Below are 115,343 nucleotides of genomic sequence, written 5' to 3' on the forward strand. Positions count from 1 at the left end.
GAACTGATGGCCCTTGACCCAAGAGGCGTCGTCGGTGTTCAGGACGCTCGGAATGAGGAATCCGTCAAAGCCCGGAGTGATCGCCTCTGCGTCTGATACCTCGAGGACGACCGGCACCGAATACCTGCGGATCCGCATGAGGAGCGCGAGCACATTATCAAGTGTCACATTGTCGGTTCCGCCGACGATCAGGCCGTCCGTGCCCGACTCGCACACCCGCTCAAGTGCTTCGTCACTGATCTCCTTGGCCGGGTCCAGTTTAAAAACATGCCGCCATTCTAGAAACTCCATGATGCAGTACCACCTGTCTATAGTTTGCGTCCCCCCATTATAACAAAAAAGACTCCATCCGGCGGCTGTTTTGGGGTCGCCCGGAAAGGAGTGTTTCAGGAGAGGTATTCTTGTGGAGTGAGACGGGAGAAAAGCCCGTTGCAGACAGCGGGTGACCGCGCATAGGTTTCTATGCGCGGTTTGCGACGTCCTATGCGCGCTCAACCCGTTTCTATGCGCGCTTGCGGGCTTTCTATGCGCGCTTTCCCCTAGACGAACGTAAAAAACGCCGGCACTCGGCCGGCGTTACATCCATTGTCTTCCCTTATTAATATACGACTCCATCACATCTTCAGGCACCATTCCACCGCCGGTCGCCCAGGCGATATGGACGGCCCGGTCCATCCGGTCCTTCATCCCCGGATGAACCAGAGCATCGAACCCGGACTTGGCGACATGCACCGCACCCGGCACACCCGCCAAAGCGGACGGCTCAAGCCGGATGTCTTCCAGTTCGCTCATCTTCGCCAGCAGCCGATACATCTTGCCGTCATCCACGGTAAACGAACCGGCAAGCAGCCGTTCCATCACTTTACCGACGAAACCTGACGGGCGGCCGACCGCAAGACCGTCCGCATCCGTCTTGTTGTCCAGGCCGAATTCCTGGACCGATACTTCGTCATGCTTTCCGGTGACGAGACCGAGCAGCATGCAAGGCGCATGGGTCGGCTCCGCGAAAAAGCAGTGGACATGGTCTCCGAACACCTGCTTGAGGCCGAACGCAATGCCCCCGGGCCCCCCGCCGACGCCGCACGGCAGATAAACGAATAGCGGCCGCTCCTCGCCGATTTCGATCTCCTGCTCCTCCAGTTGCTTTTTCAGGCGCAACGCGGCGACTGAATAGCCGAAGAACAGGGTCTTCGAGTTCTCATCATCGACAAAGTGGTCATTCGGATCCGCCTCCGACTGGCGGCGTCCTTCTTCGACTGCCTTGCTGTAGTCGTCCGGATGCTCGATGACATTCACGCCCTTTTCGCGGAGCATGTTCTTTTTCCACTCTTTCGCATCACTCGACATATGGACCGTCACCCGGAAGCCCATCTTGGCGCTCATGATGCCGATGCTGAGCCCCAGGTTCCCGGTTGATCCGACCGTGATCGAATACTTGGAGAAGAACTCACGGAAGCGGGGTTCGGCGAGCACCGAGTAATCATCCGACTCCTTGAGAAGTCCATGCTCCAGAGCCAGATCCTCCGCATGCTTTAGTACTTCATAGATGCCGCCGCGCGCCTTCACGGAACCGGAAATCGGCAGATGGCTATCGCACTTGAGCATCAGCTGTCCCGGAATTTCTACTCTGGCCTCCCCTTCCAGCCATTTCTTCATTTCAGGGATTTCTTTCAACAGCGATTCAATGATGCCGCCAGCAGCTTCTGTCTCCGGAAACACCTTCGCGATGTACGGTGCAAACCGTTTGAGGCGTGCCTCTGCGTCCTTTACATCACTGATCGATAGGCCGGTCTCTGTCTCATGAACAGACCCGTATATCGGGTTTTCCCAGAACACTTCCTCCGCCTTCATGATCTCACCGATGACCGGATGTTCGCCCGTCCACTCTTCAACTGTCTTCCCTGCAATCTTCATCCTGAATGTCCCCCTTCACAATCTGCTCTCTCTATTAAAGCAGGAATCCTGTAAACTTTCCCGAATTAATTAATAAAATGAATGACTATTCATCACAAAGGGAGACGTGACTGCCTTGCTCCGTACATACGACCACAATAACGTAACCTGCCTTGAACTGACTCACCCGGTCATGGGAAAAGTCTTTTCCTTTCTCACCGACGGCATGCTGGTCGATACCGGCCCGCAATCCCTCGAAGCTGACATCATGCCCCATCTTGAACAGGCATCTTTCGATCAGATCGTCCTGACACATAGCCACGAAGATCATTCAGGGAATGTCCCGGCCATCCTGAAGCACCGTGACGTGCCCGTCTTCATTCACGAAAAGGGTATCGGCATCTGTGCCAAGGACACCCCTTACCCTGCCTACCGCCAAGCGGTATGGGGAAAGCGCAGGCCTTTCATTGCCCAGCCGCTTTCCGAAACAATCCAGTCCCGCACTCGCCAGTTGGCAGTGATTCATACACCCGGACATGCGGAGGACCACATCAGCCTGTTTGACCCACAGTCCGGCGCTCTCTTCTCCGGTGACCTGTACGTGTCTCCAAAAACGAAGGTGATCATGGCGGATGAATCCATTCCGGATCGGATGAATTCAATCCGCAGTCTGCTTGAGCTCGACTTCGGACCGCTTTTTTGCTGCCACGCCGGCTATGTCCCCGACGGTAAGAAAATGCTGCAGCAAAAGCTGGACCATCTCGAGTACATCTATGGTGAAGTGGAAGCACTGCATAAAAAGGGCCTCCCGGCCGAAGACATCCGAAAGGCGCTGTATCCAAAAGATTATCCGATTATCAGCGTTTCTGGCGGTGAATGGGACTCGTTGCATATCGTGAACTCGGTTATTGCAGACATCAAAAAAACAACACCCTGATTAATCGGGTGAATGCGTCGAATTGCAACAGCATGGACAGTTAGGAAGCTAAAACCATGAATAACCGTTGGAACAGAATCGTCTACAGGGTCTGGTCGCCAATCTATGACCGCTTCTTTTATTCGGGCGGCTTTCTGAAAGCCAGACAACAGGTATTTTCGGATATTGTCTTTTCCGAAGGACAGAAAATTCTTTTCGTCGGAATCAGACCCCTAATTAGCATGTGTTTTGACGGACGCAAAAGAATTTGTACATCCAAAAATCGTGCTTAAATGACTGCTAAAACGTATTAATAATTCTTTTCTAATTGGAGATAGTAATTAGAAAAGAGGTGAATTTATCTTGAAAAAAATATATGTATCGATTGTAACGATTTTAATCATATCTTTATTTTCTTTGGTATCATTTGAAGCTTATGCACAGCCTAAACATTGTCCTGTATTAAGTGAATTAGAGAGAACATCGCTTAAGGATAAAAAAGAGGTAATAGAAGCGTTAAATACTTTAATACCAAAAACTTATGGAACTGGATTAGAGGAATTACCTGATCTATATGCTAAGTGGAATGTAGTAACTGCCAAACCTTTCCCTAATACAGTTGGTAATAAAATAGAAGAAGACTATTTTGGAATGGCTAAAACCTTTTGTGGCAAAGAAATTGCTGAAAAGTCATGGCTTGTACGCTTAGATTTCCCCAAAGCACCTGGAGCTGACTTAGCCCAAGGTCAAATATTTTTAGCTAAAAGTAAGGAAAAAGGATGGTTTGTTTGGTTTCGATACCATTAAACCCGCTATTCCTACTTAAACTAACGGATGCTTCAGTAAAAATGACGTCAAATTATAATGAGCTTGGAGATACATTTCCCAGCTCATTTTTATGTGCATTTCTCTAACATAGCCAAAAAAAGCACCCATCTGGGTGCTAATTTAATGTCTTGATAAAACCTCTGCTATTTGCGGTGCTAATTCGCTTGTTTGCACCACTCAACTGAACGGCTGCATCTGCGCCTTCTCTTTCTTTAGTTCAATGCAATACAAATATTCTTCGCTTCCGTGAAGAAGGCCATGCTGTGCTCTCCGCCTTCACGGCCGATGCCGCTTTTCTTGAAGCCGCCGAACGGAGCACGGAGGTCGCGGACGAACCAGCAGTTGACCCAGATCGTTCCTGCACGCACGCCGTGCGAGATACGGTGTGCCCGCTTCAGGTTTTCTGTCCAGACGACGCCGTTCAGGCCGTACTGAGTGTCGTTGGCAATCTCAAGCGCCTCTTCCTCCGTATCGAACGGAATGATCGTGACTACCGGTCCGAAAATCTCTTCTTGGCAGATCCGTGCTTTCGGATCTTCGTGAACATAAATGGTCGGCTCCAGGTAGAAGCCTTCGCTAAGCTTCTCAGGAAGCTCCGGACGCTTGCCTCCGCTGATCAGCTGGGCACCTTCCTGTTTTGCAACTTCAAAGTAGCTGGTTACTTTCTTATAGTGATCTTCACTGACCAGCGGCCCCATATCCGTGCCCTTTTCCTGCGGGTCGCCCACTTTCATCGCTTGTGCGGCTTGCTTAAACTTCTCGAGGAATTCATCCAGAATGGAGCGCTGGACGAGAATCCGGGATCCTGCAAGGCACACCTGGCCCGAGTTGAAGAAAGCGGCACGGATCGATCCCGGAATCGCTTTTTCAAGGTCGGCATCTTCGAAGATGATGTTCGCCGCTTTACCGCCCAGTTCAAAGGAGACTTTTTTCAGCGTGCTTGCGCCGCTCTCCATGATGTGCTTGGCAGTGGCCGTCGAGCCGGTGAAGGAAACCAGATCGACTTCCGGGTGGGTCGTCAGTGCATTACCGACGACGCTGCCTTTGCCCTGGACCACGTTGACCACACCGTCCGGAATCCCCGCCTCTTTGGCAATTTCACCAAGGAGGGACACAGACAGCGGGGTGTTTTCGGCCGGTTTGATCACGGCCGTGTTTCCGGCGGCCAGGCACGGGCCGAGCTTCCATGTCGTCAGCATGAACGGAACATTCCATGGCGTGATCAGAGCCGCCACGCCGACCGGCTCGTATCTCGTATAATTGATGTATTCTTCGCCCATCGGGTAGGCTTCCGCACCCTGCTTTTCCGCAAAGTCCGCGAAGAAACGGATGTTGTGGGCGGCACGCGCAACCTCGCCGTTTAGCGTTGCTTCATACGGCTTCCCGACATCCATTGCATCGTTGCGTGCGATTTCTTCTTTCCGTTCCAGAATGATATCGGCCATTTTCCGGAGCTTGGCGGCCCGCTCCTCGATCGGCATCTTTCTCCACGGGCCGTTCTCGAATGCGTCTCTGGCTGCGCGGCAGGCCCGGTCCACGTCTTCTTCAGTGGCTTCGCTAACCCTCGCAATCAGTTCCTGATTGGCCGGGTTGGTCACTTCAAAGGTTTCGCCGTCGCTTGAAGGCACGTATTCCCCGTTGATGTACAGCCCGACTTCTTTGACTTCGGTTTTCACGGTTGTCATTTTGCTTTCTCCCTCCGCTTCTTCACAGATTCACCGGCAATGCCCCAATGCTCGGGTTTCATTTCGTTGATCATGACCCGGACTGTCTCTTCCGGTGCATCGAGAATATCCGAAGCCAGATGGGTCACTTCTCGAATGAATTGCTCTTTTTTCTCCGGGGATCTTCCTTCTAAAATATTGACTTGTATGAATGGCATGTCTCTCTTCCCACCCGACCTGAATTATTCCGTGAATACGGCCTGTACCGAACCGATTCCGTCAAAGCTTGCGGTGAACTGGTCTCCAGGCTTGACCTCCACAGCAGCGGATAGAGAACCGCTGAGGACGACTTCCCCCGGCTTCAAGGTTTTGCCGACTTCATTCAGCTTGTTGGCCAGCCAGGCAACCGCCCTTGCCGGGTGCCCCATCACGGCCGCTCCGGCACCGGTCGCCTTGACTTCTCCGTTTTTCCTGTAGACAAAGCCCATCAGTTTCAGGTCCAGGTCATCCGGCTTGTAGAAGCGTTCCCCGATGATGAATTTGGCAGAGGAAGAATTGTCGCTGACCGCGTCTGCCAGTGTAAACTTGTAGCCAAAGAATCGGCTGTCGATGATTTCGATGGCAGGCGCCACATATTCCGTCGCATCCAATACGTCGGCCACCGTAATATGCGGGCCTTTAAGCTCTTTGTTCAGTACAAAGGCGATCTCGGGTTCAGCCTTGGCGTGAATGAATGGGGCAATCGAAACCGGCTCGCCCTCATTCACCTGCATGCTCCCCAGCAGTGCGCCGTAAGACGGCTCGTGGACGCCCATCATCTCCTGCTTCGCCTTGCTCGTGAGGCCCAGCTTCCAGCCGACCTGCTTCGTGTTTTCCGCTTCCACTTTCTTGGAAACCAGCCGGTCCTGGACCTGATAGGCCATCGCCTCGTCGAGTTCCGGATAGCGGTCCACGAATTGATCCACTGCCGTTTTATTTTTTTCGGCGGCAAACAATTCTTGTGCAATGACATCCACTACATCTGTTTTAATCAACGGTTTTTCACCCTTTTCATTAGCGCTTGAATGTGACGCTGACCGAACCGATCCGGTCAAATTCAGCCGTGAACGTATCCTGATCCTCTGCCTCGACTGCGCTCGTCAGTGCACCGGATAGGATGATTTCCCCTGCTTTGAGGGAAACATCATACTTACCCAATGAATTGGCCAGCCATGCGACAGAACGCAATGGGCTTCCCAGCACCGCAGCCCCGGCTCCGGAATCGATCATTTCACCGTTTTTATAGGCGACCATGCCGATATGGGCGAGGTCGATCCCGTCCAGCTTGGCCGGTTTTCCGCCGATCACCGCAGCTGCCGATGACCCGTTGTCAGCCACGGTATCTTCAAACGCGATTTTCCAGTCGCCGATCCTGCTGTCGATGATTTCAATCGCCGGAGCAATATAATCGGTGGCCTCGATGACATCCATGACCGTGACGTTCGGGCCTTTCAGATCCTTTTTCAGTTTGAAGGCAATCTCAAACTCCACTTTCGGCTGGATGAAATTCTCCAGGGAAATGACTTCTCCTTCTGTATGCATCATGTCATTCAGCAGATGTCCATAGTCAGGCTGATGGACACCGAACATGTTCTGAATGGCCTTGCTGGTCGCACCGATTTTCTTTCCGACGACAATGGCCCCGTCCTCCACCCTGCGGCGGATGATTTCCAGTTGGGTGTGGTAGGCTTCATCCACCGTGATGCCCGGATAGGTTTCCGTCAAAGGCGGGATGGCCTGTTTGGACCTTTCCGCTTCCAGCAATCTTGCAGCTGCTTCATGTACGGCCAAGCCAATTCCTCCTTTATACGGTCACTTTTTTCTTTTTCGCAAGTTCAAGGGCGACATCGAGGATCCAGTCCTCCTGGCCTGCTATGGCCTGACGCTTCCCGAGTTCTTCCATGATTTCAGTCGGATTCAGATCAAACTTTTCTGCCGCATGTCTGACATGCAGGAGGAAGCTGTTGTAGACACCGGCATAGCCGCTGGACAGATTATCACGGTCAATGACAATCGGTCCCGGCATGATCGGCGCCACGACCTCTTCGGACAGATCCATCAGTTGGGACAAATCGATGCCCGTGTTCAGGTCCATCTTGTTCAAGGCTGCCACGAGCACTTCTGTCGGAGCATTGCCGGCACCCGCACCGAGTGCCCGGACGGTTCCGTCGATCTGGTCCGCACCCGCTTCCAGCGCAGCGATTGAATTGCCGATGGCCAGCCCCAGATTATTGTGCGCATGGAAACCGACGTCGATCGAGAGGGCTTCTTTCAGGGCGGAAACCCGCTCCCTGACTCCCTGCGGAACGAGCGCCCCCGCGGAGTCAACCACATAGACACAGTCCGCGCCGTAGGACTCCATCAGTTTCGCCTGTTCTGCAAGCACTTCGGCCGGCTGGGTATGCGACATCATCAGGAATCCGACCGCTTCGATGCCCAGCTCTTTGGCCAGACGGATATACTGTTCCGTCACATCTGCTTCCGTGCAGTGCACTGCCACCCGGATCGCCCCGATGCCGATCTCGGCTGCTTTTCTCAATTCTTCACTGGTCCCGATGCCCGGCACGAACAGGGAAGCGATTTTCGCCTTTTCGGCGGTCTCGACCGCTGCCCTGATCAGATCGAATTCGGGTGTTTTCGAAAAGCCTTGCTGAATGGTGGAGGCGTTCAGTCCTGCGCCATGGCTGACTTCGATCACCGGGACACCTGCCCGGTCGAGTCCACCCACGATTTCCCTGACCTGTTCTTCGGTGAAGCTATAGCTGATGGCATGCGCTCCGTCTCTCAAAGTGGTATCCGTAATTCTTGGCGCTTTCATTGCCCGACCTCCTCTTTCTGAAGGAAATGGCTGGCATACAGTTCTCCGACCTTTCTGGCCGAAGCGGTCATGATATCCAGGTTCCCGGCGTATTTCGGGAAGAAGTCACCGGCACCTTCCACTTCATTCATGATGACGATGACAGGCAGCCGTCCCCACGGGGTTTCCCGCTCGTCGAGGAGCGGTTCCCCTTTCAGGCGATAGCCCGGTACATATTCAGAAACGTCCTTGACCATTTCATGGACCGACTTACGGATTTCATCGAAATCAAAGTCTTTCTCCTGAATGACGGCATAGACCGTATTGGTCATGGTGATCGGAGGCTCGGCAGGGTTGAAAACAGGAATTGCCCTGGCCGTTTTGGCCCCTCCCACTTCCATGAGGGCATTTGCTGTCGTCCGTGTGAATTCGTCGACATTCTGACGGGTTCCCGGTCCGATCGCACGGCTGGCCACTGTTGCAATCATTTCGGCATAGTGGACGGGAACCACTCTGGAAACCGCATAAACAAGCGGTGCTGTCGCCTGCCCCGCGCAGGATACCATGTTCACATTCTTCGCTCCGATATGATCGTCGAGATTGACGGGCGGCACCAGGTAAGGACCCACAGCTGCCGGGGTCAGGTCAATGGCCATTTTCCCTGCGGCTTCGAGCTTCTCTGCATTCTGGATATGTGCTTTGGCGCTGGTCGCATCAAACACAATCCGGATGTCCGGATCTGCCAATATGGCGTCAATTCCATCATGGCTCGCTTCAATCCCGGCTTCCCGCGCCCTGGCAAGCCCCTCCGATTCAGGATCAATGCCGGCTACAAGAGCCAGCTCCATGGCACCGTCATTCTTCAAAATCTTATACATCAGATCTGTCCCGATGTTACCGGATCCCAGAATCGCTGCTTTAATTTTCGCCATCTGTTCGTCCACCTTCCTTCCATTATGTAAATGGAAGATTCCTTAAAAAAGTTCACACTCTTTTAAAGGGATCTTTCCATTCATTATTTGGCTATTATGACTTCCGGGAGTGTCACCGGAGTGCCCTGGGTCCACCACGATTCAGGGAACGCCGTTCCGATCCACGTATCTCCGTAACCAGGTGTGTCTTTCATTTCCCAGATGACCGGCTCAAACGTCGGGTCCGTAATCAGGTATCCGGCATCACCGAACAGTTCAATCCGGTTGCCGCCGGGCTCGTGCACATACATGCAGAACGCCTGGCTGATCCCGTGTTTGTTTGGAGGCACTTCGATATGGTAATCGTTGTCTTTCAGCAGGTCGCTGATGTCGAACAGATTTTGAGGAATACCGTACCAGTAGCACAGGTGATGAAGTTTTCCCGGAACCTGGTTCGGCTCCTGCATAAAGGCGATTTCATGGACCAGGTTGGAGACGCTCATCCAGCTGCCGAGGGGCGTTCCCTGATCCTGGATCTGCTCTCTCAGCCTGAAGCCGAGGGCATCGAGCATAAAGTCCGTGTTTTTCGCCGTATCGGACGTCATCAGGTTGATATGGTCCAGGCGGCGCACGGGAACACCGCGATCCGGGCGTTTGACGTTACGGTTCAGGAGGCGGCTCTTTTCTCCGTCCTGCTGCTTGTAGTAGTCGACCTCGAACATCAACTCCATGTTGTGTCCATCAGGCGTGGTGAACTGATACGCCGGGCCATGCCCGACATCCCCGTCGATCCAGCCCTTGCCCAGGCCCGTTGCCTCGACCGCTTGGACACGGCGTTCGAGTGCTTTTGGCGTGTGCGTGCGCCATCCGACATGCCCCAGGCCGGCATCCTTGGATTCGGTGATCTTCAGTGTGTTTTGGTACGAATCCTCATAAGCTTTGAGGTAGACCGATTGCCCCTCACGGGCGGTAACGCTCATCCCCAAAAATCGAGTGAAAAATTCGACGGTCTCCTGCGGCTTCGGTGACAGCAGTTCCACATGCGCCAGTTGTGCGACATCGAAAACCGGTTCTTTGAATTGAGTCATTACTAATCCCCCTAAGGATTTTTATTTGATGGACAGCTCGAGTCCCGTCAGATCACAGCACCCGTTTTTTCCAGAGATTGATATTGGCCTTTGTAGAAGAGCAGCGGATCCGAGCAGTCTTCGAGCTTCAGGTCGACCACTTTGCCGATAAACAGCGTATGGTCTCCCTCAACATGCTCATTGACGACGTCACAGACGATTTGAACCGAGCAGTCCTTGATGACCGGCAGATCGGACAGCCATTCAAATTCGACGTGGTGCTTTTCCTTGATCTGTCCGGCAAAGATCATCGAGAGATCCTTCTGGTCATTGGATAGGATGTTCACCGCGTACTTCCGGCTCTTCCGGATTTTATCCAGCATGCTGGCATTTTCACCGATTGAAATCACGATCAGCTTCGGATCCAGTGAGACGGACATAAAGGCATTTGCTGTCATCCCGTGTACGTCTCCGTCCACTTCTGTAGTAATGACATTGACACCCGTGGCAAAATTCCCCATGGCATTTCTGAACTGACGATCATCCATTGGAAACCCTCCTTTTGAGATTCCTGACCTTACGATCAGTCCGACTTATTGTTTAACCAGTGCTTCCACTTCGGACGGGTTGACCCATGTTTCATTCGTCCAGCCATGCAGGTCATAGTCGCCCATCGCTGTTTCGGCAAAGGACTTGAACGAGTCTGCAGCCCCTACAGCTTCCGCATGCTTCAGCGCTTCGAGGCGGATATTCTCGGTGTTGCCCGCATAGTTGATTTCATAGAGTTCATGTCGTCCGCCAAATTCGGAACCGATGGAATCCCAGACCATCTTCAGCAGCTTGATCTTGTCTTCCGCTTCGATCCCGGTGCCGCGATAGTACTTGTCGATATACGGCCGGAGCTCAGGATTCAGAAGATCGCTTGCGCTGGACGGGAGTTGGATCAGGCCGCCTGCGACCACTTGCTCGAAGATGTTCTTCACTCGTACCCATGTGTTTGGTGCGAGGACGCGATAGGCATTTGCGTAGAATCCGTTCGGAACTTTTAGGCCGTTCATGCCCTGGTCCGGCTCGCTTGCCATGGCGGTCGTCAGTCCCCAGATCATGTTTCTGAGGGCGATGACTTCCCCGACATTCACCTGAACGCCCCTGAATTGGTGGGTCCCCGCTGCCTCTGTCGCCTTCAGAAGCAGTCCGGCCATGAAGTCCAGCTTGACAGCCAGGCGGGTCGCGCCATGGAACGAGAATCGGTTCACAAACTTGGTTCCCGCGACAAAATTGTTTGATACTTCCACGTTTTGATAGGCCAGAACATCTTCCCACGGGATGAAGACATTATCCAAAACGATCACGGCATCATTTTCATCAAACCGGCTGGAAAGCGGATAATCGAACGGCTTTCCGTTGGTTGTTGCATTCAGCTCAAACGATTGGCGGCTGATCATCTTTACGCCTGGCGCGTTCATCGCTACAAAGAAGATGAGAGCGTGGCTCTGGTCACCGCCTCCGAGGTCTTTCGGACCGTAATTGGCGACGAAGTTATAATTCGTAAGAGGAGCAGCCGTCCCGACCATCTTGGCACCGCTTACAATGATTCCGTCATCTTTTTCTTTCACCACACGGACAAAGACGTCTTTGTTTTCATGCAGTGGTTTTGAGCGGTCGACTTGCGGGTTAATGACGGTATGGTTGACGAATGAGACATCTTTCGAGACTTTTTGGTACCAGGCACGGGCGTTGTCTTCGAATCCTTTGTAGAATTCGGCGTATCCGTTCAGGTGGCCGATGAATGAAGCTTTATAATCAGGTGTTCGTCCCATGAATCCGTAGTTCAGCTTTGACCATTCTGCAATGGCATCCCGCTGCTCGATGAGATCCTGAGAGCTGGTCGGTGTCACAAAGAATTTATGTGTTTTGTCTCCAAATTCGTTGGTTGTGACGAGTTTCTTGCTTAGTTCCTTGTCGTGGAGGGCGTCATACATTCTGGCATAGGAGCGGGCTGCGTTACGGAAGGCCGGATGGGTGGTCACATCGTCAACTTTTTCACCGTTCAAGTAGACTGCTCTTCCATCTCTGAGGCTTTCTAAGTATTCGTTGCCTGTTAACATTTCTTCATCCTCCAATGCTATTATTCTCTGACTATTCCTTCATCTTTCAACATCAGTCTATTTGAAAACGCTTTCCCCAACAATGACCGCAACTGCTCAAACATCATGAGTTTTTAGACATCAGCTGTCAGTCTTGATGGACCCATCAAAAAAACTTCCGTTCCCCTGCATAGGTGAACGGAAGTTTTTCAATAGCTCTCCAATTTAATCTTGCCGATAGATACCAGCACCTGTATGGATAACAAAAGTTTGTATGCTGTTTCAGGATTCCGCAACTCCCGATCGAGAAGCTTCTCTATTTTCCCGATCCTGTACCTGAGTCCGCTTAAAGATAAGGCAAGGTCTGAAGATGTCTGTTCCAGATTCCCGCCATTTTGCAAATACACATACAACGTTTTGATCAGATCCAATTTCTTGTCATCATTCAGATCTTCGCTGAGGGGGAGCAGTGTGTGAACGGCTATTTTTTCAATATCCTTCTGGTTATTCGGATTGATCAGTGGACCGATGATCCCTAACGATTCAAACTCCTGTATAGAATGATATCCCGTTGTCATTCTCAGCGCTGTAAGTGCTTCTTCATAGCTGGCCTTTACTTTTTCAATTTCATCAGAACACATGCTGATTCCCGCCCTGACGGATGAGGAAGGATAATGTTTTCTCAGATAACTCAAGTAGCTTTCACATGTGCCCCTGATCCCATGCTTCTCAATTTCTTCTTTCAGGAACAGCAATACGAGATGGCCTGCCTGTTGCCCGATCAAACTATGAATACCGCAATTCTTAAAGAAGACTGATGTGCTGTTCATTACTTCCTCCAGGACAGCCAGTTCCTTTTTGTAATCCGGTTCATCATGTTCAAATTGAATAGCCACAATATAGTAGGGCTGAAATAAATCGACCCCGACAAAGTGACTTCTCCTTACAATCTCTTCCTTTGTAAATTCATTGTTTAAAACACGCTCCAAAAACCTTCCCTTTAACCTTTCCTGAGCTGCAGTCTCCGTTTGCCTGTTCAGGATATACAATGCACAAACCGAAGATATCCGTTCAATGACCATCTGTAATGACGCTGAATCGTCGTTTTCACATTCCCGGCAAACAAAAGAACAATATCCGATGGTTTGCCCCTGTAAGACGACCGGGGTGGTAATCCTGATATGATCGTGCATTTCAATAATCTTCGTCCGCCGGAACGTCTTCTTCATTGTTGCTTTGCATTTCACAAACGATTTGAATGACTGGTTCAGCCTGTCCGATTGTCCGTCCGGTATCCCGCCGGATGCAATCGGCTGCAAATCCGCATCTTCAATCAAGATCGCCGTCTTGGTCAAGCGATAAACGAAATCCATGATGGATTCCAGATCCTTTCCGTCCAGAATCTCCTCTGTCAATTTATTATAAATATCGGATACGCTTTTTAGGCGATTTCGTTCCTCGAGCAGTTTTTCATAGGTTAACTCCAACTCCTTGACGATGGGTTCTTCATTGTAAAACTTCAGTTCATCATTCATATCTTCCGTCCAATAATCACTTGTCCTTCCGACAAATCTGCAGACACTGTCGCCTTTCCCTCTGCAGGCTACTTCTTTGATCAATACGGTCTGATTGCTGATTTCGCTCAGAAAACCGCTGACATAACCGACCAATGAATGGCAGACCGGCGCATCGGCAGTCCCGAAATGACTGACGTGCTCCTCCGCTTCATAAGAAAACTCCCAAGTCCCTTCCAGATACACGGAGTACTTATCGTTGCGCTTTTTTACCGCCAAATGGGTGATCATCGGAATGACATGCCCCTGCAGTCGATGAAAAACAGTTCCTTTCTGGATGATTTCCTCGATTGGAGCACCTTTGTATTTGGCTAATATGGCCTTGGCATCCTTTCGGCCCAGATCAGAACCGTATCGGATCAAAAAACCTTTCACTCTGTCCTTTCCGATGTTTGAATACAGGTCCTTTCTCAAAATCCCGAAAGAAGAGGTCGGAACCAAAACGGCTCTGCTGCCCTCTGAATAGATCAGTCCATTATGTCCAATGCTGATATCCCGCTCTAACTCTGGATTTGTAATTTCCAAGTAGCTATCACTCCTATGACCACTGGTGATTAGGACGGTGTTCACTGTAAACGCTTGCAATTATACTGATTCAATATTTACATATTAGTGAATTATCAAATATCAGTCAATCGAACTAAAGGACCCTTGCCAAAAACAGGCGAAACGATCTCATCCAGACGCTTCGATCAGGGTTCGCTTTCACCATCCCCTCTTCCATAAAAATGAAAAAGAGAAGGCGGTTATTGCGCCTTCTCCATTTCCCTCTCACCCATCCACAGAGATCTTTATCATAATAAGACGCCCCGACTGAGTTTAGTCGGGACGTCCCTTAGTTGTTGATAGGTCATAATCGTGAAACTTTACCTGCAAAAACTCTGAGTACTAAACACCATTCGGGTTTAAGGACAGAGCATTTTCCAATGTTGAATAGGTTGGGATATTCTCAAACGAAAGCCCCAGATGAATGGCTGTTTGAGCAATCTCAGGTCTGATTCCGCATAGGATTGTTTTAACGCCCAATAGCGTTAATGCCTCGGACATTTGGAAGATTTGCTGGGCCACCATTGTATCGATCGTTACGACTCCGGATAAGTCGATATAAAGGCTTTCAAGCCGTTTTTCATTACTTTGCCTTAACGCATTTTCGAGTATGAAATTGGCACGTTCACTATCAATATCGCCAATAAGCGGCAGCAATCCGATATTTTTTGTAATCGTGATGACAGGTGAACTCAACTTCTTTATAAGCTCCCGGTGAGCGTTTAACTTCTTCATTGCGTGTCGGTCATACTCATCGAAAAACCATACAGTAACCTGATCCATCGTGTCTATAATCAGCTTTTCCCACGCCTCTTTATCCTCTGGCGAATACTGATTTTCGTGCGAAGCCCCAAATTCTTCGATTAACTTTAGATATTGATTTCGTGTTCTATAAAATTCACCCAGTATCAGAGTCGAGGAAGTCTCCAGATGTTTTTGATCAGAAGCGACCATAACGATCCAGTCTTCCAACTCTTTTAAAAACTTTTCTTCTGCGATAAAAACGCTAAAGAAAATATGATGGAACTTATTGTTTTGATTTTTAAGGAATGTAAGTTCTTTAGGGTCATTCGTAGTATAGACGCCTCCTGATGAGGCTTTATCCAATCCCTCGTACCATTCCTCTGTTAATTCCGTGGCTTTACAAATGAGAAAATCATAAAGCTGCTGATACTTCGTCAATTTCCCCCGTCCTCCATCCAAGTATTTAGTTTGATCATATTTTGGAAATTCAATTTTTCGTACTGTCAGCATCGGCATTCCAAAAAATCATATCACAAAAAGGCACATATGCCTTCTCCTCTATCCGTCAGAATTATCACGAGTTTTGTGCAACATAAAAAAGCTCGGAGCCTCTCTCCAAGCTTTAATTCCATTCTCTTTTTAAAAGTGATAAAGAATAGTGGTCATAGTATTTTCCTCTATAGAGGTGCTTGTCTCTATAAATGCCTTCATTTTTAAAATTTAGGCCCAATAACAATTTCCATGATCGTTGGTTTTCTACTGCAACATATGCATTAATACGGTTTAGCTTCATGTTGTCAAAACCGCTCCCGATAGCAGCGGTCAATGCCTCTTTCATATATCCCCGGCCCCAAAATTCAGGAGATAAGTCATAACCGATCTCAGCTATATGATTGGTCCGGTCCCATAAATGAAAGCCGCATGTCCCGATCCGTTCGCCGGTTTCCTTCTTAACCAAGACCCATCTGTTGTACCCGGCATTTTCCGGGTCGGAGTAGAAATCCACCAGCTCGGCTGCTTCTTCTCTGCTTGTGAAATTCTCTTCATCGTAAAGATACTCACAAACTTTGTCATCACTGAAATGTTCATAAAGAAATTCTGTATCTTCTTCGCTTACATTTCTCAAGAACAGCCGTTCCGACCCCAAATCGGGAAAGAGTAATGGCTTACTCATGGTTCATCTCCTAAAGGACTACTTGTGCGTGAGATCGGATCCTCACGCCTTTTCTTCTTCCTTATCCTTTTCATCCATGCGCTCCAGAATCTCTCCGTAGCCGCCGGAGCCGTAGTCGAAGCAGCGCCGGACGCGGGAGATGGTGGCGGTGGAGGCGCCGGTTTCGTTTTTGATGTTTTCGTATGTGTAGCCCATTTTCAGCATCCGCGCCACGTTCAGCCGCTGTGAGAGCGACTGGACCTCACTGATCGTCGCGAGGTCATCGAAGAAGCGGTAGCATTCGTCCAGGTCACGCAGTTCGAGGATCGCTTCGAACAGCGCGTCGGTCTGCGGGCCGCGCAGTTTTTCGAGTGCCATGTCGGCACCTCCTTTATCTGTTCAATCAGTTCATACGGATTTAAGGGTGTTGGGTCAACGTATCGGAAATGTCCGGTACAAGATGTATCCACGTCTTTCCCGGTGCGAGGGCAAACGGTTGGTCGCCAGCCATCACTGTCGGAATTCCGTCCCGGAGTTCCCAGGATGCCTGATAGACAAGTCCGCTCCTGAGAACAGCGGCCTTTCCGCCTGCCGCAAGATCAAGGGAACGGCGTCCCTTGTCGTCGATGACCCTGTGAGGGACTTCAAGAATCAGGACATTTGCCAGATGCACCGGCTGATTTTCCGCGGCATCCACGGTCTCTTCCCCTCCGGAAAATCTTGTATACGAGGCAGTAAGAGGATCATAGACATATCGGCTGTTGAAATTCGGGAAGCGGCCGTATGTGATGTCAGCCTCAAGAGACTCTTCGCCTCCGGCCGGTGGTTCCGGATCAAATCGCCAGCCAGGATCTTTCGGGTTGTCCATCCGGATGCCGCTGTCCATGGCTCCCTCAAATACCGCATCACCCGTAATATACGAATTATGAGGGGCTTTCCGGTCTTTGGAACGCAGGAATAAAGTTCCCTCGTACCGGATGCCGTTCAGATGATCCACGGCTCCGGAATCCAGAAGCTCTTTCGCCTCCGGGCTATGGCCGTGGGCGATGAATAATGCGCCGTGCCCGGCGGCCAGATCTATGAAATAGTCGCGGGCACTTCTGATCGGCCCCATTTTCTCGGGAATCTCCGACTGGTAGAGAGCGAGCAGCCTCGTGACCTCGTATTCCGCAAGCATTTCATAGATGACATCGGCCTCCGCCAATCCGGACTGTGGCCGTGCGTCCGGATGATTGTTCAGCGTTGCGAGGACAGGCCGCATGTCCGGCTCTGCCTCCAGTTCAAGACCTGTATATGGTGCGGTGTAAGTGACTTCCGCAATCGCTTCTTCCGGCTTCTCTTCATTGTCGGATTCCGGCTTACCAACTTCGCCTTCCGAACATCCTGCAAGCAGGACCGCGGCGGCAGCCGCCGCGATCCAATTTCTTTTTTTCAAAGTCTGTTCCCCCTATGCTTGAACTCGGTCATCTATGTATATGCGGACCTTGTCCTATCGCATGAGTGCGGGGAACATGACTTTGCCGTTCATGACATCGTAAATGCCTTTTTGCGTGATACGCACATACGGAAGATGGGTAGCCTGGAGGAACAGGAGCGTGTAAACCGCATCACCGTGTTTGTAGCCGCGCGCCTTCAGTTCCTCTTTGAGTTTCTTTTCCTGGGCGATCAGCTGTTCCATCGGGGCTTCCGACAGCACGCCACCGAGCGTAAGCGGCAATTCAGCGATGACTTTGCCGTTTTCCGTCAGCGCCATCCCTCCGCCGATTTCCTTCAGGCGGTCAAATGCGAGTTTCATGTCGGCCATGTTCTTGCCGATCATGATGATGTCGCCCGTGTTGGAGTAGGAAGAGGCAAAGCCGAGAACATCGTCCGCGAAGCCTTTGATGAGCGTGTTCACCCGCCAATTTCCTTCACGGTCGATCAGGATGAGGAAACTCTGATTCTGCCCGGAAGGCAGTTTCTGATCGGACGGGTCGACATCGACGCTGTACGGCTTCGTGATGACGTCGTTCACCATCTGAACCCCGAACGGGAACGAGAATTGGAAGTCGTTTTCATCCAGCTCATACGGCGGGTTGTATGGTTCAAGCCACGACCAGTCGATTTCCGGGAATTCATAAGCGTCTTCCCCGTCCCGCTTCATCCAGACACCTTTTGACAGGACATCCGTCGGCACGGGATTTTCCGGGCTTTCCAGGAAGTTAAGGTTCGCATATCTCCCGGTTGCGATCAGGCCGTGCAGGTTCTCCATATCGTAATAGCGCGCAATATTGTATGTCGCCATCGCATAAGCATCTTCCGGTCTGACCCCGGCATCGAGTGCGGCACGGATGCACTTGTCCATGACACCGTCTTCGTGGAACGACGGCGTCGAGCCGTCGGTCGTCATCATGAGATGATCGAAGATGTCGAGGTTCTTCTCGAGGATTCCCTTCAGCATGTCCGGAAGGTCCGGCCGGATCGATGAATAGCGGAGCGTCACGGCGTAGCCCTGCAGGATGCGCCTTTCCACTTCTTCCGCCGTCATCGCCTCATGGTCGCCGTCCGCACCGAGCAGGCGAAGCCGAGCGAGCGTCCGCTCGGAAGCACCGGGAAGATGCGCTTCGATTTTCATGCCGGCCTGCTTGGCGTTCTGGATCCAATAAAGCATCTGGTCATCGCCCGCAAGAAGCCGCGGCCAGGCGGTGAGCTCGCCGCCCATCAGTACGTCGGGGCGCGCCATCCATTCACCGACCGCCTGTGTCGTGTACAGTTCCTCTTCGCGGTCCATCTGTGTCTGCGAATCAAACCGTGACCACCAGTAAAACGAAAACGGCAAGGCCTTGAGCTGGTCAAGGATTGCAAACGCTTTCCAATTCTCCATCGTCAAAAACAGCACGCTGTTGTCCGAGATGAAGGTCGTCGTCCCCCGCCGGGATGCATAATCCGCGAAAGAGAGGGGATTATATAGCTGATATGGATGCACATGCGGCTCGATATAGCCCGGCACGATTACTTTGCCGGAGGCATCGACCACTTCTGTGCCTTCCATGTTTTTCGGCATGTCCGAACCCGCATAGACGATGCGGTCACCGGAGATCCAGATGTTGCCCGAGATCCATTTTTTCATGATCCCGTGCAGGTATGTAGCATTCGTGATCAGGAGATCCGGTGCACGCCTGCCGTCGATGACCGCGGTGTGGTTTCGGAGTTCCCTGATTTTCCATGGTGCTTGAGCCATCGTCGCTGCCCCCTGACTGTCTATCTGTTACTTTATCTTATCACAGTGTGAAAGTGAAAAAAAGACACACGGCCGAAACCGGGTGTTCGGAAGGAGAAATTAATATGAATCCAAATGATCAAACGATTAACATCGGTACGAAAAGTGCCTATCTGCGAATCAGCTCGGGCCTTGCGATGCTTGCCTGGGGCACCTCGCGCATGGTCCGGGATCCGCGCAGCATGGCCGGCCCGATCCTTGTCCTGTCCGGCGCCTGCAAGACGGCGGAAGGCATCGTCCGCTACTGCCCGTTGAAGGAAATGATGAACGGCGGCATGGACGCCATGATGAAGCCCGAAGTCAGCGGCGGCACGCTGCCATCCGTATCCTCTTCCGGAAACGCAAACGGTTCCGGTGGATCCGGCGGTGCCGATGAGCAGATTCAGGCGTTCATGTACGGAGGCTTTGACGGGGCCGGGTCGGAACAAAATGTTCCATCCGGACAGAATGAATCCGCTTACAAAAACAACGGCGGTTCCAGCCAGTCGGGATCTGGACAAGGCCAGAAAAAAGACCCGATGCAGTCCATCTGACACTCCGCGGACGGGTAGCCGTCCGTTTTTTCTATTTTCTCCCGTCAGCTCCATTCTATCGTATTTTTCTGAATGTTGTAAGTGGAGAAATGAATTCAAGCAGGGTTTTATCCACTTAACGGCATAGGATATCTCACTGCGGAGGGCGACTGCCGCCCCTGGTTTCGTCATTCACCGCTTCGGTTTCGTCATTCCTAGCTTCAGTTTCGTCATTCGGCAGCTTAATTTCGTCATTCGCCCGATTCCAGGGCACGAATGACGAAATTCCCCGCTTCAATGACGAGATTGGACTCGCGAATGACGAAATCAGGTGCCAACCGGCCAGGATTATCAAAAGGAACCGTCACGACGTCCAGAAACTGGATCATCGCGGCGGTTCCTTTTATGCTTCCCGAATGCAATAGGCTTTTGGGTGGCCTCTTCACGGGACGGCTTCTTTCTTATTTTATCGCGCGCTTCCCGATGTCGGATCGGTAGAAGAATCCGTTCCATTCCATCGAGTCAAGCGCGGCGTATGCTTTTTTGCTTGCTTCTTTGAGGCTCTCGCCTTCCGCGGAGACGAGGATGACTCGGCCGCCGTTTCCGGCAAAGCGATCGCCTTCCGCTTTGGTGCCTGCATGGAAGACATCGAGCCCCGCTTCTTCAAGTGATTCGAGCCTTGGCAGAAGCGTCCCTTTCTGTACATCCCCGGGGTAGCCGTCCGCGGCGATGACGACGCCGAGGCGGGCACCTTGTTCCCAAACGGGTTCAATTGGATTGCCGTCCAGCAGGCCGACCAGGAATTCCGCAAGATCGGATTTCAGCTGCGGCAGGACGACCTGGGTTTCGGGGTCGCCAAAGCGGGCATTGAATTCGATCGTTTTCGGGCCATCTCCGGTCAGGATCAGGCCGGCGTAGAGGATGCCGGTGAACGGCGTGCCTTCCGCGTCCATCGCGCGGACGGTCGCTTCGACGATCTGCTCGTGGGCAGCTCGGACCACTTCTTCCGGAAGATGGGGAACCGGAGAATAAGCGCCCATGCCGCCGGTGTTCGGACCCTCATCATTGTCGAACGCGCGCTTATGGTCCTGGGACATCGGCATGGGGAAGATCTTGCCACCATGGACGAACGACATGTAGCTAAACTCTTCCCCGTCGAGGAATTCCTCGATGACGACACGAGCGGACGAGTCGCCGAACTTCCGGCCGCCGATCATGTCGTCTACCGCTCCGAGCGCTTCATCCAGAGTCATCGCGACGACGACACCCTTCCCTGCCGCAAGGCCGTCCGCCTTGATGACGATCGGCGTGCCTTGCTCACGGATATATGCCTTGGCCTGTTCCGCGTCGGTGAACGTCTCATACTTGGCGGTGGGGATGCTGTACTTCTTCATGAGTTCTTTAGCAAATGCCTTCGAGCCTTCCAGTTGGGCCGCTGCTTTGTCCGGTCCGAAGACGCGGAGGCCTTCCGCCTGGAAATGGTCGACGATACCGCCGGCAAGCGGCTGCTCGGGACCGACGAATGTCAGGCCGATGTTGTTTGCTTTCGCGAAGTCGGCGAGCTTGCCGAATTCCATAACGCCTAGCGGGACGACTTCGGCGTCATCCCGCATGCCGTCATTGCCCGGGGCGACGTAGACTTTACTGACGGATGGGGACTTGGCGAACTGGCGGACGAGCGCGTGCTCGCGGCCGCCGCTACCGATGACGAGTACATCCATTTGGGTTCACTCCTTATGAAAACAACCTGCACATCCGGCAGGTTGTTTTCTTTGTTGGTGGTGTTTGCTTCACATTCAGCAACAATCAATCAGTGCTTGAAGTGGCGGATGCCGGTGAATACCATTGCGATGCCGTATTCGTCGGCTTTCTTGATGGAATCCTCGTCCTTCTTCGAACCACCCGGCTGGATGATCGCCGTGATGCCGGCTTTGGCCGCCGCTTCGACGGTGTCGTCCATCGGGAAGAAGGCGTCGGATGCGAGGCCTGCGCCTTTCGCGCGGTCGCCTGCCTGCTCGAGCGCGATCTTCGCCGCACCCACACGGTTCATCTGGCCTGCTCCAACGCCGAGCGTACGGTTGGCGTCCGAGACGACAATGGCATTCGACTTCACGTGCTTGACGACTTTCCAGCCAAGCTTCAGCGCTTCCCATTCTTCTTCAGTCGGCTCACGCTTGGTTGCGACTTTGATGTCTGCATCCTCAAGCGACGCGGTGTCAGGATTCTGCCTGAGGAGGCCGCCCTCGACTGAGACGGTCGCCCACTCGTCGCGCTTGCCTTCTGCTCCGTCCAATTTCAGGAGGCGGATATTCTTCTTCATGGTGAGGATCTCAAATGCTTCGTCTGTGTAGCCCGGCGCGATGATGATCTCAAGGAAGATGCCGCCCAGTTGTTCGGCTGTCGCCGCATCGACTTCACGGTTCAGCGCAATGATGCCGCCGAAGATCGAGACGGGGTCTGCATCGTATGCTGCCTTGAACGCATCGGAGAGCGTTTCCGCTGTGCCGACGCCGCAAGGGTTCATGTGCTTGACCGCGACCGCTGCCGGGTCGCTGAATTCTCGGACAATGCCGATTGCGGCATCGGCGTCCTGGATGTTGTTGTAGGAGAGTTCCTTCCCGTGAAGCTGTTCCGCGCGGGCGATCGAGAACTCCCCGCCTAGCGGACGGCTGTAGAAGGCCGCCTTCTGATGCGGGTTCTCGCCGTAGCGGAGCGGCTGCTTAAGCTCGTACGTCATCGTGACACTTTCCGGGAATTCCTCGCCTGCCAGATCAGTCAGGTAGCCGGAAATGAGCGCGTCATAAGCTGCTGTATGACGGAACACTTTCGCAGCCAGGCGTCGGCGGGTTTCAAGTGTGGTCGCTCCGTCATTCTTGAGCTCTTCGAGAACCGCCGGGTAATCCGCAGAGTCGACGAGCACCGTGAGATACGCATGGTTTTTCGCGGATGCTCGCAGCATCGTCGGGCCGCCGATGTCGATGTTTTCGATCGCGTCTTCGACTGTCACGTCCGGTTTTGAAATCGTCGACTTGAACGGATACAGGTTCACGCAGACGATGTCGATCGGAAGGATGCCGTGTTCCTCCAGTTCGGCCTGGTGGGCCGGGTCATCATGCTTGGCGAGCAGGCCGCCATGGATATACGGATGGAGCGTCTTGACGCGTCCCCCGAGGATTTCCGGGAATCCGGTCACGTCACCGACTGCGGTGACGGCGACGCCATTTTCCTTCAGATGATTCATCGTCCCGCCGGTCGACAGGATTTCATAGCCGAGTTCTTCAAGTTCCTTCGCGAACTCGAGAACACCGGATTTGTCCGATACGCTGAGCAGTGCTCGTTTTTTCACGGTTGGAGCCTCCTTATGTAAATCAGAACGCCGGCTTATTGGGTGCCGGCGGCTGTTGTAAGATCTTTTGATTCAGAAACGAGAGCGGTTCGTCACTTTCGGATGGTGATTCGTCACTTTCAGGCGGGCATTCGTCACTTTCACAGGCCCATTCGTCACTTTCGGGCGCTGATTCGTCACTTTCGCCAAGAACACGCTGAAATTATTCCGTGACCGCGCTCTCCGCCAACACTTTCCGCAGGGCTTCCTTATACAAATCGTGTTCCACCGCGTGGATCGCAGCCTCTGTTTTCTCGCGGTCCCCCGCCACAACGGGGACTTCCCGCTGGAGAATCGCCGGGCCGGTGTCCATGCCCTCGTCGACATAGTGGACGGTGACGCCGGTCACTTCCACGCCGGCGTCCATCGCCTGGCCGATCGCGTCCTTGCCCGGAAATGCCGGGAGGAGCGACGGGTGGATGTTCACGATGCGGTTTGGATAGGCATCAAGCAGCGTCGGGCCGATCAGCCGCATGTACCCCGCAAGGGCGATCCAGTCGACGCCCTCTTCTTGAAGCCTTCCGAGGACGGTGTGCTCGTAGGCGGCTTTGTCCGGGTAGGCTTTCGGATTAAAGGCGACGGACGGGATTCGGAAACGCTCCGCCCGCTCCATCACTTTCGCAAGCGGCTTGTCGGTGACGAGAAGCACGATTTCCGCTTCCAGTTCGCCGTCTGCCGCCGCCTGGGCGATCGCTTCGAAGTTCGAACCGCTTCCGGATGCGAAAACGGCAATGCGAGGTTTCCGGCTCATGCTTCCGGACCTCCCGCAAGCGTGCCGTCATGCTCGCCGTTAAAGCGGACACCAACGCCTGCCACGACACGGCCGATGACCGATGCCTTTTCGCCGTGGGCTTCCGCGATGCGGATTGCTTCTGCCGCTTCGGATTCAGGAAGGGCGACGATAAATCCGATGCCCATATTGAAGACAGAGTACAGGTCGCGGTCGGCAAGCTCGCCTTTTTCCTTCACCATGCGGAATACAGGGAGCACTTCCCACGAGCCGAGGTCGATTTCCGCGGCAAGGCCTTCCGGCAGCATGCGCGGGACGTTTTCGTAGAAGCCGCCGCCCGTCACATGCGCCATTCCGTGGACGTCCAGGCTGCGTGCCATCTCCAGCACCGGCTTGGCGTAGATTTTTGTAGGCGTGAGCAGTGCTTCCGCCGATTTCCCCAGCTCCTCATAGCCCGGAACCGGTTCATCCGCCTTGACTCCAACTTGTTCAAAGACAATCTTCCGGACAAGTGAGTAACCGTTCGAATGGATGCCGCTGGACGCGATGCCGACGAGGACATCACCTTCAGCGACCTTCTCGCCGGTCACAATGTCCTTCTTCTCGGCAGCGCCGACCGCGAATCCTGCGAGGTCGTATTCATCTTCCTCATAGAGTCCGGGCATCTCCGCCGTCTCGCCGCCGATCAGTGCCGCACCGGCCTGGACGCAGCCGTCGGCGACGCCTTTGACGATGGCTTCGACACGTGCCGGCACGGCCTTGCCGAGCGCGACATAGTCGAGGAAATAAAGCGGCTCCGCGCCATGTGCGACGATGTCGTTCACGCACATGGCGACGCAGTCGACACCGATCGTGTCATGCTTGTCCGCCATGAAGGCGACTTTCAGCTTCGTGCCGACGCCGTCCGTCCCCGAGACGAGGACCGGCTGGCTGTAGCCGAGCTCGGACAGGTCGAACATCCCGCCGAATCCGCCGAACGCACCCATAACACCCTTCCGCTCCGTGCGGGCGACATGGGATTTCATCCGTTCGACCGATTCATATCCGGCTTCGATGTTTACGCCGGCCTGTTCATATGCTTTTGACATGCCAGTGGCCTCCTCTTAAACGAGTTCCTTTTCATGCGGCAGTTTCGTGTCCGCGAAAATGTTCGTCGGGTAATTTCCGGTAAAGCATCCGAGGCAGTGGCCCCGGTTCGGGTCTTCATCGTTCCGGCCGACCGCCTCGACCAGTCCTTTCGCCGACAGGAACTGGAGCGAGTCCGCTCCAATCAGTTCACAGATCTCCTCCGTCGTGCGCCCTGTGGCGATCAGTTCGGAGTCGGTGCTGATGTCGACGCCGTAGAAGCACGGGGCGATCAGCGGCGGAGCGCTGATGACGACGTGGATTTCCTTCGCGCCTGCATCACGCAACATTTTGACGATTTTCTTGGAGGTGGTGCCGCGGACAATCGAGTCGTCGACCATGACGACCCGCTTGCCTTCGACCACCTGGCGGACCGGGGACAGCTTCATCTTGACGCCGCGCTCCCGCAGTTCCTGGGACGGCTGGATGAATGTCCGGCCGACATACCGGTTCTTGATCAGCCCCATCTCGTACGGGATGCCGCTTTCCTCTGCAAATCCGATTGCGGCGGAAATGCTGGAGTCCGGCACGCCTGTGACGACGTCCGCATCGATCTTGACTTCCTGGGCCAGCCGCTTGCCGAGGCGCTTCCTGGCCATGTGGATGTTGATGCCGTCGATGTCGGAATCAGGACGGGAGAAATAGATGTATTCCATCGAGCAGATGGCACGGTTTGCCTTTGGCGCGAACCGGTCGCTCCGAATACCCTTGTCATCGATGATGACCAGTTCACCCGGTTCGACTGAACGCACGGTCTCCGCACCGATCAGGTCGAACGCCGATGTCTCGGAGGCGACCACCCACGTCTCCCCGCCGATGCAGCCGAGTGACAGCGGACGCATGCCGTTCGGGTCCTGTGCCACGTAGAGCGCATCTTCGGTCAGGAGGACGAAGGCGAAAGCGCCCTGCAGCTGGGCAAGTGCTTTCTTGAGCCGTTCGTTCTGCGGATAGCTGATGTTCTTTTTGATGAGGTGTGCAAGCACTTCCGTGTCGGATGTCGACTGGAAGATGCTGCCCTGACGCTCAAGATGGCGCTTCAGCTCGGAGGCATTCGTGACGTTGCCGTTGTGGGCAATGGCAAGACTGCCTGTTGTCGAGCGGAAAACGAGGGGCTGGACATTCTCGATGCCTCGCCCGCCATCCGTCGTGTAGCGGACATGCCCGATCGCCGCATGGCCCGGCAACTTATTCAGCCGGTCACCATGGAACACGTCGTTGACGAGCCCCTCCCCTTTTTCAATGAGCAGATGATCGTCATGCACCGTGCAGATTCCGGCCGCTTCCTGCCCCCTGTGCTGGAGGGCATGAAGGCCGTAGTACGCCATCTGGGCCGCATTTTCGTGGCCCCAGATGCCGAACACGCCACATTCTTCATTTAGCCCTCTGAGTTCACTAAGCACGGGATCGCCCCTTTCCAGGCGGATTCAAGCATGGAAACATCCTGACTGATCAGCGGATTGCCGTCAGCGTCACGGATGACCAGGCGGTCCGTTTGAGTAATTTCACCGATCTTCCGGGCATCGGAAGCCAGCTCTTCAAAGCGGGCCGCGTGCTCCGGGCTGACCGTCACGATAAAGCGGGACTGTGTTTCACTGAAGAGCGCGGTGACCGCAGAACCTTCAAGCTTCACATCAGCGCCAAGCCCGGTGCCGAACACCTTCTCGGCAAGCGCCACTGCAACGCCGCCTTCCGCAACGTCATGCGCGGAGCGGACGACGCCTTCACGGATGGCCGCAAGGAGCGCTTCCTGGCGGGAGGCTTCCACATCAAGGTCAATTGCCGGAGCCTTGCCGGAGATCTTGCCGCCGTTCAGCATTTTCTGCAGCTCGGATCCGCCGAATTCGGTCTTGGTCTCGCCAATCAGGTAAACGAAGTCCCCTTCGGCTTTCGCTTCCTGGGTCGTCGTATGTGCAAGGTTCTCCACAAGGCCGACCATGCCGATCGTCGGTGTCGGGTAGACCGGCTTTCCGCCGCGCTCGTTATAGAGCGAGACGTTACCGCTGATGACCGGGGCGTCAAGTGCGAGGCAGGCCGCGCTGATGCCGTCCGCTGACTTTTCAAGCTGCCAGAAGATCTCCGGATTATCCGGGCTGCCGAAGTTCAGGCAGTCCGTGATGGCAAGCGGCTTGCCGCCCGAGCAGACGATGTTCCGCGCCGCTTCCGCGACCGCGATCTTTCCGCCTGTTTCAGGGTCGAGATAAATGTAGCGGGAGTTGCAGTCGGCAGTGATCGCCAAGCCCTTCTCGGTACCGCGTACACGCACGACGGCTGCGTCAGATCCCGGGGCAACTACCGTGTTGGTGCGGGCCTGATGGTCGAACTGGCTGTACACCCATTCCTTCGAAGCGATCGTCGGCTGCTTCAGCAGGGACACGAGTGTATCCGAGAAATCTTCCACTTCCGGCTCCTGCTGCTCCATCTCCTGGAACTCACGGAAGTATTCCGGCTCACGGGACGGCTTGTTGTAGACAGGCGCGTCCTCGGCAAGCGCATCTGCAGAGACTTCAGCGACAACTTCGCCCTTGTGGAGCAGGCGGAGCATTTTGTCATCCGTGACGTGGCCGATCGAGACCGCTTCAAGATCGTATTTGGCGAAGAGGTCGATGACTTCCTGCTCACGGCCTTTCTGCACGACGATCAGCATCCGCTCCTGGGATTCGGAAAGCATCATTTCGTATGCGGTCATGTCCTCATCACGCTGAGGGACAAGGTCCAGGTTCATCTCGATGCCGAAACCTGCCTTCGAAGCCATTTCTGCGGAAGAAGAGGTCAGGCCCGCTGCACCCATGTCCTGGATGCCGATCAGGGCGTCAGACTTCACGAGTTCAAGGCATGCATCCATAAGCAGCTTTTCCGTGAACGGGTCGCCCGCCTGTACCGGAGCACGTTCCTTGCCCGGGTCATCCGAAATTTCTTCTGATGAAGAGGTCGCGCCGTGGATGCCGTCGCGCCCGGTCTTCGCCCCGACATACATGACGGTGTTGCCCACGCCAGCAGCTAAGCCGCGCTGGATGTCTTCGTGATTGAGGAGACCGATTGCCATTGCGTTGACAAGCGGTTTGCCCGCGTACGAAGGGTCGAACTGGATTTCGCCAGCGACAGTCGGGATGCCGATCGTGTTGCCGTAGCCGGCGATTCCTGCGACGGCTTCCTCGAACAGCCAGCGGTCGCGGTCGTTGTCGAGTTCCCCGAAACGGAGCGAGTTCACGGCCGCGATCGGCTGTGCACCCATCGAGAAGACGTCACGCAGAACGCCGCCGACGCCTGTCGCCGCGCCTTCATACGGCTCGATTGCCGACGGGCTGTTGTGAGACTCCATCTTGAAGACGACGGCCTGGTTGTCGCCGATGTCGACGATACCCGCGCCTTCCCCGGGTCCCATGAGAACCTGCGGGCCTTCGGTCGGGAACTTGCGGAGGACAGGCTTGGAGCTTTTGTACGAGCAGTGCTCCGACCACATGCTGGAGAACAGGCCGGTTTCCGTATAGTTCGGCAGGCGGCCGAGAAGCTTGACTGCCATTTCGAACTCTTCCGTCGTCATGCCCATCTGTGCGTAGATCTTCTCATCGCGGATCTGTTCCGCTGTCGGCTCAAGCTTGGTTAGCATGGGATTCCCTCCACTCATTCACGATCGATTTAAATACATTCAGTCCGTCTTCGGAGCCCAGGATGGACTCGGCCGCTCGCTCCGGATGGGGCATCATGCCGAGGACATTGCCCTTTTCGCTGACGAGGCCCGCGATGTCTCCAACGGATCCGTCCGGATTGCCGTCAGAGTAAACAAAGACGATCTGGTTGTTTTCTTTGAGTTGGACATAGGTCTCTTCATCGCAGTAGAAGTTGCCTTCGCCGTGGGCGATCGGGATGTTGAGTTCCTCGCCCTCGGTGTACTCGCTTGTGAATGGCGTACGGTTGTTGACGACCTGGACTTTGACTGTGCGGCAGATGAACTTCTGGTCACGGTTCTTGAGGAATGCGCCCGGCAGAAGGCCCGCTTCCGTCAGAATCTGGAAGCCATTGCCCACGCCGAGGACGGGCTTTCCTTCTTCCGCAGCCCGGATGATTGCTTCCATGACGGGTGTCGTGCGCGCAAGGGCTCCGGCCCGCACGGCGTCGCCGTAGGAAGCGCCGCCCGGTAGGAGGATGGCGTCGTAGCCGGACAGGTCCGTTTCATGGTGATGGACGTATTCCGCTTCTTCTCCAAGGACATCTTTTACGGCATGGTAGAGGTCAAGATCGCAGCTGGATCCCGGAAACTGGATGACGGCGAATTTCATGCCTCTTCAACCTCCAACACTTCGTACCGGTAGTCTTCGACGTTTGTGTTCACGAAGAGCTTTTCACACATTTCCCTGACGGCCGTGTCGAGATCTTGCCCCGTGTCTTCGATGGTCAGTTCGATGTATTTGCCGATGCGGACATCTTTGACGTTGTCATGGCCTTTGGCATGGAGGACGTTGATGGCTGCAGTCCCCTGGGGATCGATTACACTTTCACGGAGCGTCACGTACACATTTGCTTTTTTCATTTTGGTTGGCCTCCCAATTGGTGAGTGTGTGGTGGTTTAGATGAAGTGCGGAGATACTCCGCTCCGGGCTCTTCGCTTTCCGCGGGCGGGCGCCAAGCCTCCTCGGCGTTCCGCCTGCGGGGTCTCGGCTGTCCCGCTTTTCCCGCAGGAGTCTTCGAGCCCTGCGCTGCGTTTAATCAATTTCAAGAAAATGTATTGCCGTCCATCGGGTTACTCCCTGTCAGTCATTCAGTCCGCAACGTTCGAAGATATCGTCGATGCGCTGGAGGTGGTGGTTGTAGTCGAAGGCATCGTCGAGTTCTTCTTTGGTCATTTTTTCGGAGATGACCGGGTCGGATTCGACGAGTCCGCGGAACGGGACCTGTTCTTCCCAGGCCTGCATCGCGAGCGGCTGTACGGTGTCGTAGGCCGCTTCGCGCGCCATGCCCTTGTCGATGAGCGACAGGAGGACGCGCTGGGAATAGATGAGTCCGAGTGTGCGGTCCATGTTGCGCTTCATGTTTTCCGGGAAGACGGTGAGGTTCTTCACGATGTTGCCGAAGCGGTTCAGCATGTAGTTCAGCGTAATCGTCGCATCCGGGATGATGACGCGCTCCGCGCTGGAGTGCGAGATGTCGCGCTCATGCCAGAGGGCTACGTTCTCAAAAGCGGTGACCATGTAGCCGCGCATCAGGCGGGACAGCCCGGTCATGTTTTCTGAGCCGATCGGGTTGCGCTTGTGCGGCATCGCGGAAGAGCCTTTCTGGCCTTTCGCGAAGAATTCCTCGACTTCGCGCGTCTCCGACTTCTGGAGTCCGCGGATCTCGACCGCAAATTTCTCGATCGATGTCGCGATCAGCGCGAGCGTCGAGATGTACTGGGCGTGGCGGTCACGCTGCAGGGTCTGCGTGGAGACCGGTGCCGCTGCGAGACCGAGGTGCTCGCATACATATTCCTCAACGAACGGCGGGATGTTGGCGAATGTACCGACTGCGCCGGACATCTTGCCCGTCTCGATTACGGCAGCTGCCGCTTCGAAACGCTCAAGGTTCCGTTTCATCTCTTCGTACCAGAGGGCCATTTTCAGGCCGAATGTCGTTGGTTCCGCGTGCACGCCGTGCGTGCGGCCCATCATGACGGTGAATTTATGCTCTTTCGCCTTGACGGCGAGGATATCAATGAAGTTGTGAAGGTCTTTCCGGATGATCTCGTTCGCCTGCTTGATGCGGTACGAAAGCGCTGTGTCGACGACGTCGGTCGAAGTCAGGCCGTAGTGGACCCATTTGCGCTCTTCCCCGAGTGTTTCGGATACCGCGCGGGTGAACGCGACGACATCGTGACGGGTCTCGTTTTCGATCTCTTCGATGCGAGCCACATCAAACGAGGCGTTCTCCCTGAGCTTCTTCACGTCTTCCTTCGGGATGTCTCCGAGTTCCGCCCATGCCTCGCAGGCGAGGATTTCGACTTCCAGCCATGCATTGTATTTGTTTTCTTCTGTCCAGACATTGCCCATCTCGGGGCGAGTATAGCGTTCGATCATTCAGGTAATTCCTCCATTAGTTCCAGATTCCGCTTTCGTCAATCCGTCGAAGTGTGTCTTCATTGTCTTCTGCAAGAATGGTCACATGGCCCATCTTGCGGTTGTGCTTGGCCTCGGCCTTGCCGTAAAGGTGGATGGACCAGTCCGCCTGGTCCGGGATTGCATCGAGAACCGGTGCGACGTGCTGGCCGAGCAGGTTCACCATCACCGCCTGGCGGTGAAGCTCCGGCGTGCGGAGCGGCCAGCCGCAGATGGCCCGGATGTGCTGGCCAAACTGCGAAATCGTGCATGCCTCGATCGAATAGTGGCCCGAGTTGTGCGGGCGCGGCGCGAGTTCGTTGATGAGGATGCTGCCGTCATCCAGCACGAACATCTCAACGGCCAGCGTCCCGATCAGATCCAGGTGATCTGCGATCTGTCCGGCTGCCGTGATGGCGGCTTCGGCCGTCCGGTCACCAATCCGTGCCGGGACGATCGTCTCGTGCAGGATATGGTTTTTGTGGATATTCTCCTGGACCGGCAGGCAGCGGGATTCCCCGTTCGTGCCGCGCTGGATGATGACCGAGATTTCCATTTTGAATGGGATGAACTTCTCGGCCACGCATGCGGAATGGACGAACAGTTCTTCCGCTTCGGTAAGCTCGGACGCCTCTTTCAGGATGACCTGCCCCTTGCCGTCGTAACCGCCCCGTGCGGTCTTCACGACGCACGGGAAGCCGATCTCCCCGATGCGTTCCTTGAGCTCCGCGAAAGTCTGTGCTTCCACATAAGGCGCGACCGGTGCCCCCGCTTCGCGGATCGCCGCTTTTTCCGCGATCCGGTCCTGGGTGATGCGGATGATTTCCGCGCCCTGCGGCACGTACGCCTTCTCGGTCAGGCGCTTGAGCCCTTCGTAGTCGATATTCTCAAATTCAAAGGTGATGACGTCGCTCACTTCCGCCAGGCGGTCGAGTGCTCCTTCGTCGTCATACGGCGCGACAATTTTCACGTCGGCCACCTGGCCGGTCGGGGAGTCTTCCGCCGGGTCGAGCACCGCGATGCGGAAACCCGCCTCCTTGGCGGAAAGGGCCATCATCCGTCCCAGCTGTCCGCCGCCGATGATTCCGATTGTCTGTCCGGGAAGAATCGTGGTCATACGAGATCACCTGTGCTTTCAATGGATTGTTCTGCGAGCCGGCTGCGACGCTCCTGAATGCGTCCACGGAGCGCTTCGTCATGCACTGCGAGCATCTGAGCCGCAAACAGGCCGGCGTTCGTTGCGCCGGAGTCGCCGATCGCCATCGTGGCGACCGGGACGCCGCCCGGCATCTGGACGATCGAGAGAAGCGAGTCCATGCCGCTCAGCGCGTGCGATTTGACCGGCACGCCGATGACCGGGACAAGCGTTTTCGCCGCGACCATTCCAGGCAGGTGGGCGGCGCCCCCCGCTCCCGCGATGATCACTTCGATGCCGCGCTCCTGTGCCTGTTCGGCATAGGAGAACATCTCATCCGGCGTACGGTGCGCGGAGACGACCTTCTTCTCGTATCCGACTTCCAGTTCATCCAGGATGTCGCATGCTTTCTTCATCGTCTCCCAGTCGCTTTTGCTTCCCATGATGACACCCACTTTCACGTCCATTGCAATCGCTCCTTCCGGCAGTTTGCCGCCAATAAATAAAAGCCCCGAATAGACTGCTTCCTATTAATAGGAGGAAAGCAGTCGATCCGGGACCTGAACATGTTCAGATAAGACGGTTGCGTCACGATGGTTTCCATGCTTCGCACACCTTCCGTTCCGAGTCCTGTAATCCGCTTTCCCGCATAGTCCCGGCATTACGGTGCCGGGCTAGAGACTCCGAGGCCGATTCCTCGGGATATATGGGGAATGTTCTTTACGTGTTTCATTTTAACAGCGGTTTTTCATGAAGTCAACGCAATAACCGAACAATAAATTTTATTCCCACACAAATCGTTCGTATTTATCCCCAATCTGCATGAAAGCGCTATCCATCTTACACAATCTTCTGAGCATAAAAAATCCCGGTGCCGAAACACCGGGATCTGTTTATGATTCTTCCATTCGGACGCCCTTGAAACGGATGCGCTGGCGGACGGGAACGGGCTCACCGTTCCGCTCCTCAAAGACCGGCTCTTCCTTTCGGCCTGCGGCCATGTAGCCTTCCTTTTGCATGCGTTCCAGGCATTGTTCGATCGTCTCGCCTTCCTGCACTTCATACCAGACCGTCTTTTTGCTCATTTGAACAGCTTCCCTTTCCGTACCTGTTTCACCCAGAAGCCGCCGTGGATGTTTCGGGCTTCATACGTGATGATGAACGCTTTCGGATCGAGTTCCTTGATCAGCATGTACAGCTTCAGCTCATAGCGCTTCGGCGTCAGAATCTGCATCGCATGTCGTGCTCCGTCGCGTCCGTTCGCTTCCCAGTCGGTGATGCCGTAGCCTTTCTCCCGGATCGCCCGGACCATCTTGCGCTCAATGTCTTCCGTAATGACATTGACCATGACATAGCCGAGGGCGAGCTTTTCTTCAATGATGGAACCGATGATGACGCCAAGCCCAAAGCCCAGTGCATAAGCGATCAGGTTCTCTATTTCGTTCAGATTATCCAGAACCAGGCCAAGTCCGACCACGTAAATGACCATCTCGATCACGCTAAGCCCGGCAGCCGCATAGCGGTAGCCCTTCATCGTCAGTATGAGCCGGATGGTATAAAATGTTACATAAACGACGTTGATCGCAAAGATGATCAGCACCATCGTCATATGAATCATCCTTTCTCGCTATGTACAGATGCCACTCATCTTATCGGAACTGTCCCGCATGGACAAGGGCACAGATAAAAAAACGCTCCTCCGCCGGCTGACGGAAGGAGCGGCTTATTCATCATCTACCCTGTACAAACACGAAATACGCAACAAAAATCAGCAACAGGCCGTACATGATCGGATGGATCTCCTTACGGCGGCCCGCCAGGATCATCGTAATCGGGTAGAAGATGAACCCGACGGCGATCCCCGTTGCGATCGAATAACCAAGCGGCATCATGATGACCGTGAGAAATGCCGGAACGGCGATTTCAAACCGGTTCCACTCAATATGGCCGAGTGCCGACACCATCAGCACACCGACGATGATGAGTGCAGGCGCCGTGACAGCCGATGTGATGACTGACAGAAGCGGATAGAACAGCAGCGAGACGAGGAACAGGACACCGGTGACAACGGCCGCGAACCCGGTCCGGGCACCGGCCGCAACTCCCGCGGTCGACTCGACATAGGAGGTCGTCGTCGATGTTCCGAAAATCGCACCGGTTACCGTTGCAAGAGAATCCGCAAGAAGAGCCTTGCCGGCGCGCGGCAGCTTGTCGCCCTTCATGAGTCCGGCCTTCTGTGCGACGGCAATCAGAGTGCCTGCCGTATCAAAGAAGTCGACGAACAGGAATGTCAGGACGACGACAAGGAACTGGATGGTCATGAGTGATGCAGGATCGTTCATGAGCGGCTGGAACGCAGCACCGAATGTCGGGCTCACATCCGGGATGGATCCGACAACACCATCAGGGAGCGGAACAACCTTGAAAATCATGCCGACAACCGCAGTGATCAGCATCCCGAAGAAGATGGCACCTTTCACATTCAGCACCATGAGGCCGACTGTCAGTACCAGGCCGAATATGGCGAGCAGTGTTGTCGGCTGCGACAAGTCGCCAATACCGGTAAGTGTCGCGTCATTGTTTGCGATAATGCCTGCATTCTGGAAACCAAGGAAGGCGATAAAGAGTCCGATTCCCGCCCCGACCGCAAACTTCAGCTGCGCCGGAATGGCATTGATGATCATCTCACGTAGTCCCGTCAGTGACAGGATGATGAAAATGATTCCTGAGAACAGGACACCGGTGAGCGCTGTCTGCCAAGGAATGCCGTACGTGAGGATGACGGTATAGGCGAAGAACGCATTCAGCCCCATCCCCGGTGCCAGGCCGATCGGATATTTGGCGATGAGCCCCATAAAGAGAGAACCGACGGCTGCCGCGAGCGCGGTAGCGACGAAGACCGCTCCCGCATCCATGCGCATGTCCGCCGGAAGGTCCGGAACGGACTCAAGCGACAGCGTAAGCGGGTTGACGACAAGGATGTACGCCATGGACAGGAACGTCGTCAGGCCGCCGATGATTTCGCGGCGGTAGTTCGTGCCGAGCTCATCGAAATTGAAAAAGTTTTTCATGAGTGCCTCCATTTTTTCCGCCTTGCCGAAAATAGGAAAAGGGCATGCAACAATCTGTCGCATGCCCTACCGGAAAGGAGGCGCACCAAATGCAGAAAATGCAAATAAGCACGCCCCCGATCGTAGTCGAGCCATTTACGGCGGCTCGGTAGAAACTTCCGGACCCTATCTCCGGTATTATACGACGGGTGAAATTATGTTTGATGATAAAGAGAGTATAGCGGAATAATGATAAAAGCGCAATAGAAAACGAACATTACCCAATATTGACAGGGCAATGTTCGTTTTTTGGTAACTCTTTCATGTAGCTGCGCGGGCCAGCCCCTCGGGGTCATAAGTCAGCCGGCTTCGCGAGGCAGGCCTCGCAGCACCGTCTGCCTTATGCCTGTCGGGGCTGATCGGCCCGCTCCGCTTTTGTTTCATCCAGCTCCGGGCGGCAGAGGCTCGGGGTCACAAGCCGTTCTTCTCTGCGAGGCAGGCCTCGCGCCGCAGATCGTCTTGTGCCTGTCGCCTCTGGCAGCCGCCCTCCGCTTTTGTTATTCCCATTCAATCGTTGCAGGCGGCTTGCTCGTGACGTCGTAGAGGACGCGGTTGATGTGGTCCACTTCGTTCACGAGGCGCGTGCTGATCTTCTCGAGCACGTCCCAAGGGATGCGCGCCCAGTCGGACGTCATGCCGTCGATCGATGTGACGGCGCGGATGCCGATCGCGTAGTCGTACGTGCGCTCGTCGCCCATGACACCGACACTGCGGATGTCCGGGAGCACGGTGAAGTACTGCCAGATGTCGCGCTCGAGGCCGGCTTTCGCGATTTCCTCGCGAAGGATAAAGTCGGATTCACGAACGATTTCCAGCTTTTCTTCCGTGATTTCGCCCAAGACACGGATGCCGAGGCCCGGTCCAGGGAACGGCTGGCGCCAGACGATTTCATCAGGCAGGCCGAGTTCCGAACCGAGCGCCCGCACTTCGTCCTTGAAGAGCGTGTTCAGCGGCTCGATGAGCTTGAATGTCATGTCTTCCGGCAGGCCGCCGACGTTGTGGTGGGACTTGATCGTCTGTGCGGTCGCGGTGCCCGACTCGATGATGTCGGTGTAGAGCGTGCCCTGCGCGAGGAAGTCCATGTCTGTCAGCTTGGCAGCTTCCTCGTCAAACACATAGATGAACTCGTTACCGATGATCTTCCGCTTTTTCTCCGGATCCGATACACCGGCCAGCTTCGAAAGGAAGCGCTCCTGCGCATCAATCTTGATCACTTTCATATCGAACTTGCCGACGAACGTCTCCATGACGCTGTCCGCCTCGCCCTTGCGCAGCAGGCCGTGGTCCACGAACATGCACGTCAGCTGGTCGCCGATCGCACGATGGATGAGGGCCGCGACGACGGAGGAGTCCACCCCGCCGCTCAATGCGCAGAGAACCTGCTTGTCGCCGACTTCCTGGCGGATTTTTTCGATTTCAAGCTCAATGAAGTTGCCGATCGTCCAGCCGCCTTCCGCCTTGCAGATGCCGAATACGAAGTGGCGGAGCAGGTCATTGCCGTTGACGGAGTGACGAACTTCCGGGTGGTACTGAACCGCGTACATGCCGCGGGACGGATCTTCCATTGCCGCAATTGCGCAGCTCGGGCTTGTCGCCACTGTCGTGAAGTTTTCAGGAACTGCCGTGACGTGGTCACCGTGGCTCATCCAGACAATCTGGTCGGATGGCTGGCCTTCGAACAGACTGGCACCTTCTTTGACGTTCATTTCCGCTTTGCCGTACTCGCGGCGGGATGATCTTTCAACCTTGCCGCCGAAGTGATGGGCCATGAGCTGCATGCCGTAGCAGATGCCGAGCACCGGGATGCCGAGGTCGAAGATGGCCGGGTCGACGGTGAAGGCCGTTTCGCCGTAGACCGAGTTCGGGCCGCCGGAGAAGATGATGCCGGCCGCGTTCATCCCTTTGATGTCTTCTGCGGTAACGGTGTGAGGGTGAAGCTCGGAGTAAACGCCGAACTCACGGATGCGGCGGGTGATGAGCTGGTTGTACTGGCTGCCGAAATCGAGGACGACAATCTTTTCCTGTTCCAGCAAGAGGGATTCTGCAGACACGTGTATTCCACCTTTTCCTGTCGGACCGGGTCAAAATAAAAACGCGCAGAAAAAGCTTCCGCGCGTTCTCATCTCCATCCAAAAAGCGGATGCCCCGTGCACGCACGTATAGCATCCGCCTTCATAGACAGGCCATTTACGGCGGCCTGGTAGAGACATCCGGACCATATTTCCGGACTTATATGAGGGCGACCCGGTCTATCCGATTTTTAGTCAGTTTACCCTTTGCCGCCCCGAAAATCAACCGATGGTCCTGTTGATTAAATTTTCCCAACTTTCCCGTACAGCCCTTTCCTCCCGGATTGCGTCACGGCCGCCGTAAACGATCGCTTCGTACGCCTCGGTCAGCCTCATCATGTCGGTTCCGCCAAAGTGCGCATCCACTTCTCGCGCATAAGCAGACAGCGTCTTGCCGTCCTCCTTCGGAAGGCCGTAGCGCCGGAGCCTGCCGAGCAGCCTGGCATATGCCCGCTCAAAGCCTTCCCTGTCGAGGCTCCGCTTCCGGAATCTCGCCACCATCACCCTTGGCAGCCACTTGTCCCGCAGAAGGAAAGCGGCAATTGCTGCCGCCGCGAGCAGGGCGAGCACGGTGTAGATCGCGCGGCTGTTTTCCGAGATCAGGTCTCCGAGGGATTTCCAGAATCCATCACCTTTTGCTGCAGCCGGTTCTTCTTCCTCTTCGGGCTCCTCCGGCTTGGCCGACTCTTCCATCTCCTGCGTTTCCTGTTCGGTCATTTCATCCAGATCGAGGTCGTAGTCGATGCCGCCTGCGCCGTCAAAGCCGATTGTCGGTTCGAACGGCATCCAGCCGACACCTGGCATGTACGCTTCCACCCACGAGTGGGCGTTGTTGTTCGTCACTTCAAACTGGCGGCCGGCATCACTGCGGCCGATTTCCTCACCTTCATTAAAGCCCTTGACCCAGCGGGCCGGAACGCCTGCCGAGCGGAGAAGGACGACCATTGAAGTCGAGAAGTGGTCACAATAGCCGCGCTTCGATTCAAACAGGAAATGGTCGGTGAAGTCCTCCCCGGTTCCCGGAGAAGCCACGTTTGCCTGGTCATACACGAAGCCGTTCTGCCTGAAGTACTGCTCGACCGCCCTCGCCTTCCCGTAAAGCGTCTCTTCCCTGCCCGTGATTTCAAGCGCCAGGTCATGGACGCGCTGCGGCAGGCCGTCCGGCAACTGCAGGTACTGGTCGAATTCCCCTTGAGGAAGCGTGTCCGGTGCCGTATTCCGGAGAGCGGTCAGGCTGTATGCCGGCTCATCATAAGTGACGATGTACGCATCAAGTACGGCAGGCGCATTGTTCACAAACGGGATGACCTTTCCGGTTCCGGCTTCCTGAAGAAACTCGGTCCCTTCAGGTCCGGACGATGAAATGGCCCCGTACGGCCGGACGATGAATTCAAAGTCCAGCTGCATCGACAGGTTTGCCGTATCTTCACCGCGGGTCGTCCCGGCAAGAAGCGGCTCGTCGATCGGACGTCCCTCCCCTACCGGAAGCAGTTCCTGCTCTTCGGAGGAATGGATCCAGCCGCGCGACGTGTAGGTGTCTTTCGTCTCGACTTTCCAGTACTGGCCCCGCTGCGCCGTCGCCTCAAATACAACGGTATTGTCTCCGACAAACGGCCCGCCGAGCATCGAATCGTCCTCGCCATAACCGATCTTGCCGGCATCGCGGCCGAGTCTGTCGCCCGCCCCTTCGGCAAACGACTTGATGAACGGTACCGGATCAGGCCAGGCCGGCTCGGACTTCGGCAGGAATTGGCTTACTGCCCCGGCTGCCGTGACCAACACAAGCAGCGGGATCGTCATCAGGAGGAACGCCGGCAGACCCGGACGCTTTTTCTGCCTGTCCGCCAGCTTCGCGAGGAACGTGAGGCCGAGCAGCAGGAAACCGACGACGAGGATACGGATGATTGCCTCATCCGCACTGTACGGGCTGAATGTGTCCAGCACCGTGATGAAGACTACCGTCATTCCGTAGAAAATGAGGACCGACATCTTCAGATTGATCCAGTATTGGATCAGATAGGAAGCCATCCAGAGCAGCGCGAGAAACAGCACCGTCCGGAACGGGTCAGTGATTCTGCCGAGCTCTCCCGTAACGAGAAGCCCTGCGTTCTGGAGAAGGTCTCCCATGAAAAACATCACGGACGAGACAGGAGTCAAAGGTCCGTCCATATGGGCATGGGCGACGAACCAGACGGCATAGACCACCTTCACAGGCCCCGAGATCCACCAGGGCACACCGAAAAGCGGAAAAGCGAAGCAGAGTCCGACGAAGATCACAAAGAGCGCGAGGTGCCCCGCCCCGGTCAGTTCGATGATCGGCAGAAGCCACTCCCTGATGAGGAGGACCACCAGAACATAGATCAGGCCAAGAAACAAGCGGTCGACCGATTTCTGGTTCATCTGCGCACACCTCCCCTTTCCGGATCCCCGAATTCCCGTTCCGTGACAAACCGGACGTCAAATCCGGCGGCAATGGCTGTGCGCGCAGTTTCAAGCGCAGCGCGTCCCGGGTGCTCACCTTTTCCGATGACGGAAAAGAGGATGCCGCCCGATGCCTGCCGGGCTTCCCGCAGAAACGCGGTCACCCAAGCCTCCGTAAGCGGACCCGTGATGACCGTCATCGTGCGGGCCGCTGCAAGAGCGCGGCTGCCCGCCGGCGGAAAGTGTCCGCCTTCAGTTGAAGGGCTGAACCGCGCCAGATGCAGCATCGCCGACCTCAGGCTTTCCGGTCCTTCCACACGGGGGATGGCCACGCCCGACTCGCCGAGACTCAGGAAGCCCGCGGCCGAGCGTGTTTCGACGGATTTTTTCAGGATGGACGCCGCAAATCCGACCTGCTCTTCAAATTGTGGTGAGGGCGAGCCGTCCAGGACGAGTAGAAGGTCTTGTGCCCGCCTGTCTTCAAGCTCTTTGGAATGAAGCTCCCCCGTCCTTGCGAACGCAGGCCAATGAATCCTCGACAGCCGGTCCCCCGGCTGGTAGTCGCGGATTCCGGTTGCGACTGATGATTCCTTCACGGAAGCGAAGGTGGCCGCCGCACTGCCCCGCTCTTCGGAAGCATCTGACGGCACCTCCCGCATGTCGGTCACCTTCGGCAGCACGGTGATGGTCTGGCGGAGCGGAATGAACCTGCGCTTGCGCATCCAGCCGAAAAAGTCCGCCGTCTCAATCTCGATCCCTTCCAGCACATGCTCACCGCGCTTTAGCGGTTCTGTCTGATAAACCCATTCCTTCCTTCTGCGAAACCCCCATATAAACAAAGTCGACGGCATCGGAATCTGCGTTGCACTTCCGGCAACTTCATTGACGGAGACATAGAGAAGCGGGAACATGAACCGCCGCCCGAGGCGCACAGCCGATTGAAGGGAACCGCCGTAAGCAATCTCCCTGCGGCTCACCTCCCGCTCTGCGGTAACAGCCCGCAGCGGATAGATGTACAGGAAAATCCCGTAGAGAGCAAACGGCAACACCATATAAAACACTGTCCAGCTGACAACACCGCCCTGGAACTGGGCATAGGCAAATGCTCCCCCCAGGACGGTTGCGATTCCGATGAGGCGGAGAAGCGGCCCCGCCTTGCGGAGAAATGCCTTCATCGCGCGCCGGCTCTCCTGACCGGGACCTTCGTTCTCGTAACGATTCGCTCCACCAATTCTTCCGCATCGATACCCTCATAACGGACCTCCGGCTGAAGGATCATCCTGTGGCTGAACACATACGGGGCGAGGTGCTGGATATCATCCGGCAATACATAATCACGGCCTTTGAGGAAAGCAAGCGCACGCCCCGCACGCATGAGCGCAATCGATCCGCGCGGGCTGACGCCGAGCCGGATATCCGGGCTTTTCCGGGTGTTTTCGGAAAGATCGACGATATAGCCTTTAACGGTGTCATCCACCGCCACCTCAGCCGCCCGGATGCGGATGTCGCGCAGTTCTTCAAGTGAGATGACAGGCTCGATCCGGTTGATCGGCGGCTGCTTTTCCGCGCGTCTCAGCACTTCCACTTCGTCCTCGCGGCCTGGATATCCCATCTTCACTTTCAGGAGGAACCGGTCAAGCTGTGCCTCCGGAAGCGGATATGTGCCTTCATGCTCGATCGGGTTCTGCGTTGCCATGACGAAAAACGGATCAGGAAGTGCCAGTGTGCGTCCATCAACAGTCACGGAAGCTTCTTCCATCCCTTCCAGAAGGGCTGACTGCGTTTTTGGGGACGTCCGGTTGATCTCATCGGCAAGGACGATGTTCCCCATGATCGGACCCGGACGGAACTGAAACTCCATCTCTTTCGGATTGTAGATCGAGACGCCGATCACGTCGGACGGCAACAGGTCCGGGGTAAACTGGATGCGCTTGAAATCGGCCCCGACGGACCGTGCCAGCGCCCGCACCATCATCGTTTTCCCGACACCCGGCACATCCTCCAGAAGCACATGTCCACCTGCGAGAAGGGCGACCACGCTCAGTTCCGCCACCTCTCGTTTCCCGATCATTACTTGTTCGATATTTTCAATGACTTTAAGCAGTTTTCGGTGTTCCTCCACTATCGGGTTCCCCCTGTCTGTATCCGGTTTCCCGGCCGTCTGCTGGAAATTATATAGTCTGTTTTCAGTTTAGTTGATGGCCGGTCATGGGTCAATCTGAGGAGGTTCAAAAGGAGGATGATAGGGTGACAAGTGGTGTGTCGGGTCGATTGACGAAACTGGAACGCCGAATGACGAGATTGGGAGCATGAATGACGAAACCGGACTCCCGAATGACGAGACCGGGAGCCCCAATGACGAGACCGGCGCTCAGGACTCCCCGCTCTTCCTGTAGATCGAATAAACCCGCCGGCACTCAGCCCGGCGGGTTCCTATCGAATTCAGTTTCTCCAGAAATCGTCATATACCGTAATCGGCAAATGACGCTTGTGACGGGAGTTCATGTAGTAGTTTTCCAGTTTCGCCTGGGCTTCCGGAGAAATCTTCTTGCCTTCCAGGTAGTCGTCGATGTCATCGTAGGTGAGACCGAGGGCGACTTCGTCCGGAATCGCCGGGCGGTCCTCCTCGAGATCGGCGGTCGGAACCTTTAGGTAAAGATGCTCCGGGCATCCAAGCTCCTTCAGCAAAGCCCGGCCCTGTCGCTTGTTCAGGCGGAAAAGCGGAACAATGTCAGCCGCTCCGTCCCCGAACTTCGTATAGAAGCCGGTGATCGCCTCAGCTCCATGGTCGGTGCCGATGACAACCGCTTTTTTCATTGCGGCGACGGCAAACTGGGCCTTCATCCGTTCACGCGCTTTCTCATTCCCCTTCACGTAGTCGGAAAGGGGGACGCCCGCTTCAGCCAATGCTGCCGCACTTGCGTCTACGGCAGGCTTGATGTTGATCCGGTATGACTCGGACGGGGAAATGAACGCCATCGCGTCATCGACGTCCTTTTCGTCAAACTGTTCGCCGTATGGAAGGCGGATCGCATGAAATTTGTAGCGGTCCGTGCTTTCCTCCTCGTTCAGCTCGTCCACAGCCATCTGGGCAAGCTTGCCGGCGAGCGTAGAGTCCTGCCCGCCCGAGATTCCGAGCACAAAGCCTTCCAGAAACGGATGGGCACGCGCATAGTCTTTCATGAAATCAACAGACAGGCGGATCTCCTGCCGCGGGTCAATCTCGGGTTTCACTTTCAGTTCTCGGATAATCTCTTCCTGCAGTGTCATGTTGCTTCTTCCTCCTTTATTTCAGGCAGGGGTCAGCCTTCCGCTCCGTTTGTCTGGAATTCGCGGATCCGATCCTGGACTTCGTGGATATTCCGCATCTTGTTGTCCCAGCACTTCTGGCTGAGGTCCACCGGGTATTCCTCCGGGTTGAGCGAGCGCTTGTACTCATCCCACAGCAGTCCGAGCTGGCCACGGGCAAAGGCCACAATTTCCGGAAGCTGCGGGAGATCATAGACGATTTCCCCTTCACGGACAACATGTTGATGAAGGTTCACCGCTTCGAAGTTCGTCACGAACTTTGAAATGAATGTGTGGACCGGATGGAACATCTTGATGCGATCTTCCTCTTCCGGGTTCTCGTCCCACATCGTGATGTAATCGCCTTCCGCCTTGCCGTTTTCCCGGTCTATGATCCGGTAAACTTTCTTGAGGCCAGGCGTCGTCACCTTTTCGGCAGTCGAGGAGATCTTGATGCGATCCTCCAGAACGCCTTCCTCGTTCTCGATTGCGACGAGCTTGTACACCGCACCGAGTGCAGGCTGGTCGTAAGCGGTGATCAGCTTTGTGCCGATGCCCCACTGGTCAACCTTCGCCCCCTGCATTTGCAGGTTCATGATGGTGTATTCATCGAGGTCATTCGAGACGATGATCTTAACATCCTGGAAGCCTGCCTCGTCCAGCATGCGGCGGGATTCCTTCGACAGGTAGGCGATGTCGCCGCTGTCGAGGCGGATTCCGATAAAGTTGATCTTGTCGCCAAGTTCCTTGGCCACACGGATCGCTGTCGGGACCCCGATCTTGAGTGTGTCGTACGTATCCACGAGGAACACACAGTCCCTGTGCCTGCGTGCATATGCGTGAAACGCTTCATATTCGCTCTCGTAGGCCTGCACCATCGAATGGGCATGCGTCCCCGCGACAGGAATGCCGAACAGTTTCCCGGCGCGGACATTGCTCGTCGCCTCTACACCGCCGATCACGGCAGCACGGGCACCCCAGATCGCTGCGTCCATCTCCTGGGCACGGCGCGAGCCGAACTCCATGACGACATCATTTTTTACGACCTGCTTGATGCGGCTCGCTTTTGTAGCGATCAGCGTCTGGTAGTTCACGATATTCAGCAGTGCGGTCTCGACCAGCTGGGCCTGGATCAGCGGTGCCTCAACACGGATGATCGGCTCATTGCCGAAAACAAGCTCCCCTTCGACCATCGAGTACACATCCCCCGTGAACCTCAGGTCTGCCAGATACGACAGGAAATCATCCTTGTAGCCGGCATTGTCCCGAAGATAGGCCAGATCGCTTTCCGTGAAGCGGAACCCCTTCAAGTATTCCAATACCCGTTCCAGCCCGGCAAACACCGCGTAACCGTTGCCGAACGGCAGCTTGCGGAAATACAGATCGAATATCGCCCGCCGCTCATGGACACCGTCCGCCCAGTACGTCTCGGCCATATTGATCTGATACAAGTCGGTATGGAGCATCAGACTGTCGTCTGCGTAATTCGTAGACACAAGCATCCCTTCTTCCACGTTCAGAATTTACACTAACTATACATTAACATGAATATACCCTGCCACAACCCGGTGCAACCACGGGCGTTTTGTGGCATTTGACCGGTGATTTTAGGTAATGGCAAACAAAATAAGAAGAGGAGCCTCCGTTGGTGAAGGCTCCGGAACGTTCAGTACAGTTTTCCAGGGTTATGCACATTCAGGAAGAATGTGCACGATCAGATAGGTTGCGGTCACTTTTTCTTCTGTCTCAAACAGCCGTGCAAGGAATGCAAGTGAAATGGTGTTTCCGTTGCAGAAATCCGGGAGGACATCGCTGTTTTCGCAAAGCGTCTGGTTGACACATGTGGTGCCTGTCAGCGTGAACGGAAGCCGCACGGTTGCTTCACAGCCACCTGCCCCATCATTAAAGTGCGTATCAAGAGAAAAGGAGAGGTACCAATTGATGTGTCCGGTTGCCCTTACAGACGAATTCTCATATTTATCGGGCTGTGCGTCCGGGAATGTGTTGTTCGCAGCAACAGAGTTGACCGTGCAACAGTTCAGGTGAAAGGCATCGTTCCGCACATTCGGGGAGAGCGGGAGGCTCTGCACAAGGGAGTTATTCGGCAATTCAAGTGTGGCCTGATCAAGGACGAAACGGTCCTGATTCATATCGTTGAACTGTTCCTGCAGGCTTTGCAGCACATTCATCTCCACATTATCTTCTATGGCACCGGCAATCACTTCAGACAAGGGTCCGCGTATTTTGCTTGCTGCCGACTTTGTTTGACGTTGACACATTTTTCTCACCTCCCTGCCCTTTTCTCACAAGGTCTTTCACCTTGCTCTATCAATGTATTCGGATAGGGAGTCCCGGCTCGGGCAAATCTGCCGGTGGCCTGCAGTGTTATCGCCCGCTTTATGCATGCGAAAAGCCGCACGGCGTCAATCGCCGTGCGGCCCATGGGAGTTTCCCCTCTATTTCGGGAACCGGAATGGGTTTATTTCCTGTCCCGGTCCCGCTTGGTGCTTTGCTCAGCCTGCTCGACCTGTCCCTCCGGACTCTGGTCGGGCTCGAGATCCGGCATTTCGTGGTTCGGCATGCCGGTAAAGTCGTTTTTGTCGTCCGATTGGAGTGCCTGTCCCTCCGCCTTGCCGGCGCGGTCCTTTTTTTCGTTCATGGAAATCGCTCCTTCCGCTGATCTCTCATTTTGAGTGTACCCGCAAGTGCATGAAGGCAATCAGACATGAACCGTGCCATTAGAAAAGCCCACCCGGCAATGCCGGATGGGCGTACGATCAGTTTGCGGCTGCAGCCGCTTTTTCCTTCTCATAGAACTTGATGAAGTTGTCGACGACGATGTCGAGGAACGCGAGGGTCGCTTCATCGGTGAGATTGCCCGCATCGTCCAGTTTCTCATGGACTGCCCCGATGTACACTTCGTTCTGGGGCAGGATTGCCGGAGCGAGGTTCGGGTTCGACAGGATCTCACGCAGATGCTGCTGGGCACGGACAGAGCCGAGCGCCCCCATCGATGCACCGACGATGAATGTCGGCTTATTGTTCAGAACGAGTTCACCTCGGCTCATCCAGTCGATGGCATTTTTCAGCTGGCCAGGGATGGAGAAGTTGTATTCCGGTACGGCAAAGAGGACCGCGTCGGAATCAGCGACATCTTTCTTGAAGTCGAGAACGTCTTCAGACGGATTGTTTTCGGCATCTATCGAAAACGGTTCAAGGGCATTGATGAAGACAGGTGTGATTTCCAATCGGTCCGCATAGCGGCTGCGCATGGACTCGACGACTTTCAGGTTATAGGACGTGGAGCTGGTGCTCCCGATGATTGCTTTGACTTTGATGGTCATGGATGAAACACTCCTTCAGTATATCTGTATTACCGGAATTATGGTCTCCGGCTTATCCTCAGTTATCTTACACGATTCAATGTGTTTCATCCCTCTTCTTGCTCACAAGCACACGGGCAACACTTTCAATCTTTCTTTTTTCAAAAAGGGCTTGCCGCCTGACGCAAACGGTGATACAGTGAGAGCAATAAGATTTTTCAAACAATTGAATCAGCAATTCTTATCCAGAGAGACGGAGGGACTGGCCCTGCGATGTCTCAGCAACCTGCCTTAAGGCAAAGGTGCTACTTCCAGCGGATCCTGACAAGGTTCCGGAAGATAAGAAGACCATCTGTGCATCCACAGAGCCCTCTTCTTATTTGGAGGGCTCTTTTCTTTTCCCTCCCATCCCATCAACGAAAGGGTGCCCGCCTTATGACCACAAGAAAAACCGCCACTCTCCTGGCACAGTTGGGTAACCGGACAGACCCCCTCACCGGGGCCGTGAATCCGCCGATCCACCTGTCCACCGCCTACGCGCATACCGGGCTCGGACAATCGACCGGCTTTGATTACTCCCGTACGAAGAATCCGACCCGAGCAATTCTCGAAGAAGGGTTTGCCGAACTGGAAGCAGGCGATGCGGCATTTGCCTGCAGCTCCGGCATGGCTGCGATCGGTCTCGTGCTGTCCCTTTTCCGACCGGGAGAGGGCATCATCGCGCCGGAGGACCTTTACGGAGGGACTTACCGGCTCCTGGAACATTACCGGAAGCAGTACGGTGTCCCGGTCGATTATCTGACCTTCAGCGATCCAGATGAAGTCGAGCGTGCCATCACGGATACGACCAAAGCACTTTTCATCGAATCTCCCACAAACCCGCTGATGCAGGAAATCGATATTGAAGCGTACGGCGAAATCGCGAAAAGGCATGGCCTCCTGCTGATTGCCGACAACACGTTTTATACACCGATCCTCCAGCAGCCGATTACACTCGGTGTGGATATCGTCATCCACAGCGCCACCAAATATATCGGCGGACACAATGATGTACTCGCGGGGCTCGTCGTGGCAAAAGGAAAAACCCTCTGCGAACAGCTTGCCGCCCAGCATAACGCGGAAGGTGCGGTTCTCTCGCCGTTCGACTCATGGCTCGTCATCCGGGGGCTGAAGACACTTCCGCTCCGCATGAAGCAGCACGAAGCAAATGCAAAGGAGATTGCCGCCTACCTCAAAACAGAACCTGCGGTGTCGCATGTCCTGTATCCCGGCAAGGGCGGGATGCTTTCGTTCCGCACCACGGACCCCGGCATCGTCGCCCCGCTGCTGGAGGCACTGCAGCTGGTCGCATTCGCGGAAAGCCTCGGAGGTGTCGAAAGCTTTATCACCTACCCTTCCACGCAGACCCACGCGGACATCCCGCTTGAAGAGCGGAATCGCCGCGGCATCGATCACACGCTCCTCCGGCTGTCTGTCGGGATCGAGGATGCAGAAGACCTGATTGATGACCTGAAACAAGCCTTCCGGCTGGCTCTCGAAAAAGCAGGACAGCCATCCGTCTGACCAAAAAAACGAAAAGAGGTATCGCCATGACCGCCAATCTACCGGAAACAAAATCTGTCCGCACACCATTCAAGGCCGACCACGTAGGCAGCTTCCTGCGTCCCGAGCGCCTGAAAAAAGCCCGTGAACAGTTCAAGGAAGGTTCAATCACTCATGAAGAACTGACCCGTGTGGAAGATGAAGAAATTACAAAGCTCGTCAGTGCACAACTTGAAAACGGGCTCACCGCTGTCACGGACGGGGAATTCCGCCGGACCTGGTGGCATATGGACTTTCTTCTCGGTCTGGACGGCATCGAGTATACCGAAACCGGCGAAGGCATCCCGTTTAACGGCATCAAGACGAAGGCCCACGGTTACAAAGTGACCGGCAGGATCGGCTATTCCGGTAATCATCCTTTCCTGGACCACTTCCGCAAACTCCAGGAAATCGCAGGCGAAGGCGTCAAAGTGAAATATACGATCCCGAGCCCGAACATGCTCTTTTTCCACAGCGGAATCGAAACCGGCCTTTATCAGAACGGCGAGGACTTCTATAAAGACCTCATTCCGGCTTACCGTGCATTCATCAAAGACCTGTATGATGCCGGATGCCGCTACCTTCAGCTGGACGACACGGCATGGTCGCTGTTCTTTTCCGAAGAAAGCCGCGCGCTTGCACGCGCCTTCGGTTCCGACCCGGACCGGCTCGTCCACAAGTTTGCCGAAGCGATCAATGGAGCCATCGAAGGCCGTCCGGATGACCTGCTGGTGACGATGCACATCTGCCGGGGGAATTTCCGTTCCTCCTATGCATCCAGCGGCAGCTACGAAGGCGCGTCCGAAGTGATCTTCAGCAAACTGAACGTCGATGGCCTTTTCCTCGAGTTCGATGACGAACGTTCAGGAGGATTCGAGCCGCTCCGCTTCGTCAACCGTCCGGACCTGACGATCGTGCTCGGCCTCGTCACTTCGAAGTTTCCCGAACTTGAAGACGAAGAGCAGGTGAAAGCCAGGATCCGCGAGGCGGCCACCTACGTGCCTCTTCAGCAGCTCGCCCTCAGCCCGCAGTGCGGATTCGCCTCGACTGAGGAAGGCAATATTCTTACCGAAGAAGAGCAATGGGCGAAAGTCCGCCATATCGCCAAGATTGCGGAAGAAGTCTGGGGACCGAAGGCCTGACCCACCCGACCGGGAATAACAAATAGAAAGAAGGAATCATGATGACAACATCCATCAACGAACAGAAAAAAATCCGCGCTCCATTCCGTGCCGACCATGTCGGCAGCTTCCTCCGCCCTGCGGCTCTAAAGGAAGCCCGTACAAAGTTCCAGCAGGGAGAGATCACCCTCGATGAGCTGACGCGTGTCGAAGACGAAGAGATCCGCCGGCTCGTCAAAGCCCAGAAAGCGAACGGCCTCCGAGGCGTCACGGACGGGGAATTCCGCCGAAGCTGGTGGCATCTGGACTTTCTCGCAGGACTTGACGGCATCGAATTTCACGAGACGCCGAACGGCACCCGGAAATTCAATGGCGTAAACGTTCGTCCGGTCGGTGTCAAAGTGACCGGAAAGATCGGCTACAGCGGCGATCACCCGTTTATCGGCCACTTCAAGAAACTGAAGGAAATTGCCGGTGAAGATACAACCGTGAAGTTCACGATTCCAAGTCCGAACCTTGTCTTCGGCCGCGCAGCACTCGATACTGACGTCTACGAAAAGAAAGAAGATGTCTTTCGGGACGTGATTCCTGCTTATCACGCGCTGATCCGTGATCTGTACAGTGCAGGCTGCCGCTATCTTCAGATCGACGACACAGCCTGGACGTCTTTCTTCACGGAAGAAGAACGCGACCGGCTGAGGGCGGAAGGTTCCGACCCTGACCAGCTGATCCATCAGTTCGCCGATGCCATCAATGGGGCCATCGCGGATCGCCCAGACGACCTGCTGGTCACGATGCATATCTGCCGAGGCAACTTCCGTTCGACGTTCTTCACAAGCGGAAGCTATGAGGATGCGGGCAAGATCATCTTTGGAGGCCTGGACGTGGACGGTCTGTTCCTCGAGTTTGACGATGAGCGTTCCGGAGGATTCGAACCGCTTCGCCATGTCAATCGCCCGGACCTCACCGTTGTTCTCGGACTGGTCACGTCCAAGCGTCCGGAACTGGAAGACGAAGAAGCCATCAAGGCCCGCATCCGGGAAGCGTCCGAATATCTGCCGCTTGAGCAGCTTGCGCTCAGCCCCCAGTGCGGGTTCGCATCGACGGAAGAAGGCAATAACCTGACGGAAGACGAGCAATGGGCGAAAATCCGCCATGTCGTGAAAATTGCGGAAGACGTCTGGGGCAAAGACAACAACTGATCGTTCGCTGAACATAGGCACCACCAATAGATGACACTCTTATGAAGAGCGGCTGAGGGACCGGCCCGTTGAAGCCCGGCAACCGTGCGGAGAAACCACTCCGGGCAAGGTGCCAATTCCGGAGGCATGATTTCGCCTGAACATGAGAGCGATGGGAATGAGGAGCCCCGCGCTTTGCGGGGCTTTTGCCATTTGCTCCAACCCAATTAAATGGACGGAGTGAGCGACATGATCAAATCTGGAAACTGGAAGCAGTACCATACCATCTGGACCATGCTGTTTCTCGGATGGTTCGTTTCGTATATCGACCGGACGGCCACCGGCCCGCTCATCACCTACATGATCGAGCACGAGGTCGCCTTTTTTGCCGGCGTGGACAATCCCCATGCGATCGGCGGCCTGATCGGCAGCCTGTTCTTTGCGGGATTCATGCTGATGCAGTTCCCCGGCGGATATCTCGGTGACCGGTTCGGCTACCGCGCCATCATCGTCCTGAGTATTTTCTGGGCCGGCATTGCGACGCTGCTCACAGGCATCGCGGGCGGGCTCATCACCTTCATCCTCCTGCGTGTGCTGCTCGGACTTGGGGAAGGCGTCTTTTATTCCAATGACCGTTCCTACATCTCCTTCCACTCCCCGCCAAACAAAATCGGGCTGGGAATGGGAGTTGCGCTCACCGGGGTCTCGGTCGGATTGACCGTTGCGACACTCGGGGTCCCGCTTCTGCTCAGCTGGGCGGAACCTCATTTTGGCGAACATGCATGGCGGGTCCCGTTTTTCGTCCTCGGGGGCATCACGCTATTATCAGCAGTGCTGATCACGATTTACCTTAAACCGAAGCAGCTTCCCGCCAACCTGGATCCTCACTCACCAGCCGTCAAGGCGGAATACCGCAAAGCGCTCCCCCCTCTATTCGGCTATAGCGCTATTTTCCTGGCAATCGTGATGGGCATTTACCTGCTCGCCACCAATTTTGGGGTCTCCGATGTCGGCATCGCCGTTCTCCTGACCGCACTCTGCCCGATCCTGATCGTGTACGTCTACCGGCGCCGGAAAGATGAAATCGGACCCATACTGAAAAACCGGAACCTGCTCCTCATGTACGTGTTCTTTATCCCAGTCATGTGGCACCTCTGGTTCTACGGGTTCTGGGCGGTATCAATTGTCAGGGACTTCGGAGGTAACGCCCTCGTCACCGCTGCGCTGATTGCATCATTTAACGGACTGGCCGGCATCATCGGTTTCCCGCTGGGTGGCATGATTTCGGACCGGGCAGCATCCCGGCCGAATGGCCGCCGGAATGTGCTTGCGGTTCAGACCGGCATTGTCGCAGTCCTGACGTTTGCCTTCGCCGGATATGTGATGGCCGGTTACAGCAACCCGGTTGTCCTATCCCTGCTGCTGTTCACTTCAGGGCTCTTCTTCTTTGCTCTCCAGCCTGTGGCCCACGCACTTGCATCGGAACATGCGCCGGAAGCACAGCGCGGCTCCATGTTCGGCATGCTGAACCTGGTCGCCGAAATTGGCGCGATCCTTTCGCCTGTTGTTTCCGGAGCTCTCCGGGATGCTTCGGGGAACTGGGGCGTCCCGCTTCTTTTGGACGGCACCCTGTTGGCAGCCGCTTTCCTGTGTGCCATTGCGGTGACGGCCAAGAGCCGGAAAGCCGTCCCGTCGGCGGCCTGACCTTAGCCAAAGCACTTACTCTACAATACCTATTGACTTTATAGGCTATTTTATATAAAGTGTTTTCGGACAACAATATTTGCCTCATCGAGAGAAGCGGAGGGACTGGCCCGAAGATGCTTCAGCAACCACTGCCAAGGGCAGAAAGGTGCTAACTCCAGACCGGCACAGCCGGGAAGATGAGGGATTCCGGCCTTTTTTAAACCGGTCCCTTCTTCCTGCGGGATGAAGGGCTTTCGTTTTTCATGATTTTCTCCGTCTCGGCGGAGAAAACTTTTTCGCACAAAAAACCGACTAAACCACTATATTATAAACAGTTTAGAATTCGGTGATCAGCAGGAGGGCAAAAAGATGGAACTATTCATCAGGACGGAACTGCAGAAAGAATGGGTGGCAAAGTTAAACTCAATCGGCATGGTGTTCGCGGAAGACGCACAGGAACGGGATGAGGCAGGGACTTATCCGGCAATTCAGATCCGGGCATTGGCCGATTCCGGTTACACGGCGCTTGCCGTCCCGAACGCTCTTGGAGGGGTCGGGGCAGGCGTCCATGACATGGTCCTCTTCCAGGAGACCCTTGCCAAGTACGACGAAAACGTTGCCCTTTCCATCGGATGGAACCTTGGCGTCGCCGGCGGCATATTCGAACAGCAAAGCTGGAACGAAGAAATGCTCCGCTTTTTAGCAGGCGAGCTGCTGGGAGGCGCTCTCGTCAATCGGGCGGTAAGTGAGGCCGCTACAGGCAGCCCTTCGCGCGGAGGCCGTCCGGGGACGGTTGCCGTCAGGGATGGCGATTCATACGTCATCAGCGGACGGAAATCATTCACGACCGGCTCCCCCGCCCTCACGTATTTCCTCACATCCGCATGGGTCGAGGAAGAGGAACGGATTGGATTCTTCCTTCTCCACAAAGACCTTGAAGGGCTCTCGATCGACGAAACCTGGGATGTCGTCTCCATGCGCGGCACCGGGAGCCATGACCTCGTTCTGGAAGGCGTCCGGGTGGACGATGGCGCACTGGTTGAATTGCCGGTGAGAAGTGCCGGCGGACCGAAGTTTGACGGATGGCTTCTCCATTTGCCCGCCACCTACCTCGGCATCGCACAGGCGGCCAGGGATTATGCAGTGGAGTTTGCCGGCAGGCATGCGCCGAACAGCGTGAAAGGGCCGATCAGCCAACTGCCCAATGTGCGCCAGCTGATCGGGGAGATTGACCTGGAACTGTCGCAGGCCCGTCATGTGCTGTACAGTGTCGCAGATGCACATGATGATCCGGAGCGCCGTCCGCACCTCGGCAATGAGGTTCCAGTTGCAAAAACGATCGTCACGAATGCCGCCATTTCGATCGTCGATAAGGCGATGCGGGTCGTCGGCGCAAAAAGCCTGCAGCGCTCGAATCCGCTCCAGCGCTACTATCGCAATGTCCGGGCGGGCCTCCACAATCCGCCTGCCGACGACATGACCATCCGGGCACTTGCGGAAGATGCCCTGGGCAGCGGACAAAATGAGTCATCAGTCAGTAAATAAGTATCAACGAATTAATCGATTGCATCGCGCCTTCAGAGGCGGACAACGACAAACACAGGGGGAAATGAAAATGATGATCAGTAAAGGATTGAAAATGGCAGTATTGGGTACGGCTGCAGCACTGGTGCTGACGGCATGCGGTTCAGGGGAAGCAGCGGATGGTGATGAAGGCGTCCGTAAAGTGAAGATTGCCTACGACCAGCAGTCAAAACCGATCTCCTGGCTTGATGAAAACGGCGAGGCGACAGGCTATGACGTGGAAGTGATGAAACTCGTCGACGAACTGCTGCCGGAATACGAATTCGAATTCGTCGGCACGACGAGTGATGACCTCCTGATCGGTGTCGAGCAGGGCAAATTCCAGGCCGGCGTGAAAAACGCCTTCTGGACGGAAGAACGCACGAAGAAGTTCACTTATCCGGAAGAGTTCCTCGGTCTGAGCAGCGCCGGACTCGTCCTCCGGAAAGAAGACGAAAAGATCAAGTCCCTGGAAGACTTCGCTTCAGCCGGCTACTCACTGGCGCCGATTGCGGCCAACAACGCCCAGTACACGGTCATTGAAGAATACAACACGGCAAATCCGGAAAATCCGGTGCAGCTGGAAGCAGGCGACTCCTTCACGGTGGACGTGGTCCAGTGGGTCAATGAAGGCCGCGTCGACGGAGGCGTCATGATTGAAGGCCCGTTTGAAAAGCAGGTCACCGTAGAAGATGGTCCCTATCATCACCTGAAGGATGAAGTCGTGTACAACGAATTTGCAGTCATCAAAACGTGGCCGCTGTTTAATAAAAACGAGCAGGAACTTGCAGATGCGTATGATGAAGCCATCAAGAAACTTGCGGAAGAGAAAAAACGTGAAGAACTCAGCGAGAAATTCTACGGCCGCAACCTGTTCGAAGTGCTCGAAGAAGTCGAACGCTAAACCGGACATGGAACCTTTGAAGATGGAGTGGAACGATGGAAAAGTATTTTGATGCTTCTTATATCTGGAACTCGATTCCCGCGCTCCTGCCTTTTCTCAAGGTAACGTTCCTGGTTGCCGGGTTGTCGATTGTGTTCGGCACGCTCGCAGGATTGCTGCTCGCGTCGATGAAGCTTGGAAGGAACCGGGCGGCGAAAGCCTTTGCGGAAGGCTACACGACGATCATGAGATGTACGCCTTCAATCGTCCTCCTGTTCCTCGTCTACTACGGCGTGCCATTCCTTGCCGGCCAGTTCGGTCTGTATCTGCATGATCTCCATACCGCCGTATTTGTCGTGATCACATTTACGCTTCAGTTTGCGGCGATCATGTCCGAGGTGATCCGTTCGGCGTATCTGTCGGTCGGACGCGGACAGCTTGAGGCCGCCGTCAGCGTCGGCCTCACTCCCATGCAGGCTTACCGGCGGATCATGTTTCCGCAGGCCTTTGTCGTCGCCCTGCCAAACTTCGCGAACGGCCTTCTCGCCCTTCTGCAGGAAGGCGCGCTCGCTTACACGATTGGCCTGATTGACATCGTCGGCAAGGCGAACCTGATCATTGCCGCCAACTATAACGCCCATGCGCTTGAGGTTTTCATCGCCCTTGCCCTCATCTACTGGGCTCTGTCGATCTTCATCGAACAGTTTTTCGGGCTGCTGGAGCGCCTGTTCAGCAAGGGCAAACGATCCATCAAAACTACGTAAGGAGGAGCCCCCGTGCAGCAAGGACTCAATATTGAATTCATGATCGACACTTTCTTTGTCGCCCTGTCCGGCGTGCCCATCACGCTTGCGGTGACTGCCGTGGCGCTCCTCATCGCCATCCCGGCGGGCTTTCTCCTCGCCCTGTCGCGGGTCAATGAGATTCCCGTCATCCGCCAGATCACCAGGGTCTATGTATCATTTGTCAGGGGAACACCGATCATCGTGCAGATTTTCATCACTTATGCGAGCGTCCCCCTCCTCCTGACTGCCTTTTTCGAGAAGTATGGCATCCGGACAAATGTCTACGACGTCCATCCGATCTGGTACGCCTTTATCGTCTTCTCCTTCAGCACAACGGCGATCCTTTCCGAAGTGTTCCGCTCCTCGCTCGGCACGGTCGACCGGGGACAGCTGGAGGCCGCCCAGTCGGTCGGCCTGACTTCGTTCCAGGCATTCCGCCGGATCATCATTCCGCAGGCACTGGTCTCGGCGCTGCCGAACCTTGCCACGGCGACGGTCAACCTGATCAAGGCGACCTCCCTCGGCTATGCGATGAGCCTGCAGGAGATCACGCTGAAGGCGAAAGTCGCGGCAAATGCCGGATACAATTATATCGAGGCTTATATCGATATCTTCCTCGTTTATCTGATTCTTTGCAGCCTCGTTGAATTCGCATTCAAATGGTATGAACGGCGGGCTTCCCGCTACAAAGTTCAGCCTGTCTGACGGAAGGAGTTTCGATCATGCTTGAAATCACCGGTATCCATAAATCATTCGGTCCTCTGGAGATCCTGAAAGGGGTGGATCTTGAAGTCGGGAAAGGCGATGTCGTCGTCATCCTCGGTCCGAGCGGTTCCGGAAAGACGACGCTCCTCCGCTGCATCAACTTTCTCGAGCGTGCGGATGCAGGCACGGCCGAGATCAGCGGCATGCACGTAGATCTCAAATCCGCCTCGAAAAAGGAAGTCCATGCCGTCCGTCAGAAAACGGCTTTCGTCTTCCAGAACTATAATCTGTTCAACAATAAGACAGCGCTCGAGAACGTGGCGGAAGGTCTTGTCACCGGGCGCAAAGTCCCGAAAAAGGAAGCACTGGAGACGGCCGGTAAGGCTCTGGATAAAGTCGGTCTGGCCGACAAGTACGACGCCTACCCGTCCCAGCTTTCCGGCGGCCAGCAGCAGCGCGTCGGAATCGCCCGTGCGGTGGCACTGAATCCGGAAATCATCCTGTTCGACGAACCGACCTCCGCGCTCGACCCGGAACTGGTCGGTGAAGTGCTGGGCGTCATGCGCCAGATCGCGGCAGAAGGGACCACGATGCTCGTCGTCACACATGAGATGCAGTTTGCGCGGGACGTGGCGAACAAAGTGATCTTCATGGACGGCGGGGTCGTCGTGGAATCCGGCACCCCCGATGAAATCTTCGGCCGCCCGAAAGAAGAACGCACCAAACAGTTCCTCCGCCGGGTCCTTCCCGAGGAATATAACTACTCGATCTGATTGATTCCACGCACCCTCTCCATCCGCGGAGAGGGTGTTTTTTCTTTGCACGGTCAGGAATTATTTCACCCTCACAGATTTTTTCAATAATTTCTTCACTCTGCACATAACCTCTAATGATGAGGAGGGGTGATCATATGGATGAGCACAATCATGAGAAGAATAGCAAAGACGAACAGTTGGAAGCATTCCGCGTTGATGACAAGGATAAGGCACTCACGACCAATCAGGGACTGAAAATGTCGGAAGATGAATTCTCCCTGAAAGCAGGCGTCCGGGGACCGACCCTGATGGAGGATTTTCATTTCCGGGAGAAACTGACGCATTTTGACCACGAACGGATTCCGGAACGGGTGGTACACGCACGCGGCTTTGCCGTCCATGGTGAGTTTCAGCTCTACAGAAGCATGAAAAAGTACACAAGCGCGAAATTCCTGCAGGACACCTCGAAAAAGACTCCTGTATTTGTCCGCTTTTCCACCGTCAACGGATCACGGGGATCCGCCGACACTGTCCGCGATGCACGGGGATTTGCGACTAAATTCTATACCGAAGAAGGTAACTACGACCTGGTTGCAAATAACATTCCCGTTTTCTTCATTCAGGATGGCATTAAGTTCCCGGATGTCGTGCATGCCTTTAAACCTGAGCCTGACAATGATATCCCGCAAGCCTCCACTGCCCACGACACGTTCTGGGATTTCGTCGCGAATAACCAGGAATCCGCCCATATGATCATGTGGATCATGTCCGACCGGGCCATTCCTCGGAGCTTCCGCATGATGGAAGGCTTCGGCGTCCATACCTTCCGTCTGGTCAATGATGAGGGGAAAGCCCATTTTGTGAAATTCCACTGGAAACCTGGATTGGGGACCCACTCCCTCGTCTGGGATGAGGCCCACAAACTGGCGGGCATCGATCCGGATTATCACCGAAATGATATATGGAATGCCATTGAAAAAGGATTTTATCCGGAATACGAACTAGGCGTCCAGATTCTTGCCGAAGAAGACGAGTTCAATCTCGGGTTCGACATCCTGGATGCCACCAAGCTATGGCCTGAAGAGGACATTCCGGTCATCCCTGTCGGCAAGATGATCCTGAACCGGAATGTGGACAATTTCTTTGCCGAGACGGAACAGGTTGCGTTTCATGTGGGCAACGTTGTGCCGGGAATCGACTTCACCAATGATCCGCTGTTGCAGGGACGCCTATTTTCATATACGGATACTCAACTGATCCGCCTGGGCGGTCCGAACTTCCATGAGATCCCGATCAACCGGCCGGTTGTGCAGTTCCATAACAACCAGCGGGAAGGCTACCACCGCCAGACGATCAATCTCGGGAAGGTGAGCTATCACAGGAACTCCCTTGCCGGGAACACTCCTGCGCCAGTTCCCCCTGAAGAAGGCGGCTATGCAACCTATCAGGAAAAAGTGGAAGGCCGCAAAGTCCGTGCACGCAGCGAGAGCTTCGAAGACCACTTTTCTCAGGCCACGCTTTTCTGGAACAGCATGACCAACCATGAAAAAGCACATATCATCGAGGCGTTCAGTTTTGAACTGGGGAAAGTGAAAAGCGAGTCGGTCAAGCAGCAGGTGGTGGATATGTTCGCCAATGTGAGCGTTGAATTGGCGACCGCCTTTGCAGTGAACATCGGGGCAAAGCCACCTCAAGAGGGCGGCTCGGGTGTAACCAAATCCTCCCCTGCCCTCAGCCAGGAAAACACTCCAAAGACAGCAGAAACGCGTAAAGTCGCCATCATACTTACGGAAGGATTTAACGGTCCGGAAGTGAAGTATGTACTGAAGAGGCTGAGCTCCGAAGGCATTATGCCCGAGATCATCAGTGAAACGATCGGGACTGTGCAGGGCACGAACGGCGTAACGGTAAAAGCGCAGCACACCTTCCTGACTGCCAAGTCGGTGTTATTCGATGCTGTCTACATGATCAGGGGAAGCCGCAAGAATAAGAAGTTCAACAAAGATGCCGCTTACTTTATCGATGAGGCATTTTCACACTACAAGCCGATCGGCGCCACCGGTGAAGGAATCGAGTGGCTGAAAGTCAATCATCTTGACGGAAAGCCCGGAGTCATCACGGGAACGGACATCGCGGCATTCACGGAAGAATTTGTGGAGGCCATTGCTAAACACCGATTCTGGGAGCGAGTTTTGGTTTAAGTCAATCGGAATCGTCATAAACGACACCCCGTCCGCCAGATTCAGCGAACGGGGTGTTTTTGTGCATCCCTCAGAAAGTCATCGACCTGTTTTTGATGATGGTGATCATGATAGATAAAATCTCCAATGATGTAGATCAGCGTATAAGGAGAGCCGGTATGAGGGCAACGGGTTTCCCCATTTGACGGCACAGGTCTGACCAGCACCTCTTGGGGCAGCTGCAGCAGTCGGGAAACCAGCCGGTTCCGAGCGTCCCGGGCTTCCAGGATCAGCTCTTCGGGCATGATGGTCCGTGCATAGTCTGCAGCCCTGCGGTTAAAGGTCCCGAACTCCGGGAACTCCATCCCCTCTCCCTCCAGCACGTCCGGGATTACACTGCTGTTCAAATGTTCGTCCCATTTCAGAATGTGCGCGATGATTTCCCCAGGCGACCACTTGCCTTCCGCGATCGGCTTCATCAGTACTAGGGAATCAATAGTTTTGATCTTCTCCAGCCAGTTGGAATAGGCCCCGAATTCATGGATGATTTTCCTTGTTTCTTTACCGTGTTCCATCTCCCATCCCCTTTCCCATGACAGACTTCATTCTCACAAAATCATTCGCCAACACGCACCGCTTCCCCTTCAATCGCCCCGGCACCGGCCGAAAACCGGAATAGACTGTGGTTGATAGGAGGTGAAAATCATGACTCAGTACAAAGAGTGCATCAACCTGTTCCTGGGTGCAATCCTGGCGGGCTATGCCCTGCTCGGGCTCTTCCTGATCGTACCGGCTGTTCTCGGGGGATTAGGCCCACTCCTGACCCTGCTTGTGATCATCTTGGTGGTCCTGATCGTCCTGTTCGCGCTGGCGATCATCTTCAAGGCGCTGGCCAAACTGTTTAAGTTCGGTAAATACTGACCGATCAAGGCGGCTGTCCCTCCGGGGCAGCCGTTTTTCATTTATCGCTCTACTTCTGCGTCATGTATAATGAAGCCAAGTTACTTTTGAGGGTGTGGATGTATGGATGATCGCAGTAATCGGCGGGACGGGCATCCGGACCGGGATGAGGAACGTAAACTTCTGCAAGATGAACAGGCTCCGATTCAGGAAAATGAGTATACGGATGATTACATAGAAGACGACATTTGGGAGCCCGACGAATGGGTCGTCTGGGATGCAATCGCGGAAGGCGATGTCCTCGATGAAGAGGAATTCGAAGAAGACCACTTGTTCGAAGAAGAAGCGGATGATGAACCTCCGGAGGCGCCGGAAGATCCGGAAGACGAGGAGATCCGCCGGCTCGTCCTCGAGGCCCAACGCGAGGCTTTGCTGAAGGAACAGACGGAAGCAGCTCCGCCCCGCAGGTTCTCGTTTGGCACGAAGGCGATGATCTGGATCATCTCGCTCATGATGGTCGTCAGCACATTCGCCTTCGTCCTGGAGCTGTTCCCGCTGTCGGCGCTCGACTTCCTGCGCACATCTTCACAGCTGTCCCAGCAGGAGACCGTGCAGGCACAGAAGGAATCCGTCGTCTCCGTTGTCACACCGGACGGTTCCGGGACCGGCTTCGTCATTTCCGGGGACGGGACGATCCTGACCAACCATCACGTCATCGAAGGCTACGACCGGGTATCGGTCGTCCTCTCGGATGACCGCCGATTCATGGCCGACGTGACGGAGTCTTATCCGGAATCCGATATGGCCGTTCTGGAGGCAGAGGATGAATCCGGGCTTCCTTCCCTGGAGATGGCTGACGCCTACCGCCTGCAGGAAGGGGATCCTGTCACCTTCATCGGCAACCCGCTCAGCTTCCGCGGAGTGGCGAACAAAGGCAATGTGATCGGTCCGCTCCGGGTGAGCGGCCTTGAGGAGCCGGTCATCATGATGGAGGCGCCCGTCTACCGCGGGAACAGCGGCAGCCCCGTCCTTGACTCGGACGGTCTGGTCGTAGGCATTGTCTTTGCGACACTCAATCATGAAGAGGAAGGCACCGTCGGTCTGTTTGTCCCTATAGACGAGCTTTACCGCCAGCGTCAAGAAAACAAATAAAAGACCGCAGCAGCCCCGAAGGGCAGCTGCGGTTTTTTGCTCTGATCAGGCTGTTTCCGTATCCGTCGGGACAGCTTCCCCGTCCGGTTCGCCGAGCACGCCTTCAGACTGGGAAACGACAACCGCGCAGGCCGCATCACCAGTGATGTTGACGGCTGTGCGCACCATGTCGAGCAGGCGGTCGACCCCGAGAACGAGTGCAATCCCTTCAACCGGAAGGCCGACGGAAGTCAGGACCATCGCCAGCATGATGAGGCCGGCACCCGGGACGGCTGCAGTTCCGATACTTGCAAGGACCGCGGTCAGGACAACAATCACCAGTTGCCCCATCGACAGTTCAATTCCGAACGCCTGGGCAATAAAGACAACCGCCGCTCCCTGCATGATTGCCGTACCGTCCATGTTGATCGTGGCCCCGAGCGACTGGGTAAAGGAGCTGATCGACTCCGGCACCTTCAGCCTATCCTGTGCCATCTTCATGGAAACCGGCAGCGTGGCAGCGGAACTTGCCGTACTGAAAGCGACGACTTGCGCCGGGAAGAAGTTCTTGAAGAACCAGATCGGGTTCCGCTTGCCGATCAGGGAGACAGCACCCCCGTATACAACCAGGGAGTGGATCAGAAGTGCGCCGAGGACGACGCCCATGTACATCCCCATCGCGCGGATGGCATCGAACCCTTGGCTTCCTACCGCTGAAGCGATCAGGCCGAATGCTCCGTAAGGCGCAAACTTCATGACAAAAGTGATGAGGTACATGATCAGATCATTTGCCTGCTCAAGCACTTCTTTGACACGTTCAACCTTCTTGCCGAGCATGGCGATTCCAAAACCGATCAATGCAGCAAAGAAGATGATCTGGAGCATGTTTCCTTCCGCCATGGCGGTAACCGGGTTGGTCGGAATAATACCGAGAAGCGTATCCATGACAGGCGGTGCTTCCGTGGCTTCATAGGTGATGCCTGCCGTATCGAAGTCACCCGCAGCACCAGGTTTCAGGACCAGCGCAAGGGCCAGGGCGATGACAATTGCCACAGCAGTCGTAATCAGGAAAAAGCCGAGCGTCTTTCCGCCGATCCGGCCCAGTTTTTTTGGATCCCCGATTCCGACGGTTCCGAGTACGATCGAGACGAAAACGACAGGAACGACAAGCATCTTCATGAGATTCAAGAAAATGGTCCCGAGCGGGCCGAACAAATACGTATCAACCGGACCAAATACATTCGGAGCGAACAAGTTCAGCGCAAGACCGACGATGACACCGGCAATCAGGGCAATGATGATGTTCCGGGCCAACTTCATAATTAATCCCTCCTTGTTCTACTTTATTCGGTATTCAGAATAAGTATGAAAGCGCTTTCTGTAATGTTATCTTTAAATTCTGATATTGTCAAATGGTGATGGTTGGAGAACGAAAAACAGGCCCGCTCAAGACGGACCTGCAGCTAATATCTTCGGTTTCTTCCAGAAATAAGACAAGATCACTCCCGCGGCAAGCGTCGCGGTGGCAAAGTAAAACGGGTAGTCCAGCCGGATATCGAACAGGATCCCTCCGATGACCGGTCCGAAAACGTTGCCCAGACTTGTGAACATCGAGTTCATGCCGCCGGCAAAGCCCTGCTCATTCCCTGCCACTTTCGACAGATAGGTGGTGACCGCAGGCCGTACAAGATCGAAGCCGACAAATACAGTCATCGTCACAAGCAGAATCATAACGTACGAGCTCACCAGCGTGACACAGTAGACAAGTACCGCGGAAACAATCAGGCACCAGCGGATCAGGCGGATTTCGCCAAGCCATTTGTTCAGCCGGTCAAACAGAAACACCTGTGCGACCGCTCCTACGATGCCGCCGCCTGTGACCATAATCGCGATATCCTTCGGCGTGAAGCCGTATTTACGGTCGGTATAAAGCGCAAAAAGCGACTCGAATGCCGCCAGCCCGAATGACAAAATGAAAATAATGATGAACGCAATGAAAAAAACGGGCGCAAAGATTTTTCTGATGCCTGTCGTCCCCGGCACCATCTCCTCCGCTTCCGTCTTCTGCCGCACGGGTTCGCGGAGCGCAATCATTGAAAAAAGCGCAGCGATGAATGCCAGTCCGAACGCAGCAAAAAACGGCACACGCGTACCGATTTCGGCCAGGAAACCACCGAAGCCGGGACCGACGATAAATCCGGTCGAAATGGCCGCGGACATATACCCGAGCGCCTTGGGCCGTTCTTCTATCGTCGTGATATCCGCGATAAATGCCGTGACGGCCGGCATGATGAATGCCGCACTGACGCCGCCGAGAAGACGCGAGACAAACAACATCGTAATGGACTGCGCAAGCCCGAACAGAAGCTCGGACAAACTGAACAAAATCAGGCCGATGACGATCATCCGCTTGCGTCCGTATTTATCCGTCCATTTCCCGGCTATCGGTGACACGATCAGCTGGGTCAGCGCAAATGCCGCGACAAGATTGGCAGCGGCGGAACCGCTCAGGCCCAGCTCATTGATCAGGGCGGGAAGGACCGGGATGACCAGTCCGATGCCCATAAAGGCGATGAACAGGTTGATGAGAACCGTCGTGAGCATGATGTTTTTCTTCATGAAGTTTACCCCTTTGATTCCGGTTCTTCCTATCATAGCCGTACATCACAGGACTCTGCCACTTTGGCGGCGTACTTTGAAAAAGTCTGACACATCAGCCCTATTGCCTTCGCTTCGCACCGCTCCTCTTTTTCTTTTGTTACCTTCTCAAGAGAGTTCCCATCTGCTCCATGGTTCCGTATTGGGCGGCAGATTCGTGAAGAACAGCGGCTCCTTTTTTACCGGGTGGGTAAAGGCAAGTGATTTTGCCCAAAGTGCGATCTGTTGCCCCGGGCGGTTGACGGAAGCGCCGTACTTCTGATCGCCATAAAGCGGGCATCCGACTGATGTTAGCTGGACGCGGATCTGATGGGGGCGCCCGGTCTCAAGGCGCACGGAGACAAGCGTCAGTTCTCCATTCCTTCCGAGGACTTCGTAGTCCAGGACCGCTTTCTTTGCATCTCTCACGCCCGGTCTCACAACAGAGACTTTGTTTTCCTTCTTGTCTTTCAGAAGGTGATGCTCAAGCCTTCCCTTCTCCTTCGGCGGAACGCCTCTGACCACTGCGATGTACTCACGGTCCATGTCACGTCGGCGCAGCGCATCCGACAGGCGGGAGGCTGCCTTTGAAGTTTTCGCGAAGACGATGGCGCCACCGACAGGCCGGTCCAGCCGGTGGACGAGGCCAAGGTAGACATTGCCCGGCTTGTTGTCTCGCTCCTTGATCATCTCCTTTAGTGCCGTAAGCAGGTCCATGTCACCGGTCCGGTCTTCCTGGACAGGCATGTTCACCGGCTTTTCGACGACCAGCAGGTGATTGTCTTCAAAAAGTATGGGGATATTCATCGTCATTCTCCTTTTAATTCAATATGACAGACGCGATCAGAAGTCCTCCAGCACTTTTTTCAGCACCTCTGCCTGATTGTGCTTTTCATCCTTCGCACCGTAAAGCAGCGTCACGTTGCCATCATTTTCATCAATCATTTTGTTCGGTCTTTCCAGCTCTTTTTTCTGTATGCCACTCGTCAGTTCGGCCAAATACCGTCTCCTGAATTCACCGAACCGCTCCTTTTCATGGCCATACCATTTTCGGAGTTCGTCCGAAGGCGCGACTTCCTTCATCCAAAGATCAAGTTTCGCTTTCTCCCGGGAAACGCGTGGCCAAACCCGGTCGACGAGGATCCTGGTTCCGTCATCTTCCTGTGCTTCTTCATAGATTCGCTTCATGAGTATAGGCACACAGTCCAACCTCCTGTCTTGCACGCAACTCTTTGAAATAATTTTAGTTCAAACACTTCGTATTCATTTTAACAGAGGTCTCGTGCGTGCTGTCTGTTATACTGGACGCAGTTCCCGCCATCCAGTCCCATCCGGATGGCGGCCACCTCAGATCAAGGAAGGTACAGACCATGAGCTCACTACTTAGCCGCATCGAACAAAATCTCGCGAGCCTGTCCGGCGCCGAACGGGCCATCGGCGAATATATCCTGAAGCACCCTGAACTGATCCCGAATATGACGACCCGGGACCTGTCCAAAAACAGCGGCGTCAGTGAATCGAGCGTTGTCCGCTTCTGCAAATCGATTGGCATCGGCAGCTTTAAGTCTTTCAAACTGGAACTCGTCAAAGATCTGACGCTGACCGGGATGAATCTGACGGATTTCGATATTCTTCATCACCAGGACTCCCCATATGACCTATTCCAGAAAGTCACCCAAGTCAACAAATCGGCTATCGAGGCCATCCCCTCCTCCCTCGACCGCAAAGAGTTCGAAAAGGCTGTAAGCATCCTCAAAGACGCGGATCGGCTCCTGTTCTACGGTGTGGGCGGTTCGGCAACAGCCGCAACGGATGCTTACTATAAGTTCACGAAACTCGGGTATGCCTGTCAGAGCCATCAAGACTTCCACTTCATGCTGTCGGCGATTCCCTACCTGGACGGGCGCTCCGTGTTTTTCGCGATCAGCAACTCCGGAAAAACCAAAGACGTTCTGGAGCTTGCACGTTTTGCAAAATCCAAGGGGGCCACGGTCATCGCCGTCACCAACCTGGATAAATCCCCTCTTTACAGGGAAGCGGATGTCCGGCTGTGCACGCCGGTCGTGGAACAGGACCACCGGATCGGCAGCATTCCCTCAAGGATGACCCAATTGACCATCATCGACGCCCTCTACCTCAGTGTTTTCCACGCAAAAGGAGAATCCGTCATCGAGCAATATCATGAGGCCCGGAACGAAGTCATCCGCCTCAGAAGATAATCCCCGGCAAGGAAATGGCCAATAGGCCTTTCCAGCCAGGGATTTTTTTCGACAAGGGAAGAAAAAATATTCTTCATATTGACATTTAATTTCTTTTTAATAGAATGAATCCATGAAACATAATTTCATAACAGTAGGTGAAGACATGCTGGAAAAACTCACGACAGAGGCAAGAAACCCGAAGAGCATGAACATCGATACGCTTCCGGTCAGGGAGCGCCTGCTGCTCATGGTCGAAGAAGATGCCGGTATTCCCGAAGCCATCCGAAAAGAGATCGGTCCGATTGAAAACGCTGTCAACTATGTGATTCAAGCTTTCCAGAGAGGCGGCCGCCTGATTTATGCCGGTGCCGGGACGAGCGGGCGGCTTGGCATTCTCGATGCGTCCGAATGCCCGCCGACATTCGGTGTCGACCCGGAGATGGTCCGCGGACTGATTGCAGGTGGAGAAAAGGCGATCACCACCGCAATCGAGGGGGCTGAAGACGATGCAGAACAGGGAGCCGAAGACATCGCTTCCCTGTCTGTCGGCCCGGATGATGTCGTCGTCGGGATTGCCGCAAGCGGCCGGACGCCGTATGTCATCGGTGTGCTGAACCGGGCGAAGGAGTTGGGGGCGAAAACCGTCGCCCTCAGCAACAACAAAGACTCTGAGATCGGGCACGTTGCCGACGTGGCCATCGAAGTCGTGACCGGCCCCGAAGTCATCACGGGCTCGACCCGCCTGAAAGCCGGCACCGCGCAGAAGCTGGTGCTGAACATGATTTCCACCATTGCAATGACGGGAATCGGAAAAGTGTACGGCAACCTGATGGTCGATGTGCAGCCAACAAATGAAAAGCTGGTCAAACGCGCCAAGCATATCATCATGGAGGCGGCAGGCGTAGACTTTGAAACAGCGGAGGATGCTTATGAAAAAGCGGGCGAACAGGTTAAGCCTGCCATCGTCATGCTGCTGCTCGGCTGCTCATTTGATGAAGCGAATGCGCGCTTAAAAGAAGCGAAGGGGTTTATCAGAGAAACTCAGAGATGATCTGGAGGGGAAATGATGAAAAAAGAGGAAAAGCTCGCAAGGGAGATCCTGGACCATATCGGCGGCGGGGACAACATCCGTTCCTTCACCCACTGCATGACCCGTGTCCGGCTGGATCTGAAAGATGACAGCAAGGCCGATATCCAGGCGCTGAAAAATATCGATGGGGTCATGGGCGTCATAGAGGACGAAACGCTTCAGGTCGTCGTCGGGCCGGGCACCGTGAACAAAGTGTCCGACCAGATCTCAAAGATGACCGGCATGCGGATGGGGGAAGCCGTCGACGCCAATGAAGATGATGCGGTCAGCCTGAAAAAGGCGGAGCTGAAAAAGAAAAACAACACGCCGGTGAAAAACCTACTCAGGAAAATCGGGAGCATCTTCATCCCGCTCATTCCGGGGCTGGTCGCATCCGGGATCCTCAACGGGGTCGCAGGATTCGCCAAAAACGCCGGAGTCGATCCGACACTCACATGGATCCAAATCTTCACCCTTCTCGGCAGCAGCATCTTCGCCTATCTGGCGATTGTCGTCGGCTGGAACACAGCAAAAGAGTTCGGGGGAACGCCGGTCCTCGGTGCCATCGCCGGGATCATCACCATCCACCCCGGCCTTGCTGACATCGTCCTGTTCGGCGAAAACTTGCTTCCCGGCCGCGGCGGTCTGTTCGGTGCCATGTTCGCGGCCTGGCTGATGGTCGTCTTTGAACGCTTCTACAGAAGATTCGTCCCGAATGCCGTGGACATCATCATCACGCCGCTCTTCACTGTCCTGACGGTCGGACTGCTGACGATCGTTGCGGTCATGCCGGCAGCGGGCGTCCTGTCTGACGGTATCACAACCGGCATCCATGCGGTCCTCGAAGTCGGCGGCCCTGTTGCGGGCGGGCTTCTCGCCGGATTCTTCCTGCCGCTCGTCATGCTGGGGCTCCACCACGGACTGACTCCGATCCATATGGAGCTGATCAACTCTGTTGGTGCGACGTCCCTCCTCCCGATCCTTGCGATGGCGGGTGCAGGACAGGTCGGCGCATCGATCGCCATCTTCGTCAAATCCAGGAACCAGCGCCTGAAGAACGTCATCAAGGGCGGCCTCCCGGTAGGCTTCCTCGGGATCGGGGAACCGCTGCTGTACGGGGTGACCCTCCCGCTCGGACGGCCGTTTATCACCGCCTGTCTGGGCGGGGCCGTCGGCGGTGCCTACCAGGCGATCATGCATACGGCGGCCGGTGGCATCGGGGTATCGGGAATTTCCCTGATCCCGCTGATTGCAGATAATAAATACCTGATGTATTTCATCGGGCTCGTCATCACCTATACAGCCGGATTCATCTTCACGTATTTCTTCGGCTTCAAAAAGGAAATGGACGAAAACTTCTGACTCAAGTGGGCAGGAGGAGAAAGACCGCTGGCTGTGTGGCGGGCTTCTCCCCTGCTTTTCTGCATCCATCAAAGAAAGGAAGCTGACCATGCTTGGAATTTCCGTTTACCTGAATCAAGCGTCTGACGAAAGCTTGGAAGCCTATATCCGGAAGATGAGGACCGCCGGTTTCCGCGGCATCTTCACTTCTCTCCATATCCCCGAGGATGACCCGGGACAATACGCCGGCCGACTCCGGTCACTCGGCACACTTGCATCGAACTATAAAATGGAGCTGACGGCGGACATCTCCCCTGCTTCACTCGGCCATCTCGGCCTGACATTCAAGACGGCGGACCGCCTGCTGGACTGGGGGGTCACCGGACTCCGTGTGGACTACGGAATCAGTGAGGAAGAAACGGCCGCCCTGTCACACCGGATGACGGTCGCCCTGAACGCCAGCACACTCACGGAAGAAAGCATCGGCCGGCTGAAACAGTGCGGTCTTCGGCTTTCCGCAACCGAAGCGTGGCATAATTTCTACCCGAGGCCAGAGACCGGACTCGGAATGGACGATTTCACTGAGCGGAACCAATGGCTTCGGAGTGAAGGCCTGAAAGTCATGGCGTTCGTCCCCGGAGACGGCGAACGGCGCGGCCCTCTATACAAAGGGCTTCCGACACTTGAGGAGCACAGGGAGCGCACTTCCTTCTCCGCGTATTTGGACCTGCTGAACAGCGGATGCGTGGACCACATCTATATCGGGGACCCCTCCATGAGTGAACGCTCGCTTGAGCAGTTCAGCAGCCATTCGGAAGGTGTCTTCCTCCTCGATGCCGTGCCGGCTTTTCCTGAAGCGTCTGCCTTCCTGCCCGGAACAAGCCATACGAACCGGCCGGATGCGGCACGTGACGTGATCCGCTCCGCTGAGTCCCGGATGTACGGCAATGCGGGCGACCGCCCGGTCAGGCCCGCCAATGCGGCGGACCGGCCCTTCGGCTCAGTGACCGTCGACAATTCCCTGTACGGCCGCTACCAGGGGGAACTTCAGATCACCAAGCGGGATCTGCACGCAGATGACAAAGTGAACGTCATCGGGCGGGTGATCGGAGACGACCTGCCGGTTCTCCGCCACATCAAAGGCGGTGAGGCATTCCGCATCCGAATGGAAGGCGGACCGCATGCCTGAGGAGAGTCTGCTATACTATTGAGCAGAATCCGGCCAGGAAGAAGGAATGGATATGTTCAAGACAATCGGGATCCTCGCCCATGTGGATGCCGGAAAAACAACATTTTCCGAGCAGTTGCTTTATCATACGGAAGCGATCCGGACCCGCGGGCGGGTCGACCACAAGGATGCCTTCCTCGACAGCCATGCCATCGAGAAAAACCGGGGCATCACCGTATTCGCCGACCAGGCGGTGTTCCGCTATAACGGGACCGAATATACACTGATCGATACTCCCGGGCACGTCGACTTCTCACCTGAGATGGAGCGGGCCATCCGGGTGATGGACGCGGCGATTCTTGTGATCAGTGCAGCGGACGGTGTGGAAGGACACACCGAGACGGTCTGGGACCTGCTCCGGAAGCACCGCGTCCCGACCTTTCTCTTCATCAACAAGACCGACCGGGAAGGGGCGGACCGTGAGGCAGCCCTGACCGGGATCCGGCAATCCCTGTCTGAAGATGTGATCCTCTTGGATGACGGGCTTGCCCCTGATGTGATCGAGTGGGTGGCGGAGCGCGATGAAGCCCTTCTCGAGCGTTATCTCGAGGATGGCTTCGATGAGGAAGTGTGGATCGATGCCATGCGCCGCATGACGGAATCAGGGCGTATTTTCCCCGCCGGCAGCGGTTCGGCTCTTAAGGACGTCGGCGTCACCGAATTCTTCGCATGGCTGGACCGGCTTTCCGGCTGGGACCGGGCAGAGCCGGGCAGACCATTTGCAGCCCGGGTATACAAGATCCGTCATGATGAGGGCGGCCAGCGCATCACCTTCCTGAAGATGACCGGAGGCCGCCTGTCGGTCCGGGATGAAATACGGATTGCGGGTGAACCCCGGAAAGTCACACAGATCCGGAAATACAGCGGGCACAAGTACACCGTCCAGGACACGGCGAACCCGGGCGAACTGGTGGCAGTCATGGGGCTTTCCGGCATCGAGGCCGGCGAGCCGCTCGGGGCTGAAACAGGACGGGCCTCCTTCTCCCTCACCCCTTCTCTGTCGGCCGCAGTCCAATTTGGCGACTCGATTCATCCGAAAGATATGCTGGCACATTTCATGCAGCTGGATGCGGAAGACCCCTCACTCGCCGTCACATGGGAAGAGCATGCCCGGGAGATTCGTGTGCATGTCATGGGTATGATCCAGTTGGAAGTACTGAAAGAAGTCGTGTCTGACCGCTTCGGCCAAATGGTCACATTCGGAGAACCGTCAATCCTCTATAAGGAAACGGTCCGCTCCGCCGTCAGGGGTTACGGACATTTTGAGCCCCTCCGCCATTACGCGGAAGTGCATCTGGACATGGCACCAGCTGAACGTGGATCGGGCATTACATTCAAAAGCAACTGCCATCCGAACGAACTGGCTCCCGGATACCAGAACCTCGTTGGCCAGGTTCTTACAGAAAAGCCGCACCGCGGCCTGCTCACAGGGTCACCGCTCACGGATATGGACATCACACTAATCACTGGCCGGGCGCACAACGAGCACACATCCGGCGGAGACTTCAGGGAAGCTGCCCTCCGAGCGCTCCGGCAGGGTCTTGAAAAGGCGGATAACGTCCTGCTTGAACCGGTGTATGATGTCAAAATTAAAGTGGCGACCGATCTGATGGGCCGCGTCCTGAACGATATCCAAAAAGCGCACGGGCAGTTCGGGGATCCAAAAGCCGAGGGAGACACCGTCCGAATCACCGCGCGTGTCCCTGTCGCCACATTTATGGGTTATCCGGCTGAATTCGCTTCCTTCACCAACGGCAAAGGTGCCATTTCCCTTCGTCCCGGCGGCTATGAAGTGTGCCACAATCCCGAAGAAGTGACAGAACGGACCGGATATGACAAAAATGCCGATCCCGACTATTCCTCGGCATCGATCTTCTGCGCCAAGGGCAAGGGCTATTCCGTCCCCTGGCATGAAGCGGAAGCGGCGATGCACCTTTTGTAGTTGATCCTTACCCCTAATAAGCCGCCCGGCAGACTGTTCTGCCGGGCGGCTTTCATGGTTTTTTACTTGTCAAAACCCAATGTCTTTTTCACTTTATTTACCGCTTCTTTCAGCAGCTTGTCCTGAACGACCGTCTTATCCGGGTCCCACTGGCTGCCCTCCGGCAGCTCGAACTGAAATGCCTCACAGTACGGAGCGGGCCGGTCCATCATGTACTCCACGATCTCATTTTTGATGAAGTCGCGGGCTTCCTGAGGCGTCCGTTTGCCCGTGACCACCTCATGCATCATGTTCATGGAGAGCGTATTTGCGCCTTCATTGTCACAGTGGACCGACACTTCGCCCTTTGTCCGGTCGACCACGAGGCTGCCCTCCAGCTCTCCGATCAGGCCGACCTTATCAGCCGGCACATGATAGTCGATCGTCTGCTCCAGGCAATCGACATGCGGCTCCGGGAAGTCATGCGGGATCTCTTCCTTGAAGACGACCGTCCGTTTCCATGGACCGTTGTTGTACCAGGTGAGCCGGTTGACAGTGGCCTCGTTCGGCTGGCCGTAGAACTTCACCATTGTCTCCGCAGAAGCCTTCGGAGTAGCCGGCCAGACCGAGATGATTTCCTTCACAAGCTGTTCGTCCACCCGTTCGTCCGCCGCAAGCGGCTCACTTTTCTTCGATGCATGAAGCTTCGCGTTCGCCGCCATGGCGGTTGCGGCCAGCTTCAGCCGGTCCTTGCCGGGCACATCCTTGGCAAATGGCTGCCTCTGACGTTCTGTCATGTCTGTCCCCTCCCAAAAATCAATCTAACCTACTCATTGCCGGTTCACGGAAGAATAAACATTCACTCCTGAATAACAAAAAAGACCTTCCAGGCCCAATGAGGGCACTGAAAGATCTTGTAAACATGATTAAATCATCAAGGCGCGAACATATTGATGGTCGTGATGATGATCGGTGCACCGAACAGGACGTCCTGCAGGAAACCGCCGACGATCGGTACGACCAGGAACGCCGTGCGGGACGGGCCAAACTTGTTGACCGTTGCACCCATGTTCGCCATGGCGTTCGGCGTTGCGCCGAGACCGTGGCCGAGCATACCGGAAATCATGACGGCTGCATCGTAGTCCTTTCCGAGGAAGCGGAAGACAATGAAGACCGCAAACAAAATGATGAAGGCCACCTGAACGAGCACAATGCCGATCAGCGGAAGCGCCAGTCCGACGACTTCCCAGATCTTGATGCTCATCAGCGCCATCGACAGGAAGATTGCCAAGGAGATGTCACCGATCAGGTTGATCTCTTTCATGTTGACAGTGCCAGGGAGCGTACGGTCCACAAGGTTCCGGACGATAACTGCAACGAACATCGCTCCGATATAGGCCGGTAGTACAAAGCCGGTTGCCTCAGAGAAAATTTCCCCGATGTACGTCCCGCCTGCCATCGAAAGGGTGATCAGAGCAATCTGAATCATGAACGAGCGCTCAGTGACCGGCTTTTCTGCCTCTTCAACATACTCTTCTACTTTGCCTTCAGTCGGCTTCAAGTCGTGCTTCTTGATAAGGAACCTCGCGACCGGGCCACCGGAAAGGCTTCCGGAAATCAGGCCCAGCGTGGCTGCTGCCATCCCGATCGTGACGGCTGAATCAATGCCAAGCTCTGAAATCGTCTGCCCGTACGCGGCTGCGCCACCGTGTCCGCCGCTCATCGTGACAGCACCGCTCATCACCCCGAGGAGCGGATCGATGCCGAACACTTTTGCAAGAGAGACCCCGATGACATTCTGCATAAAGATGAGAATTCCGCAGAAAATCAGGTAAATGATCAGGAGCTTCCCGCCCAGTTTGATCAGCTTCATGCTGGCTCCAAGCCCGACCGTCGTAAAGAACGCGACCATGAAGAGCGACTGCAGGGAAGTATCCAATGAAATTTCAACGACGCCCGTTGATTGCAGGATAAATGCCAGGATAGCGAATATGAGGCCGCCGACAACCGGAGCCGGAATCAGGAACCGGTCCAGGATGCCGATACGGTTAACGAGGGCCATTCCAAGCAGGTAGAGGGCCACTGCGAGGAACAGCGTGGTAATCTGGTTAATCTCGATCATAATTTGTCACCTTTCCCAAAAAAATTTCACGGTTCCCGGACCCGGCCCGCACCCGATCAGAATCGGATTCCCCTACGGACCGTACTGCGATCCAGAAAACCGCAACGATAATAGCGTTTTCAAATATGGTTGAATCTGTTTTTACGTATCCTTGTTTACCCCTTGTTTGTCCAATGAACCCTTCGCAGAACAAAAGCACTCCAAATCCAGTCAAAAGGACATTTATGGAATCGCTTTCGTAATTGTTAAAGGACCGCTTCTTTAGCGATGCGCTGTTTTAAAGTATAATCAGTTCCGCTAAATTATTGCAATAGAAAACTCTAAATCCGTACTATTCCAAAAAGTAAATCCGCTAATATTTTCAAGGACCGGAAAGAAAAAGAGACGATTCCGCATCCCTAATAATAGGATGCGGAATCGTCTTTAGAATTCATGGACTCAGTTGTCGTAGGCGTTCAGGGCATTTACGCTATGCGCAATTGCAGAGCCGGCTTTGAGCGCAACCGCAACGAAGATTGCCTCGGAAATCTCTTCGAGAGTCGCCCCTTCTTTCTTGGCATTTTTCGTATGAAGATCGATGCAATAAGCACAGCCGGTGGTGTGTGCCGAAGCGACTGCGATAAGTTCTTTCTCCTTCACGCTCAGTTTTCCGGCCTTGAGTGCAGTGCCATCAAACTTTACAAAAGTTTTGAAAGACTCTTCGTCGAGCTTCGCGAACTCAGGAAGGCGGCTGAAGTAAGAAGCTTTGTAGAATTCCCCGTCCCCATTGCCATCGTAGGCATTCAGTCCGTTCACCCCGTGAGCAAGTGCAGAGCCGGCTTTGAGAGCAGTCGCGACAAAGATCGCTTCGGCGACTTCCTCTTTGGAGGAATCGTTTTTCTTGGCATTGCCGACATGCAGATCGATGCAGTACGGGCAGCCGGTGATATGGGCTACGGCAACCGCAATCAGTTCTTTCAATTTAACGGAGAGCTTGCCTTCTGCAAGTGCCTGATCGTTGAACTTAAAGAAAGTTTCAAACGCTTCCGGAGCGTATTTTTTCAGTTCGAAAATTCTTCCGAAGTATTCTTTTTTGTACAGGCTGTCTGTTTTCGTTGTAGTTGTCATCTCAAATCTCCCCTTTTACACGTTTCTTACTGATTGATCCGGTCGGGATCGGATGGCTTATCGGACCCGCAGCATATCACGATGAAATCAAAAAGCCCCTTCCCGATGAGGAAGAGGCTGTATGTATTCGGCCTTCCTCATCTTTCAAGCATGCGCTTGCTGGAATGAGCACCTTGTTACATCGTAACGGTTGCTGCGGGATCTGCGGACCAGTTTCCTCCCCCGGCTCTTGATAAGGTCAATTCTTATTCAATTAGTAAGATTAACCTAAGAATATCGGACTACCCATCGTCTGTCAACATAAAATCTTCAATCATTTTAGAATTACGCTTCAATATAAGGCTATCCTATTTGCTGAAATACCATTTCCATAATGCAAATCCTATGACGGCATAAATGATGATAAATCCGTAAAGCCATACCGTCAGCATCTCATTTACAAACATCTTTCATCCCCCTTAACGCCCCTGTTCTGTCTCTGGAATCAGGACTTCTTCCTTTTCCGATTCCAGAACATTTGCCAATACAAACATGGTCAAAATACCGATCCCGGTCGCCACTGCACCGGCCGTCATCGTGCTTGGGATGATACCGCTGAAGTAGAGGATCAGGTAGGCAAAGAGTCCGATGATCATTGATGCCTCTGCTGCTCTGGCGGAAGCCTTCTTTCTCCCATACACTGCATATAAAATGGGGCCCAATGTTCCGGCTGCGACTCCGGAAATGCCGATCCACATAATATCTCCCATGTAAGCAGGCGGTTTCATCACGATCAGAAGGGCGATGATTCCCACAACAGGAACGGTCAGCCTGCTGATCTTAAGTGCGATTTTCTCCGCCTTTTCTTCATCGACTTTGACATAGCCTCTTCTGACCAGGAATTTCAGGAAAATGTCATTGGCAAAAACAGTAGAAATCGAGACGAACAGTCCGTCCGTTGTTGACATGGCCGCAGCCAGAATCACGACACCGAATAGTGCAACAACAGCAGCAGGGAATGCCCAGGCCACATATTCCATCAAAGCCAGATCCGCAACGACGTCTCCGGATCCCAGTGCCACCCTGCTATAGAGTCCTCCAAATAGAACCAATACGCTAAGCGAAGCCACGATGACATAGGTCAGAATCATTTTACCCAGATCTTTTTCACTCTTGATGCCCAAGACTTTATTAAATAAGTGAGGTGCGGACGCAAAGGCCCACTGGATGCAGATCGCGCCGATCACTGCGCCAATCGAATAGAAGTGAGCTGAATCAGGGTTAAAAACAGTCACCAGATTGGGATCCTGTGCCGCCAGGTTGTCGGTGATCCCGGAAAATGTGGCCGCGATGCCGTCCTTCCAGAAGATTACGATTCCGGAGATGAAGATCACAATTCCTGCAATCGCCATCAGAATCACTTGAACGGCATCTGTGTAGATATCCGCAAACGCTCCGCCGCCGAATACATAAACCACCACGATGACGGTGATGAGGATCAGGCCGGTACGATAGTCCATCCCCAATAAATACTCAAAAATCCTCGCTCCGGCTACAAACTGGGCGGCAATATAAAAGATGTTGAAAAGCAGGATGAGGCCGGTTCCTACACGCAAGAGGTCGCTATTGTAATAGTCCCCAAGCCAATCCGGCAATGAGAGAGACTTCTGCTCTTCATTCAGTTTACGGATTTTCTTCGCGACCATCAGAACTCCAATAGCTCCTCCTCCTACCATCGCCAGCATGAGCCACAGATTCGTGAGTCCCCACTCATGGGACCAGCCCGGATAGCCGAGAAAAGTGGCCGCACTCAGATAGGTTGCCGCAAAAGATAGGCCCAGCACGACGGGTCCGAGACTCCCTCCTCCAATCGCGAAATCCCGGATATTCTTCGTTTTCTTCGTTCCGATGTAACCGAGAAAGAGCATGATTGCCAAAAATACAACAAACCCGATCCAGGTAAACAGTGTGACAGTATTCATGGAGCATCCCCTTCTATTCCGTTTTCTACTTCACCAATGACGTGATCTGTTTTGCGGGATGGCTGTCAGGCAGATGGGGCGTACCTGTGCCAAAGAGATTTTCCCGCAATGTCTTTCCTTCATATTCAGTCCGGTAGATGCCCCGTCTCTGCAATTCCGGAACGACGTGATCCACAAACTCACGGAATGTCTCCAGCGAATAGCTTTGTGCGATATTGAACCCGTCCGCATCCCCCACTGTTGCCCATTCCTCGATCCGGTCGGCAATCTGCTCCGGAGTTCCGATAAATTTGGCGGTTCCGTTGCCGAGCCCATGATTCACCACCGCCTCGCGCAGTGTCCATTTCTTGTTCGGGTCTTTCGTATACATATCCAGATTCCCCTGAACGGCATCCGTTTCGATGTCCTCGATATACTGATCCGGATCGTATTTCGAAAAGTCGATTCCCGTATGGCCGGAAAGCAGTGCGGCGGTCCCTTCATAGCTGACATGGTTTTTCAGGTCCTCATACTTGGAGAAAGCCTCTTCCTCCGTGGAACCCACGATCGGAAGGACCATCGGGAAAATCCGGATGTCTTGCGGATCCCTTCCAAAAGAGGCAGCGCGTTTTCGGAGATCTGCCGAGTAGTCCTTCAGTGCCTGCAGGGAATGGCCCTTTGTGAATACTGCTTCCGCATGCTTTGCCGCAAAATCGCGTCCCCGCGGCGAGGCCCCTGCCTGGAACAATACCGGAGTCCGCTGAGGGGATGGCTCGGTCAGATGGATTCCCGGGACATCAAAGAATTCCCCGTGGTGCCCGATTGCATGGACTTTTGACGGATCGGCAAAGGTATCCCCTTCTCTGTCATAGACCACTGCATCTTCTTCCCAGCTATGCTCCCAGAGTTTATAGACCACTTCCAGAAACTCATCCGCACGGTCGTAGCGCTGACTTTTCGGCAGACGTCCGGAAAGACCCAGGTTGACCGCTTCGCTTTCCAGATAGGAAGTGACGACATTCCATCCGAGCCGGCCTTCCGTCAGGTGATCCAGCGTTGAGAGCTGGCGCGCCAATGAATAAGGCTGGGCATAGGTCGTGGAAACCGTGGGTGCGAAGCCGATATGCTCGGTCACCTGTGCCATCGCTGAAATGATCAGCAACGGGTCATGGGCTGGCAACTGCACGGCATGGCGGACGGCTGCCTCATGACTGCTTCCATAGACCGAATACGTTCCCAGCACATCGGCGATAAAGACAGCATCAAATTTTCCACGCTCCAACACCTTGGCAGTTTCCGTCCAGAAATCCAGCCGATTATGCTTCGTCCCCTCGTCTTTTTCATGCTTCCACAGTCCGGTCGAATGCGGAGATGGCGAGTTTTGAACAAAACCGTTTAAATGAATCTGTTTTTTCTTCCCCATAATCTGTCTCCCCTTTCAGCTTCCCTCTTACTAACTGCCCTAATAAGATTAGTCGGAATAACGCTTGTCAAATGTTGCCTTGAACATCACATCATTCTCCCCGAAGAACGTCCCACACAAGCAAAAAACCCCTTCCCAAGGGGGGAAGAGGCAACTTCATCTATTCCACCCTCATCTATCAGGCGTGCGCCTGCTGGAATGAGCACCTTGTTACATCCGTAACGGTTGCTGCGGGATCATGGGACCAGGTTCCTCCCCCGACTCTAGATAAGGAAACTATTCAATTAGTAAGAGTAAGCCCATAATATCGTTATGCAATTAATCAGTCAACACAGAATGTTTAAAATGGTAGAAAAGGACGATGCTTGAACAGGTAACCAGAAGTCGGACTGCCCGTGATTGTGGTAGTCCATCATGGCCGCAAGGATCGAGCCGGACAAAAAAAGCGATGTTCTCCTCTTTCGGGAACATCGCTGGAATTGCCTGAATGGTGGACAGCCTATTCAGGAAATCAGTATGGATCTGCTTCGTGGCCTTTTTCGACGGCTTCGTCGACGGCTTCGTTCTGGGCGTTGGTGCCGCCTTCACCGTATTTCGACTTGACGCCGGCTTCCTGGCCAGGGAGACGGTTGTCATCGCCTTGTTCTTCGATCTCCTTCATCTTCGCCTCGATGCCTTCCTTCACGCGTCGGCCGTAGTCTTCGTCAGCCTGTGTGAAGTGATGGACCATCGCTTCCTGGATGCGCTCATCGCAGATCGAGAGCACGTCAGACAGGTTGGAGATGAGCTCTTCGCGCTCCCACTCTTCGAATGAGCGGTACGTTTCGCCGGCCTGTCCGTAGTTGTTCGGACGGTCAATCTGCTCGCTCATGACTTTGCCGCTGTATTCAGGATTATGAGGCGTACGTTCGGATATGTCCGCTTCCTGAAGACCGCCGACCATCGACGGCTCATAGTTGATGTGCGGGTTGCCGCCTGCTTCTTCCGGTGTGCGGTAGCTCATCGCGCCGCGGTGCTGGTTCGTGCGGACTTTTGCCTTCGGCGCGTTGACCGGAAGCTGGAGATAGTTCGCACCGACACGGTAACGCTGCGTATCGGAGTAGGAGAACGTACGTCCCTGGAGCATCTTGTCATCAGAGAAGTCCATGCCGTCTACGAGGACGCCCGTACCGAATGCGGCCTGCTCGATCTGGGAATGGAAGTCCGTCGGGTTCTCGTTCAGGACCATCTTGCCGACAGGCAGCCAAGGGAACTTGTCCTCCGGCCAGAGTTTCGTGTCATCCAGCGGATCGAAGTCGAGTTCCGGATGATAGCCGTCTTCCATGATCTGCACGTAGAGTTCCCATTCAGGGTATTCGCCGCGCTCGATTGCTTCGTAGAGATCCTGAGTCATGTGGCCGTTGTTTTTGCCCTGGATCTCCATCGCTTCTTTCGTCGTCAGGTTGCGGATGCCCTGTTTCGGCTCCCAGTGGTACTTGACGAGCACCGCTTCGCCTTTGTCGTTTACCCACTTGTATGTGTTGACGCCCGATCCCTGCATGTGGCGGTATGTCGCAGGACGGCCCCATGGGGAGAACAGGAAGGTAATCATATGTGTAGCTTCTGGCGAGCGGGAGACAAAGTCGAACATGCGGCGCGGGTCCGGAACGTTCGACGCAGGGTCTGCCTTGAAAGCATGGATCATGTCAGGGAATTTCATTGCATCACGGATAAAGAAGATTTTCAGGTTGTTCCCGACAAGGTCCCAGTTTCCGTCTTCGGTGTAGAACTTCACCGCGAAGCCGCGGGGGTCACGGTCGGTTTCAGGCGCGTCCTTCGAGCCGGCAACCGTGGAGAAACGGACGAGTACAGGCGTCTTCTTGCCTGCATCCTGGAACACTTTGGCGCGGGTGTACTTTTCGACCGGCTCATCACCGACCTTGCCGTATGTTTCAAAGTAACCGAATGCGCCCGTACCGCGTGCGTGGACGACGCGCTCCGGCACCTCTTCCCGGTCGAAATGAGAGATCTTTTCGATGAAGTGATAGTTCTCCATCATCGCAGGGCCGCGATTGCCAAGCGTTTTGATGTTCTGATTGTCGATTACGGGATGCCCCTGGCGAGTCGTCAGCGCCTCGCGATCAACTTGCTCGTTTGAACCATTCATCTTTTTGTCTTCCGCCAACATGAAAACCTCCTTGTGATCGTCTATACCCTTATACTACCTGTTTTCAGAATGTTTTTAAAGTAGTAAGGGGGTATTTGTTTAGAATCACTTTCTAAATAGAATTATTCTAAACAACTTCAAACCAAGTATAAATGAACTTCCGGCCAACTTGCAAACGATTTGAGCCGTCAAAAGGTTATTTCCCTCAGCCTACGTGTATTTGAACCTCAACTCCACCTAATATCTGACTTATCCCCGGCAATTGCGGACGGCGGACCACAATGAGAATAGAAGACTCTAGTTGATAGGATGTTTCCATAGTTGTCAGGCAAGCTTATAATGCCACACTCCGTCCTCCATGGACTTTGAGATTTTGCCCTGTTCCTCAAGGTAGTCCAGGTGTCCGATGATCTCCGACATGACAAGCGGGAATTGTGTCCTGTACAGATCCTTGTAATACGTTTCGGTCAGCTTTGCAGGGACCGTAATGCCGCTCCCGATCAGGCCCAATAGCTTTTCGCACTTCCGGTCCATTCTGGAGATCCGATCCCGGACAAGTCCGGCGGTGTTGCGGATCGGTTCGTGATGGCCCGTGTAAAGCACGTCCGCCCCGAGGTTCACCAGTCTTTCGAGAGACCGGCGCTGCTGGCTGACCGAAGGGAGCCTGCTCCCATTTGCTGCGGGATCGATGATGGCATTGACTGAGGAGCCGTCGATCAGCACATCTCCCGTAAAAGCAACCCGGCCGGCCGCGTCCAGGAACGTGATGCTGTCCGGGGAATGGCCCGGTGTCTCGATCACCTCGAAGCCGAAAAGCCGGTCCCCTTCTCCAATTTCGATGATTTCTGTCCGTAATGCATTTTGCGCCGAATTCCGGATAGTCTCTTCCATCTTCGTGAAGCGCTCGGCACCCCTGTCTCCGCCGCCCATCTCTATGTAAAGCTGTTTAAAGAAAGCGAGGCGCATCTCCAGAAACTCTCTATCCAGGCGCAGCCTCGGGACTGCATCCCTGTGGGCGTAGACCGGGATGTCCCTTTTCTCCAGAATCCTTGGAACGAGCCCCACATGGTCCTCATGATGGTGAGTCAGCAAAATCGCATCCAGGTCGCGGATGTCCGCCCCTGCCTGCTTCAGTGTGTCTTCAAAACGTTCCATGCAGTCATCCGTGTCCACGCCTGCATCAATCAGGGCGAGTCCTTCAGGCCGCCTGATCAAATAGAAGTTGATCGTCTTCAGTGTCGGATAGATGCCCGGCTGAATGATCGGATAAATGGTATATGTCTGTTGTCTGATGGCTTCTGCCATTGCCCCACTTCCTTCCCCTCCATCTAAATCTCTGTCATCCTTCCCGCCGCTTCGATCACCGATTCGGCAAATCCGCCGATGGCTCCCATGTGATCCTCATCGAGACGGGTGTTGAAAACTGCCTCCACCCGGTTTGTCCATCCCTTTTCCCCCTGGGGATAGTCAAAGCTCAGTGTCTGTGTGAGCCGGATGTCCCGCTCCCACAAATCGGTCAGGATAACACCAATCTTTTCGCATTGTTCCGCGGGATCAGTGACCGGCTTTTCAAACCGGACACGGAGCGTCACTCCGGGCTCCGTCTCCGGGATCTCAAGAATCTCACCTGCAAGATCACTGGCTGATGCCGACAATTCCACTTCCACCGGAATGTCCGGCAGATCGGTCCGGACGAATCGGATGATGAGTGTCCGTGACAGGTCTGCAACGTCCATTAAATCGGACCGCCCCGTGACCAGAATCCTGCCCTCGAGATTGTCGAGATTATATAAGTGATTTTCAAAAGCGACCTTGAGGTTTTCAAAAATCGTCGGATCCGACATTCCGGCCGCCTCCTTACATGTTGTCCCACCTTCCATCTTACGGAAAGGCATTGAACAGTTCAATAATTCAGAACCCTTTTGTCTGCCTTTTATACCGGCCGGATCGTGATTTCGTTCACATTGACATGAGCCGGCTGAATAAGCGCGTAGACGATGGCATCCGCAATGTTTTCCGGATCGAGGATCTTCCGGTCGACGCTCCTGGAACCCATCAGCGGGGTATCGACCATGCCTGGTGAGATATTGGTCACCCGGACGCCGGTGCGGGCCAGATCCTTCTCGAGTCCCATCGAAATCGCGCGGACCGCAAATTTCGTCGCGCTGTAGACCGTGCTCGTCTTCGTCACCTCATGGCCCGAGACGGAGTCGATGTTCAGGATATGGCCGGACCCGCGCCCAATCATCCCTGGCAGGACCGCATCCGTTCCGTACAGCACGCCCTTGATATTGACGTCAATCATGCTGTCCCACTCGTCCGTCTTTCCCGAGCGCACAGTCCCGGCAAGCATCTGTCCGGCATTGTTGACGAGAACATCGACGGAACCATATGCCTCTGCAGCCTTTTGGATGAGTTCCCTTACACTCGCTTTGTCGGCCATGTCGGTCGGCACTGCGATCGCCTCGCCGCTGCCGCCGCTGTTGATCTCCTCTTCCACGTCCGTCAGCTTTTCGGTGCTCCTCGCCGCCAGGACGACATTCATCCCCTCTTTGGCTAGCCGCCGGGCAATCGCCTTTCCGATTCCGCTGCTTGCGCCCGTCACCACTGCTGTCTTGCCTTTCAAGTTATCCATTCTGTCCCCTCCTATCCACCCATTCTATACCCGCGGACGCTGTGCTTAGACAGCTTGCCCGTATGTAGGGACGGTTTCGTCATTCATGAGTTTGATTTCGTCATTCCTCCTTCGGGTCTCAGCATTCATAGCGAAAATCTCGTCATTCAACCGGACTGGTCGCCTTAATAATGAGATTGATCTGCGGAATGACGGAATTAAGAGGGCGAATGACGAAATTGCCCCGCTAAGTGAAATAAAAAAAGCTTCCGGAGGTGTGATCCGGAAGCAGATGATTTTTCTTATTCTCCATCGTCTTTCTGCAATGTTCTCGAGTAGATGAGGCCGGCTGCGCCGACGGCTGTGAAGAGAACTGCCCGGATGACGACCGAGACAGAAGCCAGGTCGACAATGAACAGTTTCAGGAAGCTGAAGCCAAGCAGTGCGAACCCTGCGATCCGCACCGCTTTCCAGTCCATCTTCCGGCCCGCAGTGATTGACACAAATGCAAACAGGAAGAGGAGGAATGTGTGGACGAAAAGTACCGTCTCGTCCTGCCAGCCAAATTCCCTGACCCCTGAGAAAAGCCACTTGTTCATCAGGAAGAAATAGAAGAGCTGAAGCAGGAACGCAACTGCGGGAACTTCCAGCTTTCCCTTCGCGCCAATGTGTCCGTGAATTGCTTGAACGAACAGATAGGTCACCCCGATCGCAAACAGCAGGCTGACTGCGAGGCTGAGCCAGTAGCCTCCGCCCTGCCAGCCGGTCATCGGCATGAACAGGAGCAAGACCCCGAGGGTGATGAACTCCATCGCCCCGGCCTCGGCCACGTACCGGCCGTGCGCCGACCGGTGAAGAAAGTAGCTGCCGAATGCCAGCAACCCGACGATGCCGATCCTCACGTGCCACTCCGTTCCGAATGCAACGTCAGCATTCCGGAGGACAACTCCGGACAGGCGGAACAAGTAGATCAGGACAACAATTTGCCCGGCGATCAGCGAGGCGTCGATCTGTGATGTTTTGATCCATGCAGGCCGGTGCTGGTAGAACGCCGCGTAAACGAGCGCCAGTGTGCCGATGAACATGAGCCATACCGCATGTTCAGTGGAGAATATCTCACGGAACCAGCCGAACGACAGCGCAGACAGCGCTCCGAGCGCATATAGGGCGCCGGATACGGCAAGCGTCCGCACGGCGCCGGAGCGGAGCCCAGCCCAGATTCCGGCAGAACCGATCACGAACAGCAGCATTAGCTTCACAGCCGGTTCTTCCATCCGGAAACTGAGGATAAAGACCGCGGAAGCCGCCACCGCCATAGTCGACAGGATATCCTGCAGAGAAGAGTCCTTTAACATGAAAGCATAGACAGCCAGTGCCGCATAAAGCACCGCAAGCACGCCGTACACCACTTGCAGGATCGGTTCGTCAAACAGCATGATCCACATGATGCCGAATGCAAAGTTCACATACAACAGCACTTCCGTGAAGATGAACCTCGGGATGCTTCCCTTCAGATAAAAGAACAAAAGCGCCAGGTGCTGGATAAGCGCTGCGGCAGCAACAATGTTCTCATGCCCGCCGCGCGCACCGTCCAACAGAAGATACATATAAAGCGTCACATTAAACAAAAGGAACAGGGCATAGAACGTCACCCGGTGACGGCTTCTGATTGACACGTAAAACAGCGACAAAAACAGGATCAGGACATAGCCGCAGAACATGACCGCGGACGCCCCCTCCCCCTCCAGGAGGAACGGCAGGAGGAAACCTGCAATCGCCGTGAACACCGTCAGGGTCTCCGAGTTTGTCCGGATCGACGCATAGATTCCTGCCGCAATATAGGCGATGCCGATGAGGAATGCCGGAATCAGGGGCAGGAACCCGTAAAGCTGATTTGCCGCGAACGTCGTCAGTATTCCCAGTACAATGGTTCCGCCCCATAGTGTCAGGCCGAATCCGCGCCGTGCATCCCGGACGGAGCGGTAGCCCAGATAGCCGAGCAGGATGGACGCTAGATAGCCAAGCACAACGCGGACTCCCTCGGTGATCCATCCCATGTCGAAGCTGACTTTGAGCCCCCATAGCACCCCAAGCAGAAGGATGACCATGAACACCCTCGGCAGCCAGACGGCAAACTGCCGCTCGAAGTCAAACGGTTTCTGTTCCTGGAACACCGGCTTCGGAGGGGGCGGCGGAGAAGGTCTGGCTTCTTCCCGCTCCTGAATGTCTTCCCCCGGCTGCCGAAGCCAGCCGTAGGATCCGCGCGGCATGGTGTCTTGCGGTTCTTGCGGTTCTCGCGGTTCTTTAGGTGTTTCCGGTTGTTCGGGTGGTACGGACGGCCCCGGTTCTTCTTGCGCCGTATTCTCCGTTTCCGCTTCAGGGTCCTTGGCACCGCCTAGCCCGATGCTTGCCATCATCTCCGACAGGCTTGGTGTGCGGGCGGGTACGGGATTCTTCTCCGGCTCATCTGCCGGTGATTCCACGACGGCCGGTTCCTCTTCGGGTGTTTCAGAATCCTTATCAGCTTCAATGACCGGAACAGGCTCCGTCTCGTCAATTCCCGGTTCCAAATTATTCAGCGGTACATCTTCCTCAGCCGGAGCAGGCTGTTCCTCCGGCAAAGCATCGGCATCCTCCATTTCATATGGCCCCGGCTTTTCTGTCCGATTCTCTCCGGTTTTTAATGACTTCAGCTCCTGCCGCATCGCCCGCATCTCTTCTTCCATTCCGGCGAGGCGCTTCAGCAGTTCCTTCATCTCATCATTCACGGGGGCACCCCCTTTTCTTCTGTTGTGTTCTATCTAATACGCTTTTGCCGGGAAATGGTTTCAAACCGGCCTTCTTTTTCCACTGTATCGGAATTCCGTCTGTTCCGGAAGAGGGGTGTCGAAAAATGGCACAGTATTTTGCATGGAGGCAGTGAGTGTCCAGGTACCGGGCTTGAGAGTACAGGCAAAGACAACGAGTGTACAAGTAGCGATTCTGAGAGTACAGGCAGAGTCAACGAGTGTCCAGGCAACGCACCTGAGAGTCCAGGCAGAGTCAACGAGTGTACAAGAGCATTTGTATTTGCTTCCCCAACAAAAAAAGAGCAGGTTCACAAGGAACCTGCTCCCCATTCATTATTATGCTTTGACCGTCTCGACCTGGCTACGGACGATGTAATCGAACGCACTCAAGGATGCGGTTGCGCCCGCGCCCATCGAGATGATGATTTGCTTGAACGCGCTGTCCGAGCAGTCTCCCGCCGCGAACACGCCCGGCACATTCGTTGCGCCGCGCTTGTCGACCATGATCTCGCCGGCCCTGTTGCGCTCAACTGAGTCGCCGAGCCAGTCCGTGTTCGGCACAAGGCCGATCTGGACAAAGACGCCCGACAGTTCGACATGCTTTTCTTCGCCGGTTTCCCGGTCGATATAGGAAATTCCGTTCACCTTATCGGTACCGGTGATTTCCGTCGTCTGGGCGTTTTTCACGACCGTCACGTTCGGCAGGCTGTACAGGCGGTCCTGGAGGACGGAATCCGCCCTCAGCTCAGAACCGAACTCGAGGACCGTCACATGGTTTGTGATGCCGGCGAGGTCGATCGCCGCCTCGATTCCGGAGTTGCCGCCGCCGACGACCGCGACGTCTTTGCCTTCAAACAGCGGGCCGTCACAGTGCGGGCAGTAGGCCACGCCTTTGTTCCGGAATTCCGCTTCGCCCGGCACGCCGATGTTGCGCCAGCGTGCGCCTGTCGCGAGGATCACGGTCTTGCTCTTGAGGACCGCTCCGTTTTCCAGCTCGATCTCGACGAGGTCTTTTTTCTCGAGGCGCTTCGCTCGCTGAAGATTCATCACGTCGACATTGTACTCCTTGACATGCTCTTCAAGGCTTGCTGCGAGCTTCGGCCCTTCGGTGTGCTTCACACTGATGAAGTTCTCGATTGCTGCCGTATCCAGGATCTGTCCGCCGAAACGCTCGGCGACGACACCCGTACGGATGCCCTTGCGCGCCGCGTAGATTGCTGCGCTCGCGCCTGCAGGGCCCCCGCCGACGACGAGGACGTCAAACGGTTCTTTGTCTTCGAATTCGGAAGCGTCTGCAGTGCTTCCGAGTTCCGCGAGGATTTCCTCGATTGTCTTGCGTCCGTTTGTGAACGGCTCGCCGTTCAGGTAAACGGTAGGTACAGCCATGATGTTCTTGCTTTCGACTTCTTCCTTGAACACCGCTCCGTCGACCATCGTATGCGTGATGTTCGGGTTCAGGACACTCATCGTGTTGAGCGCCTGGACCACTTCAGGACAGTTCTGGCAAGTCAGGCTGATATAGGAAACGAAATGAAGCTCATCCTTGATGTTCTTCACTTGCTTGACCACTTTTTCATCCACTTTTGGCGCCCGGCCGCTTACCTGAAGAAGCGCAAGGACAAGTGAAGTGAATTCATGGCCGAGCGGCGTGCCGGAAAAGACGATGCCGGATTCTTCGCCCGGACGGTTCACGCTGAAGCTTGGTGTCCGTTCCAGCTCAGCCTGTTCCACTTTGATGCGGGACGACATGGCTGTCAGCTCATCGGTCAGAGCCGTCATTTCCTGGGATGCTTTATCGGTTCCCGCGCTGACTTTAAGGACGACATCGCCTTCCATCAGTTCGAGATACTGTGCAAGCTGCTGCTTGATCTGTGCATCAAGTGCCATGTGATCGCTCCTTAAATTTTGCCTACGAGGTCAAGGCTAGGCTTCAGTGTTTCTTCGCCTTCCTGCCATTTCGCAGGGCATACTTCGCCTGGGTTGTTGCGGACGTATTGAGCCGCTTTGATTTTGTTTACGAGTGTGCTTGCATCACGGCCGATGCCGTCAGCGTTGATTTCAGCCGCCTGTACGACGCCATCCGGGTCGATGATGAATGTGCCGCGCTGTGCGAGGCCTTCTTCTTCGTCGAGAACGTCGAAGCCGCGGGAGATCTTCTGGGAAGGGTCACCGATCATGATATATTCCAAAGTGCTGATCGCATCGGAGTGGTCGTGCCAAGCTTTGTGTGTGAAGTGCGTATCGCAGGAAACCGAGTAAACTTCCACACCAAGGTCCTTCAGTGTCGCATATTCTTTTTGCAGGTCGCTCAGTTCAGTCGGGCATACGAAAGTGAAGTCAGCCGGGTAGAAGCATACGATGCTCCATTTGCCCTTCATGTTTTCGTCTGTTACCTCGATGAATTCGCCTGTGCCTGCGTTGTACGCGTTTGCCTTGAATGGCTCAATTGTTTTTCCGATAAGAGACATTTATAATTCCTCCTGTTGGTATGTATTTTATAGTTGTTCGGCATTGCCTGAATCGCAGCTTGCTTACTTAACTATAATAATTCTAATTACATACTCATTATTATATGAACCGGCTCTTTAGTCAACCGATAACCTATTCTTTTCCCGAATGACACAAATTATTCAAACTGTTGAGTGAGGGCCGGATCTTCATGTCCATCAAAACCTTCTTAATGAACAGGTTCAAGCTTCTTTAACCTCTGAGCCGTTAATTTGAACAGGATAGTTTTCTCAAAATACACAATATTTTATCATTAGTTGCGATAATTACTTCTCTCTCTTCATCATATAAAACATATGGAATTGGCACTCAGAGCGTCCTGCCCTTACAAGAAAAATAGCCCTGCACAAAGAATGCCGCCCCCGGTTGAGGACGGCACGCTTTTCAATTAATGTTCATCCGGATCATTTTCCGCGTCTTCGTGAGTTTTATGGACAGTGCCGGGCTTATGGTCAGGGCCCGCATAAATGGAGTAAATTTTCAGCGGCTCGTCTCCCAGGGTCGTCACGTTGTGCCAGGTGTCAGCCGGAACGAGGATGACATCTTCCGCATTGACTTCCTTCTCGAAATCCAGATTCTCCTTTGATGGTCCCATCTGGCACAGCCCCTTTCCGCTTTCGACGCGCAGGAACTGATCGATCCCCCTGTGGATTTCCAATCCGATATCGTCACCAGGAGGAATCGTCATCAGTGTCACCTGAAGCTTTTCCCCTGTCCAGATCGTCGTGCGGAAATTTTCATTTTCCAATGTTGCGTCTTCAATATTGAATACGTACGGTTCTTTTCCATGGTCTTTGAAGTCGATGGTCATCTGCTTCTCCTCCTTGTCTACTTTTACATCCTTAGTATTCACTTCTTTACATCAACTGAAACAGACCAATACTTGTGGCTTGTATCGCCATTGACTGGAATAACTATTCTTCATGTCCAAAAACCACGTCGTCTTACTCAACGTACAGACAATTTATCCCCGAAACGAAAATCCGGTCCGGAAAAATAACTTCCGGACCGGATTCTTAATGAAAACCAGTATGCAGCTATCTTCAACCAACATATTCAACAGGATCTTCTTTCCGGTATTCTTCATCAATGATCATAACCGGTTTAATGGTAATCCCGTTCACCGCATCAGAAGCCGCCTTGTTGATATCCTCGAACCCTTGTTAGGAAGGAACTCCCACCCGAACACCGACTACAGATTTGATCTCCAGGTATTCCTCGATTCCAAAGACTCCCCATTCCCGGCCTATACCGGATTGCTTATAGCCTCCGAATGATGCAGAGAAATCAAATGGAGCATCGTTGATGGTGATCAGGCCGGCACGGATGGAGGATGCGACTTTCTCCACTTTTTCTTCGTCTTCACCGACTACATAACCGGCTAATCCATAAACAGTATCATTGGCGATTTCGATCGCTTCATCCAGATCGTCATAAGTGATGATCGACATCACCGGTCCGAAAATCTCTTCTTGGGCGATGACCATGTCATTTTTCACATTTGTAAACACGGTCGGCTTTACATAGTAGCCCTGATCAAGCCCATCCGGTTTTCCGGTCCCGCCGACGACAAGAGTCGCGCCTTCTTCCAGCCCTTTCTCGATATACCCCTGGACCCGGTTAAATTGTTTCTCGGACACGAGCGGACCCATGAAGTTGGTTTCATTTTGCGGATCGCCAACCGGGAAGTTCGGCAATACCTCTTTCACCGCTTCGGTGAATTCCTCGAGCTTTGATTTCGGGACAAGCGTCCTTGTGGCTGCGGAGCAGACTTGGCCGGAATTCAGCACAAGAGCGGAAACGGCGATTTTCGCTGCTTTCTTCGTGTCATAGTCATCAAGGATGACCATAGGGGATTTTCCGCCTAACTCCAGTGCAACCTTTTTGATATGTTTCGCAGCATTCTCGGTGATCTTCTGGCCGACCGGACCCGATCCCGTAAAGGATACAAAGTCGATATCAGGGTGCGAACTGATGCCATTGCCAACCACTTCTCCGTTACCGTTTACAAGGTTAAAGACACCTTTCGGGACGCCTGCCGCCTGGAAAATCTCCGCGAGAATAATGGCCGCGAACGGTGTAAGCTCAGATGGTTTTAACACGACAGTCGATCCTGCTGCAAAAGCACTGGCAATCTTTGTAGAAGCCTGGTTTGTCGGGAAATTCCATGGTGTGATCAGGCCGGATACGCCGATCGCCTCTTTGCGGATCACCTTACCGCCGCGTGTCTCGGTAAATTCAAAGGTTTCCAGCTCTTTTGCTGCCTGGCGGTAATGTGCCAGCCCCAGCGTGTAATGGACTTTTTCACTGATTGAAAGAGGTGCGCCCAATTCTTCGGTAATCACTTCAACAATATCGTCTTTCCGCTTTTCGTATTCATCTGCAATCCGGTTCAGCAGGTCGATGCGTTCTTCTTTTGTTGTTCTTGAAAATGCCGGGAAAGCTGCACGGGCTGCTGCGACTGCTTTGTCGAGATCTTCTATTGTTCCATTACTGATCTGCCCGATCACTTCTTCAGTCGCCGGGTTGATGACATCAATCGTTTCCGAACCGGTTGAGTCCACCCATTCCCCATTAATAAAGTGTTTTAAGTGTGTACGCATATTCCATTCCCCTTTCTATTCGGTCGTGCAATATTCCCTAAAAATGCCGTAGAATTGAGAAGAGACTAACGTTTAACCCAACAAGCTATTGATTTCATGAACAGGAGGACAAAGAATGGACCTGGTACTAATTCTTTCATTTCTGGGTGCCGCCGTCGTACTGACCCTCATGCCCGGGCCGGATAACCTGTTCACATTGGCCCAGAGCATTGCCAGCGGGAAACTGGCAGGAATCTGGACAACGCTTGGCCTCTGCACGGGCCTGCTCGTACATATCGCTGCCGCGGTGATCGGCTTGTCTGCCCTGATTTATCAGTCGGCCTTCGCTTTTTCGGTCGTGAAGTACGCTGGCGCCGCTTACTTGCTGTACCTGGCCTATCAGTCATTTAAAGCAAAGGACACCACCCTGAAACTTGAAAGCGGGACGGCGTTGGATTACAGCTCGCTGTACAAAAAAGGGCTGATCATGAATCTGCTGAATCCGAAAGTTTCTCTGTTCTTCCTTGCCCTGCTGCCACAGTTCATCGCAAGCGGGAGCGGTAATGTCCAGCTGCAGATGCTGACTCTCGGCCTTGTCTTCCTGATTCAGGCGTTTGTCATCTTTTCACTGATCAGCCTTTTTGCCGGCAAGGTCGGCGTGCTGATCCGCAAGAATCCATCGCTATCCAGAAGGATGAACCTGATTCAGGGCGGCCTGTTCACGCTGATTGGGCTGCGGCTGGCGCTTGGCGGGAAATGATTGCCGACAGGCATTTAACTAACCACACAAAAGCCCGGTATCGTACACTTTAGTTTGTTCGCATCACATTTGGAGAGGAGCAACACCTATGCAAACCATCTCAGGTAAAGTGGCACTCATCACCGGTGCAGGCCGCGGAATCGGCCGTGCAACCGCCATCGCTTTCGCAAAAGAAGGCATCCATGTCGGTCTTGTCGGCCGCACTCCCGAAAACCTTCAGAATGTAGCAGAAGAGCTGAAAGAATACGATGTAAAGGTCGCATTTGCGGCGGCAGACATATCGGATCTGGAATCCGTTACAGCTGCAGTTGAATCAATCCGGGGTGAACTCGGCCCGATCGATATCCTCGTCAACAACGCCGGCATTTCGAAGTTCGGCGGATTCATGGATCTGACACCCGAGGAATGGACCAAGATCATCGACGTCAATGTGAAAGGCGTCTACTACACCACGCGCGCCGTACTCCCTGAAATGCTGGAGCGGAACACCGGCGACATCATCAACATCTCCTCCACCGCCGGCCAGAAGGGTGCGCCGTTGACAAGCGCCTATTCAGCTTCCAAAGCTGCCGTCATCGGCATGAGCGAGTCTCTGATGCTCGAAGTCCGCAAGAAAAACATCCGTGTGACGACTCTTACACCGAGCACGGTCGCCACGGACATGGCGGTCGAGCTGAACCTGACTGACGGCAACCCGGAAAAAGTCATGCAGCCTGAAGACCTGGCCGATCTGATGGTGGCCCAGCTGAAACTGCACCCTCGTGTCGTCCTGAAACATGCCGGCCTCTGGTCGACGAACCCATAAAACCCGCACTTCATCAAGACCTCCTCTTCAACTGAACTCAGTTGAGAGGGGGTCTTGTCCTATTCAGCACTCAAAAATCCCTTATACCAGCGGCTGATCCTTCCGGTAGTTTTCATCAATGATCAGCACCGGCTTGATCGTCTCGCCGCTGTTGGAATCAGCTGTGGCTTGGTTGATTTCGCTGAACTTATAAAACTTCATGAGCTTTTCATACGGGAACTTGCCTTCTTTGTGATACTCGATCAATTTAGGCACAGCAAGCTGTGGCACGGCATCGCCCATCAGGATGCCGACCAGTTTCCGGTTGCCCAGTACAAGGTCCATGAACGTATTGAGTTCCACGGAATTCGGTGTCACGGCGACAGGAGCCGTAACACCGCCAATCGCAAGCACATCGATCGCCGCTTTCATGACGGCAGTTACGCCCGTCGTATCGACGGAGTAGTCCACTCCATTACCGCCAGTGATTTCTGCAATCCGCTCCGCAAGGTTTTCCGTCCGGCTATTGATCGTATGAGTGGCACCCAGTTCTTTTGCCAGCTCCAGCCGGGAATCATGGATGTCGATCGCAATGACGGTCGAACAGCCTTCGATCTTTCCGGCCAGGAGGGTACCGATACCGACCGCTCCCGTTCCGAACACGGCAATGGATGAAGAAGTCTCCGGCTTCAGGCCGTTGACGACTGTTCCGAAGCCCGTCAGCAGGCCGCAGCCGAGCGGACCGACCAGACGAAGATCCGTGTCATCCGACACTTTAATCAGGTTGTTGGCGTTCGTGATGGTATGTGTGGAGAACGAGCTTTGGAAGAAGAAGTTCGAAACCGGTGTCCCGTCTTCTTTGTAGAACGTATACGTGCCGTCGGCGCGGGCACCTGACATGTTCAGGTTGACCCATTCCTTGCAGGAAGACACATGGCCTGTCCGGCAGTTCGGGCAGGTTCCGCAGTAATTGTAGGCCATGATCACTTGGTCACCTGGCTTAAACCCTTTTACGGCACTGCCGACCTCCTCGATGATCCCTGCGCCTTCATGACCCAACACCATAGGCAACGGTACTTCCGCATCACCTACACGCAATGCCTCATCTGAATGGCACATGCCGGTTGCAACGAGTTTGACGAGCACTTCATCGGGATACAATTTTCCGAGCTTCAGTTCTTCCAGTTGGTAATCTTCGTTCGGCTTGTTCACTACCGCAGCGGTTACTGTCAGATCCAATTCTTTTCCGATACTGCTGACTGCTTCCGTTACTGCTTTCAAACGAACGCCCCCTAATTGGTGTGCTGATGACCGGTATCCGGACATCGCTGCCTCCAGATTATCATATTTAAAACAATATTCAAATGATTCTATTAACTAGTTGCAGTATTCTCTTTTATTCGAACCGAAGCTGCAAGAATGGACATCAAAAAATGAACAACAGCAAGCCCCCCTTGCCAACTGTGAAGTGTTGGCAAGGGGGGCTTATTCCAAAGGCTTCAGCATCAGAGACTGTTTTTGATCACGATTTCCTTTACATTCAGGTTTCTGCGGGCCTTGATGTTCCCGATGATGATGTCTGCGACATCATCCGTGTCCATGAGGTTTGAAATTTGCTCCTTTGTATAGATGCCGTCCCAGAACTCCGACTTCATCCCGCCCATATAGGCTGCAAAAATTCGTACACGGCTTTCCGCCAATTCCAGATGCAGACTTTCCGTAAAGCCCCGGACACCGAACTTGCTCGCGGAATAAACGGTTTCAGTCGCTTTCCCGTCAAGGCCGGCAGTCGAGACGATATTGGCGATCATGCCCTGATCCCTTTTTTTCATCCCCGGCAAAACCGCCTGGGAACAAAAGATTGTCCCTTTCAGGTTAATGTCGATCATCTGATGGACGGCGGATTCATCCAGGTTTTCTGCAAGGTCGAAAACGCCGATACCGGCATTGTTAATCAGCAGATCGACAGGGCCGCAGGTTTCTGCGATATCACGGAATACCCGGTCGACCTCTTCTTTTGAAGATACGTCCACATCATGGATCGTATAGTTGCCTGTCAGTTCACCCGCTGTCCGCTCCAGCTTTGATCTTGTCCGGCCAAGCAGGCACACATGGCTTCCGGCATCCGAGTACCTTCTGGCCAGGGAAGCCCCGAGCCCGCTTCCGGCACCTGTGATCACCACAACTGATTCATTCACATTATTCACGTCCTTCTGTCAGGATTTCCACCATCCCCTATCTTACAAGAAGAGACAGGACAAGTCCGGCAAACGAGGAATCTGCCTGACACGATGAATGTCGCCTTATGTCATATTCCGCATCTGGTACACATAGAGTGACCTAAGACAAAAGACGGAATCCCCGTCTCCTTGTCGGCCTAAAGTCTGCTGGAAAGGAGGATATCGTTGGGAACGACCTTCCTTAAAATCTCTGTTGTCTACTTCATGATCGGGATTTCCTTTGGACTTTATATGTCATTCACCCATGTCTTTGCCCTGACCTCCGTCCACGTTCACGTGAACTTATTGGGCTGGATGTCCCTTGCACTGATCGGCATCATTTATCACCTATACCCGAACCTTGAAAATAATGCTTTGGCGAAATACCATTTCTGGCTCCATAATATCGGTTTGCCGGTCATGATGATTGCCATTGCCCTGGCCATTCTGGGCGTGCATCCAATCTTCTTCCCGATCGCAACATTTGGCGGCCTGGCAACACTGATCGGGATATTCTGCTTCGGATTCAACGTTCTTCGCAACATGCCGAAACGGCAGGCGTAAACACCAAAAAACCTCCTCAACAGCCGAGGAGGTTTTTTAATGATTTTATTTCCCTTCCCGCTTCAGCTTGAACGGTGCATAGATCAGGGCGAAGATCAGGAACAGCCCCAGATACCCGATCAGGGAATAGAACTTGGAAACCAAAGTCGTGAAGCCGACAAAGCTTAAGACAAAACCGATCGCCAGTGTGATGATAGTCGCAATATGGGCTTTCTTTGTCTCCATCTCGAAAAATCTGGCGACAAACCCGTAGAACATGCCCAGCGCCGTGTTGAAAATCATGCCGAAAAGGACGATGGCCATCAGGATTGCAAGGACCGGTGAAATGTCCTCTACAATTTTCAGTAAAGGAAGGTCATAGGATGCCACTGTTTCGATCCTGGCGAAAATCGCCAGATGGCCAAGAATGATCATGATTCCGATGGCAAGCCCTCCGAGCAGGCCGCCGATCCCTGCGACACGAGCACTCTTTTCAGATCCCCCTGTCAGCAGCGCCATCCCAGCCCCGACCGCGATGTTAAAGGATACATAGTTGATGGCAGAGATGAACCAGTTCGGAAACGATTTTTCCAGGTTTTCCGTAACCGGGTTGAGCGAGGCGAACGAAGTATCCATCGTACTCAGGCTATACACCGAAATGATGCCGATGAAAATCAGGAGAAACGGTGTGATGCTCGCGATGACGCCGATCACTTTATCCACCTTCAGCATCATGGCAAGCGTCACAAGGACGGTCATCAGCAGACTGCCGACAAAAACAGGCAGGCCAAACTGCTGGTTGAGCGTGGATCCCGCTCCAGCAATCATGACGACACCGACACCGAACAGAGTGAAGATGATGATGGCATCCACAATCACGCCAAGGTAGCGTCCGCTGATTTCATAGATGGCGTTTTTATGGGATTTTGCGTTCAGACGGCTCCCGATATTCGCCAGGGTCATCCCAAGATAAGCAAACAGCGCGGTTGCCAGAACCGCTCCCAAAATCCCCTTCAGACCGAAACTGGTGAAGTACTGCAATATTTCTTGTCCGGATGCAAAGCCTGCACCCACAATGACGCCGACAAAAGCGCCGGCGATTTTTAGAATCCTAAACATTTTTAATCCCCATTTATCTCTTATGTATGATGTAAGATCCGGCCGATTCCCGGAGTTCCTACCTTTAGTTTAACAATACACGACCACATTCAAATAGTTCAAATCTCTCAATCGTGGTTTTTCATGATTCCCCAACGCCCGTTATAAACCCAAAGAACGGCTGCATACCATGAGAACAGGCGATCAAGCGTTTCCCGCTTCGCACATCCCAAATGCTTCTTACATAACTTTAAATGACAGATGGGAGTGAACTTGTGGGGGCTATTGGCGGAACTGAATACCTGAAACGGATCAATCAGTTGAAGAACGAAGTGTGGCTGGATGGCAAAAAAGTTGAAGGGGTTATCTCTGAACATCCTGCCTTTAATGGGATACTTCAGGAAAAAGCGGCTCTGTACGATTTTCAGATAAACCCGAATCACAAAAGTGACATGACGTTCCCGTCACCTGACACCGGAAATCGGATCGGGCTGTCGTACATGCAGCCAAAAAGCATTGAGGATTTGATCAAACGCCGGAAAGCGATGGAACTGTGGGCAAAGCAAACGTCCGGAATGATGGGCAGAAGCCCTGATTACCTGAACACGGTATTAATGAGTTTTGCTTCTTCCGCCAGCTTTCTTGAGGGCAAGGAAAATTGCTTCCCGCAAAACCTGACCGCTTTTTATAAAACCGCCAGGGAAAAGGATTTGTCGTTCACTCATACGTTTATCAGCCCACAGGTCAACCGCTCCCAGATCTATATTGAAAACAGCAAAGAACCCATCGCATTAAAGGTTGTAGATGTTAAGGATAATGGGATAGTTGTGAAAGGGGCACGCCTCCTTGCTACACAAGGCGGACTGACCGACGAAGTATTGGTTTTCAGTGTGGGCCGATTTTTATTTAATGAAGACGAGGCTTTTGCGTTCTCGATCCCCTCTAATACAAAGGGGTTACGGTTCATTTGCCGCGACACATTCATTGGAGGCTCCTCCCGTTTCGACCACCCCCTAAGTTCGCGATTTGAGGAAATCGATTCCATCGTCGTGTTCGACAATGTATTGGTTCCTTGGGATCGAGTGTTCTATTATAACAACGGCGAAGTGGCTGAAGAGTTTATTGTAAAAAGTTCTTTCCATGCGTTTGCCAAACATCAGGTCATCACGAGGCAGATTGTCAAAACGGAGTTCATCTTAGGCGTGGCACAATTACTGGTCGAAACCATCAAGGTTAATGATTATCAGCATATCCAGGAAAAAATAACTGAAATCATGATTGGTCTGGAAACGATGAGGGCGCTGCGGGAGAAAGCGGAAAACCACGCTTCCCTGGATGAATTTGGGGTCATGCGCCCCGATGTGATCCCATTGAATGCGGCCGGTGTGATCTTCCCCAAATTGTATCCCCGCTTCACAGAGATCGTCCAGATCATGGGGGCCAGCGGAATGATTACGTTGCCGACCGAAAACGCGTTTCAGTCGAGTATCAGAAAGGATCTTGATCTGTACCTTCAGGGGGCGACCAAGTCAGCAGAAGATCGGGTCAAAGTCTTCCGGCTGGCCTGGGATTTGACGATGAGTTCGTTCGGAACGAGGGAAACGCAATACGAACGCTACTTTTTTGGGGACCCTGTCCGGCTCGCCAGCCAGTTCTATAAGGACTTTCCTAAAGATCCGTATGTAAATGCCGTCAGTGAATTTTTGCACCTGAACGATCATCAATAATCGGTTAAGGAGCGTCAAATGACTAACTTTCATTCCTTTCAAGGAACGGTCACGGTGATCAGTGATTTTAATCCCGGCTTCAGTGAAGGGTGCAATAAATTATTTACACTGGAAAATGAAATGGGTACGATCGTGAATTTCATAGTCTCCCCCTCCACTTACTTCGTGGACCATGAAATCATTCGTGTGGGAGACCGCGTAACCGGCTATTTTAATGGAGACCTGCCGGTGATTCTGATCTACCCTCCCCAATATCAAGCGATTGTCATGGTCAGAGAGCAGCCGGATCAGAATATAAAAGTCGATCACTTCGACGATCAGCTGCTTAGCAGCGATGGAGAATTAAAACTGAATTTGTCTCAATACACTCAACTCTTATTGACGAATGGTCAGCTCTTTACAAGATACCCGGGAGGCCGGGACTTAATCGTATCGTATGGGCCCACGACCCGAGGTATCCCCGCCCAGACCACGCCGTACCGGATCATTATTTTGTGTTTGGAGTCATAACTATCCCTCTGCGACCGCTCCCGGTTGCCGAGGGATTTTTCCCACTTACCCTTTCTCTATTTCTGCGGTTCAATAATTGAGAATAGTTATCAACTGATGTATAGTAGCAGTAGCGATGCAGACCACAGTTAAAGGGGAAAAAACCGTGCAAATATACTGGACCAAAATCAACCGGATCATTGATGAAACACCCGAGGTCAAAACCTATATGCTCGACCTCCCGGAAGGCTTTACGTGGGAAGAAGGTTCCCACACCCACCTCGGGCTGAAGGGCTTCAATGCCGGTGACAAGCCGAACAAAAGCCTCGTTCGCCACATGTCCATCTCCACGTTGCCGCACGAAGAGTCACTCGGGATTACTACACGCATCCGGGAGCAATGCTCAGAGTACAAATCAATTCTGAGAAACCTCAAAGCCGGCGATGAAGTCGCCTTGTTTAAGACGTATTCGAATGTTCCGCTCAAACGGGAAAACAAAAACGTTTACCTGCTGTCATCCGGTGTAGGCCTGGCCACCTTCAGACCGCTTGTGCTTGAATACCTCGAGCGAGCTGACAACGTCAGCCGGATCCATTCCCTCAACATCGATTCAACAAAGGACTTCTTATTCACGGATGTCTTTGAATCTGCACCAGATAAAAAGTTCACGGCACAGTTCGTTGACCGGCGTGAAAACTACTATGAAGAAGTCAAGAAGCTGGCAGCCGACCAGGATGGGCTCTTCTATATTGTCGGCAGCGATGAGTTCCTTTCACAAAACATTGACGTCTTGCGGGCACAGGGCATCCAGCAGGAACAGATCATGCTGGATAAACGGGAAAAAGGCCGGACAGCGTTTTTCCCAGATCAATTGTCGGTTTAATAGACCCACGGAAAAAGGCCTCTCACCATTCAGCAAATGGTTGAGAGGCCTTTTACTTCACCCTTCCCTTACGAGAGGAAAATGCCCGGCTTGCTTCAATGGTTCAAGATCTTCATCGTCAACCGACAATTCCAAGAATATTTCTTCTTCGTCCAGTTTGAACACTCTTTCCAGTTGCCCGGATGACTCTTCGTAACGTCCGAGCAATGATAGATAGCACGCCCGATTGTATTGGAAGAACAGATCATCCGGATGAAGGGTAGTGGCATGCTCGATGCAGTGAAGCGCTTCATGCGTCTTGTCCTGCATCCGGTAAATGATTCCAAGCTCATTCCAGGCATCGGGATCTTCCGGCGCCTGCTCGATCGCTTTCTTCATGGTCTGCTCTGCTTTTGGATATTGCTCCATTTCCGAATATATTTTACCCAGAAAGAAGTATGCATTCTCGGTCGCCGGATCGAGTTTTAAGCATTCCTGATAGGCGTCTTCAGCTTTCGGATAGTCTCCCTGCAGGAACAGGGAGAACCCAAGTTGGAATAAATATTCCGGTTCTTTTTGACGGCTTTGCAGCTGATCCAATAGAGACTGCGCCTTCAACAGATGCCGCTCCCGCTTCTTCTCACTGAATGTCTCCTGCTCATGGATATACAACAAAACAAGTTTATAGGCAAGGTCGTCATCCCAGTGATGAGAAAGGGCAGTTTCCAGGGTTTTGATTGCATCCCCGACAAGGAAGGCAGCCATGTAAAAGTCCGCGAACCAAACTGCGGCCTGGATATTCTCCCTGTCCTTTTGGATGGCAGTTTCATAAAGGTCGATTAAGACGCCCAACTGCAGGGTGGTTTGTGCAGCTCCGATCCACTTTTTGAAAACCCCTTGTTTCTCGTTCTGCTCGGCCAGCAAAGGAACGACCACTTTTTCCAGAGCAGCGGCGCTGTACATCAAGGCCGTGCTGATTTCCTGTGCTGGGAGCTTCAGTGCCCCAAGCTGGTTTTTTAGCTTGCCCAATGATTTCCCGTGGAAGAATTCAATAAGCGTTTCATAGAATTCCTGTTCGTCAGCATGATTTTCTATCAGCTGCAGCAGAAGCTTCCGGGCCTGCTTTTGTTCTCCTTTCCTGAACAGGAACTTGGCCTGCTGATGAAGCAGGTGGGGCATTTCCGGTGAAGCTTCCAATGCTTTGGCCAGATACTCTTCCTCCCGGTCCAATTGGCCAAGCTTCCCATAAATGGTTGCCATGCTATCGTACAGGAAGGCTTCATCAAACGTTTCCTTATCCAGACCTTGGATGTCGCTTACAAACTTCCGAAGCTGTTGCTGATCCATCAGGCCGGCAGCCATTTCCACCGGGATGGCATACGGATTGACCTTAAATGCTTCCAATAAATAATGAAGCTCTTCATGCTGATTCCCCGTTTTGTTCGAAACGGAAGCAAGGTCCAGGAAAGCCTGCTCATTGGAAGGATCCAGCTTTAGAACCCGTTTATAGTAGAGGATGGCCTGTTTATTGTCTTCCATCTTGAAATGGACATCTCCCAGCCTGGACAATGTCTGAATCTCCTCTTTACGTTCCAGTGCCTCTTCCAAATACTTTTTTGCCTTTCCGTAATGGCCGCTATCCCCATAAAGGACGCCCGCATGGAAGAGGAACAGGCGATCATCCTCTTTACCGTTGCGCTCATCTTCAAGAAATTTGATCCCTCTCCTGTAAGAAAGTGAATCCCGGATCAGTCCGGTATAGAGCTCGAGCGCTTCATGGAGGCTTGGTCCGGTCATCCGGATGCCTTCTTCAATGAAGGCAAGCCCCTCCTCCATGTATGTGCCCGGGTCCTCCGACTGGCCGGCAGCTTCACAGATCAAGTTCCCTCCATTAATCAGGAAATCATGACTGCCGCCGAACCGTTCCTTCAGTCCGTTCATGGTCATAAAGAATTCATCGAGGTTTCCTTCTTCTTTGATCAGGTTCGCCAGGCTCAGCCATGCTTCCGGGTTCTCAGGCTCCTTCTCCGTCGCTTTTGTGTAATACGATCGGGCCATTTCAAGGTTCTTTGAACGTTCGCCAAGTTCCCCCATCTCTACAAGCAGCAGATAAGCGTTTCCTGTGGCTTCCAGACCTTTCCTAAGCGTTGCTTCACCCGCTCCGGCATCTTCATGAACCAGTTCATAAATGAGAGCGAGGTCCCGATAAGGCTGAGGATTGGCCGGTTCCAGGGAAATCGCGACTGAAAAGCCCCTTGCCGCTTGATGATACCTTTCTAGCCCCAGATCGCAGCAGGCTCTTTCATACCAGATATGGGCGCTGTTCTTTTTGATGCGGAGGGCTTTTGTAAAGTACTCCCTGGCTTCCTCATGCCGCCCCGCATTAAACAGGATCATGCCGTGATTGACAATCGCAAAGTCGTCAGAGCCATTGATATCAAGCGCAATTTCAGATAGCCGCAGCCCTTCAGATAAATCCCCGGAATGGGAAACAGAAATCGCCTGGTATGACCAAAGACTGGAATCATCCGGTTCCAACTCGGCCGCCCTGCGGAACTCTCCCGCAGCTTGCTGAAACTCCCCTTTATCGGCGCTAAGCCTTCCCAACAGATACCAATAGGTTGAAATACGGGAGCCGCCTGTCATGCCCTCAAGCACGTTTCTCGCCAGATCCCCCTCATTTGCCTGGACATACGCCAATGCTGTAACCAGATCACGGTAGACAGAATCAGAAAGCGTCTGTTTCAGTACCTGAATCATGCCGTCCAGCATGTTTTTATCAGTCATGCGGGAAAGGTATTTTGCGCTATAGATCGCCACAATCGGATGTTCCATATGAACCCTGAGGAATTCAGTGTCTTCCAAGCTCAGCGGCTGGTCACAGTTTTCTGTTAGAAGCAGCATCCTGCCGGCAATCTCATGCTCGCTTTCATCCAGGAATTCAAGTTTGTCCTTCTCACTGACCGGCAGAACCGCCAACGACAATGCATGGTTATTTCCGAATTCCTTGTCCAACTCCTCATAATCCACGGTATGGACCTCGCGGAAATTCGGATCCTGCACGGTGAACACTTCAAGATGATCATCATATCCGGTAAGCACCTGGACGTGTGATTCAATCGGATAATCAATCGTAATCAGAACCCCCGCCCCAAGATCGATCAGCTTCTTATAGCGTTCTTCATTCCCGTGGAAAAGGACGCTGTGGTATCCTGTCTCCCTGAAGAAGCTGATCACTTTGGACACCTGGGAACCGTTATTTTCAAAAATCGCTTCGGCTATTTCATCCTGGGTGATTTCTGCTGAAAACATGCTGAGGAGCATTTCAGCACTGGCCGGCAGACAGTAGTTGTAATTTTGGACAACTGGCCTGTAGGACAGTTGTTTCGCATGATGTGCTTTACTGCTGCTGAACCTCTTAAAGAGTGTGTCCTGCCGGAGTTCAGGATGAGCTGAGAGAAAATGCTCGAGTTCCCTCCAACTTTGTTCTATATATAAGCTGACCGCTTCGTAAAACCCGAACAGCTTGCGGTAGTCATGAAACGGGGAGATCTTATTGAGCACGGCAATGGTTTCCCGCATTCCTGGCCAATGTTTTTGCGCGTATAGAATCCTGATTTTTTCCGCCAGCAGCTTTGGACAGTACGGATACTCGTTCAGGCCTTCGTTAACGGCCAGTTCCGCTTTCCCGTAATCTCCACGCAAACTGTAATGCTGCGCGAGAACCGCATAAGCAATCTCACCGTTTTTCTCGTCCTGTTTTCCATCCTCCAGAAGCTGCACCGCTTCCGCCCATTCACCCCGGTAGAGATAATAATAAGACTCCCTGATCGCCATTGATTCTGTTGTCACTTCAGCGCATTTCTCCAGGTATTGACATCCCTCGTTGAATCGGCGCATCCGAATCAGAAGGTCGGCCATGTTGAAATACAGTTTTTCTGCTGTTTTGGCAGGCAGATCACTCTTCTCCAGCTTCTTTAGAAGCTCTTCAGCTTCAATCAGCTTGTTTTCATCGATCAATTCCTGGCAATACCAGATCAGTGTGTTCGGCGTCTTCAGCTTCCTGTGACTGTATCGGGCAACAATTCTGCCCCAGCGGCTCATCAATGCGGCGTCCATGATGGTCAGAATCTCCTGGATCGTTTCCTCGGGCTGATCCAGGAACTCCCGGATTGCAGAAAGCTTGACCGGCTCCGGCTTTTGGAAGGCTTCGGTAAATAGCTTTAAGGCATCCTGATATTGATGCGTATCAAGCAACTGGGTGATCTGTTTTGTGTTCATCCTTGTCTCCTCGGTGTAAGCAATGTTTTTGTTTCAACACATTAACGCCTTTAGCGTTTAATTAGTGAGGATTGCTTGGCCAAGCTGCAGGGCACGTATTGCCTGATGTAGCTCCCTTATTGGGTCACATATAACGCCGCTGTGACAGCATCAGAGATCATTTAGAAGTGTATTGAACGGAAAATATCCATGTAATGATTTCAGGACTCTATAGTAAAAAATATATAATGAACTAACGAATTTTACCATCTTTTTTATTGATTGTTCCAAAGAAAAAACGTCTGAACCTATTTAAAATAGGCACGGACCAGAATACAGACGACTCTAAAGGACAGAAACCTAGACCATGGGAAAAGGCCTCTCACCATATAGCGAATGGTTAAGAGGCCTTGGGCGTACATCACCTATATTTATTTAATAATTCTTCCGGGAGATGACAATAATCGTTCGGATATCTGGCTAAGCGATCCTGATGTTCTTCTGCGCTCCTCACATAGTTTGTTAGAGGCAATACTTCAACTACAATCTGTTCATCATCACTTCTCGAACGAAGATATGTCTTCGCTTCTTTTAAGTGTTCTTCCTTTTCACTATAGACGCCGGTTCTGTATTTCTCCCCGACATCCTGTCCCTGTTTATTCAAGCTGTACGGATCAATGATTTCAAAGAAATACCCCATCAATTCCCTAATGGTGACCACTGCCGGATCAAATCCTGTTTTGACACATTCGGCATAACCATCATAGTCGCCATCAGTTGTGTCAGATGCTCCATTGGCCCTTCCCGCTTCTGTAAACTGAACTCCGGGCAGGGTCTTTATAAAAGCTTGTACTCCCCATAAACATCCCCCTGCAAAATATACGGTTTCCATTTCGCTCTCCCCCTTATGCAGGAACTGACCACACACCCCAGACTGGGTTGTCTTACAAGTAATATCAAACTCTTCTAACTTCTTTCCTTATCCGATTATAACAGAACAATCTAATGAAAAAAGGCTTCCCAATAGCCGTTAAAACCACTGAGAATCCCTTAGTGGATTAGAAACAGTCATCATTACAGATATTAAAATGCATTTCAGTCCATTTACAATCCGATTAAGAATGGCTCAAAACGCTTTTTTTCCATTAGCGATGCATTATAATGCCAGGATAGACTTCTTGTCTGAGGAAGGGGATCGTTATTCATGAAAAAAATAATGTCTATATTAATGACCAGCTTTTTGGCTGTTGTTTTAGCGGCATGCGGAGGTAATGAAGAAAGTAATAAAGTGAAAAATGATGATAAAGCAGTAACAGCGGAAGCCGATCAGCAGAAGCAAATGGAAGACATGCAAAAGAAACTGGAAGAACAGCAAATCGATGATAAGAAAACCGTTGCCGTCGTGAATGATGAAGAAATTCTCGGCAGCCAATACAATAACGCTTTAGCCTCTTCACAGGGTCAAATGCAGCAAATGGGACAAGACCCCACTTCAAAGGAAGCTGCAGAGCAAGTAAAGAAACAAACCCTTGATGGCTTGGTCGGACAAACTCTTCTTCTTCAGGAGGCCGATAAAAAAGGCTATCAGGCTTCAGAGTCAGACATCAATAAGAAACTGGACGAAGTAAAAGGACAATTTAAAACTGAAGAAGAATTCGAAGCAGCTCTTAAACAATCCGGAATGGATATGAAATCACTTGAAGCACAAATATCCGAAGACATTCAACTTCAACAGTACATGGAAAAAGAAGTGCCGGTAGATGAAATCACCGATGAAGAAATTCAAACAACCTACGATCAATATGCGGAACAAGGCAAGGCTGCGAATCAGGAAGTACCAAAACTAGAAGAGATGAAACCACAAATCGAACAATCCCTTCAACAGCAAAAACAGCAGGAACAACTCGTTCAGCAAGTTGAAAAGTTGAAGGAAAATGCGAAAATCGATATCAAGATATAAAACACCAAGTAAAAAGAGGTCAGCCATTTTCCATGGCTGACTTCTTTCACTTTGTCTTCCACAGCAGACCATGATGCCCTGTACGATTTCTCAAAAGCCAATACGCCATCGCTTATGACTTTCTTAACGAAGATAGGTAAACCTCTTGTGCTGCTTTCACTCCGGCCCCAGGTTCAAATGGATATGAAAAGTCTTGTAATCCCGCTTCCATCAGAGATACTGCTTCGAGGATATCACTCGGGAAACAATATCCCATATGCCCAAACCTGAAGATTTTCCCCTGAAGAGGGCCAAGACCTCCGGCAAAGTCGAGGTGATACTTTTTCTTTAAATGAGAAATATAGCTTCCAAGATCAAGTCCCTCAGGAGTTCGGATTGCCGTGATGGTCGGTGATGCATATTCATCAGCTGTCAACAAGTCGATTGACAGTGCATTCATCGATTTTCGCACCATATTTTTCATCACTTCATGTCGCTCAACGGTTTTCGAAAATCCGCCTTCTTCATCGATCAAATCGCACACTGCTGAAAGACCCATAATCAGAGAAACTGCAGGAGTATTCGGGGTCATCCCTTTTTCATTCCACTCCCGGTAACTTAAAAGACTTAAATAATAAGCCGAAGAATCATTCGACTCGATCACTTTCCAAGCCTTGTCGCTGACTGCCAAAAGTGCAAGCCCTGGCGGAAGCATCATCGCCTTTTGTGAACCTGTCACTAAAATATCAATGCCCCATTTGTCCATTTCAGCAGGAGCCCCTCCGATTGCGCTTACACCATCGACGATAAAGAGAGCGTCCGAATGCTCGCGCACTGCTTCTCCCAGTTGTTCGACAGGGTTCAGTACTCCTGTTGACGTTTCGTTATACGTAGCAAAGACTGCCTTAATATTGGATAACGGTTTTAAAAAGTCCGCCAACTCTTCCTTCGTACAAGCTTCCCCCCACTTTTTTTGAAGCTTATGTACGTTGAGTCCATACTTTTCACAAATTGAAACGAAGTAATCTCCAAAAGCTCCAACCGTGACGACAACCACTTCATCACCCGGAGAAGTAATATTGGCCACAGCGGCTTCCATTGCTGCTGTCCCGCCTGAAGGCAGAAGCAGAATATCCTGCTTTGTTCCAAAAACCGGCTTCACGCGTTCCGTCGTTTCCCGGTAAAGCTTCACAAATTCCGCTGAACGGTGGCTGATCATGTCCTGTGCCATTGCCAGTTCTACTTTTTTAGGTATGGGTGTTGGTCCCGGATGCCTAAGGATGTTTGGATACATGTTTTTCTCCCCCTCATGTCTTTTTGAAAGCTCTCATTAATTTAAGCGGTTTTTAAAAAACTTCACTTCCACTCCTTTAACCCTAGCATAACCTTAAACTAAAAAGTTAGAAAACAGATAGATTGCGCCTTTTCTAGTTCAAACCTGGCTGGACGAAAGAAATAGGATGGAAAGAATTGATTAATCCCTAAACCAATGAGAAAGGCCTCTCACCAGTTCAGTGAACTGATGAAAGACCTTTTTCTTAACAGCTATATCAATGTTTAGAGGGCGATCTTACATCATGCCGCCCATGCCGCCCATGTCAGGCATGCCGCCGCCTGCTGCTGGCGGTTCCGGGATGTCTGCGACGACTGCTTCCGTTGTGAGGAAGAGGGCCGCGACGGATGCAGCGTTCTGGAGTGCGGAACGCGTCACCTTCGTCGGGTCGACGATGCCTGCATCGGTCATGTTGACCCATGTGCCGTCTGCTGCGTTGAAGCCTGTGCCGACTTCTTCGCGCTTCAGGCGGTCAACGACGATGGAGCCTTCGAGGCCTGCGTTGTTCGCGATCTGGCGGACCGGCTCTTCAAGCGCGCGGAGGACGATCTTGACGCCTGTTGCCACGTCGCCTTCAGCGCCTTCCTGGAGCTCAGCCACTTTGTTGTAGACGTTGACGAGTGCGGTACCGCCGCCGGAGACGATGCCTTCTTCGACCGCTGCGCGAGTCGCGTTCAGGGCGTCTTCGATGCGGAGCTTGCGCTCTTTCAGTTCTGTTTCGGTCGCTGCGCCAACTTTGATGACAGCTACGCCGCCTGCGAGCTTTGCAAGGCGCTCCTGGAGCTTCTCCTTGTCGAACTCGGAAGTGGTTTCTTCGAGTTGCGCGCGGATCTGGTTCACGCGAGCTTCGATGTTCGCAGCTTCGCCTGCACCCTCGACGATTGTCGTGTTGTCTTTTGTGACGACGACTTTCACCGCGCGGCCGAGCTGAGTCACGTCAGCAGACTTCAGGTCGAGTCCGAGGTCTTCTGTGATCACTTGGCCGCCTGTGAGGATCGCGATGTCTTCGAGCATTGCCTTGCGGCGGTCGCCGAAGCCAGGCGCCTTGACTGCGACTGCGTTGAACGTGCCGCGGAGCTTGTTGACGACGAGTGTTGCAAGTGCTTCGCCTTCCACGTCTTCGGAGATGAGAAGAAGCGGCTTGCCCTGCTGGACAACTTGCTCAAGAACAGGCAGGATTTCCTGGATGTTCGAGATCTTCTTGTCCGTGATCAGGATGTAAGGGTTCTCGAGAACCGCTTCCATCTTGTCAGAGTCGGAGATCATGTAAGGAGACGCGTAACCGCGGTCGAACTGCATCCCTTCAACAACGTCGAGTTCAGTCGTGAAGCCTTTGGATTCTTCGATCGTGATGACGCCGTCGTTGCCGACACGCTCCATCGCTTCAGCGATGAGTTCGCCGACTTCATCGTCGCCGGAAGAAATCGCTGCAACCTGTGCGATAGATTCTTTGCCTTCGATTTCAGTGGAGATGTTCTTGAGTTCCACAACAGCCGTCTCAACCGCTTTTTCGATACCCTTGCGGATGCCGACAGGGTTTGCACCAGCCGTGACGTTCTTGAGCCCTTCGCGGATCATCGCCTGAGCGAGGACCGTTGCAGTTGTCGTACCGTCACCTGCGATGTCGTTCGTCTTCGAAGCGACTTCGGAGACGAGCTTTGCGCCCATGTTTTCATACGGATCTTCGAGTTCGATTTCTTTTGCAATCGTCACGCCGTCGTTTGTGATAAGCGGCGAGCCGAATTTCTTTTCAAGTACTACGTTGCGGCCTTTAGGCCCGAGTGTGACTTTCACTGCGTCAGCCAGTTTGTCGACGCCTTTGAGCATCAGGCTGCGCGCATCTTCGTTGAATTTGATTTCCTTTGCCATCAGATAAGTCCCTCCTGAAATCGTTCTTGTTTATTTAAGAGTTTCATCCAAGCCTGGCTTAGCCGAGGATGGCCAGTACGTCGTTTTCACGGAGAATGAGGTATTCTTCCCCGCCGTATTTCACTTCAGTGCCGGCATATTTTGAGAAGATGATCCGGTCGCCTTCTTTTACTTCGAGATCGACTTTCGTGCCGTTGTCGAGGTAACGGCCGGTGCCGACTGCGACTACCTTGCCTTCTTGAGGCTTTTCTTTCGCGGAGTCAGGAAGTACGATTCCGCTCGAAGTCGTTTCTTCAGCTTCGATCAATTCGATGATGATTCGATCGCCCAGTGGTTTCAACACGTGAAACACCCTCCTCAATCTGATGTCGTTATTTGTCGTTTGTTAGCACTCATCATAGGGGAGTGCTAACACAGTTATTATAATAATGAATCCCTTTCCATTTTGCAAGCCGTAAGCAGAAAAGTTTCCGCTTTGAACTTTGTCTTCATACCCTCTACAATCATAGGGAGCACTCATGCTTCAGGAAAGGAATTTCCCAATGAAAAAAACCAATACTTCCCTTTGGATTTTCATCATCTATATCATTGCGCAGCTGTCATCGGTAATCGGACTGCCGATCGTGATCCCGTTCGTTTCCGACGGCAGGACGCGTGAAGAGGCTTTTGTGGCTGCTTCCGGCTGGTGGATGTTTATCGCATTCGGCATCACCACCATTGCGGCACTGATTCTCTCCAATAAGGACAAGCAGTATTTCAAGACGCCAAAAGGCAAGCGCTCCCCTCTTTGGGCAGCCATCGTCCTCGGAATGGCGGGGTTCTTCATGGTGCTGTTCGGCCAAGGAGCCGCCGGGATGATCGAGCAGCAACTCGGCATCGAGCCGGGCTCCGAAAACACGGCGGCACTCGTGACCGTTGCGGACATGGCGCCGGTCGCCATCATCGCGGTCGTGCTGTTCGCGCCGATCCTTGAAGAGTTCATCTTCCGCCGGATCATTTTCGGCGGGCTCGTCGATCGGACGAACTTCTTCGTTGCGGCAGCGGTCAGCTCGCTCGTGTTTGCGGCAGTGCATCTGGACTTCACACACATTCTCCTCTATGCCGCATCCGGCTTCATTTTCGCGTTTCTCTACCATGTAACAAAGCGCCTGATCACGTCCATCATTGCACATATGCTTTTGAACGGGTTTGTCATGGCAGTCCAGCTGAACATCGACAAGATTCAGGAGTTTATCGACCAGATGGAACGCATATCGAATATGCAATGATCGTAAAAAGCCGCAATTCCGGATATGGGATTGCGGCTTTTGTTGGGCTAGTGAACAAACCGGGATATTGGATTTAAAGACCTCGATTTCGTAGGATCCGGGCTCTCCGCCTGTCGGCTATCAACAAACAAAAAACGCCCCATGCGGTCATTCCGCATTGAGGCGTTCTTGCTGTTCCTGGAGGATGCGTTGCCGCTCCGCTTCCCTTTCTTCCTCCTGGCGCTTTGCCTCGGCTTTCAGGAACTTCTTGTAGCCGACGCGCGAGATTCCGACACTGATCTCATACAGGATGATGAGCGGCACTGTCGTGAACAGGTGGGAGAACAGATCCGGCGGCGTGATAAAGGCCGCAATGACGAACAGGACAAAGTACGCGTACTTGCGTACTTTCACGAGTGTCGCCGGATTCAGAATACCGAGCCGTGACAAAAACAGCAGAACGACAGGCAACTGGAAGACGATCCCGAACGGCACCGTAATCTGGAACAGGAAATTAAAGTATTCATTGATCCCGATCGTCTGCTGGATGTCCAGTGTATCCGACAAACTCGTCATAAATGAAATGACGTACGGGAACAGAAGGAAATACGAAAAGCTGATTCCTGCAAGGAACAGCAGGAAAGAGTACGGGATGTAGCTGAGCGTCACCCGCCGCTCCGTCTCAGACAGCCCAGGCGCGATAAACGCCCAGAGCTGGTAGAGGATGACCGGGGAAACGAGCACAAACCCGACGAACATGATGACCTTCAGATAAATGATCATCGGGTCGGCCACGTTGAAGGCATTCAGCGTGAACTGTTCCGCCTCATCGCTGTTCTGCAGGAACTGGATGACCGGGGGCGCCAGGAAGAATCCTGCCGCCACGGCAAAAATGAAGAAAACGACGATGATCATCAGCCGTTTTCTCAATTCTTCTATATGCTCAATAATCGAAAGTTGCTTTTCATTCATAACGATAACGTCCTAACGGGGCGCCATCACTTGGCGTCTTTCTGGTCGGCAGCTTTCTTTGTGCTGTCGTCTTCGTCGTCCACAAGGCCTTTGGTGGCGTTCTTGAATTCACGGAGCGAAGAACCGATCGCTTTGCCGAATTCAGGAAGCTTCTTCGGCCCGAAGATGATGAGTGCGACGATAGCGATGATGATCAGACTCAATGGACCTGGTGACATGACGGCACCTCCCTTGTTAATAGTTTAATTCTACACCAAATATACGGGAAACTCCATTTAATCAAATGGACGTTTGTGAATTCTTTTCGTCATTCCGGATGGCATAAAACAGCGCCTGCATCTCGACGGACAAATCGATCGAGTGGACACGGACGCCTTCCGGAACGTTCAGCCGTACCGGGGCGAAGTTCAGGATGCCCTTGACGCCAAGCGCCGCCAGACGGTCGGTCATGTCCTGTGCGGCCCGGGCCGGTACGGTGAGGACTGCCATCTGGACGCCGAAGTCCGGCAGCTTTTCCTCCAGCCGCTCCGGCCGGAAGATCGGAATGCCGTTCGACATCGTCCCTTCTTCTGCCGCATTGGGGTCGAACGCCACAACAATTCGGGTGTTGTGGTTTTTCTCGAAATTATATTTCAGAAATGCATTGCCGAGGCTCCCGACGCCGACAAGAGCGAGATTGACTGCCTCGTCCTGATCAAGCGTCTTCCGGAAGAATTCAAGGAGGCGCCGGACGTCATAGCCGTAGCCCTTCTTCCCGAGCGCTCCGAAATAGGAGAAGTCCCTCCGGATCGTGGCGGAGTCGATTTTCATCGTCTCGCTCAGCTCCTGGGAGGAGACCCGCTCCTTTCCCTCGTTGGCAAGCTTCTGTATGAAACGGTAGTAAAGAGGCAGACGCTTTGAGGTCGCCTGCGGGACCCGTTGAGTTTCATCTTTCATAATAGCCTCCATCAAAACCTTCCGTGCGTGAGCCGTTACCATCTTACATGAGCCCGCCATTCCTGTAAAGTCGCGCCGTTGCGCGGTCCGCCCCCTATCCAGTAAACTGTAGAAGAATAGGGGTGTAGACTATGATCGTCCTTCAAGTGAACAGCGTGACGAAATCATTTGCCGGGGAGGAGATCCTCTCCGGCGTTAAATTGGAAGTGCAGCACCGTGACCGTGTGGCTCTTGTCGGCCGCAACGGCGCCGGCAAATCGACGTTGCTCAAGATCATCACCGGTGAGATGAGCCGGGACGAGGGCGACATCATCATTCCGAAAGACGTCCGGATCGGCTACCTCGACCAGCACAGCGGGCTTGATTCGGAACGCACGATATGGGAAGAAATGATGACCGTATTTGAGCCGCTTTTTGCGATGGAGAGGGAACTCCGCTCGCTTGAGCAGAAAATGGCCGATCCGGCCGTCTACGGCAATGATGCCGAATACAAGAAAGTGATGGACGCCTACGACTCGCTGCAGCACCGGTTCGGCGAGGCGGGCGGCTACCAGTACGAATCCGAGACCCGCTCCGTTCTGCACGGCATGCGGTTTTATCCCGAAGACTACGGCAAAGCGATCCGGACGCTGTCAGGCGGCCAGCGTACAAGACTTGCGCTTGCCCGGCTCCTGCTGTCGAGACCTGGCCTCCTCATCCTCGATGAGCCGACCAACCACCTGGACATCGAAACGCTCAGCTGGCTCGAGAAGTATCTGCAAGGCTACGAGGGTGCGATTCTGATTGTCTCCCATGACCGCTACTTCCTCGACCAGGTCGTGACGATCGTCTACGAGGTCTCCCGGCGGAAAGTGACCAAGTACACCGGCAATTACAGCGCCTACCTGGACCAAAAGGCGAAAAACTACGAGCGCGACCGCAAGACATATGAGAAGCAGATGGATGAAAAGGCGAAGCTTGAAGCATTCGTTCAGAAAAACATCGCCAGAGCTTCCACGACGAAGATGGCCCAGAGCCGAAGAAAGGTGCTCGAGAAGACCGACTGGATGGACGCTCCTGAGGGCGACGAAAAATCCGCGGCCTTTACGTTCGGCATCGGCAGGAAAAGCGGCAATGATGTCATGGCCGTCCGAGACCTCTCGATCGGCTACAGGGATGAGGCTGTTTCCTCCCAGCTTGATTTCCGCGTCTACCGCGAAGACCGCATTGCTTTTATCGGTCCGAACGGCGTCGGCAAGTCGACGCTCCTGAAAACGCTGACCGGCCGGCTCCCCAAGCTTGCCGGCTCGATCGACCTCGGCACGAATGTGGAGTTCGGCTTCTATGACCAGGAACAGGCGGAGCTCACCGGGAACGGCACCGTTCTCGAAGAGATCTGGAACGATTGGCCGACCATGAACGAAAAAGACATCCGCACGCTGCTCGGCCGCTTCCTCTTTACCGGTGACGACGTGACGAAGCCTGTCAGCACGCTCTCGGGCGGCGAAAAGGCGCGCCTGGCGCTCGCCAAGCTGGTCCTTGAGAAAGCCAATACCCTTGTCCTTGACGAGCCGACGAACCACCTGGATCTCGACAGCAAGGAAGTTCTTGAAAATGCCCTGCTCGACTATCCGGGTACGCTTCTCTTCGTCTCCCACGACCGGTATTTCATCAACCGGATTGCGACGAAGGTCGTCGAGTTGTCTCCGGAAGGTGCTGAAGAATTCCTCGGTGACTACGATTACTATGTAGAAAAAAAACGGGAGCAGGAAGAGTTGCTTGCAGAGTTGGCGGCAGAACAGCAGGCAGGCCGTCCTGCCGTTCCGGCCAATAAGGCGAATGCTCCCCTTGACCGGGAAGCGCAGCGTGAAGAGCGGCGGCTCCGCCGCGCGCTCGCTGAAGCCGAGGAGGAAATGGCGGCACTTGAAGCGGAAATGAAGCGCCTCGAAGAAGAACTGAACCTCCCTGAACATGCGGACGACCATGTCAGGCTCCAGGAGATTCAGGAACAGCTGGACGGGAAATCCGTCCAGCACGAAGCCAGCATGGAACGCTGGCTGGATCTCCAGACGGAACTGGATCAAGATTAAAATCATCATATCGGAATGCATGATGGAAACTGCCGCGGATCACACTCTGCGGCAGTTTATTATTTTCAACAAATCTCTTAGAATTTCCACAGATTTATAAACAGGAGAAATCCCTGTATTACGGGATATTCACAAAGTTATCCACGTTGCCCACAGTTTCACTCAGAGTTTTACACACCCAATTGTGAAAAAGAGCGGATAACTAAGGCTGAAATCCACCTTTTATCCACAAGTTATCAACAACTGTGCATAAGTACAGATGTTCCCCCTTGACAGAACATGTCTCATACTGATGAAACAAGGAGAATCCGGCAAGACCGGACTCTCCTTGTTTTTCATCAATTATTTCATTGTCCAGGACAAAAGCTCCATTCCGGGCCGGCCGTTTAGTGCCATGTCGCTCCGGATGCCGGCCTCATACATGGAAGTGCCGGCTGCAGCAATCATTGCGGCATTGTCGGTGCACAGGTTGAGCGGAGGCACCGAGAAGCGGATCCCTTCCTTCTCCAGCGCCTCGCTCAATGCAGCGCGAAGCCCTTTATTGGCCGATACCCCGCCCGCTGCAATCACCTGGCGAACTCCCTTTTCCTTTGCCGCGCGGACCGTTTTTTCGACGACGACATCGATGACGCTCTCCTGGAAGCCGGCAGCCACACTCGCTGTGTCCACTTCCTGCCCCTTCTGCCGGGCATTATGGACATGGTTGATGACCGCCGACTTGAGTCCGCTGAAGCTGAAGTCGAATGAACCTTCTTCGAGACGTGCCCGCGGAAACTCGACGGTACCCTGTGCTTCATGGGCGAGCCGGTCGATGTGCGGACCGCCGGGATAAGGCAGGCCGAGCACCCGGGCGACCTTGTCGTATGCCTCGCCTGCCGCGTCATCCCGTGTCTCGCCGATCAGCTCAAACCTGCCGTCCCGCTCCATATAAACCAGCTCTGTGTGCCCGCCCGAGATGATCAGCGCGACCAGCGGGAATTCCATCCCGCCGTCCAGCCGGTTGGCATACACATGGCCTGCGATATGGTGGACACCGATGATCGGCAGCCCGTTTGCAAAAGCGAACGCCTTGGCGGCATTGACGCCGATCAGAAGTGCACCGACAAGTCCAGGACCTTCCGTCACAGCCACTGCGTCCAGATCTTCCGGCCGGAGGCCTGCCTGCTCCATCGCTTCTTCAATGACGAGCGTAATTTGCTCGACATGGAGACGTGACGCCACTTCCGGCACAACCCCGCCGAATCTCTTCTGGCTTTCGATCTGGGAAGCGACGACATTCGATAGAATCTCCCGCCCGTTTTTCACGACCGAGGCCGCCGTCTCGTCACAACTCGTCTCGATGCCGAGAATATGGATGTCATTCATCTTCATTCAGCTCCGTCCACATGACAATGGCATCTTCGCCATTGTCCGTATAATACCCGCGGCGGATGCCGCCTTCCTTAAATCCCAGCTTGCGGTAGAGTCCAAGTGCCGGCACATTGGATACCCTGGCC

General features: G+C 53.7%; 103 protein-coding genes and 8 riboswitches (2 of these 111 running past the window's edge). Of the genes, 29 read left to right on the plus strand and 74 right to left on the minus strand.

What is annotated here, in order from left to right; translation table 11 throughout:
- Together pcrB and DZC51_RS00955 are read right to left on the minus strand one after the other, a co-directional pair.
- Positions 1-291, minus strand: partial view of a heptaprenylglyceryl phosphate synthase gene (gene pcrB, locus DZC51_RS00950; RefSeq protein WP_157293483.1) — the 5' end (the start) only. Its footprint begins 408 nt before the window's first position; only the first 291 of its 699 coding nucleotides appear in the window; it begins with the start codon at positions 289-291; the stop codon falls past the left edge of the window.
- A gap of 285 nt (positions 292-576) precedes the next feature.
- The gene (locus DZC51_RS00955; RefSeq protein WP_157293484.1) at positions 577-1,914 is read right to left on the minus strand and encodes a D-serine ammonia-lyase; all 1,338 of its coding nucleotides are present in this window, start codon (positions 1,912-1,914) and stop codon (positions 577-579) included.
- A 106-nt stretch (positions 1,915-2,020) separates the two neighbouring features.
- Between DZC51_RS00955 and DZC51_RS00960 the strand changes: the two genes are divergently transcribed.
- Positions 2,021-2,830 carry an MBL fold metallo-hydrolase gene (locus DZC51_RS00960; RefSeq protein ID WP_370513666.1) on the plus strand — a complete coding sequence of 270 codons (810 nt, stop codon included), beginning with the start codon at positions 2,021-2,023 and terminating at the stop codon, positions 2,828-2,830.
- A 342-nt stretch (positions 2,831-3,172) separates the two neighbouring features.
- On the plus strand, positions 3,173-3,616 hold the full coding sequence (locus tag DZC51_RS00965; RefSeq protein WP_232524037.1) for a hypothetical protein: 444 nt from the start codon (positions 3,173-3,175) through the stop codon (positions 3,614-3,616).
- 233 nt (positions 3,617-3,849) lie between these two features.
- Here the strand turns inward: DZC51_RS00965 and DZC51_RS00970 are convergent, their stop codons facing one another.
- The 15 genes from DZC51_RS00970 to DZC51_RS01040 form a co-directional block, all read right to left on the minus strand.
- Entirely contained in the window at positions 3,850-5,322 is a 1,473-nt protein-coding gene (locus tag DZC51_RS00970) for an aldehyde dehydrogenase (RefSeq protein ID WP_157293486.1), read from the minus strand.
- Positions 5,319-5,519, minus strand: coding sequence for a 2-hydroxymuconate tautomerase (locus tag DZC51_RS00975; protein ID WP_157293487.1), 201 nt, complete (start codon positions 5,517-5,519; stop codon positions 5,319-5,321). The genes DZC51_RS00970 and DZC51_RS00975 overlap by 4 nt, the downstream gene beginning before the upstream one ends.
- A gap of 24 nt (positions 5,520-5,543) precedes the next feature.
- On the minus strand, positions 5,544-6,335 hold the full coding sequence (locus DZC51_RS00980) for a 2-keto-4-pentenoate hydratase (protein ID WP_157293488.1): 792 nt from the start codon (positions 6,333-6,335) through the stop codon (positions 5,544-5,546).
- Positions 6,336-6,354: 19 nt separating this feature from the next.
- Complete coding sequence (locus tag DZC51_RS00985) at positions 6,355-7,131, minus strand: 2-keto-4-pentenoate hydratase (protein ID WP_157293489.1); 777 nt, start codon at positions 7,129-7,131, stop codon at positions 6,355-6,357.
- A 13-nt stretch (positions 7,132-7,144) separates the two neighbouring features.
- Positions 7,145-8,158 carry a 4-hydroxy-2-oxovalerate aldolase gene (dmpG, locus tag DZC51_RS00990; RefSeq protein ID WP_157293490.1) on the minus strand — a complete coding sequence of 338 codons (1,014 nt, stop codon included), beginning with the start codon at positions 8,156-8,158 and terminating at the stop codon, positions 7,145-7,147.
- Positions 8,155-9,069, minus strand: coding sequence for an acetaldehyde dehydrogenase (acetylating) (locus tag DZC51_RS00995; protein ID WP_157293491.1), 915 nt, complete (start codon positions 9,067-9,069; stop codon positions 8,155-8,157). The genes dmpG and DZC51_RS00995 overlap by 4 nt, the downstream gene beginning before the upstream one ends.
- 83 nt (positions 9,070-9,152) lie before the next feature.
- Positions 9,153-10,136 (minus strand): catechol 2,3-dioxygenase, encoded by a 984-nt coding sequence (locus DZC51_RS01000; protein ID WP_157293492.1) that lies wholly within the window; start codon positions 10,134-10,136, stop codon positions 9,153-9,155.
- A 47-nt stretch (positions 10,137-10,183) separates the two neighbouring features.
- Complete coding sequence (locus DZC51_RS01005) at positions 10,184-10,663, minus strand: flavin reductase family protein (protein ID WP_157293493.1); 480 nt, start codon at positions 10,661-10,663, stop codon at positions 10,184-10,186.
- A 45-nt stretch (positions 10,664-10,708) separates the two neighbouring features.
- A complete protein-coding gene (locus DZC51_RS01010) occupies positions 10,709-12,223 on the minus strand; it encodes a 4-hydroxyphenylacetate 3-hydroxylase family protein (RefSeq protein ID WP_157293494.1) in 1,515 nt (504 codons plus the stop codon).
- 188 nt (positions 12,224-12,411) lie between these two features.
- Positions 12,412-14,301 (minus strand): XylR N-terminal domain-containing protein, encoded by a 1,890-nt coding sequence (locus DZC51_RS01015; protein ID WP_198304029.1) that lies wholly within the window; start codon positions 14,299-14,301, stop codon positions 12,412-12,414.
- 363 nt (positions 14,302-14,664) lie between these two features.
- A complete protein-coding gene (locus tag DZC51_RS01020; RefSeq protein WP_157293496.1) occupies positions 14,665-15,504 on the minus strand; it encodes an STAS domain-containing protein in 840 nt (279 codons plus the stop codon).
- Positions 15,505-15,688: 184 nt separating this feature from the next.
- Positions 15,689-16,240 carry a GNAT family N-acetyltransferase gene (locus DZC51_RS01025; RefSeq protein ID WP_157293497.1) on the minus strand — a complete coding sequence of 184 codons (552 nt, stop codon included), beginning with the start codon at positions 16,238-16,240 and terminating at the stop codon, positions 15,689-15,691.
- Between the two features lie 42 nt (positions 16,241-16,282).
- Positions 16,283-16,597, minus strand: coding sequence for a YerC/YecD family TrpR-related protein (locus tag DZC51_RS01030; protein ID WP_008300008.1), 315 nt, complete (start codon positions 16,595-16,597; stop codon positions 16,283-16,285).
- Positions 16,598-16,637: 40 nt separating this feature from the next.
- Positions 16,638-17,654: a DUF3048 domain-containing protein gene (locus DZC51_RS01035; RefSeq protein WP_157293498.1), complete on the minus strand. Its 1,017-nt coding sequence runs from the start codon at positions 17,652-17,654 to the stop codon at positions 16,638-16,640.
- Between the two features lie 54 nt (positions 17,655-17,708).
- A complete protein-coding gene (locus DZC51_RS01040; RefSeq protein WP_157293499.1) occupies positions 17,709-19,439 on the minus strand; it encodes an adenine deaminase C-terminal domain-containing protein in 1,731 nt (576 codons plus the stop codon).
- Between the two features lie 104 nt (positions 19,440-19,543).
- Between DZC51_RS01040 and DZC51_RS01045 the strand changes: the two genes are divergently transcribed.
- The gene (locus tag DZC51_RS01045) at positions 19,544-20,011 is read left to right on the plus strand and encodes a YgaP family membrane protein (RefSeq protein WP_157293500.1); all 468 of its coding nucleotides are present in this window, start codon (positions 19,544-19,546) and stop codon (positions 20,009-20,011) included.
- Between the two features lie 230 nt (positions 20,012-20,241).
- On the opposite strand, the gene DZC51_RS01050 is transcribed toward DZC51_RS01045, so the two are convergent.
- From DZC51_RS01050 to DZC51_RS01165, 25 genes are all read right to left on the minus strand, one after another.
- Entirely contained in the window at positions 20,242-20,379 is a 138-nt protein-coding gene (locus tag DZC51_RS01050; RefSeq protein WP_157293501.1) for a hypothetical protein, read from the minus strand.
- 72 nt (positions 20,380-20,451) lie between these two features.
- Positions 20,452-21,711: a phosphoribosylamine--glycine ligase gene (gene purD / locus DZC51_RS01055; protein WP_157293502.1), complete on the minus strand. Its 1,260-nt coding sequence runs from the start codon at positions 21,709-21,711 to the stop codon at positions 20,452-20,454.
- Between the two features lie 89 nt (positions 21,712-21,800).
- Entirely contained in the window at positions 21,801-23,336 is a 1,536-nt protein-coding gene (gene purH, locus DZC51_RS01060) for a bifunctional phosphoribosylaminoimidazolecarboxamide formyltransferase/IMP cyclohydrolase (RefSeq protein ID WP_157293503.1), read from the minus strand.
- 72 nt (positions 23,337-23,408) lie between these two features.
- Positions 23,409-23,531: a hypothetical protein gene (locus DZC51_RS16325; protein WP_255448094.1), complete on the minus strand. Its 123-nt coding sequence runs from the start codon at positions 23,529-23,531 to the stop codon at positions 23,409-23,411.
- A gap of 7 nt (positions 23,532-23,538) precedes the next feature.
- Positions 23,539-24,126, minus strand: a complete 588-nt coding sequence (gene purN / locus DZC51_RS01065) for a phosphoribosylglycinamide formyltransferase (RefSeq protein ID WP_157293504.1) — start codon at positions 24,124-24,126, stop codon at positions 23,539-23,541.
- Entirely contained in the window at positions 24,123-25,193 is a 1,071-nt protein-coding gene (purM, locus tag DZC51_RS01070) for a phosphoribosylformylglycinamidine cyclo-ligase (RefSeq protein WP_157293505.1), read from the minus strand. Before purM ends, purN begins: the two co-directional genes overlap by 4 nt.
- A 15-nt stretch (positions 25,194-25,208) precedes the next feature.
- A complete protein-coding gene (gene purF / locus DZC51_RS01075) occupies positions 25,209-26,630 on the minus strand; it encodes an amidophosphoribosyltransferase (protein ID WP_157293506.1) in 1,422 nt (473 codons plus the stop codon).
- On the minus strand, positions 26,606-28,837 hold the full coding sequence (gene purL, locus DZC51_RS01080; RefSeq protein ID WP_157293507.1) for a phosphoribosylformylglycinamidine synthase subunit PurL: 2,232 nt from the start codon (positions 28,835-28,837) through the stop codon (positions 26,606-26,608). Before purL ends, purF begins: the two co-directional genes overlap by 25 nt.
- Complete coding sequence (gene purQ, locus DZC51_RS01085; RefSeq protein ID WP_157293508.1) at positions 28,821-29,507, minus strand: phosphoribosylformylglycinamidine synthase subunit PurQ; 687 nt, start codon at positions 29,505-29,507, stop codon at positions 28,821-28,823. The genes purL and purQ overlap by 17 nt, the downstream gene beginning before the upstream one ends.
- Complete coding sequence (gene purS, locus DZC51_RS01090) at positions 29,504-29,758, minus strand: phosphoribosylformylglycinamidine synthase subunit PurS (protein ID WP_063181450.1); 255 nt, start codon at positions 29,756-29,758, stop codon at positions 29,504-29,506. The genes purQ and purS overlap by 4 nt, the downstream gene beginning before the upstream one ends.
- Before the next feature lie 220 nt (positions 29,759-29,978).
- Positions 29,979-31,277: an adenylosuccinate lyase gene (gene purB / locus DZC51_RS01095; protein ID WP_157293509.1), complete on the minus strand. Its 1,299-nt coding sequence runs from the start codon at positions 31,275-31,277 to the stop codon at positions 29,979-29,981.
- Between the two features lie 16 nt (positions 31,278-31,293).
- Positions 31,294-32,412: a 5-(carboxyamino)imidazole ribonucleotide synthase gene (purK, locus tag DZC51_RS01100; RefSeq protein ID WP_157293510.1), complete on the minus strand. Its 1,119-nt coding sequence runs from the start codon at positions 32,410-32,412 to the stop codon at positions 31,294-31,296.
- Positions 32,409-32,897, minus strand: a complete 489-nt coding sequence (gene purE / locus DZC51_RS01105) for a 5-(carboxyamino)imidazole ribonucleotide mutase (RefSeq protein ID WP_157293511.1) — start codon at positions 32,895-32,897, stop codon at positions 32,409-32,411. Before purE ends, purK begins: the two co-directional genes overlap by 4 nt.
- A 163-nt stretch (positions 32,898-33,060) precedes the next feature.
- Positions 33,061-33,160, minus strand: a riboswitch (purine riboswitch).
- A 163-nt stretch (positions 33,161-33,323) separates the two neighbouring features.
- Positions 33,324-33,515, minus strand: coding sequence for an NETI motif-containing protein (locus tag DZC51_RS01110; protein WP_157293512.1), 192 nt, complete (start codon positions 33,513-33,515; stop codon positions 33,324-33,326).
- Complete coding sequence (locus DZC51_RS01115) at positions 33,512-34,039, minus strand: DUF2179 domain-containing protein (RefSeq protein WP_157293513.1); 528 nt, start codon at positions 34,037-34,039, stop codon at positions 33,512-33,514. The genes DZC51_RS01110 and DZC51_RS01115 overlap by 4 nt, the downstream gene beginning before the upstream one ends.
- A gap of 121 nt (positions 34,040-34,160) precedes the next feature.
- Positions 34,161-35,501 (minus strand): NCS2 family permease, encoded by a 1,341-nt coding sequence (locus DZC51_RS01120; protein WP_157293514.1) that lies wholly within the window; start codon positions 35,499-35,501, stop codon positions 34,161-34,163.
- A gap of 103 nt (positions 35,502-35,604) precedes the next feature.
- Positions 35,605-35,706, minus strand: a riboswitch (purine riboswitch).
- Between the two features lie 331 nt (positions 35,707-36,037).
- Positions 36,038-37,591 (minus strand): glutamine-hydrolyzing GMP synthase, encoded by a 1,554-nt coding sequence (guaA, locus tag DZC51_RS01125; RefSeq protein ID WP_157293515.1) that lies wholly within the window; start codon positions 37,589-37,591, stop codon positions 36,038-36,040.
- Between the two features lie 104 nt (positions 37,592-37,695).
- Positions 37,696-37,797, minus strand: a riboswitch (purine riboswitch).
- A 34-nt stretch (positions 37,798-37,831) separates the two neighbouring features.
- The gene (locus tag DZC51_RS01130) at positions 37,832-40,009 is read right to left on the minus strand and encodes a DUF4129 domain-containing transglutaminase family protein (protein ID WP_157293516.1); all 2,178 of its coding nucleotides are present in this window, start codon (positions 40,007-40,009) and stop codon (positions 37,832-37,834) included.
- Positions 40,006-41,205: a DUF58 domain-containing protein gene (locus DZC51_RS01135; RefSeq protein WP_157293517.1), complete on the minus strand. Its 1,200-nt coding sequence runs from the start codon at positions 41,203-41,205 to the stop codon at positions 40,006-40,008. Before DZC51_RS01135 ends, DZC51_RS01130 begins: the two co-directional genes overlap by 4 nt.
- Complete coding sequence (locus DZC51_RS01140; RefSeq protein WP_255448096.1) at positions 41,202-42,152, minus strand: AAA family ATPase; 951 nt, start codon at positions 42,150-42,152, stop codon at positions 41,202-41,204. The genes DZC51_RS01135 and DZC51_RS01140 overlap by 4 nt, the downstream gene beginning before the upstream one ends.
- 320 nt (positions 42,153-42,472) lie before the next feature.
- A complete protein-coding gene (nadE, locus tag DZC51_RS01145; RefSeq protein ID WP_157293518.1) occupies positions 42,473-43,300 on the minus strand; it encodes an ammonia-dependent NAD(+) synthetase in 828 nt (275 codons plus the stop codon).
- A gap of 32 nt (positions 43,301-43,332) precedes the next feature.
- Positions 43,333-44,814: a nicotinate phosphoribosyltransferase gene (locus DZC51_RS01150; protein ID WP_157293519.1), complete on the minus strand. Its 1,482-nt coding sequence runs from the start codon at positions 44,812-44,814 to the stop codon at positions 43,333-43,335.
- 189 nt (positions 44,815-45,003) lie between these two features.
- The gene (locus DZC51_RS01155) at positions 45,004-45,597 is read right to left on the minus strand and encodes a hypothetical protein (RefSeq protein ID WP_157293520.1); all 594 of its coding nucleotides are present in this window, start codon (positions 45,595-45,597) and stop codon (positions 45,004-45,006) included.
- Between the two features lie 200 nt (positions 45,598-45,797).
- Entirely contained in the window at positions 45,798-45,977 is a 180-nt protein-coding gene (locus DZC51_RS01160; RefSeq protein WP_157293521.1) for a hypothetical protein, read from the minus strand.
- Between the two features lie 118 nt (positions 45,978-46,095).
- The gene (locus DZC51_RS01165) at positions 46,096-46,662 is read right to left on the minus strand and encodes an NADPH-dependent FMN reductase (RefSeq protein WP_157293522.1); all 567 of its coding nucleotides are present in this window, start codon (positions 46,660-46,662) and stop codon (positions 46,096-46,098) included.
- Positions 46,663-46,879: 217 nt separating this feature from the next.
- A riboswitch (SAM riboswitch) is annotated at positions 46,880-46,987 on the plus strand.
- An 89-nt stretch (positions 46,988-47,076) separates the two neighbouring features.
- Here DZC51_RS01165 and DZC51_RS01170 point away from each other — a divergent pair.
- From DZC51_RS01170 to DZC51_RS01215, 10 genes are all read left to right on the plus strand, one after another.
- Complete coding sequence (locus DZC51_RS01170) at positions 47,077-48,204, plus strand: methionine biosynthesis PLP-dependent protein (RefSeq protein ID WP_157293523.1); 1,128 nt, start codon at positions 47,077-47,079, stop codon at positions 48,202-48,204.
- Between the two features lie 26 nt (positions 48,205-48,230).
- Positions 48,231-49,364, plus strand: coding sequence for a 5-methyltetrahydropteroyltriglutamate--homocysteine S-methyltransferase (locus DZC51_RS01175; protein ID WP_157293524.1), 1,134 nt, complete (start codon positions 48,231-48,233; stop codon positions 49,362-49,364).
- A gap of 41 nt (positions 49,365-49,405) precedes the next feature.
- Positions 49,406-50,545, plus strand: coding sequence for a 5-methyltetrahydropteroyltriglutamate--homocysteine S-methyltransferase (locus tag DZC51_RS01180; protein WP_157293525.1), 1,140 nt, complete (start codon positions 49,406-49,408; stop codon positions 50,543-50,545).
- Positions 50,546-50,581: 36 nt separating this feature from the next.
- Positions 50,582-50,694: riboswitch (SAM riboswitch) on the plus strand.
- Between the two features lie 79 nt (positions 50,695-50,773).
- Positions 50,774-52,228: an MFS transporter gene (locus DZC51_RS01185; protein WP_157293526.1), complete on the plus strand. Its 1,455-nt coding sequence runs from the start codon at positions 50,774-50,776 to the stop codon at positions 52,226-52,228.
- A gap of 81 nt (positions 52,229-52,309) precedes the next feature.
- Positions 52,310-52,414: riboswitch (SAM riboswitch) on the plus strand.
- A 165-nt stretch (positions 52,415-52,579) separates the two neighbouring features.
- A complete protein-coding gene (locus DZC51_RS01190; RefSeq protein ID WP_157293527.1) occupies positions 52,580-53,755 on the plus strand; it encodes an acyl-CoA dehydrogenase family protein in 1,176 nt (391 codons plus the stop codon).
- A 70-nt stretch (positions 53,756-53,825) separates the two neighbouring features.
- Complete coding sequence (locus DZC51_RS01195; protein WP_157293528.1) at positions 53,826-54,677, plus strand: transporter substrate-binding domain-containing protein; 852 nt, start codon at positions 53,826-53,828, stop codon at positions 54,675-54,677.
- 35 nt (positions 54,678-54,712) lie between these two features.
- Entirely contained in the window at positions 54,713-55,420 is a 708-nt protein-coding gene (locus DZC51_RS01200) for an amino acid ABC transporter permease (RefSeq protein ID WP_157293529.1), read from the plus strand.
- Positions 55,421-55,432: 12 nt separating this feature from the next.
- Positions 55,433-56,146: an amino acid ABC transporter permease gene (locus DZC51_RS01205; protein WP_232524038.1), complete on the plus strand. Its 714-nt coding sequence runs from the start codon at positions 55,433-55,435 to the stop codon at positions 56,144-56,146.
- 17 nt (positions 56,147-56,163) lie between these two features.
- Entirely contained in the window at positions 56,164-56,919 is a 756-nt protein-coding gene (locus DZC51_RS01210; protein WP_157293530.1) for an amino acid ABC transporter ATP-binding protein, read from the plus strand.
- 137 nt (positions 56,920-57,056) lie between these two features.
- On the plus strand, positions 57,057-59,102 hold the full coding sequence (locus DZC51_RS01215) for a catalase (RefSeq protein WP_157293531.1): 2,046 nt from the start codon (positions 57,057-57,059) through the stop codon (positions 59,100-59,102).
- 41 nt (positions 59,103-59,143) lie between these two features.
- Here DZC51_RS01215 and DZC51_RS01220 read toward each other — a convergent pair whose 3' ends face one another.
- The gene (locus DZC51_RS01220; RefSeq protein ID WP_157293532.1) at positions 59,144-59,656 is read right to left on the minus strand and encodes a DinB family protein; all 513 of its coding nucleotides are present in this window, start codon (positions 59,654-59,656) and stop codon (positions 59,144-59,146) included.
- A gap of 130 nt (positions 59,657-59,786) precedes the next feature.
- On the opposite strand from DZC51_RS01220, the gene DZC51_RS01225 reads away from it, so the two are divergent.
- Together DZC51_RS01225 and DZC51_RS01230 are read left to right on the plus strand one after the other, a co-directional pair.
- Positions 59,787-60,002: a hypothetical protein gene (locus DZC51_RS01225; protein ID WP_157293533.1), complete on the plus strand. Its 216-nt coding sequence runs from the start codon at positions 59,787-59,789 to the stop codon at positions 60,000-60,002.
- Between the two features lie 102 nt (positions 60,003-60,104).
- Positions 60,105-61,133, plus strand: coding sequence for a S1C family serine protease (locus DZC51_RS01230; protein ID WP_157293534.1), 1,029 nt, complete (start codon positions 60,105-60,107; stop codon positions 61,131-61,133).
- 45 nt (positions 61,134-61,178) lie between these two features.
- Here DZC51_RS01230 and DZC51_RS01235 read toward each other — a convergent pair whose 3' ends face one another.
- From DZC51_RS01235 to DZC51_RS01250, 4 genes are all read right to left on the minus strand, one after another.
- Entirely contained in the window at positions 61,179-62,432 is a 1,254-nt protein-coding gene (locus DZC51_RS01235; RefSeq protein WP_157293535.1) for a dicarboxylate/amino acid:cation symporter, read from the minus strand.
- A gap of 126 nt (positions 62,433-62,558) precedes the next feature.
- The gene (gene norA, locus DZC51_RS01240) at positions 62,559-63,731 is read right to left on the minus strand and encodes a multidrug efflux MFS transporter NorA (RefSeq protein ID WP_157293536.1); all 1,173 of its coding nucleotides are present in this window, start codon (positions 63,729-63,731) and stop codon (positions 62,559-62,561) included.
- A gap of 147 nt (positions 63,732-63,878) precedes the next feature.
- A complete protein-coding gene (locus DZC51_RS01245; protein ID WP_157293537.1) occupies positions 63,879-64,556 on the minus strand; it encodes an RluA family pseudouridine synthase in 678 nt (225 codons plus the stop codon).
- 36 nt (positions 64,557-64,592) lie between these two features.
- Positions 64,593-64,937: a DUF488 domain-containing protein gene (locus DZC51_RS01250; protein ID WP_198304032.1), complete on the minus strand. Its 345-nt coding sequence runs from the start codon at positions 64,935-64,937 to the stop codon at positions 64,593-64,595.
- A gap of 182 nt (positions 64,938-65,119) precedes the next feature.
- Between DZC51_RS01250 and DZC51_RS01255 the strand changes: the two genes are divergently transcribed.
- The 5 genes from DZC51_RS01255 (at position 65,120) to DZC51_RS01275 (ending at position 71,530) form a co-directional block, all read left to right on the plus strand.
- The gene (locus tag DZC51_RS01255) at positions 65,120-65,968 is read left to right on the plus strand and encodes a MurR/RpiR family transcriptional regulator (protein WP_157293538.1); all 849 of its coding nucleotides are present in this window, start codon (positions 65,120-65,122) and stop codon (positions 65,966-65,968) included.
- Between the two features lie 145 nt (positions 65,969-66,113).
- Positions 66,114-67,001 carry an N-acetylmuramic acid 6-phosphate etherase gene (gene murQ, locus DZC51_RS01260; protein ID WP_157293539.1) on the plus strand — a complete coding sequence of 296 codons (888 nt, stop codon included), beginning with the start codon at positions 66,114-66,116 and terminating at the stop codon, positions 66,999-67,001.
- 15 nt (positions 67,002-67,016) lie between these two features.
- Positions 67,017-68,381: a PTS transporter subunit EIIC gene (locus tag DZC51_RS01265; protein ID WP_157293540.1), complete on the plus strand. Its 1,365-nt coding sequence runs from the start codon at positions 67,017-67,019 to the stop codon at positions 68,379-68,381.
- A gap of 88 nt (positions 68,382-68,469) precedes the next feature.
- The gene (locus tag DZC51_RS01270; protein ID WP_157293541.1) at positions 68,470-69,549 is read left to right on the plus strand and encodes a DUF871 domain-containing protein; all 1,080 of its coding nucleotides are present in this window, start codon (positions 68,470-68,472) and stop codon (positions 69,547-69,549) included.
- Positions 69,550-69,601: 52 nt separating this feature from the next.
- Positions 69,602-71,530 carry an elongation factor G gene (locus tag DZC51_RS01275; protein ID WP_157293542.1) on the plus strand — a complete coding sequence of 643 codons (1,929 nt, stop codon included), beginning with the start codon at positions 69,602-69,604 and terminating at the stop codon, positions 71,528-71,530.
- Between the two features lie 62 nt (positions 71,531-71,592).
- Here DZC51_RS01275 and DZC51_RS01280 read toward each other — a convergent pair whose 3' ends face one another.
- The 14 genes from DZC51_RS01280 to DZC51_RS01345 form a co-directional block, all read right to left on the minus strand.
- Positions 71,593-72,306 (minus strand): hypothetical protein, encoded by a 714-nt coding sequence (locus DZC51_RS01280; RefSeq protein WP_157293543.1) that lies wholly within the window; start codon positions 72,304-72,306, stop codon positions 71,593-71,595.
- A 137-nt stretch (positions 72,307-72,443) separates the two neighbouring features.
- Positions 72,444-73,631: a sodium/glutamate symporter gene (gltS, locus tag DZC51_RS01285; protein WP_198304030.1), complete on the minus strand. Its 1,188-nt coding sequence runs from the start codon at positions 73,629-73,631 to the stop codon at positions 72,444-72,446.
- 438 nt (positions 73,632-74,069) lie between these two features.
- On the minus strand, positions 74,070-74,738 hold the full coding sequence (locus DZC51_RS01290; protein ID WP_157293544.1) for a carboxymuconolactone decarboxylase family protein: 669 nt from the start codon (positions 74,736-74,738) through the stop codon (positions 74,070-74,072).
- 134 nt (positions 74,739-74,872) lie between these two features.
- Positions 74,873-74,977, minus strand: a riboswitch (SAM riboswitch).
- 219 nt (positions 74,978-75,196) lie between these two features.
- On the minus strand, positions 75,197-76,699 hold the full coding sequence (locus DZC51_RS01295; protein ID WP_157293545.1) for a sodium:solute symporter family protein: 1,503 nt from the start codon (positions 76,697-76,699) through the stop codon (positions 75,197-75,199).
- Between the two features lie 25 nt (positions 76,700-76,724).
- Complete coding sequence (locus DZC51_RS01300; protein WP_157293546.1) at positions 76,725-78,101, minus strand: LLM class flavin-dependent oxidoreductase; 1,377 nt, start codon at positions 78,099-78,101, stop codon at positions 76,725-76,727.
- 168 nt (positions 78,102-78,269) lie between these two features.
- Positions 78,270-78,375: riboswitch (SAM riboswitch) on the minus strand.
- A 237-nt stretch (positions 78,376-78,612) separates the two neighbouring features.
- A complete protein-coding gene (locus DZC51_RS01305) occupies positions 78,613-80,265 on the minus strand; it encodes a catalase (protein WP_198304031.1) in 1,653 nt (550 codons plus the stop codon).
- Positions 80,266-80,571: 306 nt separating this feature from the next.
- Positions 80,572-81,552 (minus strand): MBL fold metallo-hydrolase, encoded by a 981-nt coding sequence (locus DZC51_RS01310; RefSeq protein ID WP_157293548.1) that lies wholly within the window; start codon positions 81,550-81,552, stop codon positions 80,572-80,574.
- Positions 81,553-81,575: 23 nt separating this feature from the next.
- A complete protein-coding gene (locus DZC51_RS01315; protein ID WP_157293549.1) occupies positions 81,576-82,091 on the minus strand; it encodes a hypothetical protein in 516 nt (171 codons plus the stop codon).
- A gap of 89 nt (positions 82,092-82,180) precedes the next feature.
- The gene (locus DZC51_RS01320; RefSeq protein WP_157293550.1) at positions 82,181-82,882 is read right to left on the minus strand and encodes an SDR family oxidoreductase; all 702 of its coding nucleotides are present in this window, start codon (positions 82,880-82,882) and stop codon (positions 82,181-82,183) included.
- A gap of 281 nt (positions 82,883-83,163) precedes the next feature.
- The gene (locus DZC51_RS01325; RefSeq protein ID WP_157293551.1) at positions 83,164-85,629 is read right to left on the minus strand and encodes a DUF2339 domain-containing protein; all 2,466 of its coding nucleotides are present in this window, start codon (positions 85,627-85,629) and stop codon (positions 83,164-83,166) included.
- A gap of 357 nt (positions 85,630-85,986) precedes the next feature.
- Positions 85,987-87,537, minus strand: coding sequence for an alkyl hydroperoxide reductase subunit F (gene ahpF / locus DZC51_RS01330; RefSeq protein ID WP_157293552.1), 1,551 nt, complete (start codon positions 87,535-87,537; stop codon positions 85,987-85,989).
- Between the two features lie 11 nt (positions 87,538-87,548).
- A complete protein-coding gene (gene ahpC / locus DZC51_RS01335) occupies positions 87,549-88,118 on the minus strand; it encodes an alkyl hydroperoxide reductase subunit C (protein ID WP_157293553.1) in 570 nt (189 codons plus the stop codon).
- Between the two features lie 428 nt (positions 88,119-88,546).
- Positions 88,547-88,969, minus strand: a complete 423-nt coding sequence (locus DZC51_RS01340) for a cupin domain-containing protein (RefSeq protein WP_157293554.1) — start codon at positions 88,967-88,969, stop codon at positions 88,547-88,549.
- 352 nt (positions 88,970-89,321) lie between these two features.
- A complete protein-coding gene (locus tag DZC51_RS01345; RefSeq protein WP_157293555.1) occupies positions 89,322-90,761 on the minus strand; it encodes an aldehyde dehydrogenase family protein in 1,440 nt (479 codons plus the stop codon).
- Positions 90,762-90,876: 115 nt separating this feature from the next.
- On the opposite strand from DZC51_RS01345, the gene DZC51_RS01350 reads away from it, so the two are divergent.
- Both DZC51_RS01350 and DZC51_RS01355 read left to right on the plus strand, forming a co-directional pair.
- Positions 90,877-91,500, plus strand: coding sequence for a LysE family translocator (locus DZC51_RS01350; protein ID WP_157293556.1), 624 nt, complete (start codon positions 90,877-90,879; stop codon positions 91,498-91,500).
- Between the two features lie 88 nt (positions 91,501-91,588).
- Positions 91,589-92,305 carry a 3-ketoacyl-ACP reductase gene (locus DZC51_RS01355; protein ID WP_157293557.1) on the plus strand — a complete coding sequence of 239 codons (717 nt, stop codon included), beginning with the start codon at positions 91,589-91,591 and terminating at the stop codon, positions 92,303-92,305.
- Between the two features lie 81 nt (positions 92,306-92,386).
- On the opposite strand, the gene DZC51_RS01360 is transcribed toward DZC51_RS01355, so the two are convergent.
- Positions 92,387-93,565 (minus strand): NAD(P)-dependent alcohol dehydrogenase, encoded by a 1,179-nt coding sequence (locus DZC51_RS01360; protein WP_157293558.1) that lies wholly within the window; start codon positions 93,563-93,565, stop codon positions 92,387-92,389.
- Positions 93,566-93,789: 224 nt separating this feature from the next.
- Positions 93,790-94,482, minus strand: coding sequence for an SDR family oxidoreductase (locus DZC51_RS01365; protein WP_157293559.1), 693 nt, complete (start codon positions 94,480-94,482; stop codon positions 93,790-93,792).
- A gap of 207 nt (positions 94,483-94,689) precedes the next feature.
- Here DZC51_RS01365 and DZC51_RS01370 point away from each other — a divergent pair, with 207 nt between their 5' ends.
- Entirely contained in the window at positions 94,690-95,067 is a 378-nt protein-coding gene (locus DZC51_RS01370) for a cytochrome-c oxidase (RefSeq protein ID WP_157293560.1), read from the plus strand.
- A 45-nt stretch (positions 95,068-95,112) separates the two neighbouring features.
- Here the strand turns inward: DZC51_RS01370 and DZC51_RS01375 are convergent, their stop codons facing one another.
- Complete coding sequence (locus DZC51_RS01375) at positions 95,113-96,165, minus strand: YkvI family membrane protein (protein ID WP_157293561.1); 1,053 nt, start codon at positions 96,163-96,165, stop codon at positions 95,113-95,115.
- A 254-nt stretch (positions 96,166-96,419) separates the two neighbouring features.
- Here DZC51_RS01375 and hpaB point away from each other — a divergent pair, with 254 nt between their 5' ends.
- The 3 genes from hpaB to DZC51_RS01390 all read left to right on the plus strand — a co-directional run bounded on the left by hpaB (position 96,420) and on the right by DZC51_RS01390 (position 99,243).
- Entirely contained in the window at positions 96,420-97,871 is a 1,452-nt protein-coding gene (hpaB, locus tag DZC51_RS01380) for a 4-hydroxyphenylacetate 3-monooxygenase, oxygenase component (RefSeq protein ID WP_157293562.1), read from the plus strand.
- An 18-nt stretch (positions 97,872-97,889) separates the two neighbouring features.
- Complete coding sequence (locus tag DZC51_RS01385; RefSeq protein WP_157293563.1) at positions 97,890-98,381, plus strand: hypothetical protein; 492 nt, start codon at positions 97,890-97,892, stop codon at positions 98,379-98,381.
- A 145-nt stretch (positions 98,382-98,526) separates the two neighbouring features.
- Positions 98,527-99,243 (plus strand): ferredoxin--NADP reductase, encoded by a 717-nt coding sequence (locus tag DZC51_RS01390; protein WP_157293564.1) that lies wholly within the window; start codon positions 98,527-98,529, stop codon positions 99,241-99,243.
- 57 nt (positions 99,244-99,300) lie between these two features.
- On the opposite strand, the gene DZC51_RS01395 is transcribed toward DZC51_RS01390, so the two are convergent.
- Both DZC51_RS01395 and DZC51_RS01400 read right to left on the minus strand, forming a co-directional pair.
- Complete coding sequence (locus tag DZC51_RS01395; RefSeq protein WP_157293565.1) at positions 99,301-103,503, minus strand: tetratricopeptide repeat protein; 4,203 nt, start codon at positions 103,501-103,503, stop codon at positions 99,301-99,303.
- A gap of 400 nt (positions 103,504-103,903) precedes the next feature.
- A complete protein-coding gene (locus DZC51_RS01400) occupies positions 103,904-104,374 on the minus strand; it encodes a peptide-methionine (S)-S-oxide reductase (protein ID WP_157293566.1) in 471 nt (156 codons plus the stop codon).
- Between the two features lie 312 nt (positions 104,375-104,686).
- Here DZC51_RS01400 and DZC51_RS01405 point away from each other — a divergent pair, with 312 nt between their 5' ends.
- Positions 104,687-105,442, plus strand: a complete 756-nt coding sequence (locus DZC51_RS01405; RefSeq protein WP_157293567.1) for a SurA N-terminal domain-containing protein — start codon at positions 104,687-104,689, stop codon at positions 105,440-105,442.
- Between the two features lie 112 nt (positions 105,443-105,554).
- Here the strand turns inward: DZC51_RS01405 and DZC51_RS01410 are convergent, their stop codons facing one another.
- From DZC51_RS01410 to groES, 3 genes are all read right to left on the minus strand, one after another.
- Positions 105,555-106,715: a pyridoxal-phosphate-dependent aminotransferase family protein gene (locus tag DZC51_RS01410; RefSeq protein WP_157293568.1), complete on the minus strand. Its 1,161-nt coding sequence runs from the start codon at positions 106,713-106,715 to the stop codon at positions 105,555-105,557.
- Between the two features lie 276 nt (positions 106,716-106,991).
- Positions 106,992-108,623 (minus strand): chaperonin GroEL, encoded by a 1,632-nt coding sequence (groL, locus tag DZC51_RS01415; protein WP_157293569.1) that lies wholly within the window; start codon positions 108,621-108,623, stop codon positions 106,992-106,994.
- Between the two features lie 58 nt (positions 108,624-108,681).
- Complete coding sequence (groES, locus tag DZC51_RS01420; protein WP_157293570.1) at positions 108,682-108,966, minus strand: co-chaperone GroES; 285 nt, start codon at positions 108,964-108,966, stop codon at positions 108,682-108,684.
- 199 nt (positions 108,967-109,165) lie between these two features.
- Here groES and DZC51_RS01425 point away from each other — a divergent pair, with 199 nt between their 5' ends.
- Positions 109,166-109,891: a CPBP family intramembrane glutamic endopeptidase gene (locus tag DZC51_RS01425; protein WP_157293571.1), complete on the plus strand. Its 726-nt coding sequence runs from the start codon at positions 109,166-109,168 to the stop codon at positions 109,889-109,891.
- A gap of 147 nt (positions 109,892-110,038) precedes the next feature.
- On the opposite strand, the gene tatC is transcribed toward DZC51_RS01425, so the two are convergent.
- The 3 genes from tatC to DZC51_RS01440 form a co-directional block, all read right to left on the minus strand.
- Complete coding sequence (gene tatC, locus DZC51_RS01430) at positions 110,039-110,842, minus strand: twin-arginine translocase subunit TatC (protein WP_157293572.1); 804 nt, start codon at positions 110,840-110,842, stop codon at positions 110,039-110,041.
- 26 nt (positions 110,843-110,868) lie between these two features.
- The gene (gene tatA, locus DZC51_RS01435) at positions 110,869-111,060 is read right to left on the minus strand and encodes a twin-arginine translocase TatA/TatE family subunit (RefSeq protein WP_157293573.1); all 192 of its coding nucleotides are present in this window, start codon (positions 111,058-111,060) and stop codon (positions 110,869-110,871) included.
- 61 nt (positions 111,061-111,121) lie between these two features.
- Positions 111,122-111,778, minus strand: coding sequence for a redox-sensing transcriptional repressor Rex (locus tag DZC51_RS01440; RefSeq protein WP_157293574.1), 657 nt, complete (start codon positions 111,776-111,778; stop codon positions 111,122-111,124).
- 131 nt (positions 111,779-111,909) lie between these two features.
- Here DZC51_RS01440 and DZC51_RS01445 point away from each other — a divergent pair, with 131 nt between their 5' ends.
- Positions 111,910-113,847 (plus strand): ABC-F family ATP-binding cassette domain-containing protein, encoded by a 1,938-nt coding sequence (locus tag DZC51_RS01445; RefSeq protein ID WP_157293575.1) that lies wholly within the window; start codon positions 111,910-111,912, stop codon positions 113,845-113,847.
- 342 nt (positions 113,848-114,189) lie between these two features.
- Here DZC51_RS01445 and tsaD read toward each other — a convergent pair whose 3' ends face one another.
- Both tsaD and rimI read right to left on the minus strand, forming a co-directional pair.
- Complete coding sequence (gene tsaD / locus DZC51_RS01450; RefSeq protein WP_157293593.1) at positions 114,190-115,212, minus strand: tRNA (adenosine(37)-N6)-threonylcarbamoyltransferase complex transferase subunit TsaD; 1,023 nt, start codon at positions 115,210-115,212, stop codon at positions 114,190-114,192.
- On the minus strand, positions 115,205-115,343 hold the end of the coding sequence (gene rimI, locus DZC51_RS01455; RefSeq protein WP_157293576.1) for a ribosomal protein S18-alanine N-acetyltransferase. Its footprint extends 335 nt past the window's final position; the window shows 139 of its 474 coding nt (coding positions 336-474); the start codon falls outside the window, past its right edge — the gene reads right to left on this strand; its stop codon occupies positions 115,205-115,207. The genes tsaD and rimI overlap by 8 nt, the downstream gene beginning before the upstream one ends.

The sequence above is a fragment of the Bhargavaea sp. CC-171006 genome (genome assembly GCF_009761675.1).
GTDB lineage: Bacteria > Bacillota > Bacilli > Bacillales_A > Planococcaceae > Bhargavaea > Bhargavaea changchunensis.

Bases quoted from the DNA above. Each gene is read 5' to 3' on its own strand.
- purN (WP_157293504.1), bottom strand. From the start codon at position 24,126: ATGAGCCGGAAACCTCGCATTGCCGTTTTCGCATCCGGAAGCGGTTCG.
- DZC51_RS01110 (WP_157293512.1), bottom strand. From the start codon at position 33,515: ATGAGCAAAAAGACGGTCTGGTATGAAGTGCAGGAAGGCGAGACGATC.
- DZC51_RS00970 (WP_157293486.1), bottom strand. From the start codon at position 5,322: ATGACAACCGTGAAAACCGAAGTCAAAGAAGTCGGGCTGTACATCAAC.
- DZC51_RS01280 (WP_157293543.1), bottom strand. From the start codon at position 72,306: ATGACAGAACGTCAGAGGCAGCCATTTGCCAAGGATGTGCCCGGCAAG.
- DZC51_RS01290 (WP_157293544.1), bottom strand. From the start codon at position 74,738: ATGACAACTACAACGAAAACAGACAGCCTGTACAAAAAAGAATACTTC.
- DZC51_RS01275 (WP_157293542.1), top strand. From the start codon at position 69,602: ATGTTCAAGACAATCGGGATCCTCGCCCATGTGGATGCCGGAAAAACA.
- DZC51_RS01000 (WP_157293492.1), bottom strand. From the start codon at position 10,136: ATGACTCAATTCAAAGAACCGGTTTTCGATGTCGCACAACTGGCGCAT.
- DZC51_RS01350 (WP_157293556.1), top strand. From the start codon at position 90,877: ATGGACCTGGTACTAATTCTTTCATTTCTGGGTGCCGCCGTCGTACTG.
- DZC51_RS01200 (WP_157293529.1), top strand. From the start codon at position 54,713: ATGGAAAAGTATTTTGATGCTTCTTATATCTGGAACTCGATTCCCGCG.
- DZC51_RS01175 (WP_157293524.1), top strand. From the start codon at position 48,231: ATGACCGCCAATCTACCGGAAACAAAATCTGTCCGCACACCATTCAAG.
- purS (WP_063181450.1), bottom strand. From the start codon at position 29,758: ATGAAAAAAGCAAATGTGTACGTGACGCTCCGTGAAAGTGTAATCGAT.
- norA (WP_157293536.1), bottom strand. From the start codon at position 63,731: ATGAAGAAAAACATCATGCTCACGACGGTTCTCATCAACCTGTTCATC.
- DZC51_RS01220 (WP_157293532.1), bottom strand. From the start codon at position 59,656: ATGGAACACGGTAAAGAAACAAGGAAAATCATCCATGAATTCGGGGCC.
- DZC51_RS01045 (WP_157293500.1), top strand. From the start codon at position 19,544: ATGAATCCAAATGATCAAACGATTAACATCGGTACGAAAAGTGCCTAT.
- DZC51_RS01410 (WP_157293568.1), bottom strand. From the start codon at position 106,715: ATGTATCCAAACATCCTTAGGCATCCGGGACCAACACCCATACCTAAA.
- purK (WP_157293510.1), bottom strand. From the start codon at position 32,412: ATGACCACGATTCTTCCCGGACAGACAATCGGAATCATCGGCGGCGGA.
- DZC51_RS00955 (WP_157293484.1), bottom strand. From the start codon at position 1,914: ATGAAGATTGCAGGGAAGACAGTTGAAGAGTGGACGGGCGAACATCCG.
- tatA (WP_157293573.1), bottom strand. From the start codon at position 111,060: ATGTCACCAGGTCCATTGAGTCTGATCATCATCGCTATCGTCGCACTC.
- tsaD (WP_157293593.1), bottom strand. From the start codon at position 115,212: ATGAATGACATCCATATTCTCGGCATCGAGACGAGTTGTGACGAGACG.
- DZC51_RS01385 (WP_157293563.1), top strand. From the start codon at position 97,890: ATGACTAACTTTCATTCCTTTCAAGGAACGGTCACGGTGATCAGTGAT.
- DZC51_RS01235 (WP_157293535.1), bottom strand. From the start codon at position 62,432: ATGAAGTTGGCCCGGAACATCATCATTGCCCTGATTGCCGGTGTCATC.
- DZC51_RS01210 (WP_157293530.1), top strand. From the start codon at position 56,164: ATGCTTGAAATCACCGGTATCCATAAATCATTCGGTCCTCTGGAGATC.
- DZC51_RS01320 (WP_157293550.1), bottom strand. From the start codon at position 82,882: ATGGATAACTTGAAAGGCAAGACAGCAGTGGTGACGGGCGCAAGCAGC.
- DZC51_RS01445 (WP_157293575.1), top strand. From the start codon at position 111,910: ATGATCGTCCTTCAAGTGAACAGCGTGACGAAATCATTTGCCGGGGAG.
- DZC51_RS01215 (WP_157293531.1), top strand. From the start codon at position 57,057: ATGGATGAGCACAATCATGAGAAGAATAGCAAAGACGAACAGTTGGAA.
- gltS (WP_198304030.1), bottom strand. From the start codon at position 73,631: ATGATCGAGATTAACCAGATTACCACGCTGTTCCTCGCAGTGGCCCTC.
- DZC51_RS01355 (WP_157293557.1), top strand. From the start codon at position 91,589: ATGCAAACCATCTCAGGTAAAGTGGCACTCATCACCGGTGCAGGCCGC.
- DZC51_RS01135 (WP_157293517.1), bottom strand. From the start codon at position 41,205: ATGAAGGCATTTCTCCGCAAGGCGGGGCCGCTTCTCCGCCTCATCGGA.
- DZC51_RS01340 (WP_157293554.1), bottom strand. From the start codon at position 88,969: ATGACCATCGACTTCAAAGACCATGGAAAAGAACCGTACGTATTCAAT.
- DZC51_RS01040 (WP_157293499.1), bottom strand. From the start codon at position 19,439: ATGGCTCAAGCACCATGGAAAATCAGGGAACTCCGAAACCACACCGCG.
- purB (WP_157293509.1), bottom strand. From the start codon at position 31,277: ATGATCGAACGCTATACTCGCCCCGAGATGGGCAATGTCTGGACAGAA.
- DZC51_RS01025 (WP_157293497.1), bottom strand. From the start codon at position 16,240: ATGAGTAAGCCATTACTCTTTCCCGATTTGGGGTCGGAACGGCTGTTC.
- DZC51_RS01315 (WP_157293549.1), bottom strand. From the start codon at position 82,091: ATGTCGGATCCGACGATTTTTGAAAACCTCAAGGTCGCTTTTGAAAAT.
- DZC51_RS01120 (WP_157293514.1), bottom strand. From the start codon at position 35,501: ATGAAAAACTTTTTCAATTTCGATGAGCTCGGCACGAACTACCGCCGC.
- DZC51_RS01230 (WP_157293534.1), top strand. From the start codon at position 60,105: ATGGATGATCGCAGTAATCGGCGGGACGGGCATCCGGACCGGGATGAG.
- purL (WP_157293507.1), bottom strand. From the start codon at position 28,837: ATGCTAACCAAGCTTGAGCCGACAGCGGAACAGATCCGCGATGAGAAG.
- DZC51_RS01405 (WP_157293567.1), top strand. From the start codon at position 104,687: ATGAAAAAAATAATGTCTATATTAATGACCAGCTTTTTGGCTGTTGTT.
- purD (WP_157293502.1), bottom strand. From the start codon at position 21,711: ATGGATGTACTCGTCATCGGTAGCGGCGGCCGCGAGCACGCGCTCGTC.
- DZC51_RS01160 (WP_157293521.1), bottom strand. From the start codon at position 45,977: ATGAACGAAAAAAAGGACCGCGCCGGCAAGGCGGAGGGACAGGCACTC.
- nadE (WP_157293518.1), bottom strand. From the start codon at position 43,300: ATGACACTGCAGGAAGAGATTATCCGAGAACTGAAAGTGAAACCCGAG.
- DZC51_RS01265 (WP_157293540.1), top strand. From the start codon at position 67,017: ATGAAAAAAGAGGAAAAGCTCGCAAGGGAGATCCTGGACCATATCGGC.
- DZC51_RS01010 (WP_157293494.1), bottom strand. From the start codon at position 12,223: ATGTTAACAGGCAACGAATACTTAGAAAGCCTCAGAGATGGAAGAGCA.
- purQ (WP_157293508.1), bottom strand. From the start codon at position 29,507: ATGAAATTCGCCGTCATCCAGTTTCCGGGATCCAGCTGCGATCTTGAC.
- DZC51_RS01345 (WP_157293555.1), bottom strand. From the start codon at position 90,761: ATGCGTACACACTTAAAACACTTTATTAATGGGGAATGGGTGGACTCA.
- purM (WP_157293505.1), bottom strand. From the start codon at position 25,193: ATGTCAAAAGCATATGAACAGGCCGGCGTAAACATCGAAGCCGGATAT.
- DZC51_RS01170 (WP_157293523.1), top strand. From the start codon at position 47,077: ATGACCACAAGAAAAACCGCCACTCTCCTGGCACAGTTGGGTAACCGG.
- DZC51_RS01155 (WP_157293520.1), bottom strand. From the start codon at position 45,597: ATGTGTCAACGTCAAACAAAGTCGGCAGCAAGCAAAATACGCGGACCC.
- DZC51_RS01195 (WP_157293528.1), top strand. From the start codon at position 53,826: ATGATGATCAGTAAAGGATTGAAAATGGCAGTATTGGGTACGGCTGCA.
- DZC51_RS01190 (WP_157293527.1), top strand. From the start codon at position 52,580: ATGGAACTATTCATCAGGACGGAACTGCAGAAAGAATGGGTGGCAAAG.
- DZC51_RS01030 (WP_008300008.1), bottom strand. From the start codon at position 16,597: ATGGCACTCGAAAAACTGCGCGGCCCGCAGACCGACGCGCTGTTCGAA.
- DZC51_RS01225 (WP_157293533.1), top strand. From the start codon at position 59,787: ATGACTCAGTACAAAGAGTGCATCAACCTGTTCCTGGGTGCAATCCTG.
- DZC51_RS01310 (WP_157293548.1), bottom strand. From the start codon at position 81,552: ATGGCAGAAGCCATCAGACAACAGACATATACCATTTATCCGATCATT.
- ahpC (WP_157293553.1), bottom strand. From the start codon at position 88,118: ATGTCTCTTATCGGAAAAACAATTGAGCCATTCAAGGCAAACGCGTAC.
- DZC51_RS01130 (WP_157293516.1), bottom strand. From the start codon at position 40,009: ATGAACCAGAAATCGGTCGACCGCTTGTTTCTTGGCCTGATCTATGTT.
- DZC51_RS01245 (WP_157293537.1), bottom strand. From the start codon at position 64,556: ATGAATATCCCCATACTTTTTGAAGACAATCACCTGCTGGTCGTCGAA.
- DZC51_RS01180 (WP_157293525.1), top strand. From the start codon at position 49,406: ATGACAACATCCATCAACGAACAGAAAAAAATCCGCGCTCCATTCCGT.
- ahpF (WP_157293552.1), bottom strand. From the start codon at position 87,537: ATGGCACTTGATGCACAGATCAAGCAGCAGCTTGCACAGTATCTCGAA.
- DZC51_RS01425 (WP_157293571.1), top strand. From the start codon at position 109,166: ATGAAAAAAACCAATACTTCCCTTTGGATTTTCATCATCTATATCATT.
- DZC51_RS01375 (WP_157293561.1), bottom strand. From the start codon at position 96,165: ATGTTTAGGATTCTAAAAATCGCCGGCGCTTTTGTCGGCGTCATTGTG.
- DZC51_RS00975 (WP_157293487.1), bottom strand. From the start codon at position 5,519: ATGCCATTCATACAAGTCAATATTTTAGAAGGAAGATCCCCGGAGAAA.
- DZC51_RS01005 (WP_157293493.1), bottom strand. From the start codon at position 10,663: ATGGATGATCGTCAGTTCAGAAATGCCATGGGGAATTTTGCCACGGGT.
- DZC51_RS01295 (WP_157293545.1), bottom strand. From the start codon at position 76,699: ATGAATACTGTCACACTGTTTACCTGGATCGGGTTTGTTGTATTTTTG.
- DZC51_RS01400 (WP_157293566.1), bottom strand. From the start codon at position 104,374: ATGGAAACCGTATATTTTGCAGGGGGATGTTTATGGGGAGTACAAGCT.
- DZC51_RS01440 (WP_157293574.1), bottom strand. From the start codon at position 111,778: ATGAAAGATGAAACTCAACGGGTCCCGCAGGCGACCTCAAAGCGTCTG.
- DZC51_RS01050 (WP_157293501.1), bottom strand. From the start codon at position 20,379: ATGATCCAGTTTCTGGACGTCGTGACGGTTCCTTTTGATAATCCTGGC.
- DZC51_RS00995 (WP_157293491.1), bottom strand. From the start codon at position 9,069: ATGGCGAAAATTAAAGCAGCGATTCTGGGATCCGGTAACATCGGGACA.
- purE (WP_157293511.1), bottom strand. From the start codon at position 32,897: ATGGACGTGAAAGTGGGTGTCATCATGGGAAGCAAAAGCGACTGGGAG.
- DZC51_RS01270 (WP_157293541.1), top strand. From the start codon at position 68,470: ATGCTTGGAATTTCCGTTTACCTGAATCAAGCGTCTGACGAAAGCTTG.
- murQ (WP_157293539.1), top strand. From the start codon at position 66,114: ATGCTGGAAAAACTCACGACAGAGGCAAGAAACCCGAAGAGCATGAAC.
- DZC51_RS01255 (WP_157293538.1), top strand. From the start codon at position 65,120: ATGAGCTCACTACTTAGCCGCATCGAACAAAATCTCGCGAGCCTGTCC.
- dmpG (WP_157293490.1), bottom strand. From the start codon at position 8,158: ATGAAAGCGCCAAGAATTACGGATACCACTTTGAGAGACGGAGCGCAT.
- DZC51_RS01395 (WP_157293565.1), bottom strand. From the start codon at position 103,503: ATGAACACAAAACAGATCACCCAGTTGCTTGATACGCATCAATATCAG.
- DZC51_RS01165 (WP_157293522.1), bottom strand. From the start codon at position 46,662: ATGACCATCAAAGTCAAAGCAATCATCGGGAGCACCAGCTCCACGTCC.
- groL (WP_157293569.1), bottom strand. From the start codon at position 108,623: ATGGCAAAGGAAATCAAATTCAACGAAGATGCGCGCAGCCTGATGCTC.
- tatC (WP_157293572.1), bottom strand. From the start codon at position 110,842: ATGAATGAAAAGCAACTTTCGATTATTGAGCATATAGAAGAATTGAGA.
- DZC51_RS01115 (WP_157293513.1), bottom strand. From the start codon at position 34,039: ATGACGATGGTGCTGATCATCTTTGCGATCAACGTCGTTTATGTAACA.
- DZC51_RS01300 (WP_157293546.1), bottom strand. From the start codon at position 78,101: ATGGGGAAGAAAAAACAGATTCATTTAAACGGTTTTGTTCAAAACTCG.
- DZC51_RS01185 (WP_157293526.1), top strand. From the start codon at position 50,774: ATGATCAAATCTGGAAACTGGAAGCAGTACCATACCATCTGGACCATG.
- DZC51_RS01250 (WP_198304032.1), bottom strand. From the start codon at position 64,937: ATGAAGCGAATCTATGAAGAAGCACAGGAAGATGACGGAACCAGGATC.